Consider the following 115,343-nt stretch of genomic DNA (forward strand, 5'->3'; position numbering starts at 1 on the left):
CGTGACGGCGCCTGGGCCACCGCCAACGTCGACATCTCCGCCTTCGCCGGGCAGAGCGTCCGCATCCTGGTCGAGGCCGGTGACGCCTCCGGCGCCTCCCTGGTCGAGGCCGGCATCGACAACGTGAAGATCACCAAGCAGTAGTCCCGTCCGTTCCCGGGGCGTCCGCGTCGGCGGGCGCCCCGGCCCTTCTCCGCGGCCACGTCGTTTCCGGGGGCACCTCTTTTTCGGGATGACCTCGTGGCCGGTGGGCGGGGATCCTTCCCCCGGGCGATCCGCGGGTGATCCCCGGGCGATCCACGGGGGCGGGGCACGGGTCCTCAGGCGCGGCAGATCAGCTCGCCGTGCAGCAGCGACAGCCAGCCGTCCGGCTCCCCGGCCCACTCCAGCCACCCCTGGGAGACGCGGCGCAGATCCTCCTCGGTGGCGACGCCCGAGGTGAGGACCTGGCGGGCCATGTCGGAGCGCAGCACCCGCTCGGCCCACATGCCGCCCCACCACGACCGGTCCTCGGGCGTGGCGAAGCACCAGGTCGAGGAGGTGGCCGTGACGTCGGCGAACCCCGCCCGGCGCGCCCACGACAGCAGCCGCCGCCCGGCGTCGGGCTCGCCGCCGTTGGCCCGCGCCGCCGTCCGGTAGAGGTCGAGCCACTCCGTCAGCGCGGGCACCTCGGGGAACCAGGTGAACGCGGTGTAGTCGCTGTCGCGTACCGCCACGATCCCGCCCGGCCGGCACACCCGGCGCATCTCGCGCAGCGCCCCCACCGGGTCGCCGACGTGCTGGAGCACCTGGTGGGCGTGGACCACGTCGAAGGTGTCGTCGGGGAACTCCAGGGCGTGCACGTCCGCCACCGCGAACGCGATGCCGTCCTGCCCCCGGCGCGCGGCCTCCGCCCGCGCCAGGCCGAGCGCCTCCTCGCTCACCTCCACCGCGGTGACCCGGCCGGGCGCGACGCGCGCGGCCAGGTCGGCGGTGAGGGTGCCGGGCCCGCACCCCACGTCCAGCAGGCTCATGCCCGGCCTCAGATGCCCGAGCAGGTACGCCGCCGAGTTCTCCGCGGTACGCCATCGGTGGGACCTGAGCACGGACTCGTGGTGTCCGTGGGTGTAGACGGCGTTCGTGCCTGTCATGGGGACCTCTCCCTCGTCGGCGATCGCTCCGACCGTAACAGAGGTCTCATATTTCAAGAAGAATCGTCTCACATGATGGTCATGGTGGCGAGGTGGTCTCAGAGGCGGAACTCCAGGTCGGGAACGATCTCGGCGACGTCCATCTGGGCCTTCTGCAGCCTTCCCGAGTGGTCCCAGTTCATCGACTGCCACCGGGTGAACTGGTCGAGGACCCACATCCCGGACTGACGGCTCCCGTTCCCGGACCTGCCGTTGCCGCCGAACGGCAGGTGGGCCTCCGCGCCGGAGGTGGAGTTGTTGACGCTGACCATGCCCGCGCCGATCCCCTCGCGGAAACGGAAGACCGAGGCGGGGTCGGTCGTGTAGATCGAGCAGGAGAGCCCGTAACCGGGCAGGTCGGCCAGGTGGAGCGCCTCCTCCAGGGTGGTGAAGGAGGTCACTCCGACGATGGGGCCGAAGGTCTCCTCCAGGAACAGCCGGTCGTCGGGACGGACGCCGTCCACGACCACCGGGTGGTAGTAGAGGCCGCCCTCCCCGGTGAAGTCGCCGCGCGGGCTGTCGGCGGTGATCCGGCCGACCGGGCCGGAGACGACCCTGTGGTGCGGCAGGATCCAGCCCAGGTACTCCTCGTAGCGGTCGGCGAACCTGCGCTCCAGCAGCGGGCCGCACAACACGTCCCCGGACGGGTCGCCGATCGCGGCCCCGGCCACGGCACGGGCGTACCGGTCCAGGAACTCGTCGTGGACGCTCTCGTGCACGATCACCGTGCCGAGCGAGGTGCAGCGCTGCCCGGCCGTGCCGAAGCCCGCGAACAGCGCGCCCTCCACGGCCAGGTCCAGGTCGGCGTCCGGCATCACGACCATCGGGTTCTTGCCGCCCAGCTCCAGGCAGGGGGACTGCAGGTGGCGCCCGCACAGCTCGCCGACGGCACGTCCCACCTCGGTGGATCCGGTGAACCCGACCTTGTGCACCGTGCCCTCGGCCAGCGCCGCCTCCAGGCCCTCGAACGTCGTGGCGCCGTCGGCGAGGACCAGGTTCAGCACGCCGTCCGGCAGACCGGCCGCCTCGAACAACCGGTAGAGCGCGTGCGCCGAGGCCGCCGCGTACTCGGCGGGCTTCCACACCACGGCGTTGCCGCAGAGCAGCGCCGGGACGAGGTACCACGACGGCACCGCCACCGGGAAGTTGCCGGCGGTTATCACCGCGGCCACCCCGACGGGGACCCGGAAGGTGAACAGGTTCTTGTCCGGCATCTCCGAGGGGACCGTCTGCCCGTACAGCCTCCGGCCCTCGCCGAGGAAGAAGTCACAGGTGTCGACGATCTCGCGGACCTCGCCCAGCGCCTCGGCGTACGGCTTGCCGATCTCGCGGGTGACCAGGCGGGCCAGTTCGACGGCGTTGGCCTCCACCAGGCGCCCGATGGAGGCGATCACCCGCCCCCGGACGGGCGCCGGGACGCGCGCCCACTCCCTCTGCGCGGCGGCGGCCGTGCGGCACGCGGAGGAGAACGTGCCCGGGTCCGCCAGCCGGACCCGGGCCACCACCTCGTCCAGGTGGGCCGGGTCGACCGACTCGTAGGTCACACCGCTGGACGTTTCTTTTCCGCCGATGACGGAGACGATCTCGCTGGTCACCTTCGACCTCCCGGTATGGACGTGTAACCGCATTCTCCCCACGCGGGAAGAGGGCGTCACATCGGGCGGGAACGTCGGGGCGGGGGTGTCGTCAGATCATGCGGAAGTCGGCGAAGTCGAAACCGGGGGAGACCACGCAGCTCACCAGCACCCCCTCGTCGCCCGCGGGCCGGGCCGCCTGCCAGGTGCCTCCGGGCACCAGGACCTGCGGCAGCTGGCCCTCCTCCACCAGGGGACCCAGGGTCACGGTGGTGGCGGGCACCCCCTCGTGACCGCCGAGGACGAGCGTCAGCGGACCGCCCCGGTGCCAGAACCAGATCTCGTCGGAACGGACCACGTGGGGACGTGACTCCTCGCCGGGCTGAAGAAGGAAATAGATCCCGGTGGCCGTGGCCCGGACCCCGTCGTATCCGGGAGGGGTGAGCTCGGCGGAGGTCCGCCAGGTCTCGCGGAACCAGCCGCCCTCGGGATGCGGCAGCAGATCGAGGGCCTCGGCGAGCGGAGGTCGGGAAGGCATCGTCACAGACGGATTCTAGGGATCGCGGACGACAGTACGTCACGTCGCGGAGCGCGTCCCGCGGTCCTGCCGCGGCATCGGACGTTCCGCGGCACGGTGCGTCCCGGGACCCGTCCCGCGGGCGGGGACGGCCTGGTGGAGATCGATGTGGTTTTGTCGGCAAGGTTGGCTAGCGTTCGCTGCGTGATCGAACGGTGGAACCGGGATCAGGTGCTGGCGCTCGCGCCCGACGCCTCCTCCCAGAAGGCAGCCCACGGAGTCTCCTCTCCCGCCAAGTGGTCGGGGACGGGGGTCGGTGCCGACGCGCTGTGGGGCGAGTGCAAGGGCAGCGGCTCCAAGCCCTACCGGGCGTGCGTCGACCTGTCCGAGCCCGCCTACAAGTGCACCTGTCCGAGCAGGAAGTTCCCGTGCAAGCACGCGCTGGGCCTGTTGCTGCTCTGGTCGGCCGACGGTGTCCCCGCCGCCGACGAACCCGCCGACTGGGTGGGCGAGTGGCTGGACGGGCGGCGCGGGCGAGCGGCCAAGGCGGCCGAGGCCGGAGCGGCCCGAGCGGCCAGGTCCGCCGAGGCGGGGCCCGCCGACGGCCGCAGGGCCGACCGGCGCGAGCAGCGCGTGACCGCCGGTCTCGCGGATCTGGAACGCTGGCTCGCCGACCAGATCAGGCAGGGCATCGCCGGATCCCGGCGCCACGACCAGTGGGACGCCCTGGCCAAGCGCCTGGTCGACGCCCAGGCCCCCGGGGTGGCGGGCTCGCTCTCCCGGCTGGGCGCCACCCTGGACGGCGACGACTGGCCGGCCCGACTCCTCGGCGAGTACGCGCTGCTGCACCTGCTCTGCGTGGCGCACCGCCGTCTCTCGGCGTCCCCGGAGTCCCCGGAGTCCCCAGCGCCTTCTGCGGACGGCGCCGACGGCGCCGGTGACGCCTTCGCCGGGGCGGACGCCGGGGGAGCGGTGCCCGCAGGGCTCCTGCAGCGGGTACGCGACCGGGTCGGCTTCTCGATGACCAAGGAGGAGGTGATCGCCGGCGGCACCGTCCGCGACCGGTGGGACGTGCTGGGACGGCGTGACGAGGAGAACGACAGGCTGACCGCCCGCAGGGTGTGGCTCCGTGGCCGCGAGACCGGCAGGGTCGCGCTGGTACTCTCCTTCGCACCGGCCGGGCAGGCCCTGGACGCCTCCCTGGTCACCGGCACGACCGTCGACGCCGACCTGGCGTTCTATCCCGGCTCGGCTCCGCTGCGCGCCGTGGTCGCCGCCCGTCACCGGACGATCCGTCCCGGGGCCGGTTCCGTGGAGGCCCGTCCCGATGGTGCCGGGGCCGGTTCGAACGGGGTCGGTTCGAACGGGTCCGACGCGGTCCGTCCCGGTGCGGCCGGGACGACGGCGTCCGGGCCTGAGACGCCCGGCACGACGGCGCCCGGCACGACGGCGGCGGGGGGTGAGGACGTGGGAGCGGGCCCGCCGCCCGGCACGAGCGTACGGGCGGCCCTCGACCAGGTCGCCGAGGCGCTGGCCGGTGATCCCTGGCTCGACTCCTGGCCCGTGCTGCTGGAGGGGGTGGTCCCCGCAGGGAACGACCTGCGGTTGCTGACCGGCCCCTCCGGGGGGCTCGCCCTCCACCCGTCGGTGGGAACCCCCTGGCGGCTGGCCGCCGTCTCCGGCGGTCACCCCGTGACCGTCGCCGCCGAATGGACCCCCAGGGGCTTGCGCCCCCTGACGACCTGGGACGAGGAAGGCAGGGTGATCGTCCTGTGAACGCCTCCGCCGAATGGGAGGACCTGGTCTCCACCGCGCTCGTCGGGACCGACCGGCGCCCGATCCCCGGGCAGGCCGCGAGCGAGGTCGAGCTGCTCGAACGCGCGGCCGTGCACACGCTGCGGACGCGTGCGGGACGGCGGCCGGTCACCGGGGTGGAGCCGCCGGCCACGGCGGCGCCCGAGGAGCAGCCCGTGATCCCGCCCGCAGCCGCCGACCGGTTCGCCGGCCTTGTGGAGGGCAAGGGGCCGAAACTGCTCGACGAGTGGCTTGAGGCGGCCGCGGGGCGCGGTTACCGGCTCTCCCCGCACCTGCTGCCCAGGCTCCTCGACCACGCCGCCAAGGACAGGTCGATCCGGCCGCACGTCGGTGTGCTCGCCGGGAATCGGGGCCGCTGGCTGGCCGGTCTCAACCCGTCCTGGAAGTTCCTGCTGGAGGAGGTCACCTCCGCCGCCGTGACCGGGTTCGACGGTGACGAGGTCTGGGAGCTCGGCACCTCCGGGGACCGCCGCGTCTACCTGTCCGCGCGACGGGCGGCGGACCCGGCCGGGGCCAGGGAACTGCTCGCGGCGGCCTGGGAGAAGGAGACGCCCGCCGACCGGGAGGCCTTTCTCAAGGTCCTCGCCGACGGCCTGTCCGACGACGACGAGCCCTTCCTGGAGGCCGCGCTCGACGACCGCCGCCGCGAGGTCCGCAACGAGGCCGCCTACCTGCTCAGCAGGCTTCCGGACTCGCGCCTCGGGCAGCGGATGGCCGAACGGGCCGCGCGCCACCTGTCCGTCAAGCCCGGCAGGATCCTCGGGGGCGGGAAGATACTCGTCACCCCGCCCGAGACCTGTGACGCCGCGATGGAACGCGACGGCATCCGGGCGAAGCCCCCGCACGGCACCGGTGAGAAGAGCTGGTGGCTCCAGCAGCTGGTGGCCCGCACCCCGCTGGCCGTCTGGACCCGGCTGTTCGGAGCCTCGCCCCGCGACATCGTCCGTATGAAGGTCGTCGACTGGCGCCGGGAGGTCGTGGCCGGATGGGTCAGGGCCGCGGTCGTACAGGGCGACCCGGCGTGGGCCCGCGAGCTCTTCCTCGACGACCCGCTCGCCGACCTGCTCGCGGTGCTGCCCCCGGTGGAGCGTGAGGCCGTGGCGGTGGACTTCGTCCGTCACCACGCCGACCGGCACGGACGGCTGGTCGACCGCCTGGTGGGCGTTCCCGCCCCCTGGGGTCCCGACCTGACGCTCGCCGTGCTGGAGAAGATCCTCAAGCTCTCCTCCGGCAACCAGTCCTGGTACGTCGGCGAGGTCACCAGACTCGCCGGGGAGCGCGTCGATCCGGCCCTGCACGACATGGCCGCGCGTTTCTCCCCCGAACCCCCCATCCAGGAGGTCGCCGCCCTCCTGCGTTTCCGTGACGACATGTTGAAGGAGCTGCAGTAGTGACAACGGTTCTGCGGGCCCACGCCGAAGACCAGTACGCCGAGGAGCTGGCGATCCTGGCCAAGAGCGACGACCGGACCCGCCCGCCGGGGTGGAAACTGTCCCCCTGGGCGGTGACGACGTACATCCTCGGTGACGGCGACCAGATCACCCCGAAGTACATCGGGCCGCGGCGCATCGTCGAGGTGGCGGTGGCGACGCTCGCCACCGACCGCGCGCTGCTGCTGCTCGGCGTGCCCGGCACGGCCAAGACCTGGCTGTCGGAGCACCTGGCCGCCGCGATCAGCGGCGACTCCACCCTGCTGGTGCAGGGCACCGCGGGCACCGCCGAGGAGGCCGTCCGCTACGGCTGGAACTACGCCCGGCTGCTGGCCGAGGGCCCGTCCATGGAGGCGCTCACCCCCAGCCCGGTGATGCGGGCGATGGCCGAGGGACGGCTCGCCCGCGTGGAGGAGCTGACCCGCATGCCCTCCGACGTGCAGGACGCGCTGATCACCGTGCTCTCGGAGAAGACGCTGCCGATCCCCGAGCTCAACCGGGAGGTGCAGGCCTCGCGCGGGTTCAACGTGATCGCCACCGCCAACGACCGCGACCGCGGCGTCAACGAACTGTCGAGCGCGCTGCGCCGCCGGTTCAACACCGTCGTGCTGCCGGTCCCCGCCACCGCCGAGGAGGAGGTGGACATCGTCTCCCGCCGGGTGGGCCAGCTCGGCCGCTCCCTGGAGCTGCCCGAGACCCGTACCGGTCTGGAGGAGATCCGCCGCGTGGTCACGGTCTTCAGGGAGCTGCGCACCGGCGTCACCGAGGACGGCCGTACCAAGGTCAAGTCTCCCAGCGGCACGCTCAGCACCGCCGAGGCCATCTCCGTCCTCACCAACGGCATCGCCCTGGCGGCGCACTTCGGTGACGGCGTGCTGCGCCCGTCCGACGTGGCCGCGGGCATCGTCGGCGCCGTGATCCAGGACCCGGTCTCCGACCGTGTCGTCTGGCGCGAGTACCTGGAGACCGTGGTGCGCGAGCGCCGCGACTGGCGCGACTTCTACCGGGCCTGCCGTGACGCGGGCTGAGGCGATGCTCCCCCCGAAGGGCGTCCCCACGACCTCGGTGCGGGTCCCCGCGGCGGCCGGATGGTGCCGATGAGCGTCTCCGTGCTGGGAATCCGGCACCACGGCCCGGGGTCGGCGCGCTCCCTGCGCGACGAGCTCGAGCGGCTCGCGCCGGACATCGTGCTCATCGAGGGCCCGCCCGAGGCGGACGGGCTGGTCGAGCTGGCACGCGACCCCGACCTGCGGCCGCCGGTCGCGCTGCTCGCCCACGTGCCGGGTGAGCCGTCCAAGGCCGCGTTCTGGCCGTTCGCGGAGTTCTCCCCCGAGTGGCAGGCGATCCGTCACGCGCTCGGGGCGGGCGTCCCGGTCCGGTTCTGCGACCTGCCCGCCGTGCACAGCCTCGCCTCCCGGCCCGGCGAGCCCGGCGACGCGAGCCCGGACGCGGGTCCTGGTCCGGGTCCTGGACCAGGTCCGGGATCGGCCGAACCGGAGCGGACGGATCCCGGGACGGCCGGGGACACGGAGGACAAGGACGACAAGGACGACAAGGAGGAGGGCGCCGAGAGCCCTGGGGGTGTCACGGATCCTGAGGGCGCCGGGGGCGACACCGGGGACGCGGTGCCCGGGGGAGAGGGGGACGGCGGGGACGGCGGGGACAGGGACGCCGCTCCGGAGACGGTACGGATCGACCCGATCGGAGCCCTGGCCCGCGCCGCCGGGTACGACGACCCCGAACGCTGGTGGGAGGACGCGGTCGAGCACCGCGGCGACACCCCGTTCCACATGATCGCCGAGGCCATGGAGGCCGTCCGCGAGGGCCACTCCGCCGACGAGTACGAGGCGCGGCGCGAGGCGTTCATGCGGCGCACGATCCGCAAGGCGGTCAAGGACGGCTTCCAGCGGATCGCCGTGGTCTGCGGGGCGTGGCACGTCCCCGCGCTGACGGGCACCTCGCGCGAGGGGGCGGCCTGGGGAGCCGGGCTGCCCACCGCGAAGGCCGACGACGCGCTGCTCAGGGGACTGCCCAAGGTCAAGGCCGAGATGACCTGGGTGCCGTGGACGTACGGGCGGCTGGCCGCCTGGAGCGGGTACGGCGCGGGCGTCACCTCCCCGGGCTGGTACCACCACCTGTTCACCTCCCCGGACCGTCCGGTCGAGCGGTGGCTGACCGGAGCGGCCGGGGTGCTGCGGGAGGAGGACCTGCCGGTCTCCTCCGCCCACGTCATCGAGGGGGTACGGCTCGCCGAGAGCCTGGCCGTGCTCAGGGGACGGCCGCTGGCCGGGCTGGCCGAGGTGACCGAGGCGGTCAGGGCGGTGCTCTGCGAGGGCGACGACCTGCCGGTGGAGCTGATCCAGCGGCGCATGGTCGTGGGGGAGCGCCTCGGCCAGGTGCCCGACAGCACCCCGATGGTCCCCCTGCAGCGCCACCTGCGCGAGGAACAGCGCAGGGTGCGCCTCAAGCCCGAGGCCCTCGACCGCGAGTACGATCTCGACCTGCGCAAGCCCCTCGACCTGGAGCGCAGCAGGCTGCTGCACCGGCTGCGCCTGCTCGGCATCGACTGGGGCACCCCGCAGCAGAGCCGCAGCAAGGGCACCTTCCGCGAGTCGTGGTCGCTGGCCTGGCGGCCCGAGTTCGACATCGACCTGATCGAGGCGAGCGCCTGGGGCACGACCGTCCCGGCCGCAGCCGCCGCCCGCGTCCGCGACCTCGCCGACGGGGGAACGGCGCCGGTCACCCGGTCCGGCGCGTCCGGCACGCTCCCCGGATCGGCACCCGGTCCCGGAGGCGCGGGCCCGTCGGGTGCGGGTCCGGGGGGCGGGGGAGCGGGCGGGCCCGGTGGCAGGGCGTCCGGCGGGGTCACCCTGGCCACCCTCACCGGCCTGGTGGAGCGCTGCCTGCTCGCCGACCTGCCCGAGGCGCTGCCCCACGTCCTCGACGCCCTGTCGGAACGGGCGGCGCTGGACGGCGACGTCACGCACCTGATGGCCGCGCTCCCGGCCATGGTCCGCGTCCAGCGCTACGGCGACGTGCGCGGCACGCCCGCCACCGGCCTGACGGTCATCGTCGAGGCCATGCTCACCAGGATCTGCGTCGGTGTCGGCGGTGCCGTCACCGGCCTCGACGACGACGCGGCAAAGGACCTGCTCGGGCACATCGACGCCGTGCACGCCGCCGTCGCCCTCCTCGACACCGACCCGGCAGGCTCCGCGAACTCCGCGGGCTCGGCCGGTTCCACGGGCTCGGCCGCCTCCCTCGGTGCCACGGGTTCCGGGACGGCCGTCGACACGGACCTCACGGCTCCCGAGGGCCCTGCGGGTTCTGCGGATTCCGCGAACCCCACGGACCCGACGGACCCGACGGACCCCGCAGGCTCCGCAGGGGCCGGTCCGGCCGGTTCCCCGGGTGCCGACGGTCCCGAGGAGCGGGTCAACGGTTCCGGGGAGCGGGTCGCCGGAGCGGAGGAGGCGCCGAGAGCGCGGTGGCTGGCGGCGTTGCGCGCGGCCTCGGGCCGTGCCGACCTGCACGGCCTCATCGAGGGACGGCTCACCAGGATCCTGCTGGACGCCGGAGACCTCGACACGACCGAGGTGGACCGGAGGATGTCGCGCGCGATGTCGGCCGGGCACCCTCCGGCCAGGGCGGCCGCGTGGGTCGAGGGCTTCCTGTCGGGCGGTGGGCTGTTGCTGGTCCACGATCCGCGACTGCTCGGGCTGGTCGACGCCTGGCTCACCGGGCTCGCCCCGGAGACCTTCGTCGACGTCCTGCCGCTGCTGCGCAGGACGTTCGGTGCCTTCGCCGCCCCGGAACGCCGCTCGATCGGCTCGCGCGTCCGCTCGCTGGGCACGGGCACCGCCGACCGGGCACCGGAGGCGGAGGACTTCGACGAGGAGCGCGCGGCACCGGCCGTGCGGACCGTACTGGCGATCCTGGGAAGGACGGGACGGACCGATGGATGAGAGGCTGCGCCGCTGGCGGATGGTCCTGGGCGGCGACGCAGACGGCACCGGCTGCTCGCTGACCGGGACCGACGCCCAGATGGACGGTGCCCTGGCCGCCCTGTACAACGGCGGCGGCGCGGGGGCGGGTGAGCGGAGCGGAGGTCTGGGCGCCTCCGCGCCCAGGGTGGCGCGCTGGCTGGGCGACATCCGGTCCTACTTCCCCTCGACCGTCGTCCAGGTCATGCAGAAGGACGCGGTCCAGCGGCTGAACATGACCCGGTTGCTCATGGAGCCGGAGATGCTCGAGGCCGTCGAGCCCGACGTCCACATGGTCGGCACGCTGCTGTCGCTCAACCGGGTGATGCCGGAGAAGGCGCGCGAGTCGGCCCGGGCCCTGGTCCGCAAGGTCGTCTCCGAGCTGGAGCGGAAGCTCGTGCAGAAGACGAAGGCCGCGGTGACCGGGGCGCTGGACCGCTCGGCCCGGACCCACCGGCCCAAGCGGGTCGCCGACATCGACTGGGACCGCACGATCCGCGTCAACCTGAAGAACTACCTGCCCGACCGCAACACCGTGATCCCCTCCAGGCTCGTCGGGTACGGCAGGCGGCAGCGGGCGGTCCAGCGCGAGGTCGTGCTCTGCATCGACCAGAGCGGGTCGATGGCCGCCTCCGTCGTCTACTCCAGCGTCTTCGGCGCGGTCCTGGCCTCGATGAGCTCGCTGAGGACCTCGCTGGTCGTCTTCGACACGGCGGTGGTCGATCTCACCGACCAGCTTCACGATCCCGTGGAGCTGTTGTTCGGCACCCAGCTCGGCGGCGGCACCGACATCAACCGGGCCATCGCCTACAGCCAGGGTCTCATCACCCGTCCCACTGATTCGATCTTCATTCTGATCAGTGACCTCTACGAGGGCGGGGTGCGCGAGGAGATGCTCCGCAGGGTCGCCCAGATGACCGCGGCCGGGGTGCAGGTGATCGTGCTGCTCGCGCTCTCGGACGAGGGCGCGCCCTTCTACGACCACGACAACGCCGCGGCGCTCGCCGCCATGGGGGTGCCGGCCTTCGCCTGCACACCGGACGCCTTCCCCGACCTGATGGCGGCGGCGATCGAGCGTCGCGACGTCGGCCAGTGGGCCGAGCGGGCGCTGGGGCGCAGCGCCGGGTGATCGTTGGCGCCGGGTGATCCTTCCGGGCGGCCGGGGCCGGGCGTTCACCCGGTGCCGGCGCCGGCGCCGATGACCCGCCCGGCCAGCACGACCAGCCATCGGCCGCACGCGCATCGCGCGTACCGGACGGTTCCCTCCGAGGTGTGGTGGGTGGACGCCGGAACGGCGGCCGGCCGCCCGCACGAGGGGCAGGCGGGCCGCCGTCCGGTCGAGATCTCGTCTGTCATACGTCCAGCGTGCTGTAAGCGGTTAATACACCTCAACCATTACAGCGGTACGACTTACCCCTTACATCGCCGCCGGTGTCGGATACCGGGGCCGGGTGCCGGGTGCCGAGGCCGGATGCCGGGTGCCGGTTCAGCGCGGTGTCTGCTGGTGGAAGACCAGCCTCCAGCCGTCCTGGCGGCGCGCGTACAGGCTGCTCATCAGGGCCGAGTACGGCGGGGCGCCGTCGCGCCGGGCGAGGACGCCGTAGGTGACCAGCGCGGTGTCGGTCGTGGGGTGGGACACGCGCGGGTCCTGAAGCTCGTAGGAGGACCAGGGCCGCCCCGACATGGCCTTCACGATCGCCGCCCGGTCGTCGAGCACCATGCCGCCGGGCAGCAGCATGACGACCGTGCGGTCGAGGATCCGCTCGTAGAACCCGGTGGCGGCCTCCGGGGTGGAGGAGAGCGCCTGCCAGCCCTGCCTCTCAAGGTCGATCATGTCGTCCCGTGTCACTCTTCGTCTCCGTCCTCTCCTGCCGCCCGGGCCGTCCGGCCCCTCCCAATGAAGATCATTTTTATGGTACGATGCGTATGTCATGACACGTCATGACGACACCACCGCCATTCTTCCCACCGACGCCGAGCTGCTCCCCGCGGCCTACGTGGACGCGTTCAACTCGGGGAACGCCGAGCGCCTGGACGGCCTCTACGAGGACGCGAGCGTGCTCGTCCCCTCCCCGGGCCATCCGGCCACCGGTGCGGAACGGGCCGCCGCCGACCGCCATCTCCTCGGTTTCGGCCTGCCGATCGACGCCCGGCTGCGGCACGCCTACGTCGCCGGAGACGTCGCCCTGCTCGTCGTCGACTGGTCCCTTCGCGGTACGGGCGCCGACGGCCACGAGGTCCACCTCGGGGGAACCGCGGCCGACGTCGCGCGACGGGGGCCGGACGGGCTGTGGCGCTACGCCGTCAACAACCCCTTCGGAACCGGCCGGGCCCCGCACTGAGCCCCATCGGTCCCTGGTGACGGCAGAGGCCCCCTGCCCGGCCGTCACCTCGGTGTGATCGCCGGCCCCGCTCACCTCGACCGGCTCTACCTGGTGATCACCGGCGGCCGGGCGCGACGACCGCGACGCGTACGACGAACACGACCACGACGCGTACAAGGCGTGCGACGACCACGACGACCACGACGCGTACGACACGTGCGACGACCGTGACGACCACGACGCGTACGACGGGGCGGGGCGGGGTCCCGCGACGGTCAGGGATCCACCGTCGCGCGCATGCGCAGCAGGAAGTCGCGCTCGGCCGCGTTGCCGACGAGGTCGAGCGCGGCGTCGTACGCCCGGGTCGCCTCGGAGGCGCGGCCCAGGCGCCGCAGCAGATCGGCCCGGACGGCGTGGAACAGGTGGTAGCGGCCCAGGTCGAGACCGTCGACCAGGTCGAGCGCAGCGCCCGGTCCCTCGACCTCGGCCACCGCGACCGCGCGGTTGAGGGCCACCACCGGTCCCGGCGCGAACTCCAGCAGCCGGTCGTACAGGGCCAGGATCTGCCGCCAGTCGGTGGCGGCCGCGATCGGCGCGTCCGAGTGCACCGCGTTGATCGCCGCCTGGATCTGGTACGGGCCCGGCAGGCCGCGCCGCAGGCAGCGCCGGACGATGGCCTGCCCCTCGGCGATGAGCTCCCGGTCCCACAGGCTCCGGTCCTGGTCGGCCAGGAGCACGAGGTCGCCGCCGGGGGTGACGCGGGCGGCCCGACGCGACTCGGCGAGCAGCATGAGCGCGAGCAGTCCCAGCACCTCGGGCTCGTCGGGCATCAGCTCGGCCAGCAGCCGTCCCAGGCGGACGGCCTCGGCGCACAGGTCCTCGCGGACCAGCCGGTCGCCCGTGCTGGCCGTGTGCCCCTCGGTGAAGACGAGGTAGACCACGGCCAGCACGGCCCGCAGGCGATCGGGCAGCTCGGCCTCGGCGGGGATCCGGTAGGGGATCCCCGCTTCGCGGATCTTGTTCTTGGCCCTGACCAGCCGCTGGGCCATGGTCGGCTCGGGGACCAGGAACGCGCGCGCGATCTCGGCCGTGGTGAGCCCGCCCAGCAACCGCAGCGTCAGCGCGACGCGGGCGCCGGTGGAGAGCGCGGGATGGCAGCAGGTGAAGATCAGCCTCAGCCGGTCGTCGCGCACTGGGCCCTCCTCGACGGGTTCACCGGGGGTGTGCAACAGGGCCGCCTGGGCGTGCCGGTCCTGGCGGGTGGCCTCCCGGCGCAGCCGGTCGATCGCCCGGTTGCGGGCGGTGGTGATGATCCACCCCGCCGGGCTCGGGGGAGGGCCGGTGACCGGCCACCGCCGTACCGCCTCGGTGAACGCGTCCTGGACCGCCTCCTCGGCGAGGTCGATGTCACCGAGGTGGCGGATCAGTACGGCCACCGCGCGGCCGTACTCCCGGCGGAACACGCCTTCGATCTGCTCGGCGGACGGGCCCGTCATGGCGGAGGTCAGTCCTCGGCCTCGCCCTCGAGGGGACGCACCTCGACCGGGAGCGTGGTCGCGCCGGCGAGCTTGCGTCCCCATTCCAGGGCGGCGTCGAGATCGGGTGCCTTGATGACGGTGAACCCGCCGATGTGCTCCTTGCCCTCGGTGAACGGGCCGTCGGTGGTCAGCGCCTCACCGTCACGGACCCGCACCACGGTGGCCGAGCTCGCCGGATACAGCCCTCCGGCGAAGACCCACGCCCCCGCCTCCTTGATCTCCCGCTCCACGGCCCCGACGTCCCGCATGATGGGCTCCAGTTCACCGGACGGCAGGGTGCCGTCGGGCTGGTACACGCTGAGCAGATACTGCTTCATGGTCGATCCTCCTGGTTCTCGCGGCCACCGGCGCCACCACCCCCCGGTGGCGGACCCCGTCGCCGCCGGGCACGGCACGGTGCCGGCCCCTCACCTCCTACACGAACGGTCCTCGCCCGGATCGACATCGCACGCGGGAGAACCGGAATTTTTTCCGTACGGCCCGCGCGGCCCGTCCGTCCGGCGCGGTCCACGCGTTCCCGGTGGGCCCGACGGGGTGCACCGGGGCATGCCGGGGCCCGCCCGCGCTCGCAGGCCACCGAGAGCACCGAGAGCACCGGAGCACCGAGAGCACGGGGGCGTCGGAGCACCGAGGGCGTCGAGGGCACCGAGGGCGTCGAGAGCACCGGGGCGTCGGGGAGGACCCCGGTCACGAAGGCGGTGCCGAGCACGGGTGGTCGGCGGCGCCCTGGTCGAGGAGGTCCTCGTACACGCCGACCTTGTGGTTGATCAGGTCCATGCACCGCGAAAGGCCGTCGATCTGTGCCATCACCCGCTCCCTGTGCAGGCGCAGCAGGGCGAGCCGCTCCTCCTCGTTACCGGTTCCCTGCCGGACGAACTCGGTGTAGCGGCGGATGTCGGGCAACGGCATGCCCGAGGCGCGCAGGACGATGCACAGGGTCAGCCACTCCACGTCGCCCTCACCGTAGACGCGACGCCCGCCGGGGCCGCGCCGTACCGGATCGATCAGGATGCCCTCGCGCTCGTAGAAACGCAGGGCGTGGACGCTCAGTCCCGTGCGCTCGGCGACCTGCCCGATGCTCAAACCCGGTGTGACATCCCGCATGCCGTCCAGGATACGGACTTGATCTGGAGTCGACTCCAGCTCCTAGGATGCGGACTCGAGCGGCCCTTACGTCACGGTCATCGCGGGGCGCGACGGCGACGGCGCCGACGGGCACGCCGGGCACGCCGGGCACAGGGCCGCCGCGTTCTCGTCGCCGGGTACGGCCCCGACCGTCCCGGCACGTCCTCACCGGCACCCGCCGGACGTCAGCAAGGGAGCCTGACCATGCGCTACCGCATTCTCGGCGGCACCGGCATCGAGGTGAGCGTCCACTGCCTCGGGACCATGATGTTCGGCGCGGTCGGCAACGCCGACCACGACGACTGCGCCCGCATCGTCCACGCCGCGCTCGACCGGGGGATCAACTTCGTCGACACCGCCGACATGTACTCGGCGGGGGAGTCCGAGGAGATCCTCGGGAAGGCGCTGAAGGGGCGCCGCGACGACGTCGTGCTCGCCACCAAGGTGCACTTCAGGATGGGCGAGGGGCCCAACCGGAGCGGCAACTCGCGTCGCTGGATCCTCAGGGAGGTCGAGGAGAGCCTCAGGCGCCTGCGTACCGACTGGATCGACCTCTACCAGATCCACCGTCCCGACCGCTCGACCGACATCGAGGAGACGCTCTCGGTGCTGAGCGACCTCGTCCGCCAGGGGAAGATCCGCGCCTTCGGCTGTTCGAGCTTCCCGGCCGAGGAGATCGTCGAGGCGCACCACGTCGCCGAGCGCCGCGGCCTGCAGCGCTTCAGGACCGAGCAGCCGCCCTACTCCCTGCTCGCCCGGGGCGTCGAGGCCGACGTGCTCCCGGTCTGCGGGCGGTACGGGATGGGGGTGCTGACCTGGAGCCCGCTCGCCTCGGGCTTCCTGTCCGGCGCGTACCGCAGGGGGCGGCCCGTCGACCTGTCCACCGGCCGTCCCGCCCTGACCCCGGCGCGCTTCGACCCCGCCCTCCCGGAGAACGCCGCCAAGTTCGACGCCCTCGAGAAGCTGGTCGCCCTCGCGGAGGACCTGGGCTGCTCGCTTCCCGCGCTCGCCGTGGCCTTCGCCGCGGCGCACCCCGCCGTCACCTCGGTGATCACGGGGCCGCGGACCATGGGGCACCTGGAGGAGCTGCTGAAGGGCGCCCCGCTCACCCTCGACGACGCCACCCTCGACCGGATCGACGAGATCGTCCCGCCCGGGACGAACCTGTACCCCCCGGACGGTGCCTGGCGCCCGCCGTCGCTGGCCGACGCCGCGCTGCGACGGCGTCCGCTCACGGAACGCGCCGCCGGGTGAGGCCGGCCGCCGGTCCCGCGCGGGCCGCCCGTCCCGCAGGGGACGTCGCTCCTGCAAGGGCCGCCGGTCCTACGGGAGGGGACCGGGACGCCGGTCCTACGACCAAGGGCCGAACCAGGGGCCCGATGACGGGTGCCGGGCACCGGCCGTACCGTCTATCCCATGGTTAGCACGACGATCGAAGAACGCCCTGCCGGAATATTCGCCCCCCGCTACCGGGCGCTGACGGTCGGGACGGTGGCCCTGATCACCCTGGCGGCCTTCGAGTACCTGGCCGTGGCCACCGCCATGCCGGTCGTGGCCGCCGAGCTGAACGGCCACGCGCTGTACGGGCTGGCGTTCAGCGGGGCGCTGGCGGCCGGGGTGGTCGCGACCGTGCTGGGCGGGCGCTGGGGTGACCTGGCCGGGCCGGTCGCGCCGCTGTGGACCGGGGCGGGGGTCTTCGCGGTCGGGCTGATCCTGGCCGGGGTCGCGCCGACGATGGACGTGTTCATCGCGGGCCGGTTCGTCCAGGGCTTCGGCGCGGGCATGCTCCAGGTGGCGATGTACGTCCTGGTCTCACGGGTCTACCCCGCCGAGCTCCACCCCCGGGTGTTCTCGATCTTCGCGACCGCCTGGGTGGTGCCCTCCATGGTGGGACCCGCGATCACCGGCGTCGTGGTGGAGAGCGTCGGCTGGCGCTGGGTCTTCTACGGCGTGGCGGTGATCCTCCTGCCGGCCGCGCTGCTGCTCTGGCGCGGGCTGGCCTCGGCGCCGATGTCGGACCAGCCGCCCGTCCCCGCCCGCGCCTCGATCGCGTGGAGGCTGGGCTGGGCGCTGCTCGTCGCGGTCGGAGCAGCCCTGATGCAGTACGGCGCGTCGCTCATGCAGTACGGGGGCGCGACGCGCGGTGCCGGGCTCGTCCTGATCGTCGCCGGTCTGGCCGTGCTGGCCGCGGCGCTTCCCCGGCTGCTGCCCACGGGGACCCTGCGCGCCGCCCGCGGGCTGCCCTCGGTGATCTCCCTGCGCGGCATCGCGGCGGGTGCGGTCATCGGCGGTGAGGCGTTCCTGCCGCTGATGCTCAGGGACGAGCGCGGCCTGTCGCTGACCATGGCCGGGCTCGTCCTGACCGGCGGTGCGCTGAGCTGGTCGTTCGGCTCGTGGGTGGTGGGCCGCAGGCGGTTCGAGCGCGTCCCGCTGCTGCGGTTCGGCATGCTGCTGATCACCGTGGGCCTCGTGATGATGGGCCTGACCGTCTTCGCGGCCGTCCCGATCGCCGCGGCCTTCGCCGGTGAGATCGTGCTGGGGCTCGGCATGGGCGTCGTGTACCCGACGCTGTCGGTGCTCGTCCTGGAGCTGTCGCCCCCGGGACAGGAGGGGGAGAACAGCGCGTCGCTGGGGGTCGCGGAGTCGGTCTACACGGTCGTGTCGGTCGCGGTCGCCGGCGCGCTGCTGGCGGCCCTGGGCACCCTCGGAGCCGTCTACCTGCTCTGCTTCGCGCTGGTGGCGCTGCTGGCGGCCGGCGGGATCCTGGTGTCGGGACGGGTCAGGACCTGACACCTTCCCGGTCCCGGTCCCGGTCCCGGCCCTGACCCCGGTTCCCGCCCGGGTCCCGGTCCCGTCTCGGGTTCCTGCTCCCGCCTCGGGTCCCTGTCCCGATCATGGGCCCGGACCGGGATCCGGGTGGGGGTCGCTTTCTCCCCTTTCTCGCCGGCCCGTCCGCCCCCGGCCCCGGTTCCGGATTTCCCCGGCCACGGGGGATGTCCGTGGGTCCGCGTGGCACCATGGGGAAGAACGCCGACCTTCCCGGTGTTGAACGGAGTCCCGCCCTAGGGCGGGATTCGTGTTTTCAGAGCTCGGAGTCCTCCGAGCTCGGAGAGACCGAGGGGGGTCCATGCCGCGTGTCCGTGATCTCGAGGTGTTCCGGTTGATCCTGCCGTACGGCAGGCGGCCGGAGAGCATCCTCGTCCGGCTCACCGACTACGGCGGCATGACCGGGTGGGGCGAGGTCGTCGACGCCGACCCCAAGACCTGGGTGTCGCTGGAGGAAGGGCTCGGCCAGGCGTTGATCGGCCTGGACTGGGAGCACCCGGACGAGCTGGGCCGGATCCCCGGGGGGTCCGCGGCCGACATGGCCTGCTGGGACCTGTGGGCCAGGATGCGCGGGGTGCCGCTGGCCCACGCGCTCGGCGGTACCCGCACCTCCCTGATGGCCACCGTCAGGATCGGCGCCGAGCGCAACCTGGACAGCCTGGTCGCGAGGGTGAACCGGCACGTCTGCGCCGGATACGCCCACGTCACCCTGGACGTCCATCCCGGCTGGGACGTCGAGCCGCTGCGCGCCGTCCGCCAGGCGTACCCGGTGCTGGGCATCGCCGTGGACGCGCGCGGCGCCTACACCGGCATCGACGCGCTGGCGGCGCTCGACGCCTACACGCTCTCCGCGATCGAGCGTCCCTTCGCCGGTCCCACGGGCCTGGCCGACCACGCCGACCTGCAGGAACGGGTCGCCGCGCCGGTCCTGCTGGAGGTCTCCTCCGCCGCGGAGCTGGAAGAGGCGATCACCGTGCGGGCCGGCCGGGCGCTGCTGCTCCGCCCGGCGGCCCTGGGGTCCCTGCGCGAGGTGCGCCGGGTGCACGACCGCGCGGTGGAGGTCGGCTGGGAGATCGCCTGCGCCGGTGGCCGCGGCACCGGGCTGGCCCGCGCGGCCACCGTCGCCGCCGCCAGCCTGCCCGGTTGCGGCCTGCCCTGCGACGTGGCCGAGCCGCCGCGCAGCGCCCAGATCGTCGACCCGCCGGTCGGGGCCTCGGGTGGCGTGGTGGCCGTGCCGCTCACCCAGCCGGGCCTGGGCCACCGCATCGACGAGGACCGGGTCCGCCGCCTGGCCAAGGAGTCGTACGCCGTCTGAACGGGCGTACCCCCCCTTGGACCGGGCGTCTCCCTCACACGGGGCCGACGGGAGCGGACCCCCGTCCATGTGCCCGCTCCGGGACGGGACGGGACGAGCGGGCCGCCCCGGAGCCGCCCCCGAGCCGTCCCGAGCCGTCCGGGGACCTCTAGGGACAGGCCGGCGTCGTGAAGACCACGCCGTCCAGGAAGTTGCCGGCCCCCTGGCTGCCGCCCGCGGCCGACACCGAGTCGAAGGCGAACCGCGTGACGGTCTGCCCCGCGGGCACGACGTACACGCCGGTGTAGTGGCCCCAGGCGGTGTTGCCGTCGGCGATGTCCGGGGACGAGGCGCCGGTGGGGACCTGGGCCACGGTCGCCCCCGGCGCGCCGATGAGCACCCGCATCACGTCGGTGCCCTGGCGCCCCCGGTGGTACAGCGACCAGGTCATCCGCGTCCCCGGGACGGTGGGCAGGTCCTGGTAGAGCGTGGAGACCTGGTTGGCGTTGAGCTCGGCGAACTGCCGGCCGTCGGCCGCGGGGACGGCGACGCTCCCGCCCCCGGTCTGGCCGCTGCGCCAGAACTCCAGCCGGTTGTCGGTCGCGGTGGTGCGCCAGCCGACGCCCGGGTTCGACGAGGCGTCCGGGACGGCGCTGTCGATCGTGGCCACCGGCGGTGCCTCGAAGCCGCCGTTGACCAGGTCGACGGGCGTGTAGGTGCACGGGATGGTGATCGTGACCCTGGCGGTGGCGGTCCCGCAGGCCGTGGTGACGGTGTAGGCGAAGTCGTCGGTGCCGGTGAACCCGGCGGCGGGCGTGTAGACCACGTCGCGGCCGGAGATCGTCGCGGTGCCGTTGGCCGGCGGGTTCAGGCCGGTGATCGTCGGTGCGGCCGCGGTGTCGTTGGCCAGGACGGGCACCCTGACGGCCGTGCCCGGCGCGGTGGAGGCGGTGTCGTCGGCGGCCCGGGTGGGTGAGATGGACTGCCCGCTCACGATCTGGATCGGGGGAGCGGGAGCGTTGGCTCCCAGCTGGCCGGGAGCGGACAGGACGCTGCTGATCCCGGTCGGCCGGATGGTCATGGAGCCCCCGACGGTGCCCTGCCTGACCTGGAAGGTGATGACCTTCGCCGGCGGGTCGGCCTTGGTGCCCTGCGAGGGGATCGACAGGACGCTGCCGACGACGGCGCCGGCCCCGGACTGGCCGACGATGTCGGCGTAGGCCAGCAGCGACGACAGGTCCCACGTGGTGGTGTAGCGGCTGACCAGGAACGGCCACCGGGCCGTGCGGTGGGCCAGCGTGAGGGTGAAGGTGCCGCCCGGCGCGATCCGCCCGCCCCACAGGGGCGGGGAGGTGTCGACCGAGACCGACCCGCCGCCCAGCCTCATGCCGAACGCGTTCTTCCAGTAGTACTCGACGGGGTAGGTCGCCCGTCCCTGCTGCACACAGGGCGTGACGGCGGCTCGCGCGGTGGCGGCGGCGTGCGCGCCGGTGCCGGCCGCGGCCGGTGCGCCCGATGGGGCGAGCAGCGTCGACAGGGCGCAGGCCGACGCGATGAGCGCGGAGGTGAATCGTCGTGGCACCAACTCTGGACTCCCGTTCTGTCGTGAGGGATGCCCTCCTGGATCATCCACTTCAGAACGGAGATTACTCTCGGTGACGATCGTGTCGCGTCAGGTGCCCGCGTACCGCGTTTCACGCGACACGCGGGACGAACGCCCTCCTTGAGCGACAATCCCGATGTGAGCGGATGTTCCAGGCGATCGCTTCTCCGGCTCGGCGGGGTCGCCGCGGCCGGGGCGCTGATCCCGGCGGAGGTCGCGCGCGTCCCGGGCCGGTCCTCGCCCGCGGCGGACGCCCCGCCCGTGGCCCGCGCGGCGTCCGGGCGGGACGACGTCTTCGCCCTGCTGCGCCGCCGGTGGCGGGACGTCACGGCCGGGTCGGGGTTCGACGCCTCGGCCGAGCCCTACCGGACCCGGCTGGCGGGGCTGGGAAGGACCGCGGCCCGGTACCGGGACACCATGGCGCCGGCCGGCGCGTCGCTCTGGCCGGGCCTGGCGTTCCCCTCCTTCACCGCCACCCCGGAGCGACTGCGGACCATGGCCCGCGCGTACGCCCTGCCCGGGACCGGGCTGACCGGCGACGCCGGCCTGGCCGCGGCCGTGGCCGCCGGGATCGACCACTACCGGAGCCGGGTGTACGCCGCGGGCGCGGAGGCGGCGGGCAACTGGTGGAACTGGCAGATCGGCGTCCCACGCAGGCTCCTCGACGCGGCCGTGCTGATCGGCCCGCACCTGACCGAGCGGGAGGGCGGGCCGCTGCGGCAGGCGGCGGAGCACTTCGTGCCCGCGTGCCTGCTGCGCGACTACGAGGGCACCAGCACCGGCGCCAACCGGGTGGACCTGTGCGTGGTGACGCTGCTGCGCGCCCTCGTGGGATCCGACCCGGGCGGGGTCGCGCTGGCCGCCTCTGCGCTCTCCCCGGTCTTCCCCCACGTCGAGGAGGGCGACGGCTTCCACCGGGACGGCTCGTTCCTGCAGCACACCTTCGTGCCCTACCAGGGCGGGTACGGGGCGGTGCTGCTGTCGGGCCTGGCGACCCTGTTCGCGGTGCTGCGCGGATCACCGTGGGAGATCACGGATCCCCGCCGGCAGGTCGTCTTCGACATGGTCGAGAGGTCGTTCGCGCCGTTCGTCCACGACGGTCTCTGCATGGACCTCGTCTCCGGCCGCGGGATCGGCAGGCGGCCGTACGGCGACCACGACCGGGGGCGCAGGATCGCCCTGTCGATCCTGCTGCTGGGCGAGTCGGCGTCGGCGGCCGAGCGGGCCCGCTGGCGGTCCACGGTCAAGGGGTGGGCGCTGCGGGAGACCCACCGGCCCATGCTCGCCGCGGCCGAGACCGAGGACCTGGGAGCCCACGCCCGCCTGGCCGCGGTGCTGGACGACGACGCGGTCCCCGCAGCGGCCGAGCCCGCCGGGCACCGGCTCCTGGCGAGCAGCGCCCGCGCCGTCCACCGCAGACCCGGCTGGTGCGCGGGCCTCAGCATGGCCTCGGACCGGATCGGCCACTACGAGCACGGCAACGGCGAGAACCCGCGCGGCTGGCACACCGGCTCGGGAATGCTCCACTGGTGGGGCCGCGGCCACGGCGACCAGTACTCCGACTCCTTCTGGGCCACGGTCGACCCCTACCGGCTGCCGGGCACGACCGTCTCCACCCGGCGGCTCGCGGACGGCGCCGGACCGGCCTGGGGCGACACCTGCCCGCCGGTCCGCTGGGTGGGCGGCGCCACCGACGGCGTGTACGCGGCGGTCGGCCAGCACCTGAACGGCTTCGAGAGCACGATGCGGGCGTTCAAGTCCTGGTTCTTCCTGGACGACGCCGTGGTCTGCCTGGGGGCGGGCATCACCGCCGAGGACGGCGTACCGGTCGAGACCGTCGTGGACAACCGCAGGACCGGCGCGCGCCTGACCGTGGACGAGGCGGCGGGCTGGGCGCACCTGGAGGGGCACGGCGGCTACGTCCTTCCCTGCGCCTCCGGCCTGCGCACGCTGCGCGAGAGGCGGGTCGCCGAGGGGGCGCGGGCGGGGGGAGCAGCGCGCGACTACACGACCCTGTGGTTCGACCACGGCGTCGATCCCGTCTCGGCCGGTTACCTCTACCTGCTCCTGCCGGGGGCGAGCCTGGCCGCGACCCGGTCCCGGGCCGCCGACCCCGGCCGGGTGCGGGTGCTCGACAACACCGCCCGGCGGCAGGGCGTGCGGGTCCCCTCGCTCGGCCTGACCGCCGTCGTGTTCTGGGACGCCGGGGCCGCCGGCGGCCTGGCCGCCTCCGCCCCGTGCGCGCTCCTGGTCCGGGAGACCGGCGACGGTACGGCCACGGTGACCGTGTCCGATCCGCGGCGCGACCTGGACACCCTGACCGTGACCTGGGACCGGCCGGTGACCGGGGTGCTGGACGGGCACGGAGTGCTGACGGGCGCCACGACCGGGGCCGGGCTCACGCTCGTCTTCGACCGCCCGGCCGCCTGGAGCGGGGACTCGGTCACGGTCACCGTACGGCTCGGCGGGAGGTCGCCGGGCGGCGGCCGGTGACGGCCGTGCGCGCGTGTTCCCGGAACCCGGGACGTGCGCTCAGCCGCAGCCCTCGCTGATGCCCTTGGGGGAGGCCGGGTCCGGCGTGGCCGTGGCGCTCGCCCGGGGGCGGGGCGTCCGGGTGGGCGCGCCGGTCGCGGTGCCGCCGGTGTCGGCGCTGTCGGCGGTGTCGGCGGTGTCGGCGGTGCTCCTGCCGGTCGGCCCGGTGGTCTCACCGGTCCGCGGGATGCCGGTGGCCGTGGTGGTGTCGGTGCCGTCGGTGCCGCCGGTGCCGCCGGTGGGGGTCCCCGGGGTGGCGGAGGGGGCCGCGGTGGCGGTGAGCGGGCGCCGCGGGGTGGCCGCGGAGGCACGCAGGGCCTTCGCGGTGATCTTGCGGATCTTGCTCCAGTCGGGGTAGCCGGTGTTGATCAGCGGCGGGACGAACTGGACGCTGGTCACCTTCGCGTTCTTCACCTTCAGCGCCAGCGGGACCAGGTGCTCCAGCATCGGGCGCGGGATGTCGGTCTTCAGCAGTTCCTTGGTGGCCAGCGCGACCCGGTTGAACCGGGACAGCACGGTCGCCGGATCCGACTGGGAGAGCAGGGCGCCCAGCACGCAGCGCTGGCGGCCCATCCGGGTGTAGTCGTCGCTGTTGGTCCGCGAGCGGGCGAACCACATCGCGTCGGCGCCGCGCAGCCGCCGGGTGCCCGCCTTGACCAGGCCCTCGTTGTACTTGCCGAAGACCACGTCCTGGGGGACGGTCAGCGTGACGCCGCCGATCGCGTCGATCAGCCGGGCGAAGCCCCACATGTTGACCAGGGCGTACCAGTCGATCTTCAGGCCCAGGGTGTAGCCGACCGTGTCGATGAGCGTCTTCGTGCCCTGGTGCCTGCGTCCCCCGAAGATCTCCGGGTGCGCGTCGGCGTACTCCCAGACCGCGAAGAGCAGGTCCTCGCGCGAGCCGTCCGGGTTGACGGGGAGGCGGAAGCCGTCGGGGAAGCGCTTCGCCATGGGCGAGCCCGGGACGAAGCGGACGTTCTCCAGGTTGCGCGGCAGGCTGAACAGCACGGTGTTGCCGGTCCGGACGTCCACGCTGGCCACGTTGATGCTGTCGGTGCGCACGCCCGCCCGGTGGGTGTCGGCGTCGCCGCCCAGCAGCAGGATGTTCACCCGGGAACGGCCGGCCCACGGGTCGTCCGCGTTCGCCGTGCCGCCGTCGCCGTTCGCGGGGCGGGGGGTGGACGGGGCGCTGAAGATGTCGTCCAGCGCCGACTGCGAGAACGCCGCGGACTGCCCGACGAAGCCGAAGGGCAGCAGCACGGCCACCGCGAGCAGCCCCGCCAGGCCCCCCGCGACGGCCTGCCCCGCGCCGGGGAGGCGGCCGGGGTTCATCACCGTGAACGAGTGCACGACCAGCGCGAACCAGGCCAGCCCGAGCACGGCCGAGGCCGCGATGACCGTGGTCACCTGGGAGGACGACGAGGCCAGCTGCCCGGCGAGGGCGCCCAGGTCGGAGGTGAGCGCCACCCAGAGCAGCGCCAGCAGCAGCACCGCGTACACCGACAGCAGGGTCAGGCCGGTCCTGCGCCATCCCGCGCGCAGGTGGGCCGCGCCCGGGACGACGGCGGACAGTGCCGTCCAGCCGATGACCGTGCCGACACCGGACGGCCGTGGTCTGTCCCGCACCCGCCCCCCGTTTCCTCGCCGTTCAGCGTCGACGGAGATATTAGGGGGATAAAACAGCGTCGCGGGCGACAAGTCGGTGAACAACTCAAGAAGCCCATCCGGACTTATCGCACATTTTCCCTGGAATAAGATTCGGTCATGGCCTTCACGGAGATCCACTACGAGGTGGCGGACGGTGTCGCCACGATCACCCTCGACCGCCCCCACCGCCTCAACGCCTTCACCTACGTGATGCGCGGCGAGCTGATCGACGCCTTCGACCTCGCCGACGCCGACGACGAGGTGCGCGCCGTCGTCGTCACCGGCAGGGGCCGCGCCTTCTGCGCGGGCGCCGACCTCGCGGGCGGGGGCGAGACCTTCGACCACCGCAGGACCGGCGAGATGTACGCCGGGCAGGACACCGTCGACGGCTCCCCCCGCGACGGCGGCGGCACGGTCGCGCTCCGGATCGCCAGGTCGCTCAAGCCCGTCATCGGCGCGATCAACGGCCCGGCCGTGGGCGTCGGGGTGACGATGACGCTCCCGATGGACGTCAGGCTCGCCTCCGACACCGCCAGGTTCGGCTTCGTCTTCGCCCGCCGCGGCATCGTCACCGAGGCCGCCTCCAGCTGGTTCCTGCCCCGCCTCGTCGGCATCTCCCAGGCCATGGAGTGGGCCGCGACCGGCAGGGTGTTCCCCGCCGACGAGGCGCTCCAGGGCCGCCTGGTCTCCAGGGTCCTCGCCCCCGACGAGCTCCTCCCGGCCGCGTACGCGCTCGCCCGCGAGATCGCCGACAACACCTCGGCCGTCTCGGTCGCCGCGATCCGCAGGCTCATGTGGTCGGGCCTGTCGGCCTCCTCCCCGTGGGAGGCGCACCGCGCAGACTCGATCCTGATGAACGCGCTCGGCTCCGCCCCGGACGCGGCCGAGGGCGTCACGGCGTTCCTGGAGAAGCGGGCGGCGGCGTTCCCGATGAAGGTCTCGGGCGACCTTCCCGAGGCGGTCCCGTCCTGGCCGGACAACCCCTACGAGTGACGCCGAGCACCATGTCCGACGTTCCCTCCCCCGACGTTCCCGCTCCCGGCGTCCCCTCCCTCGACGTCCTCCGCCCCGCGCTTCCCGCTCCCGCCGTGCCTGCCCCCGCCGTTCCCGGTCCCGACGTTCCCGCCTCCGACGTTCCCGCCCCCGACGTTCTCGGCCCCGGTTACGAGCTCACGGTCCTGCCGATGGCCGACGACCACGAGGGGCCGGTGGTGGCCTCGCTGGTGCGGCGGCGGGCCGACGGCCCCGCCCGCGGAGCCGTGCTGTACGTGCACGGCTTCACCGACTACTTCTTCCAGACCCACCTGGCCGACCACTTCGTCGCCCGGGGCTTCGACTTCTACGGGCTGGACCTGCGCAAGTACGGCCGCTCGCTGCTGCCGCACCAGACCCGCGGGTTCGTGCGCAGCCTCACCGAGTACTTCCCCGAGATCGACGAGGCCGTACGGGTCGTCCGCGAGCGGGACGGGCACGAGCGGGTCGTCCTCAACGCCCACTCCACCGGCGGCCTGATCGCCCCGCTCTGGGCCGACCGGGTCCGCGGCCGGGGCCTGGTCCAGGCCCTGGTGCTCAACAGCCCCTTCCTCGACCTCAACGTCCCCTCACCCCTGCGGGCCGCCGCCGACCTGCTGCGCGGCCCGCTGTCCCGGCTGCCCGCCGGGGCCGTCCTGCCCCTGGTGGCGGCCACCGCGTACGGCACGAGCCTGCACCGCACCCACCACGGCGAGTGGGACTTCGACCTGGAGTGGAAGCCCATCGGCGGGTTCCCGGTGCACGCGGCCTGGCTGGCCGCGGTCCGCCGGGCACAGCGCAGGCTGCACGGCGGCCTGGGGGTGGACGTGCCGGTGCTGGTGCTCTGCGCCGAGAAGGGACTGCGGCTGCGCGCCTTCGCCCCCGAGGCGCGCGGCGCCGACGTGGTGCTCGACCCCCGGCAGATCGCCCGCTGGTCGACCAGCATCGGCCCGCACGTGACGTGCGTCCGGATCGCGGGCGGCATGCACGACCTGGTGCTCTCGCCCGAACCGGTCCGCGAGCGCGTGCTCGCCGAGATCGACCGCTGGCTCGGCGGCCACCTCTAGCCTGCCGCCGTCCGCCCGCGGTCTGCCCACCGCCCATCCGCCGCCACGGGCGGAACCCGATCCGGGCCCGGCCGCGGGCGACCTGCCGAACGGCTCACGCGTACCAAAGGGATGCGAACGGACGTTTCCCATCACCTCGATCCCCGTGACCCGATCTTCGCGGGGACCCGGTCCCTACAGGGGGAAGGAGAACAGGCCGTAGTAGGCCGCGGCCACCAGCAGCAGGCCGGTGCCGCCCAGTGCCCCGGCCACGGCGAGACTCTGGGGACGCGAGGGCTGCCAGCCCTCGCGCAACCCCTCGACGACGGCCGCCACGCCCGTGACCTCCTGCAGCAGCATCAGCAGCGCCAGGATCCTGATGACCAGCCATCCGGCCAGTACCGCGGGCCAGGCCCCGGCCTGGTTGACCGAGAACAGCACCAGCAGGACGATGAACGCCGGCACCGAGACCAGCAGCCCGACCCCGGTCCACGCCATCCGGCGGAAGCGGCGGCGGATCGGCGGCCAGATGCGGGCGTTGGTCTCCGCGGCCGCCCGGCCGCGGATCCGGGCGGCCATCTCGGCCACCGGGCCGACCACGTAGCCCACCGCCGCCAGGCAGAGCGCCAGCCCGATGACCGTCCCCCCGGCGTACCAGGGGGCGGCGGGCACGTCGCTGGCCTCCAGGCGCTGGACCGGCGTGGCGCCGGCGATGTGCACCGACGGCGTGGCCGTGCCCGGCAGCCCCCGGATCCAGTTGGCGAGCGTCTGCAGGTAACCGGGGGCGAAGGGGCCGCCGTGCAGGCGCATGCCGTGGTCGGCGCCCCGCAGGTAGCGGATCGTGTAGTTCGGGTTGCCGCCCTCGGTGAGCGCGCCGGTCAGCGCCTTGCTGCTCTCCACGAACGGGATCGACGGGTCACGGGTGCCGTACAGGGCCAGGACCGGCTGCCGCATCTGGCGCAGCGCGGGCAGGCCGTCGTAGCGCAGGAAGTTCATGTCGACGGCGCCCATCGCCCGGATGAGCAGCTCGCGTACCCCGGGCGGGGCGTACAGCCGGTCCAGCTGCTCGCCCAGCGCCCACGTCACCTGCCGCATGGGGGAGACGTTGGGGGCCGACACCAGCACGGTGAACCCGACCTCGTCGCTCTGGGTCGCGGCGATGGGCACCACCCAGCTCCCCTCGCTCACCCCCCACAGCCCCACCCTGGCCGGGTCGACGTCGGCGCGCCCGCGCAGCTCCCGCAGGACGCGCACGGCGTCGCGGGCCAGCAGGGCGAAGTCACGGTGCCGGAAGTCGTAGCCCACGGTGCGCTTGTCGTAGGCGAGCGTGACGATGCCGGCCCTGGCCAGCCACTCGGCCTGGCTGGTGAACTCGCCCCGCGTCCCTGCTCCGGCCCCCTGTACGAAGACCATCGCCGGGTGCCTGCCCGGGGTGAGCGGCGCGCGGATCGTGGCCCGCAGCGGCGTACCGTCCTCGGCGGTGACGGTGACCTCGCTGACGCTGATCCGCGCGGTCGCCGCGACCGGCACGACCTCGGCGGACGGCTGCGGCGGGAGTGTCCGGAAGACCGGGTCGACGCGCAGCGGCGTCGGGTCGAACGACGGCGGCAGCGTGTAGCCCACCGTCGCCAGGGCGACCAGGATCAGGCCGGCGGCGACGCTCAGAACGCCACGGCCGGCCTGCAGGCCGATCCGATCCCCGTTCGTCACTCGCCTTTACGCCCCCGCTCTCCGGTATCGTTCCCTTCGATCTTCAAGCCTACTCACGACCCCGAACCCCCGACAGGGCGGGGGATCCGCGTGACGCGAGTGGCCACATTTGTCGCTGAGTCCTGTTAGCTTCGTGCGACATGCGGGTGCTGCACACATCGGACTGGCATCTGGGCCGCTCGTTCCACCGGGAGAGCCTCCTGGCCGCCCAGGGCGTCTTCGTCGACCACCTGATCGAGACGGTCAGGTCGGAGCGGATCGACGTGGTCGTGGTCTCCGGTGACGTCTACGACCGGGCGCTGCCCTCGGTCGACGCGGTCGAGCTGTGCAACCAGGCGCTGCGCCGGCTGGTCGACGCCCGCGTGCGCACCGTGCTGATCAGCGGCAACCACGACTCGGCGCGCCGTCTCGGCTTCGGCGCCGAGCTCATCGACGCGGCGGGCGTCCACCTGCGCACCGACCCCGCACGCGTCGGCGAGCCGGTCGTCATCGACGACGTCGCCTTCTACGGCATCCCCTACCTGGAGCCCGAGCTGGTACGGGTGGCCTGGGAGCTGCCCGAGCGCACCCACACCGCCGCGGTCGGGCACGCCATGTCGCTGATCCACGAGGACCTGCGGCGCCGGGGCACCCGGTCGGTGGTCCTGGCCCACGCGTTCGTGACCGGCGGGCAGGGCAGCGACAGCGAGCGCGACATCAGCGTGGGAGGCGTGGCCCACGTCCCGGTGCGGGTCTTCGACGGCGTCGACTACGCGGCGCTGGGCCATCTGCACGGCCGCCAGCGGATGAGCGAGACCGTCCGCTACTCCGGTTCCCCCATCGCCTACTCCTTCTCCGAGGCCGGTCAGGTGAAGGGCTCCTGGCTGGTCGACCTCGGCCCCGCCGGGTTCGAGGGCGCCGAGTTCGTCGAGGCGCCGGTGCCCAGGCCGGTCGCCCGCCTCACCGGCCGCATCGACGACCTGCTCACCTCGCCCGAGCACGCCCGCCACGAGGACCACTGGCTGCAGGTGACGCTCGTCGACCGGATCCGGCCCAAGGGGGCGATGGAACGGCTCCGGGCCCGCTTCCCGCACACGCTCGCCCTGTCCTTCGAACCCGAGGGCGGCCCGGACGACGTCGTGACCCGTCCCCGGGTGGCCGGGCGCGCCGAGATCGACGTCGCCCTCGACTTCGTCCGCGAGGTACGCGGCGAGGCCGCCGACCCCGAGGAGACCCGGCTGCTGCGCGAGGCCGTGGAGGCCTCCCGCACCAAGGAGGCGATGGCGTAGATGCGCCCGCACCGTCTGTGGATCAGCGCGTTCGGTTCCTTCCCCGGAGAGGAGCAGGTCGACTTCGACGCCCTCGCCGAGGCCGGGCTCTTCCTGATCCACGGCCCCACCGGCGCGGGCAAGACCACCGTGCTCGACGCGCTCTGCTACGCCCTGTACGGCAGGGTGCCCGGCAGGCGCGACAGCGCCAAGAGCCTGCGCTGCGACCACGCGCCGCCCGGCCGCGGGCCCAGCGTGGCGCTGGAGGTCACGGTCAGGGGCCGCCGGCTGAAGATCACCCGATCCCCGGCCTGGCAGCGCCCCAAGCTCAGGGGCACCGGCACGACCAGGGAGAACGAGAAGGCCCTGCTGCAGGAGCTGTCGCCGGGCGGGGAGTGGGTGGGGCTGACCACCCGGATCGACGAGGCGGGGGAGTTCGTCGGCACCCTGCTCGGCATGAACGCCGAGCAGTTCCTCCAGGTGGCCATGCTGCCCCAGGGGGACTTCGCCAAGTTCCTGCGCGCCGACGGGGAGGACCGCCGCAGGGTCCTGGAGCGCCTGTTCTCGGTGAAGATCTACGCCACCGCCGAGTCCTGGCTCGCGGACAGGCGTACCGAGGCGTTCCGTGAGCAGCAGGCGCTGCGCAAGGAGGTCGACTTCGCCGTCAAGCGCCTGGAGGAGGCCGCCGGTCCCGTCCTGACCGCCGCGCTCGCGGCCGGTACGTCCTCCACGACGGGAGCCGCCGCGCAGGACGCGACGGGAGCCCTGTTCGAGGTCGCGACGGAGCCCTCGGCCAAGCTCCCGGCAGGGTCGCAGGCAGGGTCGCAGGCGGAGTTCCCGGTGGAGGACGACCCGGTGGCCTGGGCCCGCGCGCTGGAGGAGCTCGCACGGCTGGAGGTCGCGCGGCTGGACCCGCGGGACGCCGGGAGCGAGGACGCCGTACGGCGGGCACGCGAGAGCCTGGAGCGCGGCGCGGCACTCGCCGACCGGCGCCGGCGCCACGCCGAGGCGCTGGTCAGGAGCCGCGCGCTGGAGGAGACCGCCGAGGAGCGGGCACACCTGGAGGCCGTCCTGGAGGAGGCGACGGCGGCCGACCGGGTGCTGCCGCTGCTCCAGGAGGCCGAGCAGCGCGCCGCGACCGCGGCCAAGGCCGAGAAGCTGGCCGCCGAAGCCGTCGCCCGTGCCCTTCCCCTGCTCGACGCCGCCGGGGTTCACGACGCGTCCCCGGCCCTGCTCGGCACCGGTCGCGACGGCCGGGACGCCGACCATGCCGACGCCACCGACGACGCCGACACCGACACCGACGCCACCGACGCCACCGACGGCCCCGGCGGCCCCGACGGCGTCCTGGACGTCCCCCGGGCCGCCCGCGATGCCGCCGACGCGCACCGGCGCGGCGCCGTGCTCGGTCACCTGGCCGCGCTGGAACGCGACCGCCAGAGCGAGATCACCCGGCTGGGGGAGCTGCGCGCCGAGGAGACGCGCCTGGCGGAGATCGAACGGGAACGGGAGCGCGCCGGCCGCGAGATCGGGAAGCTGGCCGCCGCGCAGGCCGTGGCCGACGCCCGCCTGGAGGTCCTCCCGGAGCTCCGGCGCGAGGTGGACGAGCGCCTCACCTCCGCCCGCCTGGACTCCGCCCGCGTCCCGGCCGCCGAGTCGGCGGTGGAGGCCGCCGTCACCCGGCTGCGGGCCGCCGAGCAGCGTGACCGCCTCGCCGCCGAGCTGGCCGCCGCCCGTGCCGGCCTGGCGTCCCGCCTCGCGACCCTTCCGCCCGACCTCGGCGAAGGGCTGGGCCGCGGGCTCGGCGACGGGTCCGATGACGGGCTCGGCGACCGCTTCGGCGAAGGGCTCGACGATCGTTTCGGCGACGGTTTCGGCGACGGTGGCGCCGACGGGCCGGACGACGTCCGCGCGGTCCTCGCCGACGGTGAGAGGGAACGCCGCGAGGAACTGGCCGGGCTGGAGGGGCTGCGGAGCGAGGAAGCCCGCCTGGCCGAGCTCGACACCGAGCTCGACGGGCTCGGCTCCGAGTTGCGCGAGGCCGCCCGGACCGAGGCCGGGATCCAGGAGACCCTGCGGGGACTGCCCGCCGCGTCGGCGGAGGTGGCCACCCGCCTGGAGGAGGCCAGGGCGGCCGCGGCGCGCGTCCCGACGGCACGGGCCGAGGCCGAGACGGCCGGCGTGGTGCTCGGCGCGGCACGGCGGCGCGAGGTCCTGCGTGCCGAGCTGGAGACCGCCCAGGCCGTCCGGGCCGAGGCCGTCGACCGCGCCCAGCGGCTCCGCGACCGGCACCAGGACATCCGGCAGGCCAGGATCGACGGCATGGCCGCCGAGCTCGCCGCCAAGCTCGTCCCGGGTGAGGCGTGCGTGGTCTGCGGCTCGCCCGAGCACCCGGCCCCGGCCGCTGCGGCCGACGAGGCGCCCACCGCCGAGGACGAGCGCACCGCCCAGGCCGACCTCGAGACGGCCATGGAACGGCGCCGGGCCGCGGAGACCGACGTCACGGCCCTCTCCCTCCGCCTGGAGGAGGCCGTCGCCACGGCGGGGGAGCGGACCGCGGAGGAGGCCGAGCTGAGCCTCGCCCAGGCCGAACGGGCGCTGGCCGCGCTCCGGGAGGCCGCGGGCGCCGAGGAGACCCTCGCCGCGGAGGTCGGCCGCCTGACCGCCGAGCTGGACACGGCACGGGAGACCGCCGCCGAGGTCGCCCGGCGCCTGGCCGAGGGCCGGGCCCGCCACGCAGCCCGGCAGGCCGAGCGCGAACGCCTGACCGGCCGCCTGGACGCGGCCCGGGGAACCGACCCCACGGTCCAGGCCCGCCGCGACCGGCTGGCCGCGGAGGCGGCGCTGCTGTCCGCCGCCGTCGGCGCCGCGAGCCGCGTCGTCGAGGCCGTCGCCGCCCACCGCGAGGCGAGCGAGCGGACCACGCTGAGCGTGCACGAGGCCGCCTCCGGGCTCGCCGAGGCGGAGCGGGCGCTGGCCGCGCTGCGGGAGTCGGCGGGCGCCGAACCCGAGCTGGCCGCGCGGGCGGGCGAGATCGCCGCCGAGGCCGACCTGCTCCGGGAACGCTCGCGGGAGCTGGCCGTCGCGCTGGCCTCCCGCCGTACGGACGTCGACAGGCTCGGCGCCGAGGCAGGACGGCTGGCACGGCGCATCGACGAGGCGCGCGGCCAGGACCCGACGCTCTCGGCCCGGCTGGACCGGCTGGCCGACGAGGCCGCGCTGCTCAGGGAGGCCGTCGAGGCGGTCAGGGACGAGCGGTCCACCACCGCCGAGCTCGTCGCGGCCCGCGACCGCGCATCGGCCGCCGCCGTCGAGGCGGGGTTCCTCGATCTCGACGACGCCCGCGCCGCGGTCCGCCCTCCCGCCGAGCGGGAGGCCAAGACGGCCCGGTTGCGCGAGCTCGCGACCGAGAGCGCCGCGGTCGCCGCGATGCTCGCCGACCCCGAGCTGGTCGCCGCCGCCGCCGAACCCGAACCCGACCTGTCCGCCCTGCGCGAGGCGCGCGACGCCGCGGACGCCGCCCACGCCCGCCTGCTGTCCGAACGCAGCCAGGCGGCCGCCCGCCTCGCCCGGCTGACCGCGCTCCGCGCCGAGCTGGACGCCTGCCTGGAACGCTGGCGTCCCGCCGCCGAGCATCACCGCCTGACCGAACGGCTCGCCGCGCTGACCGGCGGCAACTCCACCGACAACCGGTGGAACATGCGGCTGTCGTCGTACGTGCTCGGCGAGCGCCTGCGGCAGGTGGTCGAGTCGGCCAACGAGCGGCTCGACCACATGTCGGGCGGGCGCTACCTGCTGGAGCACAGCCGCGACCGCACCGCGGGGGACCGCAGCAGGTCCGGCGGCGGGCTGGGCCTGCACATCCTGGACAGCTGGACGGGGGTGGGCCGCGACCCGGCGACGCTGTCGGGCGGGGAGAGCTTCATCACCTCCCTGGCGCTGGCGCTCGGCCTGGCCGACGTGGTCACCGCCGAGGCCGGGGGAGCGGACATCGGCACGCTCTTCGTCGACGAGGGCTTCGGCACCCTGGACGAGGACACCCTCGACGGCGTGCTGGACATCCTCGACGGGCTGCGCGACGGCGGCCGCGCGGTCGGCATCGTCAGCCACGTCGCCGAACTGCGCACCCGGGTGCCCGCCCAGCTGCACATCCGCAAGGAACGCCGAGGTTCGACCGTCCGTCAGTGATCCGGTCCTGCTGTGGGCGTTAGACTCGCCGCCCGAATGTGGACGAGGAAGCCGTACCGGCCACGACGCCGGGCTCCGGCCGCCGCCCCGCGAGCGACGCGGCCGGGCGGCATGGCGGGCTCTCCGCGACCGGTCGGGCCGTCAGGCGCGGCGCCGGTTCCGTCAGGTCCGATAATGATGGATATGACCGGCGCGCGTAGAAGAGCTGAGATGTTCGTCGACCCCGAGCACGACCATCGGTTCGGCACCTCCGCCACCGCCGGCGAGCGGAGCATGCTCGTCGACGTCCTGGCGGCCCAGCGTACGACCCTGCGGTTGAAGTGCGCGGGCCTGGACACGGAACTGTCCCGGCGCTCCGTGGAGCCCTCCACACTCTCACTGCTCGGACTGGTCCGGCACCTGGCCGATGTGGAACGCCGCTGGTTCCGGCGGGTGTTGGCCGGGCAGGACGCGCCACCGCTGTTCTCCTCGGAGGCCGACCCCGATCGGGACTTCGACGGCGCGGTGCCCGATCCCGCCGTCGTCGCCGAGGCGTGGGAGGCGTGGCACGCCGAGGTGGCGTTCGCCACCGAGTTCGTCACGGGCGCGCCCGACCTCGACATCGTGGGCGAGGACTCGTGGCGGGGGACCGTGTCGCTGCGCTGGGTGCTCATCCACATGATCGAGGAGTACGCCCGGCACAACGGGCACGCCGATCTGCTGCGCGAGCGGATCGACGGGGCGATAGGCGTGTGAAATCGGGCACCCGCATGCAGGCCGTCCCCTCGCGCCGAGACCGGGCGCCACATTCCGGCCCGCGCCGTGCCGTCCGGCGCGGGAGACCGCATGATCGTGATCTCCTCGGGCATGACGCCCCCATGCGCGGACGTTCAGGGTCACGGTCGTGGGGTGTGGTGCTCGACGCACCCGAGGCGGGGGAGCTCGCACGGTTCTACGTGCGTCTCCTCGGGTGGAAGATCACCACGGAGGAGTCGGAGTGGGTGGTGGTCATGCCGCCCGACGGCGTCGCCTACATGGGCTTCCAGACGGAGTCGGATTACGTGCGGCCTGTCTGGCCGGCCACCGACGGCCGCCAGCAGATGATGATGCACCTCGACCTGGAGGTCGACGACCTCGAGGCCGCGGTCGCGCACGCCGTCGAGGCGGGGGCGACGCTCGCCGACCACCAGCCGCAGGAGACGGTACGGGTGCTCCTCGACCCGGCCGGGCACCCCTTCTGCCTCTACCTCGACACATCCGCGGACGGAGGGCCGGAGTAGCGGCCGGTCGGCGTGCGGCCCCGGACCGGCACGTCATCCGGGGCGCGGATGGTCCGGGGAGGCATTCCCGGCCGCCCCGCACCGGACGGATGCGTCGGCGGTCAGCCGTTGTACGGGGCGGCGACGTCGAGGATCCAGGTGACGCCGAAGCGGTCGGTCAGCATCCCGAAGCCCGGGGCCCACTGCGACGGGCCGTACTTCTCGATGACGTCGGCGCCCTCGGCGAGCCTGTCCCAGAGCGCGCCGACCTCCTCGACGGTCTCGCCGCGGACGGACACGAAGAACCGCTCGCCGGTCAGCGTCATGCCGTGCTCGCGGGTGGTGGCGGCGGGTGCGGCGGCGGCCGGTGCCTGGGAGGGCACGTCGTAGGCCATGACGGTGAAGCCGTTGTCGGCCGTGACCTGGCCAAAGACGATCCTGTCGGCGTCGGGCATCTCCTTCGGCATGCCGAAGTCGCCGTACGCGACGGTGGTGAGGTGACCGCCGAACACGGTCCGGTAGAACTCCAGCGCCGCGCGGGCGTCGCCGCGGAAGTTCAGGTGGGTGGTGGTGGTGATGGCCATGACGGCTCCTCGGTTCGTTGGTGACGGGTTTCGGGCGCGGTCGGGCGCCCGGCCTGCCCGGTGACGAGAACGGCGTCGGCCGGGAAGGACGATGTGGGGTGAGAAGGTTCCAACGCCGGAACCGGCCGGGTGGCCGGCGCGCCGCCGATCGGATCGTCCGGGTGGCGCGGGTCGTTCGAGGCGCGGTTATCCGAGCAGCGCGGGCATGATCACGCCGTCGACCAGGGTGACGAGGAACTCGCGGTCGAAGGGCCTGCGCTGGACGAGCGCGCGGTAGGCGGCCATCGTCGGGACGACCCGGGAGAGCGTCTCGATGTCGGCCGTCGCCGGGATCTCGCCGCGGTCCACGGCACGGCGCATGAACGCGAGGTGCGCGTCGGCCCACGGCTTCACGAGCGCGGTGTCGGCGGCCTCGGCGAAGGTGGGGTCGGTGGAGATCATCGAGGCGAGCGCGGTCATGATCCTCAGGGTCCGCTCGCCCTCCTCGATCGTCTGCGGCCTGTAGAGGGCCAGGAGGTCGCCGCGGAGCGTGCCGGTGTCGGGCAGGTTCCCCACATCGGCCTTGCCGGACTTCATCCGGGCGATCGCGTCGACGACGAGCTCGCCCTTGGAGGACCAGCGCCGGTAGACGGTGGCCTTTCCCGCCTTCGCCCGTGCCGCGACCATGTCCATGGTCATGCCGGAGTAGCCGACCTCGGCGAGGACGTCGAGGGTCGCGTCGAGAATCTGGGCGTCTCGCGTGTGATCCCGCTTCCTGCCGGTACGTCCGGTCTGTTCGGGCGGGGATGTGCCGTCACCGTCCGGCGTGCCTTCCGTCATGGTCCACCTCCTCTCTCGTCAAAGAAACGATACCAGCCAGTATCGGAACTGCCAAGTTCCGATACTGGGTAGTTTCGAAACTTGAAGGTCTCGATATGCCCGTCATCAGGGACCGGCTGTGGCACCATGGCGCGATGCGCCATATGTCCGACGACGAACGCCGCGCCCGACTCGCCGTCCGGCACGCGCTGGCCCCGGCGTTCCGCGTCGGTTCCCCGCAGGCCGCCACCCGGGCGATGACCGTGCTGCACGCCACCGAGCCCGCGACCGTCCACCTGTCCTGCCGGGCGCGCGTCGCGTCCCTCACGCTCGCCGACGTCGACCGGGCCCTCTACGACGACCGCGACCTCGTGAAACAGCTGGCCATGCGCCGTACCCTCTTCGTCTTCCCGCGCGACCTGCTGCCCGCGGTGTGGCCCAGCGCGTCAGCCCGGGTCGCGGGCAACGAACGGGCCCGCATGGCCAAGGACGTGGTCAGGGCCGGGCTCGCCGCCGACGGCGACGACTGGCTCGACCGCGCTCGCGCCGAGGTCCTCGCGGCGCTCGCCGACGCGCCCGACGGCCGCTCGGCCCTGGAGATCCGCCGGGCGGTACCGATGATCGACGTCAGGGTGACGGTCTCACCGACCGACCCGTGGTCGGCGTCGCGCGTCCTGACCCACCTCGGCGCCACCGCCGACATCGTGCGCGGCGTCAACGCCGCCCGCTGGTACACCTCGCGGCCGCGCTGGACCCTGATGCGGCACTGGCTCGGCGACGTCCCCGCGACCATGAGCGCCGACGACGGCTACCGCGAGATCGTGCGCCGCTGGTTGTACTCGTTCGGGCCCGGCACCGTGGACGACCTCGCGTGGTGGCTGGGAGCCACCAAGACGGCGGTACGGACGGCACTCGCGGCGCTCGACGCGGTCGCGGTCTCCCTCGACCGGGGCGCCACCGGCTGGGTGCTGCCCGACGACCTCGACGAGACCCCCGACCCCGGCCCGTGGGCGGCCCTGCTGCCGGTGCTCGATCCGACCGTCATGGGCTGGCAGGGACGCGACTTCTACCTCGGCCCGCACCGCGACCGGCTCTTCGACCGCCGGGGCAACGCCGGCACGACCGCCTGGGCCGACGGCCGGGTGGTGGGCTGCTGGGTACAGGACGACGCCGGTGTCGTACGGGTGCGGTTGCTGGAGCCGGTACCGGCTTCGGCGCGCCGAGCCCTCGACGACGAGGCGGCGCGCCTGACCGAATGGCTCGGCGGTTTCCGCGTCCCGACCGTCTACGGCTCGCCCGCGATGAAAGCCCAACCGCCCGCCGACACGACTCCGCTCTAGGACGGCGGCCCCGGTTCCCCGGTCCCGTCCTCGTGACGGCCGGGCGCCGCGGGGAGGCCGTGATCGCCGGGCCGTGACACGGCCGACGAGCCGGTGGCTCACGCCGGGGGAGGAGGCTCCGGGAGCCTGCTCAGCACGGTGTTGTGGACGCGCTGGAAGATCACCGACGTGCGGAATCCGGTGATCTCCCGGCGCTTGCTGAGCCGGTCCAGGAGGAAGGCGTGCAGGTGGTCGAGGTCCTGGAGGGCGACGTGGAGGAGGAAGTCGTCGCCGCCGGCGAGCACGAAGACGCTGACCACCTCCGGGAGCCGGGCCACGGAGTCCTTGAAGGTGTCGATGACCGTCCGGTTCAGGGGGCGGACCTGAACCGACACCATGGCCTGGACGCCGCGGTTGAGCGAGGCGTGGTCGATGTCGGCGTGGTAGCCACGGATGACGCCGCGCCGGGTGAGCGCGCGCACCCGTTCCAGGCAGGTCGAGGGCGCCACGCCGAGTCTGCGGGCGAGCTCCCGGTTGGACTGCCGCGCATCTGTCTGGAGAAGCCGGATGATCTCCGTATCAAGTTCGTCCACGCTCGCATTCTCCTCCCGATTCCGGCCGTTCGTTCGCCCGGACGCTCCGTACGGCACGCATGTGACTAGCTTCGACGGCGAATCGGTGTTCATCTGAAAAGGAGTACGTCGTGGTTCTGGCGACGAAGCTGGTCCTGGTGGTCCGTGACGGCCTGCCTGCCGCGCTGGCGGTGAACGCCGCCGCCGTGGTCGGGCTGAGCCTGGGAGGGCGGCTGCCCGATCCACCGGCGGCGGAGGGGAAGGACGCCTCGGGCGGGGTGCACGCCGGGCTGAACCCCCACCCCGTCCCCGTGCTCACCGCCTCCGGTGACCGGCTGCGAGAACTGCACGACCGGGCCCGCGCCCGGGAGGATCTGATCACGGTGGGTTTCAACGAGGTGGCCCGGCACGCCCGCGACTACGACGACTACCTCACCGCGCTGGCCGCGACACCGGGGGAGGACGTCGAGTACGTCGCCGTCGCGGTGTTCGGCCCGCGTAACCGGGTCACGGCGCTGACCAAACGGTTGCCGCTCCACGGCTGACGCGTCAGGCGCCGGGGCCGGGGCCGGAGGGGCCCAGCCCGGTGAGGCGGCACAGCGCGTCGAACCCCGCGGGGGTGCCGGGCCAGTGGCCGCGTACCGCCTCCAGCCCGGCCCGTCGCACCACGCCGCGCAGGACCGCGGTGACGACGATGGCGTCGTCGGCGTAGCCCAGCACGGGGATGAAGTCCGGGATCAGGTCGATCGGCATCGCCAGGTAGAGCATCAGCAGGCCGAGCCGGATCCGCACGCCGCGCGGCAGGCTCTCGTCGGCGGCCAGCCGCCGGAGCAGGCGCAGCAGGTCGGGCAGGATCCGCAGGGCCTCGCGCAGCAGCCCGGCCTCGGGCCGGACGACGAGCAGCGCCACGATCAGCAGCAGCCACCCGGCCACCAGCGCGACGCCCACGCCGAGTGCGACGTCCCACCACACGGTGCCCCTCCCGTCCCCACCCGCTCGTCCTCGCCGGACCGTGACGATCGGACCGGCGCCGACATGACCCGGTCGCGACCGGCCCGGTCGAGGCCACGGCCATGGTCACGGCCGGTCCGATCGCGAGCATGCCCGAATCGGCCGCGGCCATGGCCGAAAACCGGTTGCTTCCCCCGGAAGAATGACAGATGGCACGCGACCTCGCTGACGAGACCCTCGGTGGTCCCGGCGCGTTCCAGCGTGATGTCGCGTCGATGGCGTATGGCCGGAAAGCAGGAGAACAACCGTGATTCCGCCGATCGTCGATCCCCCTGCCGCGAAGCGACGCGAACCGCTCCGGGTCGTGGCCGCCGGGCTGGTCGCCGTGGTGCTCTGGGCCTCCGCCTTCGTCGGCGTCCGGGCGGCGGGCACCGACCTGTCGCCCGGAGCCCTCTCGCTCGCCCGGCTGACCGTCGGCAGCCTGGCCCTCGGTGTGTTCGTCCTGGCCCGCAGGGAGGCGATGCCCTCGCGGAGCGATCTGCCCCTGCTCGTCTTCTACGGCTTCCTCTGGTTCGGCGTGTACAACGTCACGCTCAACTGGTCGGAGCAGCTGATCGACGCCGGTACCGCGGCCATGATCGTCAGCCTCGGGCCGGTCCTCATCGCGCTGCTCGCCGGTCTCGTCCTCAAGGAGGGCTTCCCCAGGCCGCTGCTGATCGGCTGCGCCGTCGCCTTCTCGGGGGTCGTCGTCATCGGCACGGCCACCGCCTCGCAGAACGTCTCGGCAGGGCTCGGCAGCCTCCTCGCCCTCGTGGCCGCCATCACCTACGCGGCAGGGGTCGTCTCGCAGAAACCCCTGCTCGACAGGTCGTCCGTCCTCGTCATCACCTGGCTGGGATGCGTCATCGGCGCGGTCTTCTGCCTCCCCTTCACACCGCAGCTCCTCGACGAGCTGCCCCGGGCGTCGACGTCCGCGATCACCTGGACCGTCTACCTCGGCGTCTTCCCCACCGCCGTCGCCTTCACCGCCTGGGGGTACGCCCTGTCCCGCTCGACGGCGGGGCGGATGGGAGCGATGACGTACCTGGCGGCCCCGCTGAGCACCCTCATGGCCTGGCTGCTCCTCGGGGAGGTGCCTCCGTGGGCGGCCCTGGCCGGAGGCGCGCTCTGCCTCACCGGAGTGATCATCAGCCGTCGCGGACCACGGCCGTGACACCGGGGAGCGGCCCGGCGCACCGTCGCCGGGACACCTCCCCGTCGTTCTTCCCGGGCAGTTCCCCGCCGTCCTCCCCGAGGATGCCCCCGCCGTCCTCCCGGGGTCACTCCCCGCCGTCCTTCCCGGGGGCCGCTCACTCTCCTGCGGACGGCCCGCTCACCGGCTCACCGCCGCGGCCAGGGCGCGCACCCGGGCGTCGTGACCGTCGTGACCGATGACGACCGGCGGCTCGTTGTACGGCATGGCGTCGGAGGAACGGCGCAGCTTGACGTACTGCCCGCAGGCGTCGACCGCGTAGGGCTCCATGTCGTCCTGGAGCGCGCCGATCACCGTGATCCCGTACGTCTCGCCGATCCGGCGGAACAGCGCCACGGCCTCCCTGCGGTGCTCCTTGCCGAGGTTGCGGCCCAGCTCGTCGAGGACCAGGCACAGGTGCCCGCCGCCCGAGGACGCGATCGCCGCCGCGCAGACCAGCTTCACCGCCTTCTCGTCCATCAGCGCGGTGTTGGCCCGCCGGTCGTACGGCACGAACCCCTGGCCCTCGCCCCGGCGCCACTTGGGGGTCACCCGCCAGGCCCAGCGCTGCTCGGGATCGGCGGGAGCGGGCGGCACCGGGAACTCCAGCGTCGCCCCGTACCCTCCGTAGGAGGTGTCGAGCCTGTCGAACTCCTCCGCCACCCGGGCCAGCCGCGCCCTGATCGCGGCGGTCAGCGCGGCCCGGTGCGCGGCCGTGGACCGGGCGGCCTCCTCCGCTCCCCGGGTCGCGGCCGTCAGGTCGCGCTGCCGGGTGACGATCTGCGTCTCGATCTGACGCCGCCGGTGCCGCTCGTACTCCTCCTGCCCGCGCAGGTAGGAGGCGAGCGCCGAGCAGACACCGGGGAACGTGGCCTGCTCTCGCGCGGTACGCCCGGCACCGGGCGCGGCCCGCTCCCTGACCAGGAACCGAAGCTCCTCGGGCATCTCCTCGTCCTCGCCGGGGAAGGTGTCGCGCAGCGCCTCGTCCAGCCGTCGCTCGGCGGCCCGCCACCACTCCTCGGCCGTCAGCGGGCGCTCCTGCTCGTCCAGGGCGTCCAGCCAGTCGCGGGCCCCCTCGGCGGTGCCGCCCCACTCCCCGGCCAGCGCGTCCAGGCCGAGCGCCTCGCGGTCGGCGGTGATCCGCGCCGCCTGCTCCGCGGCCTGGTCCCGGTCGGCCTCGTGCCGCGCCCGGTGGCCCTCCAGCCGCTCGACCTCCATGGTGCGCGTACGGGACCGGAAGTCCAGCGAGCTCACCCGGCGCTCCGCCTCGCCCACCTTCGGCGCGATCGCGGCCAGCGCCTCGGCCAGCTCGATCAGCGCGTGCCGCCGCTCGGACAGCCGCCGCTCGATGTCGGTCAGCTGCACGGCCGCCTTGGCGCCCTCCAGCCGCCTGCCCGCCTCGGCCACCGCGTCCTCGGCGGACCGCACGGCCGCCGACGCGCTCTCCTGGACGTCCCGAGCCCGGTGCAGACGCTGCTCGGCGGCCTTGATCCTGGCCTCCCTGCCGGTGACCGCCACCTCGAACGACCCCACCACGGTCACTCCGGCGGCGCTGACCAGCACCGAACCGGGCAGCGCGCCCAGCGCCCGTGCCGCGGCCTCCAGGTCGGCGGCGTCGACGATCACCGCGTGCTCGTGCGGCCACCCCCGAGCCCCCGGCGCGGACGGTGCCCGGCCGTCGCCGTCGGACCCCTCCTGGTCGCGCGCCTGCTCGGCGACGTCGATGGCGTCGAGCAGGCCGGTGGCCCCCACGCCCGCCTCGGCGAGCGCGTTCAGCTGGGCCGCGGCCGGGCCGCCCTCGGCGTCGTCCAGCGCGGCCCTGGCCCCCTCGCTCTCGCGGTCGGCCACGCCCAGCGCCTTCAGCGCCTCGTTCAGCCGCGTTCCGGCCGCGGCCAGCTCGGCACCGGCCGTGGTCACGTCACGCCCGTCGGCCAGGCGGCGCTGCTCCTCCAGGCCGGGGATCCAGCCGCGCAGCTCGTCCACGGAGTTCTCCGCCACCGCCCGGTCGGCGTCCAGCTTCGCCGCGTGCGACTGCAGGTCGGCGAGTTCCCTGCGGGCCTGGGCCAGACCCCGTTCGAGCGTGTCGTCCTTGAGCGTCGCGATCTCCGCCCGCACCTCGCCGATCGCCTCGACGGCGCGGTCGCCCGCCGCCCGAACCCGTTCCAGCTCCACCGCCAGCGCCTCGTCCCGCCGTGCCGCGTCGACGAGCCTGCGCGCCAGCCGTCCCCGCCAGCAGCGCAGGGCCTCGGCCAGCCGGACGCGGGCCCGGTCGCGCCGGTCGAAGGTCTCCAGCAGGGTGCGGGACTCGTCCTCGAACTCGCGGAGCAGCTCCACGGCCCGCGTCGCGCGGACCCGCCGGGCGTGCTCGTCGCGCCGGGCCTCCCGCTCCTGGTCGAGCTCGGCGTCCAGGCCGGTCAGCGCGGCGATCGCCTCGAAGACCCGCTCGGGGGAGATCTCGTTGAGCGGCTGGGAGAGCAGGTTGGTGGCGACCTTGCTCCGTACCGAGGTGGACAGGAAGGACACGCATCGGACCCGGTCGCCGTACAGGAACCGGGTCAGGTCGCGCGCCACCACGTCGCGGCGTCCGGCCGAGCGGGGCAGCGCCGCCCAGAGCTCGTCCGCCCGCGCCACCCGTTCCGCCTCAGAGGCGGCCGAGGCCAGGTGGATCCCGGGGACCCACCTGATCTCCAGGTGGGGGGCCTCCTGGTTGACCCGCAGCCACACGGTGACGGCGTCCAGCGAGTCGTCGTCGCGCGAGGTGTCGCCGGACGAGGTGTCGCCGGGCGGGACGTCGTGCGCCGGGTGACGCCCGGGGGCGTCGTGCGGGACGTCGTCGGGTGCCGGATCGGGCGGTGCGAAGACGCCGATGATGTAGCCGTGGCCGGCGCTGGCCCAGGTCCGGCCGCCACCGCCCGCGGCGAGTTCGGCGTTGAACAGCAGCTCCGAGACCGACTTGGCGCCGGAGGCGAAACGCCACTGCTCGTCCCCGAGCAGCGCGGTGATCATCGCGATGAACGACGACTTGCCCGCGCCGTTGGAGTCCTTCGGCCCGGCACCCGCGACCACGATGAGGGTGCCCGGCACGGTCGGCACCGGGTGGGTCGAGAGCCGGGAGATGTTGACCGGTTGCACGGCGACCAGCACCCGGTCACCCACCACGTTCTCCGTCGGCGCGCCCGCCCGGACGTCCACGGAGACCAGGGTGGCCTGCGTCCCGGCCGAGACCCCGGAGACCCCGGAGACCGCGGAGACCCCGGGAATTCCGGTCGGAGCGGGCACGTCACGGGCCTCCGTGGCCCGAGCGCCCCTGCCCCGCCCCTTCGTCGCGGGGGCGGACCCGCCAGGGGAGGTCGTGGCCGGAGCGGGCACGCTCGGGGACGCCGCGGCCGGAGCGGGTACGTCCCCGGGCTCCATGGCCGGAGCGGCCTCGGCTCCGGAGGCGCCCCTGTCGGGGGGCGCGCTCCTCGCGCTGCTCCCGCGTGAGCCCTTCGCGGCCTGGTTCCGCTGGTCGGTCAACCCCGTTCCCCTCTTCCATCGTGTTCACGGCTCCTGCGTTCTGCTCACGACATCGGAGCCCGTCCCGGCGGTACTGCGCCGGTCGCCGTCCCGGACGCCGTTCGCTCCGGGAGGCCGTCCCGGGACGCCACCCGTCCCGGGACGTCGCCCGGTTCGGCACGTCACCCGGTGGCCGTCGTCACCGGCTACCGGACGGTGCCGCCGGACTCGTGTCGCTCGCCCGGTGCCGCCCCCGCAACGGCCCTCGGCGGTCGCTCGCCAGGTGCCGTCGCACCGGGGCGGCGGCCCGCCGCACCAGGGTGGCCCGTCGCACCAAGACGGCACGTCGCACCAGGGTGGCCCGTCGTGCCAGGGTGAGTCGTCGTGCCGCGGTGGCCCGTCGTGAAGTGGCCGGTTCACACCCTCTCATCGCCGGGCCGCCCGTACGGCCGCGGCCAGCGGTGTGTGCGGACCGGCGGCGAGGATCAGCTCCTCCTGAAGGCGGCGCCTGGCCTGCGGGGTCAGCCGGTGGAACTGCGGACCCGGCACGTAGCCACCGGCCTCCTCACCCGCCTTCACCTGGGTCACCAGGCCCGCGTGCCGCAGGACGCGGAGCGCGGCCTCCAGCTCGCCGATCGGCAGCCGGGTGTGCCGTCGCAGCTCGTCGACCTGGGCGGGGAACGGCGACAGCCAGCTGTCGGAGGGAAGGAGCCCGTCGGCCCGGGGGATCGCCACCGAGTGGATCAGCACCAGCACCAGCACCGCCCGCTCGGCCTGGCCCAGGACCGGGCCCATCCCCGCGGTCACGCCGTCCGCGTACCCCGACGTCCACGTCTCGCGCTCGTGGATCAGAACCCGGCCGCGGCGCTCCAGCATCCCGGCCAGCGTGTGGCGCAGCGCGGGCTCGCGCAGCGCGGGGAAGCGGGCCTCGTGCACCGGCTCGGCCGCGTGCTCCACCGCCATGAACGCGGCCACGATCTCGGCCCTGCGCCGCTCGTCGAAGGGGCCGAGCAGGTCCTCGTCCACGTTCTCCGGAGCGCTGACGCTCGGGGCGGCCTCGAACTCCCCGCCGGGTCCGCCGAAAGCGTCGTCACCCAGGGCGCCGGCACCCTCGCCGGGAGCACCGTCACCGGGACCCCCGCCGTCGGGAGTCCCGCCGTCGGAAGCCCTGCCGTCGGGAGCGTCCTCGCCGGGGGCACGGTCGGGGAGAGCGTCGCCGTCGGCGATGACGGGACGGTCGTGAAGAGCGTCGCCGTCGGCGGTGACGGGAAGGACCGCCGGACCTCCGCGCGCCTCCTCACCCGAGGGCAGGCGGCGCATCAGCTCGCGCAGCTGGGCGTGCGACGACGCCGGCCACGAGGCGCACCGGGGACCGAGCCGGACATGGCCGTCGGCGACCTCCAGCCAGGCCGAGTCGTGCAGACGGCGCAGCGCGCCGATCGCCCAGTTGCGCATCAGGTCGTCGCCGCGCCCGATCAGCGCCCGGTACGCCGACAGCACGTCGTCCATCGGGGCCGGGACACCGGGCCAGGGGTCGGCGGACAGGTCGGTCCAGCAGCAGCGCAGCGCGGCGGCCAGCACCCGCCGGGTCTCCCCGGATCGTTCCACCGCGACCGGCGTGACCTGGTACTCCTCCAGGAGCGAGGGGGTCACGCCGTCCGGCCAGACCGGCAGCGCCAGGCCGGTGCCGTCACCGCGTCCCAGCCGCGCCATCCCCGGCGGAGCCGGTCGCCCGGTGCCGAGCCGGAGCGGACCCCCGGCCCGCGCGCGGACGTGCGCCACCTCGGGCCGCTCGGGAACGGATTCCGTCACGAAGGGCCCGACGGCCGCGGCCCCGGCCGCGGAGGGCTCGACGGCCGCGGAGCCTCCGGAGCCTCCGGTGTCACCGGCCGCCCCGGCGACCCCGGTGACCGGGAGGGCGTGCGGGTCAGTCGCCACCGCCGGTCCTCTCCAGCCGGCCGTGGGAGAGCCAGGCGGGCTCGGCCGCGGGATCGGCGGTGAGGCCGTCGGACCAGCGCAGCCGGTACGGGGAGTCGGGGCGCAGATCGGCCGCGACCAGGTCGGCCAGCAGGCGGCGGGCCGAGACCCACTCGCCGTCGGCGGTGAGCAACTGCTCCAGCCGGGCCGAGGAACGCCCGGCCAGCGCGGCCTCGGCCACCGAGGTCAGGTGGTCCAGGCCGCCGGTGCCTGGGTCGTAGGTGTCGGCGGGACCGGGGTCGGGCAGGGCCGAACGCGGGGGAGTGGGCTGGGCGGGGGCCGGGCGCGGGCTCTCGTCCACGGCCCGGACGATCGCCGCCGGGTCGTGCCAGGGAGCGGGGGCGTCGAAGACGAAGCCGTCGAGCACCGCGGCCAGACGCTCCTTGCTCGCGGTCTGGGCGAAGGTGCGCCAGGTCTCCGCGGGGAGCAGCGTCAGGTTCCTCGTCGTACCGGCGGAGTCGGCCAGCCGTCCGGCGGCGCGGCGCGAGGCGTCGCTGTAGGCGTAGATCGCGGCGCGCAGCTCGGTGCAGGTGCGGTCCAGGTCGGGCCAACGGTTCAGGATGGTGCCGTGCAGGCTCTGCGCCCGCCGGGTGATCTCCTCGGTGCCCCAGAGCTTGGGCGCCTGCTCGCGCAGTTCCTCGATGGTCCCGCCGGTCAGCGTGATCAGCTCCAGCGCCCAGAGGCGGAAGGCGCGCGAGAGGTTCTGCGCGCTGGTGCGGGCCTCCTCCATCGTCGTGGCGGGGTCGGCGACGTTGAGGTCCTCCAGCGCGAGCAGCCGGTGCATCTCCGACTGGCCGCCGTCGTCCATCATCCGGCGGATGAACATCAGCCCCACCACGCTGGTGAACGACGCGCGGTAGCGGAGCTGGTTGGGCTTGGGGAAGACCTCGCGGATCGCGCCGAGGCCGCGCAGCACCCGGAGCCGGTTCTCGAACCGGTCGAGCGGGTAGGCCCGGCAGACGTGGCGCATCTGCTCGTGGGTCAGCCACTCCTCGCCGGCCTCGGCGAACGCCGCGAACAGCGTCTCGGCGATGTCGACGAGCGCCGGGTCGTCCACCACCGCGCCGCTGTCGCGGGCGAGCGCCGCGAACATGCGGCGGTAGGTGGAGAGCACGGCCTCCTCGGTGAGGGCCGAGTCGAGCGTGATCTCGTGGTTCGTCTCTGGCACGCGCCCTACCGTAAGGCCTGCGCCCGACATTCCTGGCCCGTGCGGGCGGACGTGCCCGGCCGCCCGGCCCGTGGCGCGGGACACGCGCCCGGTCAGCGGCCGACGGCCGCCCGTACCTCCGCCATCAGGACGGCCGCGTCGGCGACGGTCCGCCCGATCTCCTCCGTGGAGGCGCCGACGCCCGCGAGCAGCCGCCCGGCGCGCGCGGCGAAGTCCCCCGGCGCCCCCGGCAGCCGGCCGGCCGAGGCCACCATGCCCTTCTCGTTGATCAGCCAGCGGCCCGCGTGGCCGTGCAGGCCCTGGCAGGCGACGCCGACGGCGCGGAACAGGCACCCGGCCGCGTACGCGGGGTTGGTTCCGGCCGCCCCGTACCGGGCCAGGCCCACCGAGAAGTCCGCCTCCCAGAGCCCGTCCACCAGCGCCGTCCCCAGCGCCGGGGGGTAGGACCGGGCGTTCTCCCGCAGCTCGGTGAGCTCTCCGCCGGGATCGGCCAGCACCCGGCAGAGCGCCACCTCACCGGCGTAGGCGTGGGAGTAGAACCCCAGCGGGTGCCCGGCCTGCGTCCCGATCTCGTAGTGGCCCCGCAGGCAGTCCTCCCAGACGCGGTGCACCCGGTCGAGGTCGCGGTAGAGCCAGTCGACCCGCCGTCCGCCGATCGTCAGCCAGCCGCCGCCGTCGACCCACGGCCCCCAGCCGCCCGGCTCGGTCAGCTCGCTCCCCTCACCGGCCTCCCGTACGGCCAGCGCGCGCAGCGCCGCCACGTCCAGGTCGCCCCGGTAGTACAGCCCGAGGTCGACGTCGGAGTCGGGGCGGTGCGTGCCGCGGGCCCGGCTGCCGCCGAGCGCCACCGCGACGATCCCGGGAACCTCCACCAGCCGTCGCGCGAGCGCCGTCATCGTCGCGTCGTCCAAGGCGATGTCCATGATGATCCATTCGACCACACCCGCGACGGTCGTGCCCGCCCTCCGGGCCCGTCCCGGAGGGCGGGGATTCCGCGCGTGCGCGGACGGGGCGGTCCCGTCCGGACGCCGCCGGAGCACAGGGAGGAGCACGCCGACGGCGTACGCAACGATTCGCAATTTTCGCGACAGGTCGTGATACGCGGCATACGGTCGAAGGACCAACCCCCCTGCGGTGACGAGGTGACGGAGATGGCGACCTCCACGGCGCGCATCGACGAGGCCAAGGGCATTCTCGCGGCCCGGCTCAAGGCGCTCCGCGCCGGTGCCGGGCTGACCGGGAGGGCGCTGGCGGCGAAGACCGGCCTGGACCACACCAAGATCTCCAAGATCGAGAACGCGGTCCAGATGCCCAACCAGACCGACATCCGGACGTGGTGCGAGGCCTGCGACGCGCACGAGCAGGTGGTCGACCTCATCGCGGCCGCCCAGAACATCGACGCCATGTACGTCGAATGGCGCCGGCTGGAGGAGAACGGCCTCGGTCACGTCCAGCGCTCCTTCCAGCCGCTGTACGAGCGGACGCGCCAGTTCCGCGTCTGGCAGCACTCCGCGGTCCCGGGACTGCTGCAGACCGACGACTACGCCCGGGGACACCTGCGCGCCGTCATCGACTTCCGCGGCATCCCCGACGACATCGACGCCGCGGTGGAGGCCAGGCTGCGGCAGCGGGAGGTCCTGCGCGACGGCGGCAAGCGGTTCGCGTTCGTCGTCGGGGAACAGGCGCTCCGTACCCCGCTGGCCGGGCCGCAGGAGATGGCCGGCCAGCTCGACCGGCTGGCGGAGCTGACCTCCGGCGTCGCCAACGTGTCCTTCGGGATCCTCCCCGCCGTGGTCAGGCCGCCGCTCATGCCACCGGAGAACTTCTGGATCTACGACACCGACCGGGTCCGGATCGACACCGTGCCCGGCCAGATCCAGCACCGCACCCCGAGCGACGTGGCCGCGTACGAGAAGGCGTTCCAGGCGCTGAGCGGCGCCGCCGTGTACGGGCGGCAGGCCCGCGACATGCTGCGGGCCGCGGCGGAGGCGTTCCGCGCGGGGTGAACGCGCAACATCGCGCAACAACGTTGAGCCCGGGGCCGCCGGGTCCCTACCCTCGCCAGCGTGACCGTTGATCACACCGCTCCCGGAGAGCTCGCGCCCCACCCGGTCGACCTCCGGGCCGGTGAACTGGCGGCCCTGCTGGCCCGGGCGCACAACATCCCGGCCGACGTGCACCGCCTGCCCTCGGGCGAGCCGGTCGTCTCCGTCTACTACGGGCTCGTCGTCCGCATCGACGAGGCGTGCCGTTTCTGGTGGGTGGTCCCGGCCTCGGTCGGCAGGCGCAGGCCGCTGTGGACGAGCGCCACCGTCCCGGCCGTGGCGGCGAGCCGGATCGCCGGTCACTACCGGGAGCTGCGCGCCCGCCCGCCGGGTCACCTGATCCGCGGGGGCTACCTGACGGCGGACGTTCTCATGGAGCACCACGCCGCCTCCGCCCCGATCTGAGCGCGGCCCTAGGGAGAGGAGTCCTGCCGTCCCGGCGCGCGGCGCAACGGCGGGCGGCGGGCCCAGGTGACCCAGCGCCAGAGCCATTCCAGCGGGCCTTGTCGGTACCTGCGCAGCCAGAGGACCGACAGTGGCCACTGGACGCAGAGGACGCAGGCGGCGATCAGGTACACCCTGGCCGGGGACCAGTCCTGCGGGGAGCCCAGGACCTGCCGGACCCCCAGGACCAGGACCGTGGCGCTCAGGTAGTTGGTCAGCGCCATCCGGCCCAGCGGCGCGAAGACGGCCGACAGCACCGGTCGCAGCGGCGTCCTGAGCAGCACCAGCAGGACGCACACGTACACCCCCGCGACCAGCGCCCCGGCCGTGTGGATCCAGAAGCCGAAGTACGGGTCGTCCATGCCGCCGGCCAGTTCGGTCTGCGCCCACAGCGCGGGCGCCGCGGCCGTCGCGAAGGCCAGGCCCAGCAGGAGCGGCACCCGGGTGGAGTCCTCCAGCCGGTCGGCCACCCCGTAGCGGACCAGCGCCGAACCCAGCAGGAACAGCCCGGCGACCAGCACGGTCCTGTCGCCGCCGAGGACCAGCGCCGTCGTGACGAGCGCGACGGCCAGGCCCGCCACGGCCGCGCGCGGCAGCCAGGTCGAGGGCAGCAGCACCAGCAGGCCGACGGCGGCGTAGACGGTCAGGATGTCCCCCTGCCACAGCATCAGGAAGTGCGCCAGGCCGATCGCGAGCAGTGCGAGGAGCCGGCGCAGCAGGAGCAGCCGGGGGCGGGGGACGCGGCCCGTGACGGAGGCCAGCAGCAGTGAGAACCCGATCCCGAACAGCAGCGAGAAGATCGGGAAGAAGCGCTGGTCGACGAGCATGCCCATGACCTGCTGGAAGCCGTCGTGCGTCTCCTGCGGGCCTGCCGGTGAACGTCGCAGGACGACCTCGCCGGCGTTGGCGATCGGCTTGACGTTGGCCAGCAGGATCCCGCACAGTGCGAACCCGCGCAGCACGTCGAGGGCGGCGATCCGCGGCCTGCCCGGCGGGGCCGCGGCGAGGGTACCGGGGGACCCGGACGAAAGTGGATCTTCGTGTGGCATGGGCCTCATCCTGCGGGCCCCGCCCGGTGCCGGATATCGGCCGAAGGCAGGGGCGGCGCCGTCCGCGGCGGTACTTTCGGCCGGTACGGCGCGCGGCCGGGACCTCTAGCCTGAACGGCGTGAAGGTACGGGACCGGCCGGGCGGGCGGGTACGGAACGCGGCCGACGCCGGGTTCGGTGTCGTGTCCGCGATGACGCTCGCCCTGTGGGCGTACCAGGTCGCGATCACCTGGGGCGGCGCCCGCTGGTGGTTCGGCTGCGCCGCCGGGGCGGCGGTGTGCGCGATCGCCCTGGCGCGCCGGCGCGACCGGACGCGGGCGGCGCTCGCGGGCCTGGCCGTCGCGGGGGCCGCCCTGGTGGTCGCCCGTCTCGCGTCGCTGCCCAGCGAACCCGGCCCCGCCATGGCCCTGGGACTGGCCGTGCTCGTCGGCTCCGCGGTCGGTACGCTCCCGGCGCCGCGCGCCGCCGCCGTCGCGGCCGGCGGGCTCGGGCTGGTCGCCGCCACCTGGTTCGCCGCCCCGCCGTCCCCGGGGCTCCCGCCCGTGACGCTGCTGAACGCCGTCGCCTGGTCGGCCGCCCTGGCCACGGGGCTGTGCTCGCGGCTGTTCGAGGCCCGCCACCGGGCCGCCGTCGAGAAGGTGCGCCGTGACGAACGGCTGGCGCTGGCCAGGGAGCTGCACGACGTCGTCGCCCACCACGTCACCGGCATCGTGCTCAACGCCCAGGCCGCGCAGCTCGCCGCCCGCAGACGGCCCGCGATACCGCAGGGCCCGTTCTCGGAGATCGAGGCCGCCGGGTCCGACGCGCTGCGCGCGGTACGGCGCGTCGTCGGCCTGCTGGGCGACGACGGCGACGCGTCCCCCGCCACGGCCGGCCCCGGATCCCTGGGCGACCTGGTCGGGCGCTTCGGCGAGCGGGAAGGCGGCCCGCGGGTGCGCCTGCTGTGCTCGGCCGACGAGTCGCAGTGGCCCCCGGAGGTGGCCGTCACCGTCCACCGGGTCGTCCAGGAGTCGCTGACCAACGTCTCGCGCCACGCCCGGCAGGCCCGCTCGGTCTCGGTCCGCGTCGGCCGGGACGGCGAATCCGTCGTCGTCGAGGTCCTCGACGACTCCCCGCCGGTCCCGGCCGGGTACCCCCGCCGCGGCGGGTACGGCCTGGTCGGGATGCGCGAACGCCTCGAGGCCCTGGGCGGCACGCTGAGCGCGGGTCCGCGCCCGGGGGCCGGCTGGGCGGTGCGCGCCACCCTGCCCGTCCCCGCGCGGGCCCGCCGATGACGATCCGGGTGCTGCTGGCCGACGACCAGTCGATGGTCCGCCGCGGCCTGCGGCTCATCCTGGAGGACCAGCCCGACATCAGCGTGGTCGCCGAGGCCGCCGACGGTGCCGAGGCGGTCTTCCTGGCACGGCGGCTGCGCCCGGACGTGTGCCTGGTGGACGTCCGGATGCCCCGGCTCAACGGCATCGAGGTCACCCGCCTCCTGGCCGGTCCCGGTGTCGCGGACCCGCTCCGGGTGGTCGTGGTCACCACCTTCGACCTCGACGAGTACGTCCACGACGCGCTGCGCGGCGGGGCGGCCGGCTTCGTGCTGAAGGACGCCGGTCCCGTCCTGCTCGTCGAGGCCGTCCGGGCGGCGGACGCCGGTGACGCCCTGGTCTCGCCGTCGGTCACCCAGCGGCTGCTGCGCCGGTTCACGGCGGCCGCCGCCCCCTCCGCCCGCGGGCCGGGGCGGCCGCTCTCCGAACGGGAGACGGAGGTGGCGCGGGCCATCGCCAGGGGCCTGACCAACCACGAGATCGCCGCCGAGCTGTTCATCTCGCTGAGCACGGTCAAAGGCCACATCTCCGGCATCCTCACCAAGCTCGGAGTGCGCAACCGGGTCGAGATCGCCGCCTGGGCCTGGGAGAACCGCGGGCCCGACGGCCCCTGAGGGCACCGGCACGCCACCGATGTGCCACCGGTATGCATCGCCGCGGAATCGGTCATCCGAAAAAAACCCCGAGCTGGGAAAAATCAGGAAATTGCGGTTCATATTGGAAACATCACTCTGGAATTAAATTCTTTTCGCGTACGGCGAAGCCTCCTACCTGCACTGATCCCACATCTATATCGTCTGATCCGTGTTTAACTCGGACTTGCGGTAATCACCCGACTTCCAGGGGTAGTGAACTCGGATTGAGCGAGACCTCACCGTGAACCAAGGGGAGACCATTCATGATCAGTGTCCTGATCGCCGAGGACATGCATCTCGTTCGGGGGGCCATGGTCGCCCTGCTCTCCATGGAGAGCGACATCAAGGTCATCGGTGACACCGGTCACGGCGACGAGGTCGTCCCCTCCTGCGTGCAGCTCCGGCCGGACGTCGCGCTCATCGACATCGGGCTCCCCGGCACCGACGGTCTCACCGCGACGGCGGAGCTGCGCCACCGGCTTCCCGAGTGCGCGCCCGTGATCCTGACCGGGCTCGCCACCCCGGCCGCGCTCTGCCGGGCGCTGGACGTCGGGGCCCGCGGCTTCGTGGTCAAGGACACCCCGGCCGACCAGCTCGCGGGGTACGTGCGCCGGGTGGCCGCGGGGGAGCAGGTGGTCGACCCGGAACTGGCCGTCGCCGCGCTGCACGCCAAGCGGAACCCGCTGACCGCGCGCGAGCTGGAGGTCCTGGGGGCCGCGGCCGAGGGGGCCCCGGTCGGCGAGATCGCCGACCGGCTCTGCCTGTCCGGCGGGACCGTGCGCAACTACCTGGCGCGGATCCTCACCAAGGTCGGCGCCCGCACCCGCGTCGAGGCGGTCAGGATCGCCAGGCAGGCGGGCTGGCTCTGGTCCGACGACCCGGCCGAGCTGGGCGTGATCCGCTACCGCTGACCACCCGCCGCCGGGCGCGGGGAGGAATCGACCTCCAGGCCGGTGTGGGCGGCGAGGAAGGCGAGCATGTCCGCGGCCAGCCCGATCGCGCGGTCCGCCGAGCGGGCGCCGTGGCCGACGTCGCCCTCGTGGCGCAGCAGGATCGGCCGCGAGCCCGACGTCGCCCACTGCAGCGCCGCGCACATCTTGCGCGCGTGCATGGGGTCGACGCGGGAGTCACCGCCGAACGTCGTCAGCAGCGTCGCCGGGTAGTCGACGCCCTTCGTGACCCGGTGGTAGGGGGAGTAGCCCAGCAGCCAGCCCAGCTGCTCGGGGTCGTCGGCCGAGCCGTACTCGGGACGCCAGGACGGCCCCAGCCCGGAGAGCTCGTAGCGGACCATGTCGAGCAGCGGTGCCGAGCAGACCGCGGCGGCGAACAGGTCCGGGCGCTGCGTCAGCGCGGCGCCCACCAGCAGGCCGCCGTTGGACTCGCCGCACGCGCCCAGCAGCGAAGGGGTGGTCCAGCCGTCCGCGACGAGCTTCTCGGCCGCCGCCGCGAAGTCGTCGAAGACGTTCTGCTTGCGCTCCAGCATGCCGTCGTGGTGCCAGTCCGCGCCCTCCTCGCCGCCACCGCGCAGCTGGGCGAGGGCGAAGACCCCGCCCGCCTCGACCCAGGGCAGGACGTAACTGGAGTACGACGGCGTGAGCGAGAGCCCGAACCCGCCGTAGCCGTACAGGATCGCCGGCCGGGGGCCGGAGCCGGGGCGGGCCAGCACGACCATCCGCACCGGCGTGCCGTCCGCCGAGGGGAAGACCACCTGGCGGGCCTGGAGCTCGGGCACCTGCACGGCGCCGGGCGGGGCGGCCCACGGCGTCGTCAGGCCGGTGCGCGTGTCGTAGCGGTGCACGCTCGCGGGCGTGACGCTGTCGGTGTAGGTGAACCAGACCTCGTGCCCGCCCCCGGGACGGACGGTCATCCCGCCGGCCGACCCCAGACCGGGCAGCGGCACCCGCCCGCGCCGCTCCCCGGTGGCCAGGTCGTGGACGTCGATCTCGGCGACCGCGTGCCGCGTCCGGGCGACGAGGAGCGTCCGGTCGGCGATGGTGAACTCGCCGATCACCGCCTCGGGGTCCTCGGCGACCAGGTCGGCCCAGTCCTCGGGGCCCGGCCGCGCCGGGTCGGCCACGCAGAGCCGCCCGCGCGGCGCGTCCAGGGTGGTGAGCAGGTACAGGCGCCCGTCGCGGCCGACGGCCGGGGCCGTCACCGCGCCCGCGTCCCGCTGGATCACCCGCAGGTCCGGACGCTCCGGGGAGGAGGCGGACAGGTCGGCCAGCCAGAGGTCGTTGCCCCCCGCGGCCATCGCCGAGATCGTCAGCCAGCGCCCGTCGTGGCCGATCCCGAGGCCGTAGGAGCGGTCCTCCTCCATGATCATGGCGTCGTCCTCGGCGGGGGTGCCCAGCCGGTGCAGGCGGACCTGGCGGGAGCGGACGTAGAAGAAGGACTTCCCGTCGGGCAGCCACGCCACCGGCGCGTACCGGCACCGGTCGATCGGGCCGTCCACCACCCGCCGGGTGGCGACGTCCATGACCCGCAGCTCCGAGCGCTCGTCCCCGCTCCTGGACAGCTGGTAGGCCAGCAGCCGGCCGTCCGGGGACGGCTGCCAGTGGTCGAGCGTGGTAAGCCCGCTCGGGTCGAGCTCCGCCGGGTCGATCAGCGCCTCCTCCGTCCCCTCCGGACCGCACCGGTACAGGACCGCGTGCCGCTGGTCGGCCGTACGGCGCACGAAGAACCGGTGCTCGCCGCGCCAGGCCGGGGTGCCGACCATCCCGGCCCCGGTCAGCGCGGCCACCCGCGAGCGCCACAGGTCACGGCCGGGCAGCTCCTCGGCGTGGGCGCGCCACAGCTCCTCCTGGGCCGCCGACCAGCTCCGCGTCTCCGGGGCGCCGGGGTCCTCCAGCCACCGGTACGGGTCGGGCACGGCACGTCCGTGCAGGTGGTCGACGACCGGTCGCCGCTCGGCGGGAGGGTAGATCATCGGGTTCCTCCGGGGTGGAGACGGCGGGCCTGGGCTCCGGACGGGAAACGCGGTGGGACGGCCCGAGGGTCAGGGAAGACAGGGAAGCCCGGGGACGCCGGGGACGGCGCCGGGGTCACGGCCCAGGCCCTCGGGCGGTCACGGCACCAGCTCCTGCGCGCTCGACGGGTCCCACCGTCCGGCCAGGTCGGCGTACAGCGGGGAGGTGGCGAGCATCTCCTCGTGGGTGCCCAGCCGGACGCTGGTGCCGTCCATCACGAGGATCCGCCGGGCCCGCAGGGCCGAGGTCAGCCGGTGGGCGATGACGACGAGCGTGCCGCCCCGCCGGGCGAACGCCTCCTCGGCGCGGGCCTCGGCCACCGGGTCCAGGTGGCACGTCGCCTCGTCGAGGACGACCAGCCGGGCCGGGGCCAGGTAGGCGCGGGCCAGGGCGATCAGCTGGCGGTCGGCGGGGGAGAGCAGATCGGAGCGGACCTCGGCGGACAGGCCGCCCAGCCGCGTCACCAGGCCGGTCAGGCCGATCTCGGCCACCGCCTCGCCGACCGCCTCGGGCGAGGCGTCACCGGCCAGGTAGACGAGGTTCTCCAGCAGGGAGCCCCGGAACACGTAGGCCTCCTGGGGGATCAGCACCCGGCCGGACGGGTCGAGCCGGTCGGCCGGCACCCCGCACACCTCGATGCGTCCGGACGCGGGCCGCAGCAGCCCGGTCAGCAGCGCGGCGAGCGTGGACTTGCCGATGCCGCTGGGGCCCACCACGGCGATGTGCTCGCCCTCGGCCACCGACAGGTCCAGGCCGTCGATCACCGGTTCGGCGTGCGGGCCGTAGGCGAACGTCACGCCGCGCAGCTCGGCCCCCCCGTCCCGGGTCACGGCCGCGACCCGCGCGCCCGCCCGCGCGGGCGGCTCGCCGTCGCGCAGCAGCCGGTCGAGCGCCACCCGCAGCCGGACCCCGTTGATGCCCAGCCCCTCCACGAGGTTGCCGAGCGCGGGCGCCAGCGACTGCGTGACGTAGGCCAGGGCGCCCAGGATCACCCCGGCGCCCGCGCCCTCGCCGATCAGCCAGGGGGTGCCGGCCAGGATCAGCAGGATCGGCAGCCGGCCGCCCACCGCCAGGGACACGGTGCGCAGCGCCGTCACCCGGGCCAGCGACCGGGCCGCACCGGCCTGCTCGGCCACCTGCAGGCCGACCTCGTCGGCCATCCGCCGCTCGGCGCGGCAGGCGGTGATGTCCCGCAGCCCGCCGACCATGCCGGCCAGCGCCGTGGCGGTGCGCTCGTCGGCCAGGATGAACTCCCGCTGCCGCCGGGCCAGGGCGCGCAGCGACAGCAGGAAGACGACGAGCCCCGCGACGAACGGCGGCAGCACCAGCACCAGCACCTGCGGGACGAGGGCCGCCAGCCCGAGCGCCACGCTCACCACGGTGAACGCGAACGACCTGACCACCGTGATGACCGAGGCGAACGCGTCGCGGGCCAGCTCGACCTGGAGGTTGGAGCGCGCCACCGCACCCGCCCCCGGTCCCTGCCCGGAGGCGGCCGAGCGGCGCAGCGCGTCGTCGACGACGTGGGCGAGCAGATCCTCGCGGAACGGCTCCACGATCGCGGCGACGGCCAGCACGACCTGCCGCGCACCGACCGCGGCCAGCAGCCACGCGCCGCCGAGCAGGGCCAGCCAGGCGAACCCGGTCCCGGGCCGTCCCGCGCCGAAGCCCTCGTCGATGGCCCGCGCGATGGCCAGCCCGATGACCAGCGAGGGCGCGGTCTCCGCGACCGACCACCCCGCCAGCCTGACCAGCTGGTACGGGTCCCTGCGCAGCGCCCGGCGCAGCGGCCGGTTCACGGGGCGTCCGCCTGGAAGACGGCGCGGTAGGCCGGGTCGGCCCACAGGACGCCGTGTGCCGCGCAGGCGCGTATCCGGCCCTCGTCCAGCCAGATCACCCGGTCGGCAGCCGCGGCGGTCGCCACCCGGTGGGTCACGATCAGCCGCGTCCGGTCGCGCAGCTCCCCGGAGAGCGCGCGGGCGACCTGGCGCTCGGTGACGGTGTCCAGGCTGGAGGTGGCGTCGTCCAGGACGAGCAGGCGACGGCCCTGCGCGAAGGCGCGGGCCAGGCCGAGCCGCTGCCGCTCCCCGCCGGACATGGGCGCCTCCTCCAGCGGGGTGTCGTACCCGAGCGGGAGCCTGCGGACGAAGGCGTCGGCCCGTGCCGCCCGCGCCGCCACCCGCACGACCTCGTCCCCCCCGGAGGCGTACCGGGGGGCGTGCCGGGGGCCGCGGCCGGAGAGCGCAGAGCCCACAGAGACCACAGAGACCACAGAGCCCGCGGAGACCGCGGAGCCTGCGGAGAGCGCGGAGACCGGATCGGTGGGCGGGAGGGTGCCGGGAGCGGGGAGGTCGGCGCCCAGGGCGACGGCGCCGCCCACGGTCCCGCCGAGCAGCACCGGGCGCTCGAAGGCGTACCCCACCGCGGCGCGCAGCGCCTCCTGGGAGAGCTCGGGCAACGGGACGCCGTCCAGCAGGACCGTGCCGCGGCACGGGTCCACCAGGCGGCCCGCGACCGCGGCGAGCAGCGACTTCCCGGCGCCGGAGCGGCCGACCACGGCCACCGCCTGCCCGCCGGGGACGACGAGGTCGACGTCGCGCAGGCCGTCCGCCTCGACGCCGTGGAACTCCAGTGTGCCGGGCCCGGGAGGCAGCGTCCGGGCACCGTAGACGCGAGGACTCTCGGCCAGCAGCTCCCTCACTCTGGACGCGGCGGCCCGCGCCCTGGCCAGGCGGCCGACCTGGCCCAGCGCCGAGCCGAGGCCCGCGCCGAGCACGACGTAGCGGGCGGCGGCGTACAGCTCGCCGGCCGACAGGTCCCCGGCGGCCAGCCGCAGCCCGCCCACCCCGAGCACGACGACCTCCAGCAGCGGGACCACGGCCCCGGCCTGCACACCGGCGCGCGCGTTGACCCGCCACATCTCCATGGCGTGCCTGCGCAGCAGGGGCAGCGCGGTCAGCACCCGCGCCCGCTCCTGGTCGGCCGTGCCGGCGGCGGCGATGGTACGGGCCCCGGCCAGGGCGTCGACCAGGCGGCCGGCGATGTCGCCCTGCGCGGCCTGGTACTCGCCCGCCATGGTGGTGCTCGCGCTGAGGAAGGCGCGCAGGACGAGCCCGATGAGGACGAGCCCGGCGACCAGCGTCACGGTCAGCAGGGGATCGATGAAGGTGAGGGCCACGACGGCGCCCGCGGTGGGGATGACCAGCGCGGCCGCGGTGACGACCGCCTCGGGGGCGCGTCCGATCTCCTCGGTGTTCAGGCCCATCCGGGTCACCAGCTCCCCCTCGGGGAACCTGCGGGTCATCGTGGGCCCGACGCCGAGGACGTGGCGCACCACCCGGGTCCTGAGCCAGGCCGCCGAACGCGCGCCGCTCGACCCGGCGGCCCAGACGCCGAGGGCGTCGCAGACCACGGCCGCCACCACGACGCCGGCGCAGACGCCGACCCAGGCCGCCGCGTCACCGGTCATGCCCGCTCCACCGGCCACCAGCGCGTCGACCGTCCTGCCCAGCACCAGCGGGAGCGCCAGCTGGGCGAACGCCCCCAGGACGGAGGCGACCGCGAGCATGGCCAGCCACGGTCCGCCCCGCCGTACGGTCTCGGCCACCAGCCGGTCGGCTGCCCGCACGGGTCCTCCTCCCTCGGGAAACGGGCGTGCCCGGGACGGCCGCCGTCGCTGGCCGTCCCGGGCACCGGATCTCACTAGTGGCAGAGCACGACGCTCAGGTTGCTGGGCTTGCCGGACTCGCACCCGAGGACCGTGAGGGTGCTGCCGCCGCCACCGCCGCCACCGCCGGTGGGGGTCTCCAGGGACTGCAGGTCGAGAAGGACCATGGGAATCGCTCCGTTTCTGGGTTTTGTGACTCGGGGTGGAGAGGGGTTTCTAGTGGCAGAGCACGACGCTCAGGTTGCTGGGCTTGCCGGACTCGCACCCGAGGACGGTCAGGGTGCTGCCGCCACCGCCGCCGCCACCGCCGGTGGGGGTCTCCAGGGACTGCAGGTCGAGAAGGACCATTTCGTTACACCTCCTTCGCTGTGTCGCAGGGGCCAAACCGCCCGGCGAATCCGTGCGCCGACACCCCTTGCGGGGTGTTCGTGTCGCCGGGCGGTTCGATGAAGGGGAGGAACACCGGCCGGTCGTGCAGCACGGCGCTCATCGCGAACAGGACTCCGGCCGTGCCGGTCGCGAAGTCCATGGAGAGCCTGAGCAACTGGTTGCCGGGGAAGGCCAGCCCGCCGCCGTAGGGCAGCGCGTGCCAGTCCAGTCCGCGCAGTTGCTCGGCCAGGTAGGTGGATTCGGGGACGGAGATGCGCGGCTCGGGCGCCAGTCCCCAGCCCAGGGCGCCGACCATGCCGCTCCGGCCGGTGAACAGGCCGGACTGCACGAAGTACCGTCCCCGGGTGACGAGCCGGCAGCCGTCCAGGGCGGTGCGGAGGGTCTCGTCGTCCCGGTGGGCCAGGTAGCGGGCGAGGACCACGCCGATGCCCACGGACCCCTCGTCCAGGTAGGGCAGCGTGCGCCAGCCCTGGTCGACCTGGAGGGTCCCGTCCGCGCCGGTGGTGCAGCGCCGCAGGTCCTGGCGGAGCGCGACCTCGGCCCGCTCCAGCAGGGAGGTGTCGCCGGTGCGCTCGTAGGCGTGCAGGAACAGCAGGGCCGGTCCTGAGGAGCCGTACATCAGCCCGGCGCGGGGCTTGCCGCCGCCGCTGATCTCCGGCACGTCGTCGGGGCCGCCCAGCCGGTCGGAGCAGATGTCGACGATCTTCATGGCCGTCTCGCCCAGCGCGCGCTCGCCGGTGGTGGTGCCCAGGTGGAGGAGGTTCAGGCCCATGCCGGCCAGGCCCCCGAAGAGCCCCAGCTCCAGTGACTCCCACTTCTCGCGCAGGCACAGGTCGACGGTGTCGACCGCGTCCTGGCGGTGCCCGAGCAGGTCGAGGACGTAGGCCACGCCGTGCAGGCCGTCGTAGAACCCCAGGGCGGTCCCCGGGGCGGGGGCCAGTGCCCTGGCGCGCAGCCAGTCCTCGTACCGGGGAAGCCGTTCGGCGCCCGTCCGCTCCAGCGCGTACAGCACGCCGGCCGCGCCGTAGGCGAGGTTCACGCCCCCGCCGGGCTGGAACTGGGCGACGTCGCCGGGGAAGAGCCGGTCCTCGCGCTCGGGGGTGGCGCTCGCGAGGATGGCGCGGGTCATCGCCTCCCTGAGCCGGGGCCAGTCCTCGGTGCCGGGCCTCGGGAACGGTGTGGGCGCCGCGGGCTCGGGGCCGGTGATGGCCCGGACCGCCTCGTCGATCACCTCGGACGGCACCGGGAAGGTCTCGCGGATCATCCTGGCCAGGTCGAGGACCTTGGCGCGGTCGAGCGACAGCATGATCGTGAGCTGCGGGGCGAACAGCCCCAGGCACAGGCAGGCCAGGGCGTAGTGGTCGATCTCGACGCCCTGCCGGTCGGCCGGCGCGCCGAACGCCGGGTGGCCGAGCGCCGCCCGCCCGCGGTCGGCGGTCAGCGTGGCCACCTCGTAGTCGATCAGCGTCAGGCGGCCGTCCTCGGTCACCAGGATGTTGTTCGGGTGCAGGTCGCCGAAGACCACCCCGCGCTCGTGCAGGGACTCCACCGCCCGGCGCACCTTGGGAAGGACGTCGAGCACCCAGGCGGTGTACTCGGCGATGGTCTGCTCGTCGCAGGTCGCGCTGGTCAGCGGGTAGCGGTGCACGAGCTGGCGCTGCAGCGGGTTGCCGTCGACGAACTCCTCGACCAGGAAGTGGTGGCCGCCCAGGGTGAAGTAGTCGACCAGCGCGGGTACCGCCTCCAGCCCGGACAGGCGCTCCAGCATGTCGCGCTCGTGGGCCAGCCGCGCCACGGCGTCCCGGCCCGCGGCGTCCAGCCCGGCGTGCGGGCGCCCCTCCTTGAGCACGACCCGCTTGCCGGTGCGCACGTCCTCGGCGAGGTAGACGCCCCCGCCGTTGGAGAACTGCATGACGCTCTCGACCCGGTACGGCAGTCCCTCGGTGGTGACCGCGTTGCGGGCGGCCAGGTGGGGCTCGAGGAAGGCGGGCAGCGTCACCCAGGACGGCACGCCGAAGGCCGGCTCCCGCACGTCCGGGACCAGGCGCCCCTCGCCGTCCTCGATGGCCAGTACCAGCTCGCCGTTGTCGGCCAGGCAGCGCCGCCCGGCGAAGCCGCCGTACCGGACGAAGAGCGGGCCCTCGCCGTAGCGGAGGTCGCTGAGGATGTACGGCCCCTCGATGCCGGTGAGCAGTTCGTCGAGCTCCTTGAGCGTGAGCTCCAGCTGGGCCTCGTCCACCGGGTAGATCGTCACGAGCTTGCCGCTGGCGCCCCGGGGGGCGGCCTTGGAGTTCAGCATGGCCATGACCGGCAGGCTGCGCAGGAACTTGAACGCGATGCCGCGGGGGACGCAGTAGTCCCAGACCGCCTCTATGGCGCGCTCGGCGTCCTCGACGCGGGCCGAGACGTGGATCTTCCAGCCCTGGAAGGGCGTACGGCCGGCGAGCGGCGCGTAGTGCATCCAGGTGTCGGTCGCCTGGTGCTGCCAGCCCTCGGGCAGGTCCCGGCTCGCGAGCGCGAAGTCGGGGTGGTCGCCCCGGCGGCCGTCGAGCGTGTCATAGAAAAGCGGGTCCGCCAGGCAATAAAGCTCATACTGGTCATCCACGGCATTCTCCCCTGCTGTCTTCCAGAAGAGAGAATTACGGATAACCCGAGAAACCACCAGTTACAAACTGAACCACTCGCATATGCGAAACTCACAGTGCTAACCGTGAGGGTGTGCGCTACCTGCACTTTTGCGAGGGACGTGAAGCTTATTCGGAAAAATTACCAGGAAGTTCGGCTATCAGGGTGAACCACCCGTCCTTGCCACCACTCGCCCGTATCGTGCCGCCGAGCTCCTCCAGGCGGTGGCGCAGATTGCCCACGCCGCTGCCGGGCGGGAACGTCTCCCGCCGGGGCGCCCCGTCGTTGACGAGGGTCAGGCGCAGCCGGCCGCCCTGCTCGACCAGCTCGACGGCGCACCGCTTCACCCGGCTGTGCCGCAGCATGTTCGTCACGCCCTCGCGGACCACGACGCCCAGCGCGGTGCTCACCGCCTCGGGGAGCCCGTCCACGTCCACCCGTACCGAGCAGTAGGCCCCGAAGCCCTCCAGCAGCACCTTGGCCCGCGCGACCTCGCCGGGGAAGGAGATCCGGTGGCCCGCCGCGGAGAGGTTCCGCACCGAGTGCGCGGCCTGCCGCACGGCCCGCAGCACCTCTTCGAGGTCCTCGCGCAGCGGCCCGTCACCGGCCGCCCGGCGATGGGCCAGCTCCCCCCTGATCGAGGCCAGCCAGAGCCAGTGCCCCACGAGGTCGTGCATGTCGCGGGCGAACCCCTCGTAGGCCCTGGAGAGCGCCCGCTCCCGTTCGAGCCGCAGCCGTCTGATGTGCAGGGTGAGGGCGCAGGTGACGCCCAGCGAGACCAGAAGCGCACCCGCCCCTGCCGCTCCGACGAGATAGGCGGCCTGCGACATCGAGTGCCTCTCCCAGAAGAAATGATATTCCCGATAATAAACGTGAAAAACCGGCTGTGTGTCAATGCGGAAGACGGTCACGCGGTGTGATGACGGGGGCGACGAATTTCAGGTAATTACCCGACCGCCGAGATATGAATCACATATTCGGTGCAATGTCTAATAAACCGGTGTATCACGCTTCCGTCACCCCGGACGGCTCTCCCTCGCGCCCCGCCCCCACCGGCCCCGGAAGGTGCCGCACGCCCTCCGCGTACGCCGTCCCCGGGAGTACGGGGGGCGTGCCGGACGGCCGGGCGGCGGCCGCGCCGGCACGCCCCCGTACGCCGCGATCCCCGGGCCACGGCGTGGAAAGATCCGGTCACGGTGGGTGATCGTGGAAGATGTCCGTGCGCGGTTGTCGATTCCGGCGCTCCCCGCGTGTCGTCCTCATGAGGGGCCGCCCGGAGGCGGTCCGGGAGCGACGATCAGGACGACGGAGATGACGAGGCACATGACGGCGGACACGACGGCGGGAACGGCGACGGAGACGGCGGGCCGGGCGTTCGAGGTGACGTGGGAGGGCGAGCTGCCCGCGAGCCCGCAGGAGGTCTGGGAGGCGTTCACGCTCCACACCACCGGCTGGTACTGGGAGATCGACTACGAGCCCCGGGTCGGAGGGGCCGAGCGAGGGCTGACCGGCAAGGGCGGCGTGGTGAGCGTCTGGGAACCGCCCCGGCACTTCACCACGCGGACCCTGCCGGGCGCCGACGAGTTCAACGAGCTCGACCACCGGCTCCGGCCCACCCCGCGGGGCACCCTGCTGACCCTCACCCACCGGGGCGTCATCGCCGGGGACGACTACGACGCGGAACTCGACGCCTGCCGGAGGCACACCGCGCTCTACTACCACTCGCTCGGCGAGTACCTGCGCCACTTCCCCGGGCGCGACGCGGCCTACCTCAGGCTCGACGCGCCCGGCGGCTCCGCGTCCGGGGGGTTCGCGCGGCTGTGCCGGGCGCTGGGCGTCCCCGACGGGATCGAGGCGGGCGACCCGGTGACGCTGACACCGGCCGGCCTCGACCCGATCGAGGGCGTGGCCGACTTCGTGGCACCCGCCTTCCTCGGGGTACGGTCCGCCGACGCGCTTCACCGCTTCCACGGACGGGACGCGTGGGGATGGCCGGTCGGGGTGGCGCACCACCTGTTCGCCGAGGACGCGGACGCGGAGGCCGCCCGGCGGGCATGGGCGACATGGCTGGACGACGTGTTCACGAGCCAGAGGGAGGCGTGATGGCCCGGTACGCGGTGCTCATCTACGAGCGGGAGACGCCCGGCGGGGTGGCCGACATCCCGCCGGAGGTCATGCGGGCCCATGGGGAACTGCCCGGCCGGGTCGCCGGGCTGGGCGGCCGGATCGTCGCCGGGCTGTCGCTCGAACAGTCCGGCACGGCGACCGCGGTCCGCGGAGACCTGGTGACGGACGGCCCCTTCATCGAGACCAAGGAGGCGCTGGCCGGGGTCTTCGTGCTGGAGGCGCGCGACCTCGACCACGCGCTGGCGCTGGCCCGGCTGACGCCGATCGTGAACGGCGGCGTCGAGGTCAGGCCGCTGGTCGGCTTCGACGTCCTGGAGGAGGAGAACTGAACCCCGCCGAACGGGCGGTCGCCGACGCGCACCGTCGCGAGTGGGCCTACGTGCTCGCTGCGACGGTGCGGGTGACCCGCGACCTCGACGCCGCGGAGGAGGCCGTGCAGGACGCCTACGTCCAGGCCCTGCGGACCTGGCCGCGCGACGGCGTCCCCGACAGGCCCGGTGCCTGGCTGACCACGGTCGCCCGGCGGAACGCGCTCAACGCCATCCGCCGCCGCCGGACGCTGGAGACGAAGCTGCCCCTGCTGCTCGGCCCCGAGGACACCGGGGAGCCCGATCACCCGGACGCGCCCGAGGTGTTCGGGGCGCCGGGGGCGTCCGGGACGGACGGCGGGGCGATCCCCGACGACCGCCTCCGGCTGATCTTCACGTGCTGCCACCCGGCGCTGGCCGAGCAGGCGCGTACCGCGCTCACGCTGCGCCTGGTGTGCGGCCTGACGACCGCCGACATCGCGCGGGCCTTCCTGGTGCCCGAGGCCACGATGGCCGCCCGCCTCACCCGGGCCAAGAAGAAGATCGCCGCCGCGCGCATCCCGTACACCGTGCCGTCCGCCGCCGACCTGCCCGAGCGCGTCGACGCGGTGCTCACCGTCCTGCACCTGCTGTACGCGGCCGGGCACACCGCCCCCTCGGGCACCGGCCTCGTCCGCGACGAGCTGGCCGGACGCGCGCTCGACCTGGCGCGCACGCTGAGGCTCCTGCTGCCCGCCGACCGCGAGGTGGCCGGGCTGCTCGCGCTGCTGCTCGCCCACCACGCGCGCCGCGCCACCCGGACCGACGCCCACGGCCGCCTGCTGCGCCTTCAGGAGCAGGACCGCTCGGCCTGGGACCGCGAGATGATCGCCGAGGCCGACCGGCTCGTGGTCGAGGCGCTCACCGCCGGGCCGCCCGGCCGGTTCACCCTGCAGGCCGCGATCGCGGCGCTGCACGCCGAGGCCCCCGGTTACGCGGAGACCGACTGGCCGCAGATCCTGACCCTGTACGACGAGCTGCTGCGGATCTGGCCGTCGCCCGTCGTGGCGCTGAACCGCGCGGTGGCGGTGTCGATGGTGCACGGCCCCGAGGCCGCGCTGACCGAGGTCGAGGCGCTCGAACGGGAGGGACGGCTGGCCGGGTACCTCTACCTGCACGCCACCAAGGCCGACCTCCTGCACCGTCTCGGCCGCGACACCGAGGCGGTGCGGTCCTACCGGGCGGCCCTGGAGCTCAGCGGCAACGTCGCCGAGCAGGAGTTCCTCACCGAACGCATCCGGTCGGCCGGTTCGAACACCGATCTCCCCGGCTGACACCACCCCGGCCGGGACGAGAACCCGACGGAGCAGGGACCGGCGGGGCAGGGGCACGACGGGGCAGGACACGACGGGGCAGGACACGACGGGGCCGCGGCACGACGGCGCGGGACGCTCAGAGCAGCGCGAACGCCGGGGGGAACAGCAGGTAGGCGCCGGCCACCAGGCACGCGCCCGCCACCAGCAGGAACAGGAACACCCAGAACCCTCCGGGCAGGAAGGTCAGCCGGGCGAGCTGGTCGGCGTCGGAGTCGGGCGCCCGGCCGCGACGGCGCTTGCCCTGCAGTTCCACGATCGGCCGCACCCCGCCCAGCAGCAGGAACCACACGGCCAGGTAGGCCAGGACCGCGTCCATGTCGGGCGCGGCGTACCAGGTGAAGGCGGCGATCGCGCCCCCGGTGGCCAGCAGGCTCACCACGCCGAACAGGTTGCGGATCAGCAGCAGCATGCAGAACAGCAGTCCGATCACGACCGTGATCAGCACCGCCACGTAGCCGGACGCGGTCAGCCAGGCCCCTCCCAGCCCCAGCAGGGAAGGGGCGACGTACCCGGCGGCGGCGGTCAGGATCATGCCGAGCCCGCGCGGCCTGCCCCTGGTGAGGGTCACGCCCGAGGTGTCGGAGTGCAGCCGGATCCCCTCCAGCTTGCGCCGGGTGAGCAACGCCACCAGCGCGTGCCCGCCCTCGTGGGCGATGGTGATCAGCCCCCGGGACAGCTGCCAGGAGGTGGACCACGACACCACGCCCAGCGCCACCAGCGCCGACAGCAGCACCACCCACAGGGGCGGCCCGGAACGGGCCGTGGTCAGGGTCACCCAGACGTCGGACAACGCTCACTTCTCCTTCGCGACATGGGAGCAAAGCGTCCCACGTCCGCCGGTGTGCTGGCGATAAAGTCGGGCCGTGCCGAACATGATTCCGGGTCCCGCGCACGCCGCCGGGCCCGGGACCCCGCGCGCACTACACTCGGTCCGCAGGACACCGATGGTCGGGAGAGACTCGTGAACGACCGGAACGCCGCGCTCATCGAAACGTTCTACGACGCCTTCGCACGACGCGATCCCGACGCGATGGAGCGCTGCTACCACCCGGACGTCACCTTCGGCGACCCCGTCTTCCAGGAGCTCGAGGGACGCGACAGGGTCATGGGCATGTGGCGGATGCTGCTCGGCCGCAGCGCCGACCTCAGCGTGACCGTCCGCGACGTCACCGCCCGCGACCACGAGGGCGCCGCGCACTGGACCGCCCGCTACACCTTCGGCAGGACGGGCCGGAAGGTCGTCAACGAGATCGACGCCCAGTTCCGCTTCGAGGACGGCCTGATCGTCCGCCACCACGACGACTTCGACCTCAGGCGCTGGTCCAAGATGGCGATGGGACGGCCGGCCGGGGTCGTCCTCGGCTGGACCCCTATGCTCAGGGCGAGGATCCGCAGTACGGCGATGGAGTCGCTGCAGGAGTTCATGAGCACCCGATGAGGAGGGACGCGTGACCGACCGGCGACTGAGGGGGTTGCGCAGCCTGGTGCGCGGCCGTTCCGCCACCGGCAGGGACTCCCCGGAGCGGTCGATGGACCCCCGGTCCGCCGGTGACGAGCCGCCCCCGCCCCGCTCGCGCGTCATCGACAACGCGATCTACGTCGACGGGCACCGCGCCGCCACCCCCGGATCGCTGCCCGAGGCGTTCGAGCGCCTGAAGAACACCCCCGGCAGCATGGCCTGGATCGGCTTCTACCGGCCCGAGGACGGGGTCATCGTCAACGTCGCCGAGGAGTTCGACCTGCACGAGCTCGCGGTCGAGGACGCGATCGTCGCCCACCAGCGGCCCAAGGCCGACCGCTACGGCGACACCCTCTTCGTGGTGCTGCGCCCGGCCCGCTACCTCGACGAGACCGAGGAGGTCGACTTCGGCGAGCTGCACGTCTTCGTCGGCCCGAACTTCGTGATCACCGTACGGCACAGCGAGGCCCCCGACCTGTCCCAGGTCCGCCGGCGGATGCAGCACGACCCCGACCTGCTCGCCCAGGGCCCGCAGGCCGTGCTCTACGCCATCCTGGACGCGGTCGTGGACGGGTACGCCCCGGTCGTCGCGGGGCTGCAGAACGACATCGACGAGATCGAGGTGCAGGTCTTCGGCAACGAGCCCGGGGTCTCCCGCCGCATCTACGAGCTGTCCCGCGAGGTGATCGAGTTCCAGCGGGCCACCCGGCCGCTGCTGGGGATGATCGAGGGCTTCATCGCGGGCGCCGCGAAGTACGGGGTGGACCAGGAGCTGCAGCGCTACCTGCGGGACGTGGCCGACCACGCGATCACCGTCGCCGAGCGGGTCGGCGGGTTCCGCCAGATGCTCCAGGACATCCTGGTGGTCAACTCCACCATGGTCGCCCAGGCGCAGAACGAGCACATGACCAACCTCACCGAGGCGAGCAACGCCCAGAACGAGGAGGTCAAGCGGATCTCCGCCTGGGCCGCGATCCTGTTCGCCCCCACCCTCGTCGGGACCATCTACGGCATGAACTTCGACGTCATGCCCGAGCTCCACTGGAGGTGGGGGTACCCGTTCGCGGTCGTGCTCATGGCGGGCGTCTGCCTCACCCTGTACGTGGTCTTCAAGCGCCGCGACTGGCTCTGACCGGCCGCGTCCGTCCCGGGTCCCCGCCGGGCGGGGGTCAGGGGCGGGGGAGATGGGCCTGTGCCCAGGCCAGGTCGAGCGTCCGCAGGGTCTCCGGGGTGGGGACGCCGTCGTCGTCCCATCCGGTGATCCGGTAGTACAGCCGCAGCGCCGCCGCGAAGCCGTCCTCGTCGAGCAGGACCCCCTCGTGGCGTCCGGCGTCGACGGGCTCCTCGTGGAAGCGCCGGGGCAGGGCGTCGTCGGCGGCGCGCAGGCCCTCGCGGAGGTTGTAGACGCGCATCAGCTGCCAGCGCCGCCTGCCCCAGACGAACAGCTCGCTGTCGCTCGTCCGCCAGCCGGTGACCGCGGCCACCAGGCGCGCGATGCCCGGCAGGTCCAGTTCGCGGACCGGGGGACCGGCGAAGAGCGACAGGCAGAGCGCGTCCATCCCGCTCCACATGTCGACGAGGAGGCCGGTCCGCACCACGCGCCGGTCGTCGAGCAGTTCCATCGGCTCGTATTCGAGCGTGCCGAGCGTCCGCATCTGGTCGAGGCCGTGCCGCCACCCGCCCACCGGGTCGAAGTCGATGTCGTGCTCGACGATCTCGTACCGCGGCCCGACCGGGCTCACGGCGTACGCCAGCGCCTGCCCGGCCGAGGCGCGCGGTTCGAACGAGACCATCTCCAGTCCCTTGACGTGCATCGCCAGCGGGCCGAACTCCTCGCCGAGGGCGTCGGCCGCCCGTCTCACCCCCTCCGACAGCAGGCGCACGGGCTCCCTGCCCAGGGCCACCGTCTCCAGGAAGGCGACGAGCGCGGGAGTGTCCCCGAACGCCGGAGGCTCCGCGCCGAGACGCCGCGCGTCCAGCATTCCCCTGGCCGCGGCCTCGCAGGCGAACGACACGGTGAAGGCCAGCGAGACGGGGTCGACCCCCCACAGGTGGCAGCGGGCGTTGAGGTCGAGGAGGGTCGCCGTGTCGGTGATGCCCAGCCCCAGGCCGAACGCGGCGAAGGCCTCCTGGTGCAGGCCGCCCGCGCGGGCGTCGACACCGTTGTCGAAGATCTTGATGCAGTCGTTCGGGCAGCCGGGACAGTTGCCCTCGCCCTTGACCAGAGCGGAGACGAGCCTCTCGCGCATGTCGCCGGGCAGCGCGGGGAGGCGGCTGGTGCTGTAGTTCGTCCCTCCGCCGTAGCCCGCGTTCGCGTCGCCGTCGGCGATCCACGCGCCGAACCCCGGGGGGTCGTGCTGCACGGCCGTGAGGTCGTTCCCCGCGATCCGCCCGGCGTACTCGGCGGTGAGCCGTTCCAGCTCCGCCGCGTCGTGGACGGCGGGGGCGGAACCGCCGGCGATGACGACCGCCTTGAGCCTCTTGGAGCCCATGACGGCGCCCAGCCCCATGCGGGCGGCCGGGAACGTCCGGTCGGTGACGATGCTCGCGAAGCGGACGAGGGACTCGCCGGCCTCCCCGATGACGGCCACGTGCGCGTCCGGCCCGTGCCGTTCCACGAGCCGGTCGGTGGCGGCCGCGGTGTCCAGGCCCCACAGGGATCCGGCGTCGTGCAGGCTCGGCCGCCCGTCCTCGACGAGGAGGTAGACGGGCCGGTCGGCGGCCCCGCCGATGATCAGCCCGTCGTGCCCGGACGCCTTGAGGGCCAGGCCGAACGGGCCCTCCACCCGGGCCTCGCCGATCCCGCCGGTGAGCGGGGACTTGGCGAGGACCGCGAAGCGGGGGAGCCCGACGTAGGGATGCCCGGCGATCACGCTCGACCAGAACGTCAGCAGCGCCTCCGGCGCGAACGCGTCCAGCCCGGCGGGGGTGAGGTCGAGGAGGAGCTTGGTGCCCATCAGCCCGCCGCCGACGTAGCGGCGGTAGTCGTCGGCCGGAGGGGTGAGGACGCGGGTGGCGCCGGTGCCGAGGTCGACCCTGAGCAGGGTCCCGTTGTACCCGGGGGTGGAGGTCACGAGAGCGTCCCGGAGCGGACCCGCTCCAGTTCGCGGGCGTGGTCCCCGGCCCCGCGGACGACCGTGTTGCGCAGGGTGCCGACCTCGGCGACGCCGATCTCGACGAGGTCGCCGGGCTCCAGGGTGAACGGCAGGTCCGGGACCAGGCAGGTGCCCGTCGACAGGACCGCCCCGTCGGCGAAGGTGTTGTCGCGGAACAGGTACCCGGCCAGCTCGGCGAAGCCGCGGTTGAGCTGCGCGGTCGAGGCGGAGCCGTGCCAGACCCTGTGCCCGGCCCGGGTGATGGACAGCTCCACGGTCAGGGCGCCGGGGTCCTCGACCTCCCAGGCCGGCCGGATCGCCGGGCCGAGCGCGCACGCGCCGTCGTAGATCTTCGCCTGGGGCAGGTAGAGGGGGTTCTCCGCCTCCAGGCTCCGCGAGCTCACGTCGTCGCACACGGTCAGGCCGAACATCTCGCCCGCGCTGTTGAGGACGAGCGCCGCCTCGGGCTCGGGCACGCTGATCGCCGAGTCCGCCCGGACGGCGATGGGCTCGCCGTCCCCGACCACCTTCCAGGCGACGGCCTTGAAGAACAGCTCGGGCCGGTCGGCGTGGTAGACGCGCTCGTACACGTCGGCCTCGTTGAGGCTCTCCTCCATCCGGGCCAGCCGCGAGTTCTGGTACGTCACGCCCGCGGCCCACACCTCGGTGCGGCCGTCGACGGGAGGCAGCAGGACGACCTCCTCCAGGGCGGTCCCGGCTCCCGAGACCCCCTCGCACAGGTCGCGCGCCCGCCCCAGGGGCAGCCGCAGCAACGCGGCCACGGTCTCCGCCCCCTCGACGGGGACCACCCGCCCTTCGCGGAGCACGCCGACGCCGGCGGGTGACCGGCGATCCCGGCGGTAACGGACGATGTGCACGGGGGGCTCCTCAGCGTGGTTCGCGACGGTGTCCTGGACGGCCCGGAAGCCACAAGGACACCACGTCCTGTCAGACATACGATGTTTAAGTCCCCGTGCGCTCAAAGTCAAGGGTTCCGTCCCCAGGCGTCCTCGAGGAAGACGTCGGTCCGTAAACCCCGGACAGAAGCGACGAATGTTTCCCTGCGGCTCCGACCGACAAGATGTGAACAGGTCTTTCTCCGACAACGAGTGAACCTTCCCGGGACGACCCTGCGCCCGGAACGCCGGGTTTTTACCTGCCGGAAATCTATTGACAACACGCGGGGCCGGGTGTTTCGTGGCCTAAACATTCGATGTTTGGTGTGACGAGGTCCGCCGTGCGAGCCGTGACGAAGGAAGCCCCCTTGACCAAGATCACCGCAGTCGAGTCCGTCGACCTCCGCTTTCCCACCTCGCGCTGGCTCGACGGCTCCGACGCGATGAACCCCGCACCCGACTACTCGGCCGCGTACGTGATCATCCGCACCGACGCCGGAGACGGCCTCGAAGGGCACGGGTTCACCTTCACGATCGGCCGGGGCAACGAGCTGTGCACCGCCGCGATCGACTCCTACGCCCCGTTCGTGGTGGGCCTCGACCTTGAGGAGACCCTGGCCGACCTCGGCGGGTTCTGGAAGCGGCTGACCGGCGAGAGCCAGCTCCGCTGGCTCGGGCCGGAGAAGGGGGTCGTGCACCTGGCGGTGGCCGCCGTCGTCAACGCGGTCTGGGACCTGCGCGCCAAGCGGGAGGGCAAGCCGCTGTGGCGCCTGCTGTCGGAGATGAGCCCCCGGGAGATCGTCGACCTGGTCGACTTCCGCCACATCGCCGACGTCCTGCCGCCCGAGCGGGCCCTGGAGCTGCTGGAGTCACGCGTCGGCGGCCGGGCCGAGCGCACCGCCCTCATCCACCGCGAGGGCGTGCCCGCGTACACCACCTCGGCGGGCTGGCTCGGCTACAGCGACGACAAGCTCCGCACCCTCGCCACCGAGGCGGTCGACGCCGGCTGGCGGCACCTCAAGCTCAAGGTCGGCGCCGACATCGGCGACGACGTCCGCCGCGCGGGCATCCTGCGGGAGGTGCTCGGTCCTGACCGCAAGCTGATGATGGACGCCAACCAGGTGTGGAACGTCGACGAGGCGATCCGCAACATGGAGGCCCTGGCGCCGTTCGACCCGTGGTGGATCGAGGAGCCCACCAGCCCCGACGACGTCCTCGGGCACGCGGAGATCGCCCGCAAGATCGCCCCGATCCGCGTCGCCACCGGCGAGCACGTCCAGAACCGCGTCATGTTCAAGCAGTTCCTCCAGGCGGGCGGGATGGGCTTCTGCCAGATCGACGCCTGCCGGCTCGGCGGGGTGAACGAGGTCGTCGCGGTCCTGCTGCTGGCCGCCCACCACGGCATCCCGGTCTGCCCGCACGCCGGCGGGGTGGGCCTGTGCGAGTACGTCCAGCACCTGTCGATCTTCGACTACATCGCCGTCGGCGCCTCCTTCGACGACGTGGTGGTGGAGTACGTGGACCACCTGCACGAGCACTTCCTCGACCCGGTGCGGATGAGGAACGGCCGCTACGTCGCCCCCTCGGCCCCCGGCTACAGCGCCCAGATGCACGAGGCCACCCTGCGCGACCACGCCTGGCCCGGCGGCGCGGTCTGGGCGGACGCCCGATGAGCCCGGTCGTGTCCATGTCGGGGGTGCGGCTGGCCTTCCCGGGCACCCAGGCACTGGACGGCGCGGACTTCGAGATCGAACCGGGGGAGATCCGCTCCCTGCTGGGCGAGAACGGCGCCGGCAAGTCCACGCTGATGAAGGTGCTGGCCGGCGCCGAGCGGCCCGACGACGGAGAGATCCGCGTCGACGGCGAGGTCGTCGCCCACCAGACCCCCAGGAACGCGCGGGAGCTGGGGATCGCCATGGTCTTCCAGGAGATGAGCCTGGCGCCCAACCTCACCGTCGCGGAGAACATCACGCTCGGCCGCCCGCCCGCCTCGTACGGCGTGGTGTCCTGGAACGGCGTGCGCGAGCGGGCCGCCGAGGCCCTGGAGCAGCTGAACGTGGGCGTCCCCCTGGACGCCCTCGCCCGCACCCTCACGATCGCGCAGCAGCAGATGGTCGAGATCGCCAAGGCGGTCGCCGGCGACCTGAAGGTCCTGATCCTCGACGAGCCGACCTCCGCGCTCACCGAGACCGAGACGCAGGAGCTCTTCACGCTGATCAGGAGGCTGTCGGCCCGGGGCATCGCGGTGGTCTACATCTCCCACAACCTGGAGGAGATCTTCGTCGTCTGCGACAGCGTGACCGTGATGCGCGACGGCAGGACGATCGCCACCCACCGGACCGCGGAGACGGACGTCGACCAGCTCATCGGGGAGATGGTCGGCCGCGTGCTGTCGGACATGATGCCCAAGGAGTCGATCCCCCGGGGCGAGGTCGTCCTCGACGTCCGCGACCTCGTCGTCGACGGCAAGGACGTCCCCGTCAGCTTCCAGGCGCACCGCGGCGAGGTCCTGGGATTCGCCGGCCTGCTCGGAGCCGGCCGCACGGCGCTGATGCGCTGCCTGGTGGGAGACATCCCCCGCACCTCGGGGACCGTCGAGCTGCACGGCCGGCCCCTCGACCCGCGCCGTCCCGGCGACGCGATCCGCAGGGGCCTGGGCTACCTGTCCGACGACCGCCGGGCCAGCGGCATCGTCGGCGGCCTGAGCGTCCGCGAGAACATCGGCCTGGCCTGCCTGTCGCTGAACGCCCGATACGGCGTCATGAGGTCGCTCCAGGAGAGACGCCTGGCCGTCACGACCGCCGAACGGCTGCGCATCGTGACCAACGGCGTCGAGAAGAAGGTCGGGGAGCTGTCCGGGGGCAACCAGCAGAAGGTCGTCCTGGGCAAGTGGATGGCCGCGGGCGTGGAGGTGCTGATCCTCGACGAACCGACCCGGGGGATCGACGTCGGGGCCAAGGCGGAGGTCTACCAGCTCGTCAACGACCTCGCCAGGGAGGGCAAGGCCGTCATCCTGGTCTCCTCCTACCTGCCCGAGGTCCTCGGCATGAGCGACCGGGTGCTCGTCATGCGCGCGGGCTCCATCGTCGGCGAGTACGACCGCGAGGACGCCACGTCCGAGTCGGTGATGTACGACGCCACCGGCCAGGCCAAACCCGAGGAGTTCACCCGGGTCACCGGCTACGTCGACTCGCTCCTGGCCGGGCCCGCCACCGGGGCCACCGGGGCCACAGGGCCCGCCCCCGGAGCCACCGGGGATCCCGGGACCACCGAGCCCCCCGGGGATCCCGGAACCCCCGCCGCTCCCACCCCCGCCCGACCCACCGGCACCCCGAAGGAGCGTCCGTGAAGACCACCGACGAAGCACCGCGGCTCGCGGGCGGCTCACCGGGCGTGCCCTCGTCGCCACCCGGCGCGCGCTGGCGCGCCCTCGTCGCCCCGCTGGGCCAGCAGCTCGCCCCCTTCACGATCGTGTTCGTGATCTGCGTCGTGCTGTGGATCCTCACCCCGCACTTCCTGACCACCTCGAACATCCTGGGCAACCTCGTCCAGATGTCGAGCCTCGCCATCATCGCGGTCGGCGCCACCATGGTCATCGTCGCGGCCGGCATCGACCTGTCGGTGAGCACGGTGGTCGGCCTGGCCGGGGTCGTCTCCACCGTGTCCATCGTCGAGTACGGCACGGGCGTCCCCCTCGGGCTGCTCGCCGGCGTCGCGGCCGGCGGGCTGGTCGGGCTCGTCAACGGCCTCCTGGTGAGCAAACTGGGGCTTCCCGCCTTCATCACCACGCTCGGCACCCTCAGCGTCTGCGGAGGCGCGGCGCTGCTGATCACCGACGGCAAGGCCGTGTACGGGCTGCCCGACGGCTTCAAGTGGCTGGGCAACGGCACCGTGCTCGGGATCCCGGTCCCGATCATCCTGATGCTGGTCGTGGCGTTCGCCGGCCACTTCCTGCTCTCCCGCACCACCCTCGGCCGCGCGGCGTACGCCATCGGGGGCAACCCCGAGACCGCCCGGCTGTCGGGCATCAACGTCGCCGCGATCCTCATCGCGCTGTACGTGATCTCCGGCCTCCTGGCGGGGCTCGCGGGCATCCTCGAGGCGTCGCGGGTCGTCAGCGGCCAGCCCACCGCGGGGACCAACTACAACCTCAACGCCATCGCGGCGGCCGTCATCGGAGGCGCCAGCCTCTTCGGCGGCGAGGGAAGGATCGTCGGCGCCGTCGTCGGCGCGATGATCCTGCAGCTCATCGGCAACGGCAGCAACCTGCTCAACATCTCGACGTTCTGGCAGAGCGTCATCGTCGGCGTCGTGGTCATCCTGGCCGTCCTCTACGACCAGATACGCCACCGCCGGGCCAGAAAGGCCACCTGATCCCCCCATCCGCCCCACGCGGCCCGGCCCACGAGACCGCCCCGCCGCCCGTCCTCCACCGCCGTGCACCACCCCGCCTGATCGAGGTCACCATGAACACCAGCAGGAACCCGGCACACCGCAGGACGCGGCGCGCGCTCGCCCTCGTCCCCGTCGTGTGCCTCTCACTCGCCCTCACCGCGTGCGGCAGGGACCAGGGCACCACCACCGCGTCCGGCGGCGGGGCTGGGGGCCAGAAGCTCACCATCGCCGTCGTGCCCGGATCCACCGGCTACTTCTACTGGGGAAGCCTGCACGCCGGGGCCAAGGCCGCCGCGGACGAGCTGGGCGCCGAACTGGTGTGGCGCGGCACCGCCACCCAGAGCGACATCACCGGCCAGACGAACATCCTGCAGGACTTCGTCAACCGCAAGGTCAGCGGCATCGCCTTCGCGGCGAACGACACCAAGGCCCTGGCCCCGATCGTCGAGCAGGCCGCGGCGGCCAAGATCCCGATCGTGAGCGCGGACGCGGGCATCGACCCGCAGTCGATCCCGCTCATCGCCACGGACAACGAGAACGCCGCGGGCCAGGCCGCCGACTTCATCGGCGAGAAGCTGGGCGGCAAGGGCAAGGTCGCCCTCCTGCCGTTCCTGGCCACCTCGGCCACCTCGCAGGCCCGGGAGAAGGGCTTCACCGACCGGCTCACCGAGAAGTACCCCGACATCGAGATCGTCGCGAAGAAGTACACCGACGGCGACGTCAACAAGTCGCTGACCATCATGAACGACGTCCTCAGCGCCCACCCCGACCTCAACGCCGTGTTCGGCCTCAACGAGCCGAGCGTGATCGGCGCGATCCGCGCGCTCGAGGCCAAGAAGACCAAGGGCGTGACCGTCGTCGGCTTCGACAACGCCCCCGACGAGGTCAAGGCGCTCAAGGCCGGCACCGTGGCCGCCCTGGTGGTCCAGGACCCGTACAAGATCGGTTACGAGAGCGTGATGGCGCTGAAGAAGATGGTCGACGGGGGCACGGTGGAGAATGTCGACACCGGCGCCACTCTCGTCACTCCGGACAACATCGACGATCCGAAGATCGAGAAGTTGATCAACCCGCCGGTCGAGAAGTAACCACACCGACCTCACCCCGGAGGGGCCCCGCCGTGCGAATCACAGACATCGCCATCGAGCGACTTCGCGAGCTGATCGTGTCCGGCGTGTTCCCCCCCGGGGCCAGGCTGCCCTCCGAGACGGAGCTGGCGCAGCAGCTCGGCATCTCCCGCGGATCGATGCGCGAGGCGGTCAGGGCCCTCACCCACGCCCAGATGCTCTCGGTACGGCGCGGCGACGGGACCTACGTGACCGACCTGCAGCCCGAGGAACTGCTCCGCGGGATCGGGTTCGCCGCCCAGCTCGCCCGCAACGACACCGTTCTCGACGTGATCGAGGTCCGCAGGCTCCTGGAGCCGGCCGCGACCGCCCTCGCGGCGCTGCGCATGTCGGACGAGGCCCTCGACACCCTCAGGACGCACCTGGAGGCGATGCGCAGGACCGCCGGCGATCCCGAGTCGTTCGTCGAGCACGACGCCGCCTTCCACAACTGCATCGCCGAGTCGACCGGCAACATGTGGCTGGCCGCGGTGCTGCGCGGCCTGGCCGATCCCACGATCCGCTCCCGGCGGCTGAGGGTCGCCTCCCAGGAGGACGTCTCCCAGCTCACCCTGCGCCAGCACGAGGACATCTTCAACGCCCTCCTCGAACACGACCCGGCCCTCGCCGAGGCGACCGCCCTGGCGCACGTCCACTCCACCCAGCGCGGTCTCCGCGCCATCCTCGACGAGTCGGCGGGGCCGGCTCGCCCACACCCGTAACGATCTCCGGTCACCGGCCGCGCCACACCGCGCCGGCACAGCAAGAGGAGTACGAACCATGGACAGCATGCAGGCGCTCGCCGAGCTCGGCGTGACCCCCGCCCTGACCCCCGAGCAGCGCGAGGCCCTCGACCGCGACGGGTTCTTCGTCGTCGAGAACGTGCTCACCCCCGAGCAGTGCGCGGCCATGCGCGAGGAGTTCGACCGCATCGTCGAGGCGGAGGCCGGCAGCGGCGTGGTCATGGACGCCGAGGCCGGCGCGACCCGGCTCTCCGACCTCTTCAACAAGTCGGACGTCTTCGACGCGGCACTCGCGATCGAGCCGGTGCTCGCGGCCTCCCACTACCTCCTCGGCGACTTCAAGCTGCACGGCGCCAACATCCGCGACCCGCACCGGGGCGGGGGCGACCAGCCCCTGCACAGCGACGTGCCCAAGAGCGGGGAGGAGGACTGGCGCCTGGTGAACGCGCTCATCGTGCTCGACGACCTGACCCTGGACAACGGCCCGACGCGCATCGTGCCCGGCTCGCACCGCCTCCCGCACAACAACACGCCCACGGTGAACCTGGCCGAGGGTGAGGAGCAGCGGGGCGACTACGGCGACCAGTCCAGGTTCCCCGAGGACCCCTACGCCGAGTACCCCGGCCAGATCCTCTTCACCGCCCCCGCCGGCTCCGTCGCCGTCTGCAACGCGAGCCTGTGGCACGGCGGCACGTCCAACAGGGACGGCGCCCGCCGCCGCATGCTGCACCTGACGTACACGCGGCGGGACCTGATGCAGCAGTTCGTGCAGCAGGACCACCTCACCGAGGGCCTGTACGACCGGCTCTCCCCGGCGCAGCGGTACCTGTTCGACGTCCAGGCACCCACCCCGGCCTGATCCGCCCGACCGTACGAAAGGACGTCACATGGCATCGCCGATCGCCCCGCTCGCCCCGGTGGCCGCAGCGGCCGGGACCGCCCGCCCCCTCGGCCTGGGCACCGCGCCCCTGGGCAACCTGTTCACCGGCGTGCCCGAGGAGGACGCGGCGGCCGCCATCGGGACGGCCTGGGACCTGGGGATCCGGTCGTTCGACACCGCGCCGCTCTACGGCTACGGCGAGTCCGAGCGCAGGCTCGGACGCGCCCTGCGCGACCGTCCCCGGGACGAGTACACGATCTCCACGAAGGTGGGCCGCCTGATCCGCGAGGGCGCCCCGCCCTCGCCCGAGCAGCTGCACGACGGCGAGCACTTCTACAAGACCTCCGGACGGGCCAACCCGGTCTTCGACTACGGCTACGACGGGGTCATGCGATCCCTCGAGGAGAGCCTGGAACGGCTCGGGCTCGACCGCGTCGACCTCCTGTACATCCACGACCCCGACGACCACTACGCCGAGGCGGTGGAAGGCGCGTACCGGGCACTCGACAGCCTGCGCGAGCAGCGGGTCGTCCGTGCGATCGGGGTGGGGATGAACCAGTCCGGGATGCTCGCCGACTTCGCCCGGGACGGACGGTTCGACTACTTCCTGCTCGCCGGCCGGTACACCCTGCTCGACCAGGGCGCGCTGGACGAGCTGCTGCCGCTCTGCCTCGAGAACGGCATCGGGATCAACGCGGGCGGTGTCCTCAACAGCGGAATCCTCGCCGACCCGTCACCCGGCGCCACCTTCGACTACGTCCCCGCGTCGGCCGAACGCCTCCGGCAGGCACGCGCCGTCGCCGAGGTCTGCGCCCGCCACGACGTACCGCTCATCGCCGCGGCCCTGCAGTTCCCCACCGCCCACCCGGCGATCGGCAGCATCCTGGTGGGCGCCCGCAACGAGCGGGAGGTACGTGACAACGACCGTCTCCTCTCCCACCCGATCCCGGCACAGCTCTGGGAGGACCTGCGGGAGCGGAGGCTCATCGCCCCCGGCGCCCCCGTCCCCGGATGACGAGCCCGGCACGGCGCGGGGAGAACACGCCAACGCCGTCCCAACGCCGTCCTCAGCGTCGATCCGCGCACCGGCACGAGCCACGGCCCGGTCGCCGACGAGACCGGTCCCGCCCTCGCCGACGACGTCGCCGGCGGGTCCCGCAGGACCCGCCGGCGCGATCAGCCGAGCCTGGTCAGGATCAGGTCCAGCTTGCCCTCCATGGAGTCCATGCGTCCCTCCATGGAGTCCATCCGGGTGTTCATGGAACCCATGGCGCTTTCCAGGGAGTCCATGCGGGTGTTCATGGAACCCATGGCGCCTTCCATGGCGCCCATCCGGACCTCCAGGCCGTCGACCTTGGTCTCCAGGCCGTCGACCTTGACGTCCAGGCCGTCGACCTTGGCGGACAGCGCGGAGAGGTCCTCCCTGGTCGCCATCCTGTTCATGATCTCTTCGAACATCGGCGCGGTGTACGTCACGATCTCCTCACGGATGATCGTGGGGAGATCGTTCAGGGTCTCCTTCATGTCGGCCAGGTCGGAACCCGTCCGGAAGGCCCAGGCCTCCAGGTCCGCCACGCGCTGACCGGTGTTCTTGATCGCCACGTCGGGCATGTTACCTCCTGATCAGGGGGATGCGGAGGGATGACCGTCGCGGGACCGGGGCCGTGGTCCGTGACGACGTGGCACAGATTGAACACGAGACGTCACCGTCGCGGGACGGTTTTCCGGGATTTCGGCCGGGCCGCTCACGGGACCCTGGCGGGTCGGCCGAGCAGCTTGCGTGCGGCCGTCTCGATCTCGTCCTCCGACAGCAGCACGTGCCCGGCGGCCTCGCCCAGCGGGACGAAGCTGTCGCGGGAGGTCACCCGGGCGATCCTGCCGGTGAAGCCCGCGTCGAGCAGCTCGGTGACGATGCCCTCGGAGACGCCCCCGGTGCGGCGGGTCTCGTCGGCGACCAGCACCCTGCCGGTCAGGTCGGCGGCCCGCATCAGGTCCTCCACCGGCAGGGGGGAGAGCCAGCGCAGGTCCAGGACGCGGCAGCCGTACCCCTCGGCGGTCAGCCTGACCGCGGCGCGCAGGCTCATCCGCAGGCCGTTGCCGAAGGTGACGATGGTCAGGTCGCGGCCGTCGCCGTAGCTGCGGGCGCGGCCGATCGGGACGTGCGTCTCCGCCCAGCGGGCCGGGGGGGCGTAGGGGGAGAGCCAGCCGCCGTCGCCGTCCTCGAACATGTCGCGGGTGTTGTACAGGGCGATGGGTTCGAGGAAGACGCAGACGCTGCCGTCGCTACGGGCGGCGGCCAGGCAGCTGCGCAGCATCGAGGCGGCGTCGTCGGGACGGGCCGGGGAGGCCACCACCAGCCCGGGGATGTCGCGCAGCGCGGCGACGGAGTTGTCGTTGTGGAAGTGGCCGCCGAACCCCTTCTGGTAGGCGTACGAGGCGACCCGCACCACCATCGGGTTGCGGAAGGCCCCCCGCGAGAAGAACTGCAGGGTCGCGGCCTCGCCGCGGATCTGGTCCAGGGCGTTGTGCAGGTAGGCCAGGTACTGGATCTCGGGCACCGGCAGCAGGCCGGAGACGCCCGAGCCGAGCGCCAGGCCCAGCACCGCCTGCTCGTCGAGGTGGGTGTCGAAGACCCGGCCGAGCCCGAAGCGCTTCTGCAGGCCGCGGGTGACGCCGTAGACGCCCCCCTTGCGCGCCACGTCCTCCCCGAAGACCAGCGTGTCGGGATGGGCGGCCAGCGCGTCGACCAGGGTGCGGTTGACCGCCTGGGAGAAGGTCAGCGGCCCCTCCTGCTCCGGGAGCCTGCCGCCGAACGCCCTCGTCCTGGTGTCCGGCGCCGCGGCCGTCGTGCTCGCCGCCGCGACGGCGGCCGGGGTGCGCGGGGCCAGCGGCCCGACGATCTCGGCGGCCGAGGTCAGCCGGGGCCGCCGCGAGCTCTCCATGGCCATCTTGAACAGGTGCTCGCGCGTGGTCTCGTAGTGCAGCAGCAGGCCGTCGGGGGTGGCCAGGCCCGCCTCGACGAGCAGCCTCGCGGTGGTGACGAGCGGGTCGCGCAGCAGGTCGGCGTCGATCTCGCGCTTGCTCCGGTAGGACAGCTCCACGTCCGAGCCGGCGTGACCCATCAGCCGGACGGTGCCGACACGCAGCAGGGCGGGGGAGCGGGTCTCGCGTACGTGGTCCGCGGCGGCCCGCGCGACGTCGTGGACGTCCGCCAGGTCGCAGCCGTCGGCCTCGAAGTACCTGATCGCCGGGTGGCGGGCGGCCTCGACCCAGCCGTCGGGGGTGCGCACGCTCAGCCCCAGGCCGTTGTCCTCGCAGACGAACAGCACCGGCAGCGCCAGCTTCTGGTACGCCCCGTAGGCGGCGGTGTTGATCCCGGTCAGCGCGCTGGCGTGGTTCATGGAGGCGTCGCCCAGGCTGCACACCGCGATCGCGTCGGCCGGCCACCGCCCCGGCAGGCCGAGCTGGCGGGCGCGCTCGATGGCGAAGGCCACGCCCACCGCGCGCGGCAGGTGGCTGGCGATCGTGGAGGTCTGCGGGATCACCGCCAGGTCGGGGTGGCCGAAGACCTTGTGCCGCCCGCCCGAGATCGGCTCCTCGGCCGAGGCGGTCAGGCCGAGCAGCACGTCGCGCAGCCCCTCCTCGGGCAGCCGCCCGGCCATCGCCGAGCGGGTGAGGTAGAAGGCGCCGGAGCGGTAGTGCAGCAGGGCGGGATCGGTGACGCGCAGCGCGGCGGCGACCGCGGCGTTGCCCTCGTGCCCGGCCGAGCCGATGGTGTAGAAACCCTGGCCCTGCTCGCGCAGCCAGCGGGCGGTGACGTCCAGCAGCCTGCTGCCGAGCTGGAACTCGAACAGCTCCCGGCAGCGGGCCCCGGTCAGGGTCGTGCCGTCCCGTACGGGCAGGCCGGGATCACGTGGCGCCCCGGGGGAGAGGGCGGTCACGGCCTCGGTGAAACGGGTCTCAACAGTGTCGCGCGCCACAGCCCGATTATGTCCTCATCGGGGGACGCCGTCCCGAACCTTCACATCTTTGATGCTCCCAGCTCAGTGGACCGGTCCCACTCGGCAGCCATTAATGCCAATTTGTAGGACTTATCGCTTGATCGTACGAAATAAATAGCTACTTACGTAAAGGGTGACATCTTCATTGGTCCGTCCTGGGATCTCGGCATCGTGGGCGAAAGCCGCAGGACGTACTCGCGTCCGATGTGGAGCCCGGGGAGGGCACCCGGCCGCGGGCGCGCGGGCCGGCACGGCACCGGCGTCCCGTCGCTCTCCGCGAAGCCCTGTCGGGTTAGCGGTTCCTAACCGAGAGGGCGGCCAGCGCCGCGCGGGCCATGCCGCGCAGCAGCTCGGCCATGGCGGCGGGCGGCAGCTCCCCGGCGCTGTGCGGGGTGGAGTTCAGCAGCCCGAAGACGGCGTGCGTGGCGGCGCGCAGGCTCGCCTGGGAGCGGCCGGGACACAGCTCGCTCAGCACGGTGACCCACTCCTCGACGTACAGCCGCTGGAGGCGGCGGATCCGCCGGCGCGCGGGCTCGGGAACGTTGCCCAGCTCCCGGTCGTGCACCGTGATCAGCGCCGGATGGTTCAGCGCGAACTCGATCTGGCAGCCGAGCAGGGAGTCCAGTGCCTCCTCGGCGTCGGCGGCCTCGGTCACCCGGCGCGCCCCGGAGGTGTGCAGGCGCTCGCTGACGTCCAGCAGCATCTCCGCGAGCAACGCCTCCTTGCCGCTGAAGTGGCGGTAGAGGGCCGGGCCCGAGGTGCCGACCGCGGCGCCGATGTCCTCGATCGAGACGCCGTGGAAGCCGCGCGCCGCGAACAGCGCGGCCGCGGCGTCGAGGATCTCCGCGCGCCGCGAGCCGCGGACGCGGGTGGGGGTCCGATCGGTCGTCACCCCTCGCATGGTAGACGGTAACGTTAATGATGACTAACATCGGCCGTGAAGGCGCCGGTCACCGGGCGGACGCCGCACGGACGACGGACGACCACGAGACCTGTGGCGCCCTACGCCGCCCTGAGGCGTCGTAAGGCGGCACGAGAAGGCGTCCGGCACGGCGCCGGGGCGACCCGGCGGCCGGGCGGCGATGACGCGATGACGGCGACACGACGGTGGCCCGGCGACACGGTGGTGACACAGCGGCGACGGAGCCGTACGAGGGAGGCTCGGATGAGTGGCTGGCCGGTGCTGCGGAGCACCTGCGACCCGGGCGGTGAGGGCTTCAAACGCAACGCCGAGGTCAACGAGGGCCTCGTGGCCGACCTCAGGGAGCGCCTCGCCGTCGCGGCGCTGGGCGGCTCCGAGAAGGCGCGCGCCCGGCACGTCTCCCGGGGCAAACTGCTGCCCCGCGACCGCGTCGACTCCCTCCTCGACCCCGGCTCGCGTTTCCTGGAGCTCTCCCAGCTCGCCGCGGGCGGGATGTACGGCGACCAGGCCCCCGCGGCCGGGATCATCACCGGGGTGGGCCGCGTCTCGGGCCGCGAGTGCGTGGTGGTCGCCAACGACGCCACCGTCAAGGGCGGCACCTACTACCCGATCACCGTCAAGAAGCACCTGCGGGCCCAGGAGGTCGCCCTCCACAACAACCTGCCGTGCGTCTACCTCGTCGACTCCGGCGGCGCCTTCCTGCCCCGGCAGGACGAGGTCTTCCCCGACCGCGAGCACTTCGGGCGGATCTTCTACAACCAGGCGACCATGTCGGCGCGCGGCATCCCGCAGATCGCCGCGGTCCTCGGCTCCTGCACCGCGGGCGGCGCGTACGTCCCGGCGATGAGCGACGAGGCGGTGATCGTCCGCAACCAGGGCACCATCTTCCTGGGCGGGCCTCCGCTGGTGAAGGCCGCCACCGGCGAGGAGGTCAGCGCCGAGGAGCTGGGCGGCGGCGACCTGCACGCCCGGGTCAGCGGCGTCACCGACCACCTCGCCGACGACGACCGCCACGCGCTGCGGATCGTCCGCGACATCGTCTCCACCCTCGGGCCGCGCACCCCCTCCCCGTGGGAGCGCGCCGAGCCCGAGGAGCCCGCGCACGACCCCCGCGACCTGTACGGCATCGTCCCCGCCGACACCCGCACGCCCTACGACGTCCGGGAGGTCATCGCCCGCGTCGTCGACGGCAGCCGGTTCGGCGAGTTCAAGGCCGAGTACGGCAGCACGCTCGTCACCGGGTTCGCCCGCGTCCACGGCCACCCCGTCGGGATCGTCGCCAACAACGGCATCCTGTTCGCCGAGTCGGCCCTGAAGGGCGCCCACTTCATCGAGCTGTGCGACCGGCGCTCCATCCCGCTGCTGTTCCTGCAGAACATCAGCGGGTTCATGGTCGGCAAGGCGTACGAGGCGGGCGGCATCGCCAAGCACGGCGCGAAGATGGTCACCGCCGTCGCCTGCGCCCGGGTGCCCAAGTTCACCGTGGTGGTCGGCGGCTCGTTCGGGGCCGGCAACTACGCGATGGCCGGGCGGGCCTACTCGCCTCGCTTCCTGTGGATGTGGCCGAACGCGCGCATCTCGGTGATGGGCGGCGAGCAGGCCGCCAACGTGCTGTCCACCGTGGGCGACGCCGACCCCGACGCCATCCGCGCGCAGTACGAGGAGCAGGGCAACCCCTACTACTCCACCGCCCGGCTCTGGGACGACGGGGTCATCGACCCCCTCGACACCCGCACCGTCCTGGGCCTGGCCCTGTCCGCCTCGGCCAACGCCCCCCTCGACCCCGTCGGCTACGGCGTCTTCCGGATGTGACCGCGACCATGACACACCCCTCGGAGTCTCCCCGGATGTTCGACACCGTGCTCGTCGCCAATCGCGGCGAGATCGCCCTGCGGATCACCCGCACCCTCAGGCGGCTGGGCATCCGCTCGGTCGCCGTGCACAGCGACGCCGACGCCGGAGCGCCGCACGTCCACGAGGCCGACGTCGCGGTACGCCTGCCCGGCGGCTACCTGGACATCGACGGCATCCTCGCCGCCGCCGCGGCCACCGGCGCCCGGGCCGTCCACCCCGGATACGGGTTCCTCGCCGAGAACGCCGACTTCGCCCGGCGCTGCGCAGGGGCCGGGCTGGTCTTCGTCGGCCCGCCGCCGGAGGCGGTGGAGGCGATGGGCGACAAGATCCGCGCGAAGGCGACCGTCTCCGCCGCGGGCGTCCCGGTCGTCCCGGGCGGCGCGGAGCCCGACGACGACCTGGCCGAGGCCGCCGTCCGGGTCGGGTTCCCCGCGCTGATCAAGCCCTCGGCGGGCGGCGGTGGCAAGGGCATGGTGCTGGTCCGCTCCGCCGAGGAGCTGCCCGACGCGCTGGCCTCCGCCCGACGTACCGCCGCGGCCGCGTTCGGCGACTCCACCCTGCTGATCGAGCGGTTCGTGGAGAACCCCCGGCACATCGAGATCCAGGTGATGGCCGACGCGCACGGCGGCATCGTCCACCTGGGTGAGCGCGAATGCAGCCTGCAGCGCCGCCACCAGAAGATCATTGAGGAGGCGCCGTCCCCGCTGCTGGACGCCGCCACCAGGGCCGCCATGGGCGCCGCCGCGGTCGAGGCCGCCCGATCGGTCGGCTACACCGGCGCCGGGACGGTCGAGTTCATCGTCCAGGGCTCCACCGGCGACTACTACTTCATGGAGATGAACACCCGGCTGCAGGTCGAGCATCCGGTCACCGAGCTGGTGACCGGGCTGGACCTGGTCGAGCTCCAGCTCAGGGTCGCCGCGGGCGAGCGGCTCCCGATCACCCAGGACCGGGTCCACCTCAACGGCCACGCCGTGGAGGCCCGCGTCTACGCCGAGGACCCCTCCCGGGGCTTCCTGCCGACCGGAGGCCGGGTGCTGGCGCTGCGCGAGCCGCGCGGCGTGCGCGTCGACTCCGGCCTGGTGACCGGCGGCGTGGTCGGCAGCGACTACGACCCGATGCTGTCGAAGGTCATCGCCTGGGGCAAGGACCGGGCGAGCGCGCTGCGCAGGCTGGACGGGGCGCTCGCGGCCACGGCGGTGCTGGGCGTTCCCACCAACGTCGCGTTCCTGCGGGCGCTGATCGCCCACCCCGCGGTGGTCGCCGGGGACCTGGACACCGGCCTCGTCGAGCGTCACCTGGACGAGCTGATCCCCGCCGGGGGCGTCCCCGCCGACGTCCTGGCCGCCGCCGCGCTCCTGCTGCACCGCGAGCACGTCCCCGCGGCACCGGCCGACCCGTGGGACGTCCCCGACGGCTGGCGGCTGGGCGAGGCGGCGTGGACCGTCCACCGGCTGGAGGGCCGCGACGGCGTCCACGAGCTCCGCGTCCGCGGCCTGCCGGCCTCCGGGGCGGAGATCCGGCTGCCCGGCTCCGCCCCGTCCGGCTCCGCCCCGTCCGGCTCCGGCGCCGACCCCCGGCCGTCCGGTGACGGCCCCGGATCGTCCGACGACGGCTCGGCCGGGCCGGTGACCGTACGGGCACGGCTGGCCGACGCGGGAGAGGATGTGATCGTCACCGTCGGCGAGACCGCCAGGCGCTACGCCGCCGCCCTGGACGGCGACACGGTCTGGCTCGCCCGCGACGGCGACGCCTGGGCCCTCACCCGCCGTCACCTGGGCGACCCCGCCGACCGGGCGGGCGCGGGCGGCGCCGGGGACGGGCAGGTCCGCAGCCCGATGCCGGGCACCGTCCTGGTGGTCAAGGCCGCGCCGGGGGACCGGGTCGCCCAGGGACAGCCGCTGCTCATCGTGGAGGCGATGAAGATGGAGCACACCGTGACCGCGCCGATCGACGGGGTCGTGGAGGAACTGCGGGTCCGGGCGGGCCAGGCGGTCGCCATGGACGCCGTGCTGGCCGTGGTCCGCGGGGAGGAGCCGTGACGCGCGAACCGTACCCGGTCCGGGCGGCCGGGCTGCCCGAGCGGATCACGATCCACGAGGTCGGGCCGCGCGACGGGCTGCAGAACGAGTCCGTGATCGTACCCGTCGAGGTCAAGGCCGAGTTCATCGCCCGGCTCGCCGCGGCCGGGCACCGCGTGATCGAGGCCACCAGCTTCGTGCACCCCAAGTGGGTGCCCCAGCTCGCCGACGCCTCGCAGCTGCTGGAGAGCATGGAACGGGTGCCGGGGGTCCGCTACCCGGTGCTCGTGCCCAACGACCGCGGCCTCGACCGCGCCCTCGAACACGGCGTCCAGGAGATCGCGGTCTTCGCCAGCGCCACCGAGACGTTCGCGGCCAGGAACCTCAACCGGACGCTGGAGTCGCAGTTCGACATGTTCGAGCCGGTGATCGCGCGGGCGCTGGCGCACGGGCTGCGGGTCCGGGCGTACGTGTCGATGTGCTTCGGCGACCCGTGGGAGGGGCCCACCCCGATCGGCCAGGTCGTCTCCGTCGGGCGCCGGCTGCTCGACCTGGGCTGCTTCGAGCTCTCGCTCGGCGACACCGTCGGCGTCGGCACCCCGGGCCACGTGGCCGCGCTGATCGAGGCGTTCGGCGGCCCCGCCGGGCTCGCGGTGCACTTCCACGACACCTACGGCCAGGCGCTGGCCAACACCCTCGCCGCCCTGCGCGAGGGCGTGACCGTGGTCGACGCCTCCACCGGAGGCATCGGAGGCTGCCCGTACGCCGAGAGCGCCACCGGCAACCTCGCGACCGAGGACCTGGTCTGGATGCTGCACGGTCTCGGCGTCGAGACCGGGCTGGACCTCGCGTCACTGGTGGAGACCAGCACCTGGCTGGCCACGCGGCTCGGCCGCCCCAGCCCCTCACGGGTCGTCCAGGCACTGGGCGGCACCCGCCCCGCCGGGTCACAGGACCAGGCCACCGCCCCGGTCCCGGGTCAGGGCACGACCGCCGACAACGTCAAGGAGTGACCATGCCGAAGCTGACCGAAGAGTACGAGGACCTGCGCAAGACCGTCGAGGCGTTCGCCCGCGACGTGGTCGCCCCGGTGATCGGGGACCTCTACGAGCGCGAGGAGTTCCCCTACGACATCGTGCGGCAGATGGGCGCGATGGGCCTGTTCGGGCTGCCGATCCCCGAGGAGCACGGCGGCATGGGCGGCGACTACTTCGCGCTCTGCCTGGCCCTGGAGGAGCTGGCCCGGGTCGACTCCAGCGTGGCGATCACCGTGGAGGCCGCGGTGTCGCTGGGCGCGATGCCGATCCACCGGTTCGGCACCCCCGAGCAGCGCGCCGAGTGGCTGCCCAAGCTGGCCTCCGGCGAGATGCTGGGCGCGTTCGGCCTCACCGAACCGGGCGGCGGCTCCGACGTGCCCGGCGGCATGCGCACCACCGCCGTGCTCGACGGCGACGAGTGGGTGATCAACGGGTCGAAGGCGTTCATCACCAACTCCGGCACCGACATCACCGGCGTCATCGGCGTGGCCGCGATCACCGGCGAGCGGGCCGGGGGCAAGAAGGAGATCTCCACCATCCTGGTGCCGTCCGGCACCCCCGGTCTCACCGTCTCGAAGAAGTACTCCAAGGTGGGCTGGAACTGCTCCGACACCCGCGAGCTCTCCTTCACCGACTGCCGGGTCCCGGCGGGCAACCTGCTCGGCGAGCGCGGGCGCGGGTACGCGCAGTTCCTGCAGACCCTCGACGAGGGCCGCGTCGCCATCGCCGCCCTGTCGGTCGGGCTGGCCCAGGGCTGCGTGGACGAGTCGCTGCGCTACGTCCGCGAGCGCCAGGCGTTCGGTCACCCCATCGGCCACTACCAGGCCATCCAGTTCAAGGTCGCCGACATGGAGGTGCGGACCCACACCGCCCGCCTGGCCTACTACCACGCGGCCGAGAAGATGCTCGCGGGCGAGCCGTTCAAGAAGGAGGCGGCCATCGCCAAGCTGGTCGCCGGTGACGCCGCCATGGACAACGCCCGCGACGCCACCCAGATCTTCGGCGGCTACGGGTTCATGAACGAGTACCCGGTCGGCCGCTTCTACCGGGACGCCAAGATCCTGGAGATCGGCGAGGGCACCAGCGAGGTCCAGCGCATGCTGATCGCCCGTCAGCTGGGGATCGGGGACCTCTGAGGCGTACGAGGACGGGGGTCCCGTCCGCCTGAGCGAACGGGACCGTCACGTGGAACGGGACCGTCACGTGGAACGTGAACGCGGAGCGGCGGCCCGGAGCGGAGGGTCCGGGCCGTCGGCTCGGAGGAGTGAATCCGGAGCGGTGGAGCCCGGGCCGACGGGCTCGGAGCGGTGGGTCCGGAGCGGTGCGCTTACCCTCGCCGCCGGAGGAATTTTCCCGGTTTTCCCGGCGCCCTCCCGGCCGGGCGAGGCCGTCGAGCCGGAAGTACTGAAACTTTCATCGGTGGTGACCCGTGTTCGCACAGGTCAGCGCGGCGTGGTGTGAGGACGGAGCGCTCGGCGCTGGGTTCTAGGGCACCCGCGCACCTAAGGTGGGAGCGCTCCCACATCTCCCCCGAAGGAGCCTGCTCCATGCCGAGAAGGTCAATCCTCGCCACGCTCTGCGCGGCCGTCGCGATCATGTCAGGGACGGCCGTCGCCGTCGCCTCCGGCGCGTCCGCCGCCGACTCGCCGTTCTACGTGGACCCCGAGACCAACGCCGCCAAGTGGGTCGCGGCCAACCCCGGTGACTCCAGGGCCGCGGTCATCCGCGACCGGATCGCCTCCGTGCCGCAGGCCCGCTGGTACACCACCACCAACACCTCCACGGTCCGTGGCCAGGTGTCGTCGTTCGTCGGCGCCGCGGCCGCCGCGGGCAAGATCCCCATCCTCGTCGTGTACAACATCCCCAACCGCGACTGCAGCGGCGCCAGCACGGGCGGTGCTCCCAACCACACGGCCTACCGGCAGTGGATCGACGAGGTCGCCGCCGGCCTGCAGGGACGCCCGGCGTCGATCATCCTGGAGCCCGACGTGCTCCCGATCATGACCAACTGCATGAGCTCCTCGCAGCAGCAGGAGACCAACGCCTCCATGGCGTACGCCGGGAAGAAGCTGAAGGCCGGGTCCTCCGCGGCCAAGGTCTACTTCGACATCGGGCACTCGGGATGGCTCTCGCCCGGTGAGGCCGCCGCCCGGCTGAGGGCCGCGGACGTCGCGAACAGCGCGGACGGCATCTCCCTCAACGTCTCCAACTACCGGCTGACCTCCACCGAGGTCGCGTACGCCAAGAACATCATCTCCGCCACCGGCGTCTCCCGGCTGCGCGCCGTGATCGACACCAGCCGCAACGGCAACGGCCCCGCGGGCAGCGAGTGGTGCGACCCGGCAGGCCGGGCCATCGGCACGCCCAGCACCAACGCCACCGGCGACCCGATGATCGACGCGTTCCTGTGGATCAAGCTGCCGGGCGAGGCGGACGGGTGCATCGCCGGTGCGGGCCAGTTCGTGCCGCAGCGCGCCTACGAGCTGGCCCTGGCGGGCCGGTCGGAACCCACCCCCACGCCCACGGTGACCCCGACCGTCACGCCCACCCCCACGCCGACCCCGACCGTCACGCCGACCGCCGGACAGGCCTGCACGGCCTCCTACAAGGTGGCCGGTTCCTGGCAGGGCGGTTTCCAGGGCGAGGTGACGGTGAAGAGCACCGGCACCGCGCCGCTGTCCGGCTGGACGGTGACCTGGTCCTTCCCGGGTGACCAGCGCATCACCCAGCTCTGGAACGGCCAGCACACCCAGAGCGGCGCGGGTGTCTCGGTGCGCAACGTCTCCCACAACGGCTCCCTCCCCGCGGGCGCCTCGGCGACCTTCGGGTTCACCGGCAGCTGGTCCGGGAGCAACCAGGCACCCTCTCAGATCGGCTGCACCGCCGCCTGACCCGGCGATGTGGCGTGATCCGGTACGGCTCACACGGTATGCCCCCCGTGCGAGCCGTACCGGATCCTTTTTGTCTCCCGGGGGCTACGTTCCGCGATCCGGTCCCGGTCCCGCTCCTGGTCCCGGTTCGTGGCCCGGTTCCGGGTCGCGGAGCGGGCCGGGCGGTGCCGCCTCCATGGCGGCCGTGGCCTTCGTCATGATCTGCCGCATGGCCTCGATCTCCGCTGGGGTGAGCCGGTCGATCAGGAAGGCGCGCACGACGGCGACGTGCCCGGGCGCGGTCCGCTCCAGGCAGCGCATCCCCTGCTCGGTGAGTACGGCGAGCACGCCCCGCTCGTCCGAGGGGCAACTCGCCCGGGTGACGAGCCCTTTCCTCTCCAGCTGCCCGATCTGGTACGTGAGGCCGCTCTTGGAGACGATCAGCCTGTGGGCGAGCTCCGTCATCCGCAGCTGCCCCCCGGGGCAGGCGGAGAGTTTCGCCAGGATCTCGTACTGGGCATGGGTGAGGCCGGAGTCGGCCTTCAGCTGATCCTCGACGCGACGCTCCAGCAGGTGCGTGGCGGCCACGTAGGCCATCCACGCGGCCATCTCGGCCTCGTTGAGCCATCTCGTCTCGCTCACCCGTCCATCCTATGCTTGTTCGAATTTGAACTAACCGCTAGGGTTCTGTACAAATTCGAATGACATGAGGAGTCATCATGGTTGACAGGATCCGCCCCTACACCCTGCTGGTGGCACGCGTCGTCCTGGGTGTGGTCTTCGTGGTGCACGGCTGGCAGAAGTTCGCGACGATGGGTCTGGCCCAGACCACGGCGTTCTTCGACTCGATCGGCGTCCCGCTGGCGGGCGTCGCCGCTCCGGCCGTGGCCGTCCTGGAGGTCGTCGGCGGCATCGCGCTCATCCTGGGCGCGGCCCTGCCCGTCTTCGGCACCCTGCTCGCGCTCAACATGCTCGGCGCGATCCTCTTCGTGCACGGCGCCAACGGCTTCGGCGCCGACAAGGGCGGCTACGAGTACGTCCTGGTCCTCGCCGCCACCACCCTGGCCATCGGCTTCAGCGGTGGCGGTGCCCTCGCCGTCGACGCCCTCTGGCAGCGCCGCCGTCAGCCGGTCGCGGTCTGACCCGGCGGCCACATCCGGCCACACCTGGCCACACCTGGCCGCGCACGGCAGCGCCCGGCCCGCATCGTCGCATCCGGCCGCGCCACCCCGCGCCACCCCGCGTCACAGCACATCGGGGCACGTCAGAGCATCTCAGAGCACGTCAGAGCACGTCCGGCCATGCCGGGCCCCGGCCGGTGTCGCACCCGGGGCCCGGACCCCTTTCGTCCGCCCGGGGCGAGCCGGCCGGAAACGGTACGAAACATCGCGTGTCCACAGGTCGTCCCGTCCCCGCGCAGTGGGCATAGTCGTCTACGACAGCACCCGAGGGCTGGGGGGCCGGTATGCGATGGCTGCGCAGGATCGGCGCGGATTTCAAGGCCCGCCAGCACATCGACGCGTACGCCCTCACCGTCGTCGTCTTCGCGTTCGCGCTCCTGTCGGTCTTCAGCGACGCGCTAGAGGACGACCTGCGATGGGCCGTCCTGTTCTCCGGGCTGGGACTGCTGCTCTACCGCCTCACCCTGCCCGCCGAGCCCGGCTCCCCGCCCGCCGACCTGCTGCACGACCGGTCGGTGTACGACACCGCGCCGCTGTCGTCGCTGTTCGCCCACGCGCGCGACGTCCGCGTCTTCGCCCCGTCCGCGGTGAACCTGCTGTCGGCGCGGACCTGCGAGCTGCTGCGCACCACGGTGCTCGCGCGGGAGAAGGGCAGTGTCAGGATCGTCGTGCTCGACCCGGCCGAGAGGGCGGCCGTCCGGCTGGCCGCAAGGCAGCTGGACGACTCGGTCGAGTTCCCGGTCCAGCGGCTCCCCGCCTCGCTGGAGGGGACCCTGGAGCGCCTGCGGCTGATGGGCGGCTGGAAGGTCGAGGGCGGGTTCGAGTACCGCCTGCTCGCCTACAGCCCGGGGTTCAGCCTGGTACTCGTCGACCCGGAGACGCCCAGGGGCCGGGTCATCGTGGAGATCCACGGCTTCCACAACCCGTCGACCTCCTCGCGCATGCACCTGGAGCTGACCCGAGGGCGCGACGAGCGCTGGTACGCGTACTGGGTGGAGCAGTTCGACCACATCTGGCAGGCCGCGACCCCGGACGTCAGGCGCTTCTCCTCTCCTGCAGAAGCTCCTCGGTCTGCTTCCGGAGGTGCGGTGGAAGCCCGGGACTGACCGCTTCGAGCGCCCGCGAGACGAGCTCCTCCGAGTACGGGACCCAGCCCGGCACGGTCCGCGCGCGGCCTGCGGCAGGACCGGCCCGCCACCCGGTGTCCTGTCCGGAGCGGTCCACGCGGTGGAAGGCGGGCAGCAGGGGCTGTGACCGGCGCGGAGGGGCCGGCATGCGATCGTCCGGCGGCCCGCGTCGCCCACTGCTGGAGACCAGCCTGTACGACCCCTCCGGGGGATGAATGTTTCCGGCGAGCGGATCGACTCTCCCGGTCGACACCACGCACAAGCCATCTGGTCACGATGAGGTGCCCTGCGACACCTCCGTGTCCCTATTTCAGCACTGCTGAGATCTCGGTTTTCTATACAACCGATGAGAATCCGGCGACAGGCCCCACGTTGTCATCGTCGAGTATGTGCCGCAACGTGTGCTTGAACGGGGATCCTTCGATCAGATCGAGATCGGCCAACGTCAGCCCGGTCACATCGACCAGGCGGCCGTTGATGTGCTCCGCCTCTTTCATGCCTGTTCCACTGTCCATGAGATTTTCTCCGCCTTGCTCTTGGAGTGGCAGCGTGCGGTGCCTCTGCTTCCGAACCGCATGTGACCTTGCTTTTCAGTGCTTGTCGAGTACTACGACCAGCGTAACCGTTTGCTTCGGTGCGGCAAAGAAGAAAAATCCGGCACGATGGATTCTCTATCCTGATGCGGCCATGAAAATATGGCATTTCTGTACGCGTGGAGAGCGTGACCGGGTCGCAGGACGAACCGGATCGGACAGCGGGGAGATCACACAACCGGCTCAGAGCCGTCGGAGGTTTTCCCCGGACGAGGACGCCGGTCCCGGATCCTGGCAGGGGGCCACCGGGGAACAAGGACTTCGCCGACCGCCAGGACGTCCTCGGCATGCCGCGGGCGAGGGTCACCTCCGAGGCGCCGCCCACGCTTCACGGATTCGGCGGGGTGAGGACCGTCCCGACACGAAGGTGATCCTGAACGATGAGCGACTCGACATCGGCTTGACTCCGTTCCCCGTCTAGCCATGGCGTTCCAGCCAGTGGGCACGGTGGTGCTCCGCGCGCTCGACGGCGAGATCGCGGGCATCGGTCGGCACGGTCTCTCGCGCCCAGTCGTCGAGCCGCCGCGCCATTTCGGCGGTGAAGACCTCGCCTGCCGCGGTCAGCCGCCCGCTGTCGTGCAGGGTGCCGACGACCAGGCGCGCGGCCTCGCGCCACCGGAAGAACTCGGCACTCGCGTGCACGGCGGCCTCACCTCGCTCCAGGTGACGCTGACGTCCCCAGAAACCGGCCACTCCCAGGAAGGCGTACGCCCCCTGAAGCAGACCGGGAACGGGTCGGGGGTCCTCACGCCAGGGGGCGTAGTAGAGGGAACCGTTGTCCGGGAGGGTCAGGGGGACGAGGTCGAGCAGGGCGGAGAGCTTCGCGTGCTGGGTCTCGTGCGTCAGGGTGACCGCGAGGGTGACGGCGTCCGGAGGAGTCGACAGCGCGACGCAGCCGAACGTCTCCCGCGACGTCGAGCTGGACTGGCCCTGGGGAGGTGCGACCAATGGGGTGAGGACGGTGATCGCCGCCGCGACCTCCTCGGCCACAGATCGATGGTGGCTCACCATCAGTTTCCATGCCTCATCAAGCATGGACTGCCACCGTGCGAGCTCGGATTCGGTGAGACGCCCGCCGATATTTGTTATGTCCGGCATCCGGTAGGGGTCCAGGTCGTCGATGAGCAGGTTGAGCGACATGCCGTCGGCCTCGGCCGACAGTGAGCGCAGCCCGCTCCAGCCCGGAGCGTCCTGGCGGAGATCGTCCGGGACCCGGACGACGATTCCATCCGCCGTGAGGTCGGTGCCGTCCGCGAGGCACCGGACCGTCGCCGTCGAGAGGCCGGGAGAGAGGATCGCCTGGCCCAGTGACGGCAACGTGACCACCCCCTCCACTGCCGGCACCTCGATCTCGCAGGCCGTACCGGATCGGATGGCCGCCGCGGCGGCGATCGCCGCGAGCTGTCCTGGTGCCGCACCCCCATCGCCGGCGTTCAGCATTCTCACGGTCCTGCGCGCCCAGGCGCCCACGGACGGATGACGGAGAACGGTCTCGACGGCGCCGGGACGACGATGTTGAACCGTGGCGAGCAGATCGTAGGCGCGCCGGGTGGCGGCGGCGCCGGGGTGGCCGTTCGTTTCCGCCGACTCCAGCACTCCTCGTACGAGGAGAAGGTGCTTACTGTGTTGCGCCGCGGAGAGCTCGCCAAGGGCGGCGGCGCCACCGTCACCTCCGGCGAGTTCCAGGAACAGGCGGGTCGTGATCTGATGTTCACGCAGGCGCATTGTCATCTTTCCCGTTGTTTCGGTCGTGTCCATGGGCCCGCGCCGTCCCTTTCTCGGTGCGCTCGTCGCGAGGGGGGACGAGATGAGCTCGGGAAATGAAAACGTGGCCCGGGGGGCGGTGGGAGAAGAGACCTCCCCGGTCTGAAACCGCGCGCCTCATGTTCATCACCGGCCCCTTGATCGGGAATGCATTATGTCATGACCGAAAGATGCTTATATCATAGAGGATGTGTAGTTGCTCTGCCAGATCGACCGGTGAAATCGGGTGATTCGCCGTTGCGGTGGGTATGTACTTCTGAGCGATCCCGGTAGCCGGGACCGGTTCATGCGAGATGGGAAATGGCGCAAGAGAGGTGTGCCGCATTTGCCGCAGAAACCTGATTCCGTGAGCGCGATTCCCCATAACGCCTTCCCGGCCACTCTTGACGTCGAGGGGATGTTGTCCTCCGGCTGGCGGCCTCTGGCTTTCCGGCAGTTCATCCTGAAGATTCACAGCAGGTGTGATCTGGCCTGCCGTCACTGTTACGTCTACGAGATGGCCGACCAGTCCTGGAAGGCTCAGCCGCGGCGGATGTCCACGGCGATCGTCGACTGTACGGCGAGGCGGATCGCCGAGCACGCCCTCACCCACGAACTGGCCGAGGTGGAAGTCGTCCTGCACGGCGGGGAGCCGCTCCTGGCGGGACCCGACGTCATCTCCTACGCCGTGCGCACGATCAGGCGGGAGGCGGCCGAGGTCGGAACCCGAGTCCATGTCGGCGTGCAGACCAACGGGCTTCGGCTGGACGAGACCTATCTCCGGCTCTTCGACGCCCTGGAGATCGGCGTCGGCGTGAGCATGGACGGCTACGCCGAGGGTCACGATCGGCACAGGCGCTACGCCGACGGCAGGGGGAGTCACGCGGCCGTGACGGCCGCGTTGAGACGTCTCACCAGCGGCCCGTACCATCGCCTGTTCAGTGGCCTTCTCTGCACGGTCGACGTGCGCAACGATCCGATCGCGACCTATGAGGCACTCCTGGAGTTCGATCCACCGGTGGTCGACTTCCTGCTCCCGCACGGCAACTGGTTCGCGCCTCCGCCCGCGCGCGTCCCCGGATCGGCCGACACGCCGTACGCCGACTGGCTCATTCCGATCTTCGATCTCTGGTACGGATCGACCAACCACCAGACCGAGGTCCGGTTGTTCGGGGAGATCATGCGGTTACTGGCGGGAGGCGCCTCGCGAAGCGAGGCGATCGGGCTGTCGCCCGCGCGGATGGCCATCGTCGAGACGGACGGCAGCATCGAGCAGTCGGACATCCTCAAGTCCAGTTATCACGGAGCCGCCGCGACCAGGCTGCATCTTCTCCGTGACCCCTTCGACGCCGCGCTCACGCACCCCGCCATGGTCGCCCGGCAGATCGGTGAACTCGCGCTGGCCCCCGTATGCCTGGCCTGCGACATCCGTTCGGTCTGCGGAGGAGGGCTGTACGCGCACCGGTACAGCGAGGCCGAGGGGTTCCGCGGGGCCTCCGTCTACTGCCCTGACCTCTACCGGCTGATCACCCATATCAGCGAAAGGTTCGCGCGCGACGTCGCGGCGCTGAAGGCGAACCGATAGGCGGATGCGACGGATGGGCCGCCGGTCCTTTCGCGCCCTTCGAGGAGGAAGGCCGAGCGCGGCCGTGAGGCGGTCAGATCGGCGGGGGATCGAAGTCGCACTCGATCCGGTGTCCCTCCCTCGCCATGACGGCATCGGGGTGGCCGAACCGCAGCGGCCGCTCGTAGCGGCGCATCGTGTCCGCATACAGGAGTTCGGCCTCTTCTCTCGCGCCCGCCGCCTTCAGGTCGAGGGCGAGGTTGGCCGCGCAGGCCAGGGTAAGGAAGTGATCCTGGCCGAAGAGCTCTCGCAGGCCTGCGAGTGTCTCCCTGCCGAGCCGGCACGCTTCGGCGTTCTCTCCCAGCGCGGCGAGGTCCGCTTGGAGACCGACGGCGCACGACAGGGGGTAGTGGTGCCTCGGGCCGACCTTGGCGATCAGCTCTTTCCTGACCTCCTCGTCGAGATCCCGGGCGGTCGCGACCTCACCGCGGAGCCGGTGAAGGATGGCCAGGTTTCCCCTGCAGGCAAGGCTGTAGGGGTGGTCGTCGCCGAACATTCTGGGGTAGAGGGCAATCGCCCTCTTGGCCGTGACGAACGCCTCGTCCAGATCTCCGGCCGTCCGCAGGGCGTTGGAGAGGTTGATCGCCGCCGCCATCGTGTCGGGGTGCTCGTCTCCGAAGAGCCGCTGCAGCCGGGTGTGCGTGTCGCGTGCGATCTCGAGCCCTTCGGTGATCTGCCCCGCCCGGCGCTTGGCGATGGACAGGTCCTTGGCGGCCAGCAGGGTGTAGTGATGGTCGAGGGTCAGTTCCTGGACGCCGTAGGCATAGGCCTCCTCACCCAGATCGCACGCCTCCGTGTAGTCGCCGCACAGCCTCACGGCCCTGGCCAGGCCGTTCCAGGACTGGAGCAGGAAGCTCTTGCTGACCCCTTCCGTCGCATCGCTCGTCTCCACGAAGGTTTCCTGGTGCAGCCGCCGCGCCGCCTCGTACTCGCTGGTGAGGGCGTAGTCGAGGGCCAGGCTGTTCAGGAGGCGCAGGGTGGCCGGAGCGGTCGGCCCCAGATGGGTCTCGTGGGCTGTCCGCGCCGCCTCGTCCAGCTGGAGGGCGAGGGCGAAGTCGCCGCGAGCCCGCAGGGACGCTCCGTAACCGTTGCTCACCCGGAGGGTCTCGGAGTGGTTCTCACCGAGGATCGCACCCATGTTCCTGACGGTGACACGGTCGGTCTCGTACGCCTCCCTGTACCGGCCGAGCCCGCGCAGGACGTTGCCGAGGTGCCGGTGCGCGACGAGCACGTCCGGGTGCTCCGCCCCGTCGGCCGCGGTCCACCGGTCGATGAAACTCTCGAGGAAGGACAGGGCGGACTGGTAGTTGCCGGAGGTGTACAGGTAACGAATGACATTGAGGGCGAACCGCCTCACCGAGGGGTCGGTGCATCTCTCCAGGCCCGAAGGAACGACGTGGGCGACGAGCTCCTCGAAACCCTGCCATTTGTCAGTGTCGTCCGGATCCTTCGGCGCGCTGCTCGCGAGCAGCAGGTGGACCTCGTGCCGTGTCTTTCCCTTCTCCTCCTCGGACAGGTCGTCGCGGAGAAGCGCCTGGATGAGACGGTGCACCTGAACCGTACGGCTCGTGGGCTCGATCCTAGCCAGCGCGAAACGCCCCAGCTCGCTCAGCGCCCTGGCGAGCAGGATGGGATCGGACAGGATCGCGCCCAGCCGGGAGGCGGTGGCGGCCTTGCCGCCCTTGCGGAAGACGTCGCGGGGGATCGGCTCGGGTCCGAAGAAGGCACAGGTGCGCAGGATCGTGATGGCCTCCGGCAGGCGGTCCTCCAGAAGCGACACCGAGACCTTCCAGGCGGCCGTCATCGAAAGCGGGTATCCCGAAGCCCTGTTGATGCCCAGCAACCGACTGGTCTGCTCCCTGAGCTGCTCCAGGTACTCGTCGATGGACATTCCCGTCTCGTACTGGAGCGCGCCGGCCTGTTCCAGGGCCAGGGGCAGGTCACCGAGCTGCTCGGCCAGCCGGAAGGCGTCCTCGGCCGGCACCTCCCGACGCAGGCGCTTGTTCAGGAACGTGATGCTCTCGTCCCGGATGAAGACGTCGACCCGAAGCGTGTCGCAGTGGTCCTCCCACTTGGGGTTACGGGAGGTGATCAGGACGTGACCGGGGCCGCGCGGGATGAATCCCTCGACCTGTCCCGGCTCCTCGGCGTTGTCGAAGATCAGGAGCCACCTGCGGTAGGGAGTGCCGCTCTGCAGCGTTCTGCGGACGGACTCCGCGGCCTCCTCCACACCGGTGGCCGACGCCGGGGGCAGCCCCAGGTAGGGCGCCATCGCGGCCAGCGCGGACGGCACCAGCACGCGCTGGTCCGCCGGAATCCACCAGACCAGGTCATAGTGCGAGCGGTAACGGTAGGCGTACTCGATGGCGAGGTGGGTCTTGCCCACGCCTCCCCACCCCTGCAGGGCCTGGGGCTGGGGTACGACGGCCGTCACGGTGTTCATGTCCTGGCGGAGCCTGTGCAGCAGATCGTCCCGGCCGGTGAAGTTCCGGTTGCGAGGCGGCACCTTCTCCCAGACCTCGGACTGCCGTTCCGGCACGGTGTTCGCCGCACGTGAGAGTTCCACCACCTCGGACCTCCGCCATTTCAGGATTACGGGACCGTATGGCCATCCTAAGGTTGATTCGAGGAGTGGAGTATCACAGAATAATAATCGTATGTGAAGAGAAGCGCGTATCGAGTGATTGCGGGAAGGGTGGACGTTCCTGTTTTTAGGATGCCCTAAATCCGGGTTCCGACCGGTGTTGACACTCCGCAGAACGGGGAGTGTGCGTGACGGCGGCTTGGGATAAGGTTTTTCCGAGTCCGGATCTCTCCCTCGGAACGCACAGAAGATCGTGCCGCTCCTCGTGCAAGGAGACGAAGGCCGTCGCCGGAGCCGAGGGTGAAGCCCGCACGTTCGATCCAGGTGCCGTCTCGTCTTTCCTGGAGGTCGCGGCAGAAAGGCGATCGTGAATTATCTTCCCGCACCGGTGGAACAGGGGACGCCTTTCCGGACGGAAAGGCGTTGTGGTGCCGACGGAGTTGTATGGTGTCGGGACCGGGACTCGATCGAACCCCCTGACCGTGAGGTGGTGCCCTACGTGCTCGACATGGGGGAGGCCGAATGGGAACGCCTGATCGCCCAGCTGAGAAGCGGGGACTGCACGCCGTTCCTGGGGTCCGGAGCCTGCGTCGGGACCCTGCCGACCGGGGTGGCGCTGAGTCGTGAGATGGCCGGGCGGTGGAAATACCCCTTCGAGGACGATCACGATCTTCCCAGGGTGACGCAGTACGCGGTGATGAAGTACGGCGATTCCCTCTATGTCAAGAAGCAGGTCTGTGACGAGCTGAACTCCGGCCGGGAGCCCGACTTCCGTGATCCGCTGGAGCCGCACGGTCTGCTCGCTGATTTTCCTCTTCCGGTGTATCTCACGACAAACTATGACAATTTTATCGCGCGTTCACTGGAGAACGTGGGGAAAAAACCGAACGTGGCCGTCTGCCCCTGGAACGAGGACCTGGACTACGCGGAGGAGCTGTTCGGCAGCGAGGACGGATGGAATCCCCGGCCCGGCGCCCCGCTCGTCTATCATCTGCACGGCAGCCTGAGTGATCCGGCCTCGCTCGTTCTCGCCGAGGACGACTATCTGGAGTTTCTCACCAGCCTCACGGTGGAGGGCGTCGAAGGCGGACAGAGAATGCTTCCCACCTCCATTCGCGCGGCGCTGACCAGGCGTCCTCTGCTGTTCGTCGGGTACAGCCTGCGGGACTGGACGTTTCGGGTGCTCTTTCATGGATTGCTGAAAACGGTGTGCGGGGTCAACCGCCGCAGGCACGTGAGCGTGCAGCTGTCCCCGTCGCTCGCCAGCGCGAGGACGGACGTCCTGGACGTCAAGCGCTGGCTGGCCCGATACTACGAGGGTTCGCAGATCTCGATCTTCTGGGGGACGGCGGAGGAGTTCTGCGAGGAGCTGCGACGACGGATGGGGCCGACGTCGTGAACCCGGACCGCCACTTCGCCGCCGAGCAGCCGTACGTCGGCCTGCGAGCGTTCCGCCGTGAGGACGACTCGAAGTTCTTCGGCCGGGTCAGGGAGTCCTACCAGGTCTCGGACCTGTGGCAGGCCGGTCGGCTGACCGTGCTGTACGGGCCGTCCGGGGTGGGCAAGACCTCGCTGCTCCAGGCCGGGGTGCTGCCCCTGCTGGATCCCGGCAGGACGGACGTGCTGCCGATCGGCCGTGTCTCGCACGGCTCGCCCCTCCCGTCGGCCGAGCTCTCCCGGCACAACCCGCACGTGTTCGCGCTGCTGTCGTCATGGTCCCCGGCCGAGACGCCCAGCCGGTTGGCCGGGCTCACCGTCCACGAGTTCCTGAAGCGGCGTCCTGTACGCCAGGATCCGTACGGTGACAGGGTCCTCACCCTGATCGCGATCGATCAGGGTGAGGAGCTGTTCGGGGACTTCGCGCACAGCCGGCCGTACCGGGACTGGTTCGTCGGCCAGCTCGTCGAGGCGCTGGACGAGGACCCGAATCTTCGTCTTCTCATCTCGATCCGGGAGAATCACCTGTCCGGTCTGCTTCCTCACGAGCCGAAACTGGCCGGTCCGATCAGGAGCCGCTTCGCCCTGACCGCTCTCGACAGGACCGCCGCCGTCCGGGCCATCGAGTGTCCCGTGGAGGGGACCGGGCGCTCGTTCGCTCCGGGGGCGGCGCAGGAACTCGCGGAGAACCTCAGCATGGTCCGGGTCGGCAGGGCGCCGGGCAAGGACCTGACCGCCGACACCGAGGTGGTCGAACCCGTCCAGCTTCAGGTGGTCTGTTCCGCCATGTGGCGGTCACTGCCGGAGGAGGTCCGGGTCATCTCCGCCGACCATCTCCGCAGGTTCGCGAACGCCGACCGGTCGCTCACCGGCTTCTTCGAGCAGATGATCGCCGAGGTCGCCCGGGACCATCTCGGAGGTGACGCCGACGGGCTCATAGGCTGGTTGCGTCGTACCTTCATCACCGAGAGCGGGACCCGTGAGGCCGTCCACCTGCGGGAGACCGTCACCGCGGGCAGGCCGAACGCCCTTCTTGAGGCGCTGGTGGACCGGCATATCCTGCGCGAGGACGTCAAGGCAGGCACACGATGGTGCGAGCTGGCGCACGAGCGTCTCATCCAGCCGATCCTTCAGAACGACCACCTTTCCATGCCGACGGAGAGTCCGGCGTCGTTCGACGACCACCTGCGGGCGGCGGAGATCTCGTTCCGGGACGGGGAGTTCGCGCGGGCGGCCGAAGAGGCCAAGGAGGCCCTGGAGCAGTGTGGTGACAACACCAGGGCCCGGGCGGAGATCGAGTCCTTTCTCGGTACCATCGCGCATCGGCAGGAGAGGTTCGACCTGGCCGTGTCGCACTACCACGCCGCCGCGGGTCTCTTCGAGACGCTGGGCGCGACCTCCGCGGTAGGCGGGCTGCTCGCCGGGATCGGGCGGCTGCGCCTGGCCCAGGGGCGTCCCTCGGAGGCGGTCCAGGAACTGGTCTCGGCCGTACGCCGGGTGCCCGACGACAGAAGCGTCCAGACCGAGCTCGCCTGGATGCTCTGGCATGACGGGCATCCCGGCGCGGCACGGGAGGTGCTCAACGACGTCCTGAACAGGGAGGGCAACCTGCCCGAGGCACTGCGGGCGCGGGGCGAGATCCTCGCGGGGCTCGGCGAGGCGGATGCGGCACTACGCGATCTCACTCGGGTCAAGCCGCTGCAGTGGCCGTCCAGCAGGGCCGCCTACGCACTTGCGCTGGCCTCACTCGGACGGTTCACAGAGGCGGAGCGTGAGATCAAAGCGGTGCTGACCGAGGTGGGGGATCACGGCCCGGCGCTGTTGTACGCGGCGAAGGTCACAGATCTGGCCGGGGACGCCACCTCGGCGGCCGATCTGGCTCGTCGGGCCAAGGCGGCGAGGGCGCCGAAGCTTCCCCGTCAACTGATGACGGAAGCAGACCGGTTGCTCACCGCCTCCTGAGCGGCCTCGCGGCCACGACGGCGTGACCTCCGAACGGGAACGGGAACGGCCCGACGAGGTGAGGCCGCGTGAGCAGGCCGAGGCCCGCGAGAACGCGGACGTAGGGGAGACCGGGCCACACGAGGGGATAGGGCCAGGTCGGAAGAGGGAACCGCTTCCAGAGGCGGAGAAGCGCCCAGACGGTGACACCGATGGTGACGAGCCACATCAGGCGCGCCAGGATGACGGACGCCGTCCGGTCACCGAAGATCGTGACGAGGATTCCCCCGAAGGGAGCCGCGACGCACACCGCGCCGTACACGACGAGACGGTGCACGCTCACCACCCGCCCGAGCAGGCTCCGGGCTACCCGGTCGGTCTCGAAGGTTCTGATGGCCACGTTCCCGACCGCTCCGGTGAAACCGGTCAGCAGGATCGCCAACCCGAAGAAGAAGGCTCCACCGCCGTAGGCCGCGATGGAGACGGCCAGTGCCCAGATCCACAGGTGAGCGAAGAGGATGCGATTCGTCGGCCTGAACCTCAGGTGGGAGGCCAGGGCGGAACCCAGCACGCCGCCTATTCCTCCGGTGGCCAGGGCCAGGCCCACCTGGTAGGAGGAGAGCCTCGTCCCGGTGATGAAGACCATGATGAGGGCGTTGAGGATCAGGTTGGTGAGCGTGGTCAGGGCCATGGCCCGGCGGAGGAAGGGGTGGTTCATGAGCTCGCGGAATCCCTCGGCCGTCTCTGTGACCATTCGAGGGCTCATCATGCCCTTGAGGCCGCCGGCCATCTGGCGGATCACCGGTGGCCGGCGCTCGTCATCACCTGCCGGCGCGATCCGCAGGGAGAAGACCGCGGACAGAAGGAAGAACACCGAGTTGAGGACGAACGGCGCCGTCTGCGCGATCCCGAACAGCCACCCCCCGAGTGGCCTGCCCGTCAGAACCGCGATGTGCGCTATCGTCTCGCTCTTGGCGATCGTGCCGGGGATCTCGGTCTTCGTGGCCAGCGACGAGACCAGTGCCGTCTCGGCAAGGGAGTAGACGACCCAGAGCGTGCCCTCCAGCAGGGCGGCCGACAGAAGATGCGGCAGTGACAGCCGATGAAAGGCGAGGGCGGCGAACACGCTGAAGACGGCCAGACCACGAAGAGGCTCGGTGAAGAGCATGAGCGAGCGCGGATCCACCCGGTCGACCAGCACACCGGCCGGAAGGTAGAAGACCAGGACGGGGAGGGTCAGCGCGAAGCCGGTCCAGCCGGCATGTGCCGGTGACCCGGTCAAGGCCAGAGCGAGCAGAGGGTAGGTGACACCTATGGCTCGCGATCCGACCGTTGAGAGTGTCAATCCCGGCCAGACGCTGGTGAATTTTCCCATCGGCCAGTCAGGGTCGCTCTCTATCCCTAAGGCCATTTAAATGACCTAGTCGTGCACCGTTCTCCCCTATGCGTCGTCAGCAGGCACTTTCGCAGGGGTAGGAGCGGAGAGCTGCGGTACCGTAATTCTTACGGGAAATAATGACCTTTTCTTGACGAGAAAGTTGAGAAAGGGGCAAAGTGAGCTCGCTGGTCAGAACGTGCTCAATGGTATCGGTGATATTACCGGGCCACTCCGGCCGGGGAGACGCGGCGCCGAAAAAGGCGCCTGGAGGGGCGGGGTGATCGGCCCCTTCGGGGCATAGGGATACGGATGGCCGGTAGCGCCGCTTTCCGCTTTAGGAATGGCGGCGATCCGGCTCCGGCGGTGAACCGGCCCTTGGGGCAACTTTCCCCGAGAGCCGGTGTTCCGGAGGTCAGGCGGGCAGCTGGGCGTCCAGCCGGTAGCCGTCCACGGTGACGTAGACCTGGTCGCCCGGGCGGGCGTTCAGGCGCATCAGCACGGGCTGCAGCGAGTCGAAGACCGGATGGTCCCGCCAGACGAGGACCACCGCGTTGTCGCCGGGACCGGTCACCGAGAGCAGCGTGCCGGGACGCATGCCCAGGCGCGTGGCGTACCCCTCGGGAACGGCGACCGGGCCGCCGCGCAGGTGGTCGCTGGTCACCTCTATGCGCTGCCAGCGGCTCGGGTCGGCGGACGGGCTCGCGGGCGGCGGCATCGGGGCCCGCCTGCTGGTGATCAGGTGGGGCCGGGTGTTGCCACCGGACAGGGCCGAGAGCGTGGCCAGGGCGGCACGGGGGTCGATGGAGCTCGCGCTGACCTGCGGGACCGGCTGGCCGCCGCGGTGGTGGTGGCCGTTGGCCCCCGGCGTACGGCGGGGCAGCTGCCGGGGAGGCTCCTCGGCGGCGGGCTCCTCGTGGGAGGGCCGCTGCGCGGCGCTGGCGGCCAGGGCGTCCAGCCAGGCCTGGGCCGAGTGGGCCCGGATGCCGAGCTGGTGCTCCATCAGCACGACCGCGTCGGCGTCGGCGGGCTTGTTCGCCAGCAGGCGGCGGGTCCGGTCGCGCAGGCCGCCCAGGTCGCCCACGACGAGCCAGTCGTCCTGGAGGCGCCGGTCGGGCATGAGCGTGACGAGCACCCGCCACAGCGGGGTGCGCAGCGTGGGGACCTCGATCGGGTGCGCGGGGTCGGCGCCGATGAGCTGCTCCTTGGTGGCGGCGGCGCCCAGCCACTCGGTCAGCCCGAACATGTGCCCGGTGAGCGGCGCGGCCTCCGAGGAGCGCAGCCACAGCAGGATGCGCTCCTCGGCGGCGCGCTGGGCCACCGACAGCGCGTCGCGGTCGGCGTTCAGCTTGTGCGCGAGCGCGCGCAGGCTGATCGGGTCGACCGCGAAGAGCCGTTCCACCGCGACCGCCCGCTCCAGCGGGCCCCAGTCGCGGAACATGTTGTCCACCAGCCGTACCAGCGGGTACTCGCTGAGGTCGACGCGCGGCGCGGCACCGGAGCCCTCCGGGGCGGGCGCGGCGGCGGCCGTGGCAGCGGCGGGGACGGCAGGAGCGCCCGGGGCGGCGGGAGCGGCGGGAGCGACGGGGGCCTGACGCCGCTCCTGCGCGGGCTGCGGCACGTCCGGCGCCTGCGGCCCGGCCGGGGCCTGTGCCCGGACGACCTGTGCCGGAGCCTGAGCCGGGATCCGGGGCGCGGACGGCTGCGCGGGAGCCACCGGGGACTGCGCCTGCGCCTGCGTCTGGGCCTGGGATGCGGCCGGCGCGGCCTGCTCGGCGATGCCCGGGATGCGGCTCAGCACCTCGCGGAACATCGCGGTGACCACCACCTCCGGGGAGGGGGGCATGGCGGGCCCGCTCAGGTCTCCGGCGGTCAGCCTGCGCAGGCGGGCCCAGCCGCCGAGCCCGGCGACGGCCGAGCGCGCCTGCTCGGACCAGCCGGGCAGGGTGGGGTCGACCGTGTGCACGTGCAGGGCGGGCAGCACGTCGCTCAGCGGCAGGTGGTCCCAGCGGGACAGCGAGAGCCGGGCCAGCCTGTCGCAGACCCAGTCGAGCCCGGCGGCGCCGAGGGCCTTGGACAGTGTGACCGACGACCACCAACCGGCGGGCAGCCGGGGGTCGGCCAGGGCTTCGGCGACCTGCTGGGGGCGGCTCCAGCGCAGGGCCGGTACCAGATCACTCAGGCAGATCGATGACTCTGCATCCATCGGCTGACCGCAACCTCCCCAAAGTGACGCGTGTGGCTAGTGGTGCAGCTTACGCCGCAAGCTATCAATTGGTGTTAAGAGGGTAAAGCTCGTTGGTACCCAAATCAGACGGGACGACACGCGGCCGACCGCCCAGAACCGTGACGGCCTCCGCGCCCGCGCGACACCCTGCCTCGAGCGCGGCCTCGTCGCCGGCCCCGCCCAGCAGGGCCGTCAGCAGCCCGGCGGCGAACGCGTCCCCCGCTCCGATGGAGTCAACCACCTCGGTGGCGAGCGCGGGAAGGCGTGCGGCCAACTTTCCGTCCCTGGCCATCAGCGCGCCACCGGAGCCGAGCTTCACCGCGGCGGCGCCGTAGTGCAGGCTCAGGCGACGCGCGGCCTCCTCGGCGCCGTCCTCGCCGGCGAGCAGCAGCGCCTCGTCCAGGTTGGGGATGATCAGCCGGGCCGCGGCGGTCTCCAGCATGAACCGCTCGGTGCCGAACGAGCGCAGGAACCCGGTCGAGGCGGGATCCACGCTGATCGATACCCCGCGCCGGGACGCCTCGGCCATGGCCAGCCGGGCGAGCTGCAGCCCGGGCTCGGCGAACAGCGTGTAGCCCGACAGGTGCAGGTGGCCCACGCCCTCCAGCAGGTTCTCGTCCCAGTCGCCCGTGCCGATGTGCCCCCCGGCGCCGCGGTTGGTGAGCATGGACCGCTCCCCGGTCACGTCGACCATGGCGATCACCACCGCCGTCGGCCGGTCGGGATCGACCCGCAGGTGCGCCCGTACCCCGGAGCGCCGCAGCTCGGCGGCGTGCCAGTCGGCGGTGTCGAAGCCGGCGCGGGTCAGGATCCGGGCATCGGCTCCCAGGCGGGCGGCCCAGGAGGCGGTGTTGGCTCCGGAACCGCCCGGACGCAGCACGATGTCCGCGGCGGTGTCGGTGCCGACGGCCAGGCCGGACCGGGCGGACCCGGCGTGCAGCGCGACGACGTCGGTCACCACGTCACCGATGATCAACAGGCCGTTTCCGGTCACGGCGTCCTCAGTCTCCCCGGCTCCAGCAGGTCGCGATCCGCCCGGCGAGCCGGACGTTGCCGCGCACCGCCGCCAGGTTCGCCTCCAGCGAGGCGCCGTCGGTGCCACGTACCAGGTAGCCCAGCAGGAACGGGGTGATGGCCTGGCCGGTGACTCCCTCCTCGCGCGCCGCGGCGAGGGCCTCGGCCAGGACGCGGTCGTGCAGGGCGGGGTCGAGCTGCTCGGCCCGCGGCACCGGGTTGGCGACAATCAGCGCGGTCTGCGGCCCGCCGAGCTCGTCCTGGGCCCGCATGACGGCGGCGGCCTCGTCCGGCGTCTCGATCCGCCAGTCGATCGGCTCGCCCGAGGAGTGCAGGTAGAAGCCGGGGAACTCGCCGGTCCGGAAGCCCGCGATCGTGACGCCGCGCGTCTCCAGCCGCTGCAGCGTGGCGGGGACGTCCAGGATCGACTTCACGCCCGCGCAGACCACGGTGATGCGGGTACGGCTCAGCATGTCGAGGTCGGCGGACTCGTCCTGGCTCTCGGTCCACCCGCGGTGCACGCCGCCCAGGCCGCCGGTGGCGAAGATCCGGATGCCCGCCCTGGCGGCCAGGAACGAGGTGGCCGAGACGGTGGTAGCCCCGCTCGCGCCGAGTGCGGCGGCGGCGGGCAGGTCGCGGAAGCCCAGCTTGTGCAGGCCCGGCTCACCGGCGACGCGCTCCAGCCGGTCCTTGTCGAGGCCGATGTGCGCGATCCCGTCCAGGACCGCGATCGCCGCGGGTACGGCCCCGGTCTCGCGGACGATCTGCTCCAGCTCCACCGCGACCTCCAGGTTGCGGGGCCGCGGCAGGCCGTGCGAGATGATCGTGGACTCCAGCGCCACGATCGGGGCGCCCCGGTCCAGCGCCTCGGCCACCTCCTCGGAGGGGCGCAGCATGTCGGTGAGGGCCGGTCGGGTGGTACCCATGAGCGGTTCTGTCTTCCTGTCCGCGGTGATGATCATCGTGCTCTTCTGGAACGGGGTAAACGACACCGTCCTCCCAGAAAGAGCAGGTTACGGCGGTTGCGGGGAGACGTCCACTCGAAGATCAGCCGACGATCACGGTGCCGGTCGGGGGTCAGCCGACGATCAGGACGCCGGCCAGTGAGATCCCGCCGATGACGACCGTGGCGATGCCCCCCAGGAGCAGCGACCGCCCGCCCCGTACGAGCCGGCGCAGGTCGATCCCGGTGCCCAGCGCGAACAGGGCCGCCGCCAGCAGGGCGGAGGTCAGGCCGGGGATCGCGCCGGCGACCTCGGCGGGTACGGCGCCCAGGCTCCGTACCGCCACCGCCGCGACGAACCCGGCGACGAACAGCGGCACCACGGGCGGCCGGTGGCCGGGCGCCCCGGCCGGGCGGTCCGCCGCGCCGCGGCGCAGGGCGGCGGAGACGAGCCCGACCATCGGGGCCAGCAGCAGGACCCGGGCCAGCTTGACGGCCACCGCGCTCGCCAGCACCCCGGTGCCGGCCGCCGCGCCGATGGCCGCGACCTGGGCGACCTCGTGGACCGACGCGCCGGCCCACAGGCCGAGCTGGTGGGGTGTCAGGCCCAGCGCCCCGGCGAGCAGCGGCAGCACGACGATCGAGGCGCTGCCGTACAGCACGACCACGCTGACGGCCGCGGCCGCGTCGTCGTCGTCACTGCCGGCGACCTCGTGCATGGCGGCCACGGCCGCGGCCCCGCAGACGGACACGCCGGTCGCGATCAGCAGGGACCTGCGCGGGTCCACCCCGAGCCGGGCCCCGATCCACCGGGTCGCGCCGAACGTGACACCGGTCGCGACCGCGACCACCGCCAGCGCGCCCCCGCCCAGCGCCAGCAGCTCGGGGAGGGCGATCTGCAGCCCGAGCAGCACGATCGCCAGGCGGAGCACCCGCCGGGAGGCGAACCGCAGGCCCGGGGCCAGGCGGGCGTGCAGGCCGACGAGGTTGGTCAGCGCGACCCCCAGCCCCACCGCGAGCACGGCCGCGCTCACCCCGGTGACGACCCGGCTAGCCGCCGTGGCCAGTACCGTCGCCACGATCACGACGGCGAGTCCGGGGATCAGCGGCCGCAGGTGCCCCGTCCAGGCCCTCGCCGCCCACGACTCCGCCGCCAGGGGACGGTCCGTCCGTGACTCCGGCGGACGGAGGGCTTCCGTCGGTGACTCCGCCGACCGGAGGGGGGCCTTGTGTGATCCCGGTGGGAGGGGAGGCGTCCTTCGTGGTCCCGGCGGCCGGAGGGGGGCCGACTCCGGCGGCCGGGGGCGCGTCACCGGTACCCCCGCCCGTGGCCCCGCCGTTCCCGATCCTGTCGTTCCCGATCCTGTCGTTCCCGATCCTGTTGTCCGTGGCTCCGTCACCCGCGACTCCATTGTCCGTGGCTCCGTTGTCCGTGATCGTGTCGTCCGTGTCCGTGTCCGTGTCGTTCTCGGCCGTGCCGTCAGGGACCGCGTCGTCCCCGCTCCCGCCCTCTCCGACGCCGCCCGCGGTTCCGCCGGTACGGCGGGACGAAAGGACGGGAGAGAGGGGGCATGGCCCGAGTCTCGGCGGGACAGGGCCCGGCCGGTAGCCGTAACCTCGGTGGAAGGTCATAGCCTGGCGCTATGAGCGAGCTGCCCGACCTCGAATCCCTGCGCCTGCTCGTCGACGTGGACAGGCTGGGCAGTCTCGGCCAGGCCGCCCGCGCCGCGGGCATCGCGCAGCCCTCGGTGAGCAAGCGGATCTCGCTGCTGGAACGCCGCCTCGGGCTGCCGCTGCTGGAACGCACCCCCCGCGGCTCCACCCTCACCCCCCAGGGGGTGATGGTCTCCGCCTGGGCCGCGCAGGTGCTGGCGGCGGCCGAGGAACTCATGCGGGGGGCCGAGGCGGTACGGCACGGCCGCTCCGCACACCTGCACATCGCCGCCAGCATGACGGTGGCCGAGTACCTGCTGCCGCGCTGGCTGGGGGAGCTCCAGGACCGCGAGCCCCAGGTCCAGGTCGGCCTGGACGTGCAGAACTCGGCCGAGGTGGCGAGGCTGATCGGCGGGGAGATCGAGCTCGGGTTCGTGGAGGGGCCCTCGGTGCCCCAAGGGCTGGTGTCGCGGGTGGTGGCCACCGACCGGCTCGTGGTGGTGGTCGCGCCCGGCCACCCGTGGGCGCGGCGCCGTACCCCGCTGCTCGCCGCCGAGCTGGCCGCCACCCCGCTGGTCGTCCGCGAGCGCGGTTCCGGCACCCGCGAGACCCTGGACCGCGCGCTGGCAGGCCACGCCGTCGCCGCGCCCAGGCTGGAGCTCGGCTCCAACGCCGCGGTCAAGGGGGCGGCCCGCGAGGGTGCCGCCCCCGCGGTGCTCAGCGGGTACGCCGTGGAGGCCGAGCTGGCCACCGGCCGCCTGATCGGGGTGCCCACCCGCGACATCGACCTCACCCGCTGGTTGCGCGCGGTCTGGCGGCGGGGCCGCGCTCCCAGCGGACCGGCCGCCACCCTGTTGAAGATCACCCTCTCCGCCGGGCAGGAGCGCCAGTGACGAACCGATCGCACCACGACGCGGTGATCGTCGGAGGCGGCCACAACGCCCTGGTCGCCGCCGCCTACCTGGCCCGCGCGGGACGGCGCGTCCTGGTCCTGGAACGCCTGGACCACGTCGGCGGCCTCGCCGTCTCGGCACGGGCGTTCCCGGGGGTCGACGCCCGGCTCTCGCGCTACTCCTACCTGGTCAGCCTGCTGCCCTCCAGGATCGTGACCGAGCTGGGGCTGAGGATCACGCTCCGCCGCCGCCGGTACGCCTCGTACACGCCCGTGGGGGAGACCGGCCTGCTGGTCGACGGCGGCGACGCCGCGCGGACCGCGGACTCCTTCGCCCGCGTCACCGGCGGCACCGCCGAGCTGGACGCCTGGCGGCGCTTCTACGCGATGACGGCCGGCGTGGCCGAGCGGGTGGCGCCGACGCTGCTGGAGCCGCTGATGGACCGGACGGCGATGCGGGACCTGGTCGGCCGCGAGGCGTGGCGGGAGCTGTTCGAGCGGCCGGTCGGCGAGGTGGTGGACGAACGGTTCGCCGACGACACCGTGCGCGGGGTGGTCCTCACCGACGCCCTCATCGGCACCTTCGCCGATCCGGACGACGCGGGCCTGCTGGCCAACCGCTGCCTGCTCTACCACGTGATCGGTGACGGCACCGGGGACTGGAACGTCCCGGTGGGCGGCATGGGGGCGGTCTCCGGCGCGCTGGCCGACGCCGCCCGCGCGGCCGGGGCGGAGATCCTCACCGGCGCCGAGGTGTTCGCGATCGACCCCTCGGGAGAGGTGGCCTTCCGCGACGCGGCCGGGGAGCACACGGTGACGGGGGAGCGCATCCTGGCGGGTGTGCCGCCCGTCGTGCTCGCCCGACTGCTGGGCGGCGCCGCCGAGCCCGTCCCCGAGGGGGCCCAGCTCAAGGTCAACATGGTGCTCTCGCGGCTGCCGCGGCTGCGGGACCCGCGCGTGGACCCCGCGGCCGCGTTCGGCGGCACCTTCCACATCAACGAGGGACGCCGGGCGCTGGCCCGCGCGTACGCCGAGGCGTCGGCCGGGCGGATCCCGTCGCTGCCCCCGGCCGAGGTCTACTGCCACTCGCTGACCGACCCCTCCATCCTGGGACCGGAGCTGCGCGAGGCCGGGGCGCACACCCTGACGCTCTTCGGGCTGCACATGCCGGCCAGGCTGTTCCGTGAGGACCCCGCCGGGGCGCGCGAGGCCGCGCTGCGCGCCACGTTCGCCTCGATGGACCGGGTCCTGGCCGAGCCCGTCGAGGACTGCCTGCTCCGCGCCCCGGACGGCACCCCCTGCCTGGAGGTCAGGACCCCGGTGGACCTGGAGACCGAGGCGGGCCTGCCCGGCGGCCACATCTTCCACCGCGACCTGTCCTGGCCGTACGAGGACGGGTCGTGCGAGGGGGAGACGTACGCCGGGAGCGGGCGCTGGGGGGTGGGGACCGGCTTCGAGCGCGTCCTGCTGTGCGGCGCGGGCGCCCGGCGCGGCGGCGGGGTCAGCGGCGTCCCCGGGCACAACGCCGCCATGGCCGTGCTCGGCTGACCCGCTCCCGCGGGGGTTCACGGGCTTCTCATGACGGCCGTCCACCGGCGCGGCCGGTACGGTCCTGGCCTTCGGTGACCTGCGGACGGACACCGCCACCCGGGAGGTCGTCCGGGCGTCCCCGGCTGATCCACACCGTCCGGGGCGTCGGCCACGTGCCGCGGAGCCAGGGGCGAACGCCCGCCGCTCGCTGACCGGAAGCGGTCGCTCACACAGGAGTGAAAGTGTTGACTGGTCCGCCAATCAGTAGTATTAGGGAGGGTTGCGACGCTGCTGTAGTCTTGCGCCGTGCACAGCGGAGGAGGGGCGCGCAGCAGCCGCGCCGACCAGGCCGACCAACGGCGCGCGGAGCTCCTCGAGGCGGCCAGGCGGGTCGTGCTGGAGCGCGGGCTGGCCAGCACCCGGGTCGCCGACATCGCCAGGGCGACGAACGTGAGCGGCGGGCTGATCCACTACCACTTCGCCACCAAGGACGACCTCATCACCGAGATGCTCCGCAGCACCAGCGACTCCGAGGTGCAGCGGCTGAGGGAGATCGTGGCGGAGCCCGGCACCGCCGTCCAGCGTCTCGACCGCGTCCTGCGCTTCTACATCCCGGCCTCCCGCTCCGACCAGAGCTGGATCCTCTGGCTGGACGCCTGGGCCGTCGGGGTGCGCGAGGAGCACGTCCGCACCATCCTGCTGGAGCTGGAGGGCTCCTGGATCGAGATCCTCGGCCAGGTGATCTCCGAGGGCGTGACCTCGGGCGAGTTCGCCTGCGACGACCCGGTGGGCTCGGCCGAGCGGATCGACGGCATGCTCGACGGCCTGGTGGTCCGCTACACCCTGCACACCGGGAACATGTCCCGCAGCCGGTTGCTCCACCACGCCCGGGTCGCCGCGGCCCGGGAGGTCGGCCTGGACCTGTCGGCCTTCTCCGCCGAACCCACCGAGGCGTCCTAGCCGTACCGGCCGGGGACGCCGGTGGAGGGCGGCCCTGCACCCGGCGGCGGACGGCGCACCGCTGGGAGCGGGGAACGCGGGCGGCCGTCACCTCACGGCCGCGCCTGCCTCGGCAGGGTGAGGATCTCGGCTCCGTCCTCGGTGATGGCGATCGTGTGCTCGCTGTGCGCCGTCCGGCAGCCCGTCGCGCTCCGGAGCGTCCAGCCGTCGGCATCGGTGACGAGCTCGGCGGTGTCCGCCATGACCCACGGCTCCAGTGCCAGCAACAGCCCGGGACGCAGCGTGTACCCGCGGCCGGGCCGTCCCGTGTTCGAGACGTGCGGGTCCTGGTGCATCGTCGATCCGACGCCGTGGCCGCCGAACTCGGTGTTGATCGGGTATCCCGCCTCGCTGAGGACCGAGCC

93 protein-coding genes (1 of these 93 running past the window's edge) are annotated in these 115,343 nt (G+C 72.9%); 49 read left to right on the forward strand and 44 right to left on the reverse strand.

The features are described 5' to 3' along the window. Positions 1-320: 320 nt before the first annotated feature. From ACZ6RT_RS24065 to ACZ6RT_RS24075, 3 genes are all read right to left on the reverse strand, one after another. Positions 321-1,130, reverse strand: coding sequence for a class I SAM-dependent methyltransferase (locus ACZ6RT_RS24065; RefSeq protein WP_399193052.1), 810 nt, complete (start codon positions 1,128-1,130; stop codon positions 321-323). 98 nt (positions 1,131-1,228) lie between these two features. Continuing rightward, entirely contained in the window at positions 1,229-2,764 is a 1,536-nt protein-coding gene (locus tag ACZ6RT_RS24070) for an aldehyde dehydrogenase family protein (RefSeq protein WP_399193050.1), read from the reverse strand. A 91-nt stretch (positions 2,765-2,855) separates the two neighbouring features. Next, positions 2,856-3,281 (reverse strand): cupin domain-containing protein, encoded by a 426-nt coding sequence (locus tag ACZ6RT_RS24075; protein ID WP_399193230.1) that lies wholly within the window; start codon positions 3,279-3,281, stop codon positions 2,856-2,858. A gap of 183 nt (positions 3,282-3,464) precedes the next feature. On the opposite strand from ACZ6RT_RS24075, the gene ACZ6RT_RS24080 reads away from it, so the two are divergent. From ACZ6RT_RS24080 to ACZ6RT_RS24100, 5 genes are all read left to right on the forward strand, one after another. Then, positions 3,465-5,036: an SWIM zinc finger family protein gene (locus ACZ6RT_RS24080; protein WP_470156230.1), complete on the forward strand. Its 1,572-nt coding sequence runs from the start codon at positions 3,465-3,467 to the stop codon at positions 5,034-5,036. Continuing rightward, on the forward strand, positions 5,033-6,466 hold the full coding sequence (locus ACZ6RT_RS24085; RefSeq protein ID WP_470156232.1) for a DUF5691 domain-containing protein: 1,434 nt from the start codon (positions 5,033-5,035) through the stop codon (positions 6,464-6,466). Before ACZ6RT_RS24080 ends, ACZ6RT_RS24085 begins: the two co-directional genes overlap by 4 nt. After that, entirely contained in the window at positions 6,466-7,533 is a 1,068-nt protein-coding gene (locus ACZ6RT_RS24090; protein WP_399193044.1) for an AAA family ATPase, read from the forward strand. The genes ACZ6RT_RS24085 and ACZ6RT_RS24090 overlap by 1 nt, the downstream gene beginning before the upstream one ends. Positions 7,534-7,602: 69 nt before the next feature. After that, positions 7,603-10,470 (forward strand): DUF5682 family protein, encoded by a 2,868-nt coding sequence (locus tag ACZ6RT_RS24095; RefSeq protein WP_470156234.1) that lies wholly within the window; start codon positions 7,603-7,605, stop codon positions 10,468-10,470. Then, on the forward strand, positions 10,463-11,617 hold the full coding sequence (locus ACZ6RT_RS24100) for a VWA domain-containing protein (protein WP_470156236.1): 1,155 nt from the start codon (positions 10,463-10,465) through the stop codon (positions 11,615-11,617). The genes ACZ6RT_RS24095 and ACZ6RT_RS24100 overlap by 8 nt, the downstream gene beginning before the upstream one ends. A 44-nt stretch (positions 11,618-11,661) precedes the next feature. Here the strand turns inward: ACZ6RT_RS24100 and ACZ6RT_RS24105 are convergent, their stop codons facing one another. Both ACZ6RT_RS24105 and ACZ6RT_RS24110 read right to left on the reverse strand, forming a co-directional pair. Next, the gene (locus ACZ6RT_RS24105) at positions 11,662-11,844 is read right to left on the reverse strand and encodes a hypothetical protein (RefSeq protein WP_399193039.1); all 183 of its coding nucleotides are present in this window, start codon (positions 11,842-11,844) and stop codon (positions 11,662-11,664) included. A 130-nt stretch (positions 11,845-11,974) separates the two neighbouring features. Next, positions 11,975-12,322 (reverse strand): DUF4440 domain-containing protein, encoded by a 348-nt coding sequence (locus ACZ6RT_RS24110; protein ID WP_470156238.1) that lies wholly within the window; start codon positions 12,320-12,322, stop codon positions 11,975-11,977. Positions 12,323-12,419: 97 nt separating this feature from the next. Between ACZ6RT_RS24110 and ACZ6RT_RS24115 the strand changes: the two genes are divergently transcribed. Then, positions 12,420-12,830: a YybH family protein gene (locus ACZ6RT_RS24115; RefSeq protein ID WP_470156239.1), complete on the forward strand. Its 411-nt coding sequence runs from the start codon at positions 12,420-12,422 to the stop codon at positions 12,828-12,830. 97 nt (positions 12,831-12,927) lie between these two features. On the opposite strand, the gene ACZ6RT_RS24120 is transcribed toward ACZ6RT_RS24115, so the two are convergent. From ACZ6RT_RS24120 to ACZ6RT_RS24135, 4 genes are all read right to left on the reverse strand, one after another. Continuing rightward, the gene (locus ACZ6RT_RS24120; RefSeq protein WP_470156241.1) at positions 12,928-13,050 is read right to left on the reverse strand and encodes a hypothetical protein; all 123 of its coding nucleotides are present in this window, start codon (positions 13,048-13,050) and stop codon (positions 12,928-12,930) included. Positions 13,051-13,087: 37 nt separating this feature from the next. Further along, positions 13,088-14,308 (reverse strand): RNA polymerase sigma factor, encoded by a 1,221-nt coding sequence (locus tag ACZ6RT_RS24125; protein ID WP_470156242.1) that lies wholly within the window; start codon positions 14,306-14,308, stop codon positions 13,088-13,090. 8 nt (positions 14,309-14,316) lie between these two features. Continuing rightward, positions 14,317-14,667 (reverse strand): YciI family protein, encoded by a 351-nt coding sequence (locus tag ACZ6RT_RS24130; RefSeq protein WP_470156244.1) that lies wholly within the window; start codon positions 14,665-14,667, stop codon positions 14,317-14,319. A gap of 370 nt (positions 14,668-15,037) precedes the next feature. Then, entirely contained in the window at positions 15,038-15,454 is a 417-nt protein-coding gene (locus ACZ6RT_RS24135) for a MerR family transcriptional regulator (protein WP_470156245.1), read from the reverse strand. Between the two features lie 225 nt (positions 15,455-15,679). Between ACZ6RT_RS24135 and ACZ6RT_RS24140 the strand changes: the two genes are divergently transcribed. From ACZ6RT_RS24140 to ACZ6RT_RS24150, 3 genes are all read left to right on the forward strand, one after another. Next, the gene (locus tag ACZ6RT_RS24140) at positions 15,680-16,729 is read left to right on the forward strand and encodes an aldo/keto reductase (protein WP_470156247.1); all 1,050 of its coding nucleotides are present in this window, start codon (positions 15,680-15,682) and stop codon (positions 16,727-16,729) included. Between the two features lie 162 nt (positions 16,730-16,891). Next, a complete protein-coding gene (locus tag ACZ6RT_RS24145) occupies positions 16,892-18,265 on the forward strand; it encodes an MFS transporter (RefSeq protein WP_470156249.1) in 1,374 nt (457 codons plus the stop codon). Between the two features lie 337 nt (positions 18,266-18,602). Continuing rightward, a complete protein-coding gene (locus tag ACZ6RT_RS24150; protein ID WP_470156250.1) occupies positions 18,603-19,616 on the forward strand; it encodes an enolase C-terminal domain-like protein in 1,014 nt (337 codons plus the stop codon). A gap of 148 nt (positions 19,617-19,764) precedes the next feature. Here ACZ6RT_RS24150 and ACZ6RT_RS24155 read toward each other — a convergent pair whose 3' ends face one another. Beyond that, entirely contained in the window at positions 19,765-21,177 is a 1,413-nt protein-coding gene (locus tag ACZ6RT_RS24155; RefSeq protein ID WP_470156252.1) for an Ig-like domain-containing protein, read from the reverse strand. 159 nt (positions 21,178-21,336) lie between these two features. Here ACZ6RT_RS24155 and ACZ6RT_RS24160 point away from each other — a divergent pair, with 159 nt between their 5' ends. Beyond that, positions 21,337-23,691: a polysaccharide lyase 8 family protein gene (locus tag ACZ6RT_RS24160; RefSeq protein WP_470156254.1), complete on the forward strand. Its 2,355-nt coding sequence runs from the start codon at positions 21,337-21,339 to the stop codon at positions 23,689-23,691. 39 nt (positions 23,692-23,730) lie between these two features. Here the strand turns inward: ACZ6RT_RS24160 and ACZ6RT_RS24165 are convergent, their stop codons facing one another. Then, positions 23,731-25,356: an LCP family protein gene (locus ACZ6RT_RS24165; RefSeq protein ID WP_470156256.1), complete on the reverse strand. Its 1,626-nt coding sequence runs from the start codon at positions 25,354-25,356 to the stop codon at positions 23,731-23,733. A gap of 138 nt (positions 25,357-25,494) precedes the next feature. Here ACZ6RT_RS24165 and ACZ6RT_RS24170 point away from each other — a divergent pair, with 138 nt between their 5' ends. Together ACZ6RT_RS24170 and ACZ6RT_RS24175 are read left to right on the forward strand one after the other, a co-directional pair. After that, on the forward strand, positions 25,495-26,370 hold the full coding sequence (locus ACZ6RT_RS24170) for an enoyl-CoA hydratase-related protein (protein WP_399193013.1): 876 nt from the start codon (positions 25,495-25,497) through the stop codon (positions 26,368-26,370). Positions 26,371-26,381: 11 nt separating this feature from the next. Next, a complete protein-coding gene (locus ACZ6RT_RS24175; RefSeq protein ID WP_470156258.1) occupies positions 26,382-27,455 on the forward strand; it encodes an alpha/beta hydrolase in 1,074 nt (357 codons plus the stop codon). 174 nt (positions 27,456-27,629) lie between these two features. Here the strand turns inward: ACZ6RT_RS24175 and ACZ6RT_RS24180 are convergent, their stop codons facing one another. Continuing rightward, the gene (locus ACZ6RT_RS24180) at positions 27,630-29,144 is read right to left on the reverse strand and encodes an alpha/beta hydrolase family protein (protein ID WP_399193009.1); all 1,515 of its coding nucleotides are present in this window, start codon (positions 29,142-29,144) and stop codon (positions 27,630-27,632) included. A 140-nt stretch (positions 29,145-29,284) separates the two neighbouring features. Between ACZ6RT_RS24180 and ACZ6RT_RS24185 the strand changes: the two genes are divergently transcribed. The 4 genes from ACZ6RT_RS24185 to ACZ6RT_RS24200 all read left to right on the forward strand — a co-directional run bounded on the left by ACZ6RT_RS24185 (position 29,285) and on the right by ACZ6RT_RS24200 (position 35,838). Beyond that, positions 29,285-30,412, forward strand: a complete 1,128-nt coding sequence (locus ACZ6RT_RS24185) for an exonuclease SbcCD subunit D (protein WP_399193007.1) — start codon at positions 29,285-29,287, stop codon at positions 30,410-30,412. Next, entirely contained in the window at positions 30,413-34,579 is a 4,167-nt protein-coding gene (locus tag ACZ6RT_RS24190; protein ID WP_470156261.1) for an AAA family ATPase, read from the forward strand. A gap of 210 nt (positions 34,580-34,789) precedes the next feature. Then, positions 34,790-35,314, forward strand: coding sequence for a DinB family protein (locus tag ACZ6RT_RS24195; RefSeq protein WP_470156263.1), 525 nt, complete (start codon positions 34,790-34,792; stop codon positions 35,312-35,314). A 155-nt stretch (positions 35,315-35,469) separates the two neighbouring features. After that, a complete protein-coding gene (locus ACZ6RT_RS24200; protein ID WP_399193001.1) occupies positions 35,470-35,838 on the forward strand; it encodes a VOC family protein in 369 nt (122 codons plus the stop codon). 101 nt (positions 35,839-35,939) lie between these two features. On the opposite strand, the gene ACZ6RT_RS24205 is transcribed toward ACZ6RT_RS24200, so the two are convergent. Together ACZ6RT_RS24205 and ACZ6RT_RS24210 are read right to left on the reverse strand one after the other, a co-directional pair. Continuing rightward, the gene (locus ACZ6RT_RS24205) at positions 35,940-36,401 is read right to left on the reverse strand and encodes a VOC family protein (protein WP_470156265.1); all 462 of its coding nucleotides are present in this window, start codon (positions 36,399-36,401) and stop codon (positions 35,940-35,942) included. A 186-nt stretch (positions 36,402-36,587) separates the two neighbouring features. Further along, positions 36,588-37,220 carry a TetR/AcrR family transcriptional regulator gene (locus tag ACZ6RT_RS24210; RefSeq protein ID WP_470156267.1) on the reverse strand — a complete coding sequence of 211 codons (633 nt, stop codon included), beginning with the start codon at positions 37,218-37,220 and terminating at the stop codon, positions 36,588-36,590. Between the two features lie 95 nt (positions 37,221-37,315). Between ACZ6RT_RS24210 and ACZ6RT_RS24215 the strand changes: the two genes are divergently transcribed. Next, positions 37,316-38,539, forward strand: a complete 1,224-nt coding sequence (locus ACZ6RT_RS24215) for a winged helix DNA-binding domain-containing protein (RefSeq protein ID WP_470156269.1) — start codon at positions 37,316-37,318, stop codon at positions 38,537-38,539. A gap of 98 nt (positions 38,540-38,637) precedes the next feature. On the opposite strand, the gene ACZ6RT_RS24220 is transcribed toward ACZ6RT_RS24215, so the two are convergent. Then, complete coding sequence (locus ACZ6RT_RS24220; RefSeq protein WP_470156271.1) at positions 38,638-39,111, reverse strand: Lrp/AsnC family transcriptional regulator; 474 nt, start codon at positions 39,109-39,111, stop codon at positions 38,638-38,640. Positions 39,112-39,221: 110 nt separating this feature from the next. Between ACZ6RT_RS24220 and ACZ6RT_RS24225 the strand changes: the two genes are divergently transcribed. Continuing rightward, positions 39,222-39,635 carry a DUF2000 domain-containing protein gene (locus ACZ6RT_RS24225; protein ID WP_470156272.1) on the forward strand — a complete coding sequence of 138 codons (414 nt, stop codon included), beginning with the start codon at positions 39,222-39,224 and terminating at the stop codon, positions 39,633-39,635. Between the two features lie 4 nt (positions 39,636-39,639). On the opposite strand, the gene ACZ6RT_RS24230 is transcribed toward ACZ6RT_RS24225, so the two are convergent. Beyond that, the gene (locus ACZ6RT_RS24230) at positions 39,640-40,062 is read right to left on the reverse strand and encodes a YkvA family protein (RefSeq protein WP_470156274.1); all 423 of its coding nucleotides are present in this window, start codon (positions 40,060-40,062) and stop codon (positions 39,640-39,642) included. A 286-nt stretch (positions 40,063-40,348) separates the two neighbouring features. Between ACZ6RT_RS24230 and ACZ6RT_RS24235 the strand changes: the two genes are divergently transcribed. Further along, positions 40,349-41,254: a DMT family transporter gene (locus ACZ6RT_RS24235; protein ID WP_470156276.1), complete on the forward strand. Its 906-nt coding sequence runs from the start codon at positions 40,349-40,351 to the stop codon at positions 41,252-41,254. A gap of 159 nt (positions 41,255-41,413) precedes the next feature. On the opposite strand, the gene ACZ6RT_RS24240 is transcribed toward ACZ6RT_RS24235, so the two are convergent. The 4 genes from ACZ6RT_RS24240 to ACZ6RT_RS24255 form a co-directional block, all read right to left on the reverse strand. After that, positions 41,414-44,464, reverse strand: coding sequence for a coiled-coil domain-containing protein (locus ACZ6RT_RS24240; protein ID WP_470156391.1), 3,051 nt, complete (start codon positions 44,462-44,464; stop codon positions 41,414-41,416). A gap of 729 nt (positions 44,465-45,193) precedes the next feature. Continuing rightward, positions 45,194-46,705, reverse strand: coding sequence for a hypothetical protein (locus ACZ6RT_RS24245; protein WP_470156278.1), 1,512 nt, complete (start codon positions 46,703-46,705; stop codon positions 45,194-45,196). After that, entirely contained in the window at positions 46,695-47,912 is a 1,218-nt protein-coding gene (locus tag ACZ6RT_RS24250; RefSeq protein ID WP_399192979.1) for a hypothetical protein, read from the reverse strand. The genes ACZ6RT_RS24245 and ACZ6RT_RS24250 overlap by 11 nt, the downstream gene beginning before the upstream one ends. A gap of 92 nt (positions 47,913-48,004) precedes the next feature. Further along, a complete protein-coding gene (locus ACZ6RT_RS24255; RefSeq protein ID WP_470156280.1) occupies positions 48,005-48,853 on the reverse strand; it encodes a nucleotidyltransferase domain-containing protein in 849 nt (282 codons plus the stop codon). 210 nt (positions 48,854-49,063) lie between these two features. On the opposite strand from ACZ6RT_RS24255, the gene ACZ6RT_RS24260 reads away from it, so the two are divergent. Then, positions 49,064-49,918 carry a helix-turn-helix domain-containing protein gene (locus ACZ6RT_RS24260; RefSeq protein ID WP_470156282.1) on the forward strand — a complete coding sequence of 285 codons (855 nt, stop codon included), beginning with the start codon at positions 49,064-49,066 and terminating at the stop codon, positions 49,916-49,918. Between the two features lie 60 nt (positions 49,919-49,978). Then, positions 49,979-50,362 (forward strand): hypothetical protein, encoded by a 384-nt coding sequence (locus ACZ6RT_RS24265; RefSeq protein WP_399192973.1) that lies wholly within the window; start codon positions 49,979-49,981, stop codon positions 50,360-50,362. 8 nt (positions 50,363-50,370) lie between these two features. Here ACZ6RT_RS24265 and ACZ6RT_RS24270 read toward each other — a convergent pair whose 3' ends face one another. Beyond that, entirely contained in the window at positions 50,371-51,450 is a 1,080-nt protein-coding gene (locus tag ACZ6RT_RS24270) for a DUF418 domain-containing protein (RefSeq protein ID WP_470156284.1), read from the reverse strand. Between the two features lie 119 nt (positions 51,451-51,569). Here ACZ6RT_RS24270 and ACZ6RT_RS24275 point away from each other — a divergent pair, with 119 nt between their 5' ends. The 3 genes from ACZ6RT_RS24275 to ACZ6RT_RS24285 all read left to right on the forward strand — a co-directional run bounded on the left by ACZ6RT_RS24275 (position 51,570) and on the right by ACZ6RT_RS24285 (position 54,309). Next, positions 51,570-52,724: a sensor histidine kinase gene (locus ACZ6RT_RS24275; RefSeq protein WP_470156286.1), complete on the forward strand. Its 1,155-nt coding sequence runs from the start codon at positions 51,570-51,572 to the stop codon at positions 52,722-52,724. Further along, a complete protein-coding gene (locus ACZ6RT_RS24280; protein ID WP_470156288.1) occupies positions 52,721-53,377 on the forward strand; it encodes a response regulator in 657 nt (218 codons plus the stop codon). The genes ACZ6RT_RS24275 and ACZ6RT_RS24280 overlap by 4 nt, the downstream gene beginning before the upstream one ends. Before the next feature lie 284 nt (positions 53,378-53,661). Next, entirely contained in the window at positions 53,662-54,309 is a 648-nt protein-coding gene (locus ACZ6RT_RS24285; RefSeq protein WP_399192965.1) for a DNA-binding response regulator, read from the forward strand. Here the strand turns inward: ACZ6RT_RS24285 and ACZ6RT_RS24290 are convergent. The 7 genes from ACZ6RT_RS24290 to ACZ6RT_RS24320 all read right to left on the reverse strand — a co-directional run bounded on the left by ACZ6RT_RS24290 (position 54,300) and on the right by ACZ6RT_RS24320 (position 63,876). Further along, positions 54,300-56,324, reverse strand: a complete 2,025-nt coding sequence (locus ACZ6RT_RS24290) for a prolyl oligopeptidase family serine peptidase (protein ID WP_470156290.1) — start codon at positions 56,322-56,324, stop codon at positions 54,300-54,302. The genes ACZ6RT_RS24285 and ACZ6RT_RS24290 overlap by 10 nt on opposite strands. Positions 56,325-56,462: 138 nt before the next feature. Continuing rightward, entirely contained in the window at positions 56,463-58,163 is a 1,701-nt protein-coding gene (locus tag ACZ6RT_RS24295) for an ATP-binding cassette domain-containing protein (RefSeq protein WP_470156292.1), read from the reverse strand. After that, positions 58,160-59,992 carry an ABC transporter transmembrane domain-containing protein gene (locus ACZ6RT_RS24300; RefSeq protein ID WP_470156293.1) on the reverse strand — a complete coding sequence of 611 codons (1,833 nt, stop codon included), beginning with the start codon at positions 59,990-59,992 and terminating at the stop codon, positions 58,160-58,162. The genes ACZ6RT_RS24295 and ACZ6RT_RS24300 overlap by 4 nt, the downstream gene beginning before the upstream one ends. A 74-nt stretch (positions 59,993-60,066) precedes the next feature. Next, entirely contained in the window at positions 60,067-60,198 is a 132-nt protein-coding gene (locus ACZ6RT_RS24305) for a SapB/AmfS family lanthipeptide (protein WP_344900551.1), read from the reverse strand. 49 nt (positions 60,199-60,247) lie between these two features. Continuing rightward, on the reverse strand, positions 60,248-60,379 hold the full coding sequence (locus ACZ6RT_RS24310) for a SapB/AmfS family lanthipeptide (protein WP_344900551.1): 132 nt from the start codon (positions 60,377-60,379) through the stop codon (positions 60,248-60,250). 4 nt (positions 60,380-60,383) lie between these two features. After that, entirely contained in the window at positions 60,384-63,026 is a 2,643-nt protein-coding gene (gene lanKC / locus ACZ6RT_RS24315) for a class III lanthionine synthetase LanKC (protein ID WP_470156296.1), read from the reverse strand. Positions 63,027-63,174: 148 nt separating this feature from the next. Further along, positions 63,175-63,876 carry a sensor histidine kinase gene (locus ACZ6RT_RS24320; RefSeq protein WP_399192955.1) on the reverse strand — a complete coding sequence of 234 codons (702 nt, stop codon included), beginning with the start codon at positions 63,874-63,876 and terminating at the stop codon, positions 63,175-63,177. A gap of 481 nt (positions 63,877-64,357) precedes the next feature. Here ACZ6RT_RS24320 and ACZ6RT_RS24325 point away from each other — a divergent pair, with 481 nt between their 5' ends. Genes ACZ6RT_RS24325 through ACZ6RT_RS24335 form a run of 3 tightly spaced genes read left to right on the forward strand, consistent with a single transcriptional unit; the run spans position 64,358 to position 66,794 of the window. Beyond that, on the forward strand, positions 64,358-65,149 hold the full coding sequence (locus ACZ6RT_RS24325) for an SRPBCC family protein (protein WP_470156298.1): 792 nt from the start codon (positions 64,358-64,360) through the stop codon (positions 65,147-65,149). Continuing rightward, entirely contained in the window at positions 65,149-65,502 is a 354-nt protein-coding gene (locus ACZ6RT_RS24330; protein WP_399192951.1) for a YciI family protein, read from the forward strand. Before ACZ6RT_RS24325 ends, ACZ6RT_RS24330 begins: the two co-directional genes overlap by 1 nt. Positions 65,503-65,552: 50 nt before the next feature. After that, entirely contained in the window at positions 65,553-66,794 is a 1,242-nt protein-coding gene (locus ACZ6RT_RS24335) for an RNA polymerase sigma factor (protein ID WP_470156300.1), read from the forward strand. Positions 66,795-66,912: 118 nt separating this feature from the next. On the opposite strand, the gene ACZ6RT_RS24340 is transcribed toward ACZ6RT_RS24335, so the two are convergent. After that, complete coding sequence (locus ACZ6RT_RS24340) at positions 66,913-67,626, reverse strand: M50 family metallopeptidase (protein ID WP_344900539.1); 714 nt, start codon at positions 67,624-67,626, stop codon at positions 66,913-66,915. Between the two features lie 171 nt (positions 67,627-67,797). Between ACZ6RT_RS24340 and ACZ6RT_RS24345 the strand changes: the two genes are divergently transcribed. Both ACZ6RT_RS24345 and ACZ6RT_RS24350 read left to right on the forward strand, forming a co-directional pair. Beyond that, on the forward strand, positions 67,798-68,274 hold the full coding sequence (locus tag ACZ6RT_RS24345) for a nuclear transport factor 2 family protein (protein ID WP_399192947.1): 477 nt from the start codon (positions 67,798-67,800) through the stop codon (positions 68,272-68,274). 10 nt (positions 68,275-68,284) lie between these two features. Next, the gene (locus ACZ6RT_RS24350) at positions 68,285-69,427 is read left to right on the forward strand and encodes a magnesium and cobalt transport protein CorA (protein WP_470156303.1); all 1,143 of its coding nucleotides are present in this window, start codon (positions 68,285-68,287) and stop codon (positions 69,425-69,427) included. A gap of 37 nt (positions 69,428-69,464) precedes the next feature. Here the strand turns inward: ACZ6RT_RS24350 and ACZ6RT_RS24355 are convergent, their stop codons facing one another. Both ACZ6RT_RS24355 and ACZ6RT_RS24360 read right to left on the reverse strand, forming a co-directional pair. Further along, entirely contained in the window at positions 69,465-71,369 is a 1,905-nt protein-coding gene (locus ACZ6RT_RS24355; RefSeq protein ID WP_470156305.1) for an aldehyde ferredoxin oxidoreductase family protein, read from the reverse strand. Further along, a complete protein-coding gene (locus tag ACZ6RT_RS24360; RefSeq protein WP_470156307.1) occupies positions 71,366-72,268 on the reverse strand; it encodes a fumarylacetoacetate hydrolase family protein in 903 nt (300 codons plus the stop codon). The genes ACZ6RT_RS24355 and ACZ6RT_RS24360 overlap by 4 nt, the downstream gene beginning before the upstream one ends. A gap of 386 nt (positions 72,269-72,654) precedes the next feature. Between ACZ6RT_RS24360 and ACZ6RT_RS24365 the strand changes: the two genes are divergently transcribed. The 7 genes from ACZ6RT_RS24365 to ACZ6RT_RS24395 all read left to right on the forward strand — a co-directional run bounded on the left by ACZ6RT_RS24365 (position 72,655) and on the right by ACZ6RT_RS24395 (position 80,425). Continuing rightward, positions 72,655-73,959 carry an enolase C-terminal domain-like protein gene (locus ACZ6RT_RS24365; protein WP_470156309.1) on the forward strand — a complete coding sequence of 435 codons (1,305 nt, stop codon included), beginning with the start codon at positions 72,655-72,657 and terminating at the stop codon, positions 73,957-73,959. Then, the gene (locus ACZ6RT_RS24370) at positions 73,956-75,635 is read left to right on the forward strand and encodes an ATP-binding cassette domain-containing protein (RefSeq protein ID WP_399192936.1); all 1,680 of its coding nucleotides are present in this window, start codon (positions 73,956-73,958) and stop codon (positions 75,633-75,635) included. The genes ACZ6RT_RS24365 and ACZ6RT_RS24370 overlap by 4 nt, the downstream gene beginning before the upstream one ends. Next, a complete protein-coding gene (locus ACZ6RT_RS24375) occupies positions 75,632-76,660 on the forward strand; it encodes an ABC transporter permease (RefSeq protein WP_399192934.1) in 1,029 nt (342 codons plus the stop codon). The genes ACZ6RT_RS24370 and ACZ6RT_RS24375 overlap by 4 nt, the downstream gene beginning before the upstream one ends. A 92-nt stretch (positions 76,661-76,752) precedes the next feature. Further along, positions 76,753-77,769: a substrate-binding domain-containing protein gene (locus ACZ6RT_RS24380; RefSeq protein ID WP_470156311.1), complete on the forward strand. Its 1,017-nt coding sequence runs from the start codon at positions 76,753-76,755 to the stop codon at positions 77,767-77,769. Between the two features lie 32 nt (positions 77,770-77,801). Further along, positions 77,802-78,509 carry a FadR/GntR family transcriptional regulator gene (locus ACZ6RT_RS24385; protein WP_399192930.1) on the forward strand — a complete coding sequence of 236 codons (708 nt, stop codon included), beginning with the start codon at positions 77,802-77,804 and terminating at the stop codon, positions 78,507-78,509. 58 nt (positions 78,510-78,567) lie between these two features. Further along, positions 78,568-79,389, forward strand: coding sequence for a phytanoyl-CoA dioxygenase family protein (locus ACZ6RT_RS24390; protein WP_399192928.1), 822 nt, complete (start codon positions 78,568-78,570; stop codon positions 79,387-79,389). Positions 79,390-79,417: 28 nt separating this feature from the next. Then, positions 79,418-80,425: an aldo/keto reductase gene (locus ACZ6RT_RS24395; RefSeq protein ID WP_470156314.1), complete on the forward strand. Its 1,008-nt coding sequence runs from the start codon at positions 79,418-79,420 to the stop codon at positions 80,423-80,425. A gap of 161 nt (positions 80,426-80,586) precedes the next feature. On the opposite strand, the gene ACZ6RT_RS24400 is transcribed toward ACZ6RT_RS24395, so the two are convergent. The 3 genes from ACZ6RT_RS24400 to ACZ6RT_RS24410 all read right to left on the reverse strand — a co-directional run bounded on the left by ACZ6RT_RS24400 (position 80,587) and on the right by ACZ6RT_RS24410 (position 84,312). Beyond that, positions 80,587-81,021 carry a hypothetical protein gene (locus ACZ6RT_RS24400; RefSeq protein ID WP_470156315.1) on the reverse strand — a complete coding sequence of 145 codons (435 nt, stop codon included), beginning with the start codon at positions 81,019-81,021 and terminating at the stop codon, positions 80,587-80,589. Between the two features lie 134 nt (positions 81,022-81,155). Continuing rightward, positions 81,156-83,390 (reverse strand): thiamine pyrophosphate-dependent enzyme, encoded by a 2,235-nt coding sequence (locus tag ACZ6RT_RS24405; protein WP_470156316.1) that lies wholly within the window; start codon positions 83,388-83,390, stop codon positions 81,156-81,158. A gap of 313 nt (positions 83,391-83,703) precedes the next feature. Further along, complete coding sequence (locus ACZ6RT_RS24410; protein WP_470156317.1) at positions 83,704-84,312, reverse strand: SACE_7040 family transcriptional regulator; 609 nt, start codon at positions 84,310-84,312, stop codon at positions 83,704-83,706. Between the two features lie 264 nt (positions 84,313-84,576). Between ACZ6RT_RS24410 and ACZ6RT_RS24415 the strand changes: the two genes are divergently transcribed. The 5 genes from ACZ6RT_RS24415 to ACZ6RT_RS24435 all read left to right on the forward strand — a co-directional run bounded on the left by ACZ6RT_RS24415 (position 84,577) and on the right by ACZ6RT_RS24435 (position 92,136). Beyond that, entirely contained in the window at positions 84,577-86,145 is a 1,569-nt protein-coding gene (locus tag ACZ6RT_RS24415; protein ID WP_470156319.1) for a carboxyl transferase domain-containing protein, read from the forward strand. 35 nt (positions 86,146-86,180) lie between these two features. Continuing rightward, positions 86,181-88,229: an acetyl/propionyl/methylcrotonyl-CoA carboxylase subunit alpha gene (locus ACZ6RT_RS24420; RefSeq protein WP_470156321.1), complete on the forward strand. Its 2,049-nt coding sequence runs from the start codon at positions 86,181-86,183 to the stop codon at positions 88,227-88,229. Further along, complete coding sequence (locus ACZ6RT_RS24425) at positions 88,226-89,221, forward strand: hydroxymethylglutaryl-CoA lyase (RefSeq protein ID WP_470156323.1); 996 nt, start codon at positions 88,226-88,228, stop codon at positions 89,219-89,221. The genes ACZ6RT_RS24420 and ACZ6RT_RS24425 overlap by 4 nt, the downstream gene beginning before the upstream one ends. 2 nt (positions 89,222-89,223) lie before the next feature. Further along, complete coding sequence (locus tag ACZ6RT_RS24430) at positions 89,224-90,381, forward strand: acyl-CoA dehydrogenase family protein (protein ID WP_399192912.1); 1,158 nt, start codon at positions 89,224-89,226, stop codon at positions 90,379-90,381. Positions 90,382-90,792: 411 nt separating this feature from the next. Continuing rightward, positions 90,793-92,136 (forward strand): glycoside hydrolase family 6 protein, encoded by a 1,344-nt coding sequence (locus ACZ6RT_RS24435; RefSeq protein ID WP_470156325.1) that lies wholly within the window; start codon positions 90,793-90,795, stop codon positions 92,134-92,136. 84 nt (positions 92,137-92,220) lie between these two features. Here the strand turns inward: ACZ6RT_RS24435 and ACZ6RT_RS24440 are convergent, their stop codons facing one another. Then, positions 92,221-92,757 carry a MarR family winged helix-turn-helix transcriptional regulator gene (locus ACZ6RT_RS24440; RefSeq protein WP_470156327.1) on the reverse strand — a complete coding sequence of 179 codons (537 nt, stop codon included), beginning with the start codon at positions 92,755-92,757 and terminating at the stop codon, positions 92,221-92,223. Positions 92,758-92,834: 77 nt separating this feature from the next. Here ACZ6RT_RS24440 and ACZ6RT_RS24445 point away from each other — a divergent pair, with 77 nt between their 5' ends. Continuing rightward, positions 92,835-93,257, forward strand: a complete 423-nt coding sequence (locus tag ACZ6RT_RS24445; RefSeq protein ID WP_399192906.1) for a DoxX family protein — start codon at positions 92,835-92,837, stop codon at positions 93,255-93,257. Between the two features lie 323 nt (positions 93,258-93,580). Beyond that, positions 93,581-94,402, forward strand: a complete 822-nt coding sequence (locus tag ACZ6RT_RS24450; RefSeq protein WP_470156329.1) for a hypothetical protein — start codon at positions 93,581-93,583, stop codon at positions 94,400-94,402. Positions 94,403-94,758: 356 nt separating this feature from the next. On the opposite strand, the gene ACZ6RT_RS24455 is transcribed toward ACZ6RT_RS24450, so the two are convergent. Beyond that, positions 94,759-94,938: a hypothetical protein gene (locus ACZ6RT_RS24455; protein WP_470156330.1), complete on the reverse strand. Its 180-nt coding sequence runs from the start codon at positions 94,936-94,938 to the stop codon at positions 94,759-94,761. A gap of 495 nt (positions 94,939-95,433) precedes the next feature. Then, positions 95,434-96,741, reverse strand: a complete 1,308-nt coding sequence (locus ACZ6RT_RS24460) for an HEXXH motif domain-containing protein (RefSeq protein ID WP_470156332.1) — start codon at positions 96,739-96,741, stop codon at positions 95,434-95,436. A 385-nt stretch (positions 96,742-97,126) separates the two neighbouring features. Between ACZ6RT_RS24460 and ACZ6RT_RS24465 the strand changes: the two genes are divergently transcribed. Further along, positions 97,127-98,344, forward strand: coding sequence for an FxsB family cyclophane-forming radical SAM/SPASM peptide maturase (locus tag ACZ6RT_RS24465; protein WP_470156334.1), 1,218 nt, complete (start codon positions 97,127-97,129; stop codon positions 98,342-98,344). 73 nt (positions 98,345-98,417) lie between these two features. Here the strand turns inward: ACZ6RT_RS24465 and fxsT are convergent, their stop codons facing one another. Further along, positions 98,418-100,949, reverse strand: coding sequence for an FxSxx-COOH system tetratricopeptide repeat protein (gene fxsT / locus ACZ6RT_RS24470; RefSeq protein WP_470156336.1), 2,532 nt, complete (start codon positions 100,947-100,949; stop codon positions 98,418-98,420). A gap of 508 nt (positions 100,950-101,457) precedes the next feature. On the opposite strand from fxsT, the gene ACZ6RT_RS24475 reads away from it, so the two are divergent. Together ACZ6RT_RS24475 and ACZ6RT_RS24480 are read left to right on the forward strand one after the other, a co-directional pair. Then, entirely contained in the window at positions 101,458-102,366 is a 909-nt protein-coding gene (locus tag ACZ6RT_RS24475; protein WP_470156338.1) for an SIR2 family NAD-dependent protein deacylase, read from the forward strand. Further along, positions 102,363-104,366 carry an nSTAND1 domain-containing NTPase gene (locus ACZ6RT_RS24480; RefSeq protein ID WP_470156340.1) on the forward strand — a complete coding sequence of 668 codons (2,004 nt, stop codon included), beginning with the start codon at positions 102,363-102,365 and terminating at the stop codon, positions 104,364-104,366. The genes ACZ6RT_RS24475 and ACZ6RT_RS24480 overlap by 4 nt, the downstream gene beginning before the upstream one ends. On the opposite strand, the gene ACZ6RT_RS24485 is transcribed toward ACZ6RT_RS24480, so the two are convergent. From ACZ6RT_RS24485 to ACZ6RT_RS24505, 5 genes are all read right to left on the reverse strand, one after another. After that, positions 104,353-105,756 (reverse strand): MFS transporter, encoded by a 1,404-nt coding sequence (locus ACZ6RT_RS24485; RefSeq protein ID WP_470156342.1) that lies wholly within the window; start codon positions 105,754-105,756, stop codon positions 104,353-104,355. The genes ACZ6RT_RS24480 and ACZ6RT_RS24485 overlap by 14 nt on opposite strands. Positions 105,757-106,135: 379 nt before the next feature. Beyond that, a complete protein-coding gene (locus ACZ6RT_RS24490; RefSeq protein ID WP_470156343.1) occupies positions 106,136-107,926 on the reverse strand; it encodes a hypothetical protein in 1,791 nt (596 codons plus the stop codon). A 64-nt stretch (positions 107,927-107,990) separates the two neighbouring features. Continuing rightward, a complete protein-coding gene (locus ACZ6RT_RS24495) occupies positions 107,991-108,941 on the reverse strand; it encodes a carbohydrate kinase family protein (RefSeq protein WP_399192892.1) in 951 nt (316 codons plus the stop codon). 7 nt (positions 108,942-108,948) lie between these two features. Continuing rightward, entirely contained in the window at positions 108,949-109,887 is a 939-nt protein-coding gene (locus ACZ6RT_RS24500; protein ID WP_470156345.1) for a pseudouridine-5'-phosphate glycosidase, read from the reverse strand. 151 nt (positions 109,888-110,038) lie between these two features. Continuing rightward, on the reverse strand, positions 110,039-111,316 hold the full coding sequence (locus tag ACZ6RT_RS24505; protein WP_470156347.1) for a YeiH family protein: 1,278 nt from the start codon (positions 111,314-111,316) through the stop codon (positions 110,039-110,041). Positions 111,317-111,547: 231 nt separating this feature from the next. On the opposite strand from ACZ6RT_RS24505, the gene ACZ6RT_RS24510 reads away from it, so the two are divergent. The 3 genes from ACZ6RT_RS24510 (at position 111,548) to ACZ6RT_RS24520 (ending at position 114,939) form a co-directional block, all read left to right on the forward strand. After that, positions 111,548-112,450, forward strand: coding sequence for a LysR family transcriptional regulator (locus ACZ6RT_RS24510; RefSeq protein WP_470156349.1), 903 nt, complete (start codon positions 111,548-111,550; stop codon positions 112,448-112,450). Beyond that, on the forward strand, positions 112,447-113,997 hold the full coding sequence (locus ACZ6RT_RS24515; RefSeq protein WP_470156351.1) for a phytoene desaturase family protein: 1,551 nt from the start codon (positions 112,447-112,449) through the stop codon (positions 113,995-113,997). The genes ACZ6RT_RS24510 and ACZ6RT_RS24515 overlap by 4 nt, the downstream gene beginning before the upstream one ends. Before the next feature lie 288 nt (positions 113,998-114,285). Further along, complete coding sequence (locus ACZ6RT_RS24520) at positions 114,286-114,939, forward strand: TetR/AcrR family transcriptional regulator (protein WP_344900448.1); 654 nt, start codon at positions 114,286-114,288, stop codon at positions 114,937-114,939. 92 nt (positions 114,940-115,031) lie between these two features. Here ACZ6RT_RS24520 and map read toward each other — a convergent pair whose 3' ends face one another. Then, positions 115,032-115,343, reverse strand: partial view of a type I methionyl aminopeptidase gene (map, locus tag ACZ6RT_RS24525; protein ID WP_399192874.1) — the 3' portion only. Its footprint extends 471 nt past the window's final position; only the last 312 of its 783 coding nucleotides appear in the window; its start codon lies beyond the right edge, outside the window; the stop codon is at positions 115,032-115,034.

Source organism: Streptosporangium sp. NPDC050148 (genome assembly GCF_055586505.1).

Coding starts and splice junctions, on each gene's coding strand:
- ACZ6RT_RS24065 (WP_399193052.1), bottom strand. CDS start 1,130: ATGACAGGCACGAACGCCGTCTACACCCACGGACACCACGAGTCCGTG.
- ACZ6RT_RS24075 (WP_399193230.1), bottom strand. CDS start 3,281: ATGCCTTCCCGACCTCCGCTCGCCGAGGCCCTCGATCTGCTGCCGCAT.
- ACZ6RT_RS24095 (WP_470156234.1), top strand. CDS start 7,603: ATGAGCGTCTCCGTGCTGGGAATCCGGCACCACGGCCCGGGGTCGGCG.
- ACZ6RT_RS24100 (WP_470156236.1), top strand. CDS start 10,463: ATGGATGAGAGGCTGCGCCGCTGGCGGATGGTCCTGGGCGGCGACGCA.
- ACZ6RT_RS24105 (WP_399193039.1), bottom strand. CDS start 11,844: ATGACAGACGAGATCTCGACCGGACGGCGGCCCGCCTGCCCCTCGTGC.
- ACZ6RT_RS24110 (WP_470156238.1), bottom strand. CDS start 12,322: ATGATCGACCTTGAGAGGCAGGGCTGGCAGGCGCTCTCCTCCACCCCG.
- ACZ6RT_RS24115 (WP_470156239.1), top strand. CDS start 12,420: ATGACACGTCATGACGACACCACCGCCATTCTTCCCACCGACGCCGAG.
- ACZ6RT_RS24125 (WP_470156242.1), bottom strand. CDS start 14,308: ATGACGGGCCCGTCCGCCGAGCAGATCGAAGGCGTGTTCCGCCGGGAG.
- ACZ6RT_RS24130 (WP_470156244.1), bottom strand. CDS start 14,667: ATGAAGCAGTATCTGCTCAGCGTGTACCAGCCCGACGGCACCCTGCCG.
- ACZ6RT_RS24135 (WP_470156245.1), bottom strand. CDS start 15,454: ATGCGGGATGTCACACCGGGTTTGAGCATCGGGCAGGTCGCCGAGCGC.
- ACZ6RT_RS24140 (WP_470156247.1), top strand. CDS start 15,680: ATGCGCTACCGCATTCTCGGCGGCACCGGCATCGAGGTGAGCGTCCAC.
- ACZ6RT_RS24145 (WP_470156249.1), top strand. CDS start 16,892: ATGGTTAGCACGACGATCGAAGAACGCCCTGCCGGAATATTCGCCCCC.
- ACZ6RT_RS24150 (WP_470156250.1), top strand. CDS start 18,603: ATGCCGCGTGTCCGTGATCTCGAGGTGTTCCGGTTGATCCTGCCGTAC.
- ACZ6RT_RS24170 (WP_399193013.1), top strand. CDS start 25,495: ATGGCCTTCACGGAGATCCACTACGAGGTGGCGGACGGTGTCGCCACG.
- ACZ6RT_RS24175 (WP_470156258.1), top strand. CDS start 26,382: ATGTCCGACGTTCCCTCCCCCGACGTTCCCGCTCCCGGCGTCCCCTCC.
- ACZ6RT_RS24185 (WP_399193007.1), top strand. CDS start 29,285: ATGCGGGTGCTGCACACATCGGACTGGCATCTGGGCCGCTCGTTCCAC.
- ACZ6RT_RS24190 (WP_470156261.1), top strand. CDS start 30,413: ATGCGCCCGCACCGTCTGTGGATCAGCGCGTTCGGTTCCTTCCCCGGA.
- ACZ6RT_RS24195 (WP_470156263.1), top strand. CDS start 34,790: ATGTTCGTCGACCCCGAGCACGACCATCGGTTCGGCACCTCCGCCACC.
- ACZ6RT_RS24205 (WP_470156265.1), bottom strand. CDS start 36,401: ATGGCCATCACCACCACCACCCACCTGAACTTCCGCGGCGACGCCCGC.
- ACZ6RT_RS24210 (WP_470156267.1), bottom strand. CDS start 37,220: ATGACGGAAGGCACGCCGGACGGTGACGGCACATCCCCGCCCGAACAG.
- ACZ6RT_RS24215 (WP_470156269.1), top strand. CDS start 37,316: ATGCCCGTCATCAGGGACCGGCTGTGGCACCATGGCGCGATGCGCCAT.
- ACZ6RT_RS24260 (WP_470156282.1), top strand. CDS start 49,064: ATGGCGACCTCCACGGCGCGCATCGACGAGGCCAAGGGCATTCTCGCG.
- ACZ6RT_RS24270 (WP_470156284.1), bottom strand. CDS start 51,450: ATGCCACACGAAGATCCACTTTCGTCCGGGTCCCCCGGTACCCTCGCC.
- ACZ6RT_RS24280 (WP_470156288.1), top strand. CDS start 52,721: ATGACGATCCGGGTGCTGCTGGCCGACGACCAGTCGATGGTCCGCCGC.
- ACZ6RT_RS24285 (WP_399192965.1), top strand. CDS start 53,662: ATGATCAGTGTCCTGATCGCCGAGGACATGCATCTCGTTCGGGGGGCC.
- ACZ6RT_RS24290 (WP_470156290.1), bottom strand. CDS start 56,324: ATGATCTACCCTCCCGCCGAGCGGCGACCGGTCGTCGACCACCTGCAC.
- ACZ6RT_RS24305 (WP_344900551.1), bottom strand. CDS start 60,198: ATGGTCCTTCTCGACCTGCAGTCCCTGGAGACCCCCACCGGCGGTGGC.
- ACZ6RT_RS24310 (WP_344900551.1), bottom strand. CDS start 60,379: ATGGTCCTTCTCGACCTGCAGTCCCTGGAGACCCCCACCGGCGGTGGC.
- ACZ6RT_RS24320 (WP_399192955.1), bottom strand. CDS start 63,876: ATGTCGCAGGCCGCCTATCTCGTCGGAGCGGCAGGGGCGGGTGCGCTT.
- ACZ6RT_RS24325 (WP_470156298.1), top strand. CDS start 64,358: ATGACGAGGCACATGACGGCGGACACGACGGCGGGAACGGCGACGGAG.
- ACZ6RT_RS24330 (WP_399192951.1), top strand. CDS start 65,149: ATGGCCCGGTACGCGGTGCTCATCTACGAGCGGGAGACGCCCGGCGGG.
- ACZ6RT_RS24370 (WP_399192936.1), top strand. CDS start 73,956: ATGAGCCCGGTCGTGTCCATGTCGGGGGTGCGGCTGGCCTTCCCGGGC.
- ACZ6RT_RS24380 (WP_470156311.1), top strand. CDS start 76,753: ATGAACACCAGCAGGAACCCGGCACACCGCAGGACGCGGCGCGCGCTC.
- ACZ6RT_RS24390 (WP_399192928.1), top strand. CDS start 78,568: ATGGACAGCATGCAGGCGCTCGCCGAGCTCGGCGTGACCCCCGCCCTG.
- ACZ6RT_RS24395 (WP_470156314.1), top strand. CDS start 79,418: ATGGCATCGCCGATCGCCCCGCTCGCCCCGGTGGCCGCAGCGGCCGGG.
- ACZ6RT_RS24400 (WP_470156315.1), bottom strand. CDS start 81,021: ATGCCCGACGTGGCGATCAAGAACACCGGTCAGCGCGTGGCGGACCTG.
- ACZ6RT_RS24410 (WP_470156317.1), bottom strand. CDS start 84,312: ATGCGAGGGGTGACGACCGATCGGACCCCCACCCGCGTCCGCGGCTCG.
- ACZ6RT_RS24415 (WP_470156319.1), top strand. CDS start 84,577: ATGAGTGGCTGGCCGGTGCTGCGGAGCACCTGCGACCCGGGCGGTGAG.
- ACZ6RT_RS24420 (WP_470156321.1), top strand. CDS start 86,181: ATGTTCGACACCGTGCTCGTCGCCAATCGCGGCGAGATCGCCCTGCGG.
- ACZ6RT_RS24430 (WP_399192912.1), top strand. CDS start 89,224: ATGCCGAAGCTGACCGAAGAGTACGAGGACCTGCGCAAGACCGTCGAG.
- ACZ6RT_RS24435 (WP_470156325.1), top strand. CDS start 90,793: ATGCCGAGAAGGTCAATCCTCGCCACGCTCTGCGCGGCCGTCGCGATC.
- ACZ6RT_RS24445 (WP_399192906.1), top strand. CDS start 92,835: ATGGTTGACAGGATCCGCCCCTACACCCTGCTGGTGGCACGCGTCGTC.
- ACZ6RT_RS24450 (WP_470156329.1), top strand. CDS start 93,581: ATGCGATGGCTGCGCAGGATCGGCGCGGATTTCAAGGCCCGCCAGCAC.
- ACZ6RT_RS24455 (WP_470156330.1), bottom strand. CDS start 94,938: ATGGACAGTGGAACAGGCATGAAAGAGGCGGAGCACATCAACGGCCGC.
- ACZ6RT_RS24460 (WP_470156332.1), bottom strand. CDS start 96,741: ATGCGCCTGCGTGAACATCAGATCACGACCCGCCTGTTCCTGGAACTC.
- ACZ6RT_RS24485 (WP_470156342.1), bottom strand. CDS start 105,756: ATGGCCTTAGGGATAGAGAGCGACCCTGACTGGCCGATGGGAAAATTC.
- ACZ6RT_RS24490 (WP_470156343.1), bottom strand. CDS start 107,926: ATGGATGCAGAGTCATCGATCTGCCTGAGTGATCTGGTACCGGCCCTG.
- ACZ6RT_RS24500 (WP_470156345.1), bottom strand. CDS start 109,887: ATGGGTACCACCCGACCGGCCCTCACCGACATGCTGCGCCCCTCCGAG.
- ACZ6RT_RS24505 (WP_470156347.1), bottom strand. CDS start 111,316: ATGGAGTCGCGGGTGACGGAGCCACGGACAACAGGATCGGGAACGACA.
- ACZ6RT_RS24510 (WP_470156349.1), top strand. CDS start 111,548: ATGAGCGAGCTGCCCGACCTCGAATCCCTGCGCCTGCTCGTCGACGTG.